At 62.7% G+C, this 115,343-nt stretch carries 92 protein-coding genes and 2 pseudogenes (2 of these 94 cut by a window edge); 47 read left to right on the forward strand and 47 right to left on the reverse strand.

All coding sequences use genetic code 11. From position 1 onward, the window contains the following. From LB525_RS13750 to tagH (LB525_RS13770), 5 genes are all read right to left on the reverse strand, one after another. Positions 1 to 1,761, reverse strand: the 5' portion of a protein-coding gene (locus LB525_RS13750) for a serine/threonine-protein kinase (RefSeq protein ID WP_224545020.1). The gene continues 783 nt to the left of window position 1, outside the view; only the first 1,761 of its 2,544 coding nucleotides appear in the window; the start codon lies at positions 1,759 to 1,761; the stop codon falls past the left edge of the window. Further along, positions 1,758 to 2,537: a PP2C family protein-serine/threonine phosphatase gene (locus LB525_RS13755; protein ID WP_224545021.1), complete on the reverse strand. Its 780-nt coding sequence runs from the start codon at positions 2,535 to 2,537 to the stop codon at positions 1,758 to 1,760. Before LB525_RS13755 ends, LB525_RS13750 begins: the two co-directional genes overlap by 4 nt. Positions 2,538 to 2,654: 117 nt before the next feature. Then, positions 2,655 to 6,182, reverse strand: a complete 3,528-nt coding sequence (gene tssM, locus LB525_RS13760; RefSeq protein WP_224545022.1) for a type VI secretion system membrane subunit TssM — start codon at positions 6,180 to 6,182, stop codon at positions 2,655 to 2,657. Continuing rightward, positions 6,182 to 7,717: a type VI secretion system protein TssL, long form gene (gene tssL / locus LB525_RS13765; RefSeq protein ID WP_224545023.1), complete on the reverse strand. Its 1,536-nt coding sequence runs from the start codon at positions 7,715 to 7,717 to the stop codon at positions 6,182 to 6,184. Before tssL ends, tssM (LB525_RS13760) begins: the two co-directional genes overlap by 1 nt. A gap of 296 nt (positions 7,718 to 8,013) precedes the next feature. Further along, entirely contained in the window at positions 8,014 to 9,093 is a 1,080-nt protein-coding gene (tagH, locus tag LB525_RS13770; RefSeq protein WP_224545024.1) for a type VI secretion system-associated FHA domain protein TagH, read from the reverse strand. Positions 9,094 to 9,401: 308 nt separating this feature from the next. Here tagH (LB525_RS13770) and tssI point away from each other — a divergent pair, with 308 nt between their 5' ends. The 3 genes from tssI to LB525_RS13785 are packed head-to-tail and all read left to right on the forward strand — an operon-like array spanning position 9,402 to position 12,519. Further along, positions 9,402 to 11,726 (forward strand): type VI secretion system tip protein TssI/VgrG, encoded by a 2,325-nt coding sequence (gene tssI / locus LB525_RS13775; RefSeq protein WP_224545025.1) that lies wholly within the window; start codon positions 9,402 to 9,404, stop codon positions 11,724 to 11,726. Between the two features lie 8 nt (positions 11,727 to 11,734). Then, positions 11,735 to 12,175, forward strand: coding sequence for a D-lyxose/D-mannose family sugar isomerase (locus LB525_RS13780; RefSeq protein ID WP_095765825.1), 441 nt, complete (start codon positions 11,735 to 11,737; stop codon positions 12,173 to 12,175). Then, positions 12,175 to 12,519, forward strand: a complete 345-nt coding sequence (locus tag LB525_RS13785; protein ID WP_095765824.1) for a hypothetical protein — start codon at positions 12,175 to 12,177, stop codon at positions 12,517 to 12,519. Before LB525_RS13780 ends, LB525_RS13785 begins: the two co-directional genes overlap by 1 nt. A gap of 13 nt (positions 12,520 to 12,532) precedes the next feature. Here the strand turns inward: LB525_RS13785 and LB525_RS13790 are convergent, their stop codons facing one another. Genes LB525_RS13790 through tssA form a run of 17 tightly spaced genes read right to left on the reverse strand, consistent with a single transcriptional unit; the run spans position 12,533 to position 32,629 of the window. Further along, entirely contained in the window at positions 12,533 to 13,474 is a 942-nt protein-coding gene (locus LB525_RS13790) for a hypothetical protein (protein WP_095765823.1), read from the reverse strand. Continuing rightward, positions 13,462 to 14,454, reverse strand: coding sequence for a DUF4150 domain-containing protein (locus LB525_RS13795; protein WP_224523552.1), 993 nt, complete (start codon positions 14,452 to 14,454; stop codon positions 13,462 to 13,464). Before LB525_RS13795 ends, LB525_RS13790 begins: the two co-directional genes overlap by 13 nt. Next, positions 14,454 to 15,476: a 3-oxoacyl-ACP synthase gene (locus tag LB525_RS13800; RefSeq protein WP_224523554.1), complete on the reverse strand. Its 1,023-nt coding sequence runs from the start codon at positions 15,474 to 15,476 to the stop codon at positions 14,454 to 14,456. Before LB525_RS13800 ends, LB525_RS13795 begins: the two co-directional genes overlap by 1 nt. Beyond that, complete coding sequence (locus LB525_RS13805) at positions 15,473 to 16,579, reverse strand: DUF2169 domain-containing protein (protein ID WP_224545026.1); 1,107 nt, start codon at positions 16,577 to 16,579, stop codon at positions 15,473 to 15,475. The genes LB525_RS13800 and LB525_RS13805 overlap by 4 nt, the downstream gene beginning before the upstream one ends. Continuing rightward, positions 16,579 to 17,121 (reverse strand): type VI secretion system-associated protein TagF, encoded by a 543-nt coding sequence (gene tagF, locus LB525_RS13810; protein WP_224545027.1) that lies wholly within the window; start codon positions 17,119 to 17,121, stop codon positions 16,579 to 16,581. Before tagF ends, LB525_RS13805 begins: the two co-directional genes overlap by 1 nt. Further along, positions 17,103 to 20,642: a type VI secretion system membrane subunit TssM gene (gene tssM / locus LB525_RS13815; protein ID WP_224545028.1), complete on the reverse strand. Its 3,540-nt coding sequence runs from the start codon at positions 20,640 to 20,642 to the stop codon at positions 17,103 to 17,105. The genes tagF and tssM (LB525_RS13815) overlap by 19 nt, the downstream gene beginning before the upstream one ends. Position 20,643: 1 nt before the next feature. Further along, complete coding sequence (icmH, locus tag LB525_RS13820) at positions 20,644 to 21,969, reverse strand: type IVB secretion system protein IcmH/DotU (RefSeq protein WP_224545029.1); 1,326 nt, start codon at positions 21,967 to 21,969, stop codon at positions 20,644 to 20,646. A gap of 4 nt (positions 21,970 to 21,973) precedes the next feature. Next, entirely contained in the window at positions 21,974 to 23,308 is a 1,335-nt protein-coding gene (gene tssK, locus LB525_RS13825; protein ID WP_095765816.1) for a type VI secretion system baseplate subunit TssK, read from the reverse strand. Positions 23,309 to 23,343: 35 nt separating this feature from the next. Next, a complete protein-coding gene (gene tssJ / locus LB525_RS13830) occupies positions 23,344 to 23,796 on the reverse strand; it encodes a type VI secretion system lipoprotein TssJ (protein WP_095765815.1) in 453 nt (150 codons plus the stop codon). 4 nt (positions 23,797 to 23,800) lie between these two features. Then, the gene (tagH, locus tag LB525_RS13835; protein ID WP_224545030.1) at positions 23,801 to 25,240 is read right to left on the reverse strand and encodes a type VI secretion system-associated FHA domain protein TagH; all 1,440 of its coding nucleotides are present in this window, start codon (positions 25,238 to 25,240) and stop codon (positions 23,801 to 23,803) included. After that, entirely contained in the window at positions 25,240 to 26,304 is a 1,065-nt protein-coding gene (gene tssG, locus LB525_RS13840) for a type VI secretion system baseplate subunit TssG (protein WP_224545031.1), read from the reverse strand. The genes tagH (LB525_RS13835) and tssG overlap by 1 nt, the downstream gene beginning before the upstream one ends. After that, entirely contained in the window at positions 26,268 to 28,142 is a 1,875-nt protein-coding gene (gene tssF / locus LB525_RS13845) for a type VI secretion system baseplate subunit TssF (RefSeq protein WP_224545032.1), read from the reverse strand. Before tssF ends, tssG begins: the two co-directional genes overlap by 37 nt. A gap of 1 nt (position 28,143) precedes the next feature. Further along, positions 28,144 to 28,896, reverse strand: a complete 753-nt coding sequence (tssE, locus tag LB525_RS13850) for a type VI secretion system baseplate subunit TssE (protein WP_224545033.1) — start codon at positions 28,894 to 28,896, stop codon at positions 28,144 to 28,146. Continuing rightward, the gene (locus LB525_RS13855; RefSeq protein ID WP_095765810.1) at positions 28,883 to 29,359 is read right to left on the reverse strand and encodes an Hcp family type VI secretion system effector; all 477 of its coding nucleotides are present in this window, start codon (positions 29,357 to 29,359) and stop codon (positions 28,883 to 28,885) included. Before LB525_RS13855 ends, tssE begins: the two co-directional genes overlap by 14 nt. Before the next feature lie 45 nt (positions 29,360 to 29,404). Further along, positions 29,405 to 30,910, reverse strand: a complete 1,506-nt coding sequence (gene tssC / locus LB525_RS13860) for a type VI secretion system contractile sheath large subunit (RefSeq protein ID WP_042638543.1) — start codon at positions 30,908 to 30,910, stop codon at positions 29,405 to 29,407. Between the two features lie 3 nt (positions 30,911 to 30,913). Continuing rightward, positions 30,914 to 31,450, reverse strand: a complete 537-nt coding sequence (gene tssB, locus LB525_RS13865; RefSeq protein ID WP_095765809.1) for a type VI secretion system contractile sheath small subunit — start codon at positions 31,448 to 31,450, stop codon at positions 30,914 to 30,916. A 6-nt stretch (positions 31,451 to 31,456) separates the two neighbouring features. Next, positions 31,457 to 32,629, reverse strand: a complete 1,173-nt coding sequence (tssA, locus tag LB525_RS13870; protein WP_224545034.1) for a type VI secretion system protein TssA — start codon at positions 32,627 to 32,629, stop codon at positions 31,457 to 31,459. Positions 32,630 to 32,962: 333 nt separating this feature from the next. Here tssA and tssH point away from each other — a divergent pair, with 333 nt between their 5' ends. Beyond that, entirely contained in the window at positions 32,963 to 35,797 is a 2,835-nt protein-coding gene (gene tssH, locus LB525_RS13875; protein WP_224545035.1) for a type VI secretion system ATPase TssH, read from the forward strand. A gap of 83 nt (positions 35,798 to 35,880) precedes the next feature. Here tssH and LB525_RS13880 read toward each other — a convergent pair whose 3' ends face one another. The 6 genes from LB525_RS13880 to LB525_RS13905 all read right to left on the reverse strand — a co-directional run bounded on the left by LB525_RS13880 (position 35,881) and on the right by LB525_RS13905 (position 42,351). Continuing rightward, complete coding sequence (locus LB525_RS13880) at positions 35,881 to 36,618, reverse strand: ribonuclease activity regulator RraA (protein WP_224523595.1); 738 nt, start codon at positions 36,616 to 36,618, stop codon at positions 35,881 to 35,883. Positions 36,619 to 36,642: 24 nt separating this feature from the next. Then, positions 36,643 to 37,806, reverse strand: a complete 1,164-nt coding sequence (locus LB525_RS13885) for a mandelate racemase/muconate lactonizing enzyme family protein (protein WP_224545036.1) — start codon at positions 37,804 to 37,806, stop codon at positions 36,643 to 36,645. Between the two features lie 29 nt (positions 37,807 to 37,835). Then, entirely contained in the window at positions 37,836 to 38,933 is a 1,098-nt protein-coding gene (locus LB525_RS13890; protein WP_224545037.1) for an ABC transporter ATP-binding protein, read from the reverse strand. Between the two features lie 12 nt (positions 38,934 to 38,945). Next, positions 38,946 to 39,836, reverse strand: coding sequence for a carbohydrate ABC transporter permease (locus tag LB525_RS13895; protein ID WP_224545038.1), 891 nt, complete (start codon positions 39,834 to 39,836; stop codon positions 38,946 to 38,948). Further along, positions 39,833 to 40,792, reverse strand: coding sequence for a carbohydrate ABC transporter permease (locus LB525_RS13900; protein ID WP_224545039.1), 960 nt, complete (start codon positions 40,790 to 40,792; stop codon positions 39,833 to 39,835). Before LB525_RS13900 ends, LB525_RS13895 begins: the two co-directional genes overlap by 4 nt. Positions 40,793 to 40,869: 77 nt before the next feature. Beyond that, positions 40,870 to 42,351, reverse strand: a complete 1,482-nt coding sequence (locus LB525_RS13905; RefSeq protein ID WP_140844144.1) for an ABC transporter substrate-binding protein — start codon at positions 42,349 to 42,351, stop codon at positions 40,870 to 40,872. A gap of 219 nt (positions 42,352 to 42,570) precedes the next feature. Here LB525_RS13905 and LB525_RS13910 point away from each other — a divergent pair, with 219 nt between their 5' ends. From LB525_RS13910 to LB525_RS13930, 5 genes are all read left to right on the forward strand, one after another. Continuing rightward, positions 42,571 to 43,281 (forward strand): GntR family transcriptional regulator, encoded by a 711-nt coding sequence (locus LB525_RS13910; RefSeq protein ID WP_140844146.1) that lies wholly within the window; start codon positions 42,571 to 42,573, stop codon positions 43,279 to 43,281. A gap of 49 nt (positions 43,282 to 43,330) precedes the next feature. After that, the gene (locus LB525_RS13915; RefSeq protein ID WP_140844148.1) at positions 43,331 to 44,497 is read left to right on the forward strand and encodes a mandelate racemase/muconate lactonizing enzyme family protein; all 1,167 of its coding nucleotides are present in this window, start codon (positions 43,331 to 43,333) and stop codon (positions 44,495 to 44,497) included. A gap of 58 nt (positions 44,498 to 44,555) precedes the next feature. Beyond that, entirely contained in the window at positions 44,556 to 45,914 is a 1,359-nt protein-coding gene (locus LB525_RS13920) for a mandelate racemase/muconate lactonizing enzyme family protein (RefSeq protein ID WP_224545040.1), read from the forward strand. Between the two features lie 128 nt (positions 45,915 to 46,042). Then, entirely contained in the window at positions 46,043 to 46,369 is a 327-nt protein-coding gene (locus LB525_RS13925) for an NIPSNAP family protein (RefSeq protein ID WP_411971027.1), read from the forward strand. A 9-nt stretch (positions 46,370 to 46,378) separates the two neighbouring features. Further along, entirely contained in the window at positions 46,379 to 47,578 is a 1,200-nt protein-coding gene (locus LB525_RS13930; RefSeq protein ID WP_224545041.1) for a mandelate racemase/muconate lactonizing enzyme family protein, read from the forward strand. 427 nt (positions 47,579 to 48,005) lie between these two features. On the opposite strand, the gene LB525_RS13935 is transcribed toward LB525_RS13930, so the two are convergent. After that, positions 48,006 to 49,181 (reverse strand): acetyl-CoA C-acetyltransferase, encoded by a 1,176-nt coding sequence (locus LB525_RS13935; RefSeq protein ID WP_224523615.1) that lies wholly within the window; start codon positions 49,179 to 49,181, stop codon positions 48,006 to 48,008. 134 nt (positions 49,182 to 49,315) lie between these two features. Here LB525_RS13935 and LB525_RS13940 point away from each other — a divergent pair, with 134 nt between their 5' ends. The 16 genes and pseudogenes from LB525_RS13940 to LB525_RS28565 all read left to right on the forward strand — a co-directional run bounded on the left by LB525_RS13940 (position 49,316) and on the right by LB525_RS28565 (position 64,552). Next, the gene (locus LB525_RS13940) at positions 49,316 to 51,262 is read left to right on the forward strand and encodes an acetoacetate--CoA ligase (RefSeq protein ID WP_224523618.1); all 1,947 of its coding nucleotides are present in this window, start codon (positions 49,316 to 49,318) and stop codon (positions 51,260 to 51,262) included. Further along, positions 51,259 to 52,410, forward strand: coding sequence for a thiolase family protein (locus tag LB525_RS13945; protein WP_224545042.1), 1,152 nt, complete (start codon positions 51,259 to 51,261; stop codon positions 52,408 to 52,410). The genes LB525_RS13940 and LB525_RS13945 overlap by 4 nt, the downstream gene beginning before the upstream one ends. After that, positions 52,410 to 52,850, forward strand: a complete 441-nt coding sequence (locus tag LB525_RS13950; protein ID WP_224545043.1) for a Zn-ribbon domain-containing OB-fold protein — start codon at positions 52,410 to 52,412, stop codon at positions 52,848 to 52,850. Before LB525_RS13945 ends, LB525_RS13950 begins: the two co-directional genes overlap by 1 nt. Continuing rightward, entirely contained in the window at positions 52,847 to 53,299 is a 453-nt protein-coding gene (locus tag LB525_RS13955; protein WP_140844161.1) for a MaoC family dehydratase, read from the forward strand. Before LB525_RS13950 ends, LB525_RS13955 begins: the two co-directional genes overlap by 4 nt. Then, positions 53,296 to 54,534, forward strand: a complete 1,239-nt coding sequence (locus LB525_RS13960) for an MFS transporter (RefSeq protein ID WP_224545044.1) — start codon at positions 53,296 to 53,298, stop codon at positions 54,532 to 54,534. The genes LB525_RS13955 and LB525_RS13960 overlap by 4 nt, the downstream gene beginning before the upstream one ends. 52 nt (positions 54,535 to 54,586) lie before the next feature. Beyond that, positions 54,587 to 55,441, forward strand: coding sequence for a GntR family transcriptional regulator (locus LB525_RS13965; RefSeq protein ID WP_224545045.1), 855 nt, complete (start codon positions 54,587 to 54,589; stop codon positions 55,439 to 55,441). A gap of 201 nt (positions 55,442 to 55,642) precedes the next feature. After that, the gene (locus LB525_RS13970) at positions 55,643 to 56,419 is read left to right on the forward strand and encodes an SDR family NAD(P)-dependent oxidoreductase (RefSeq protein WP_224545046.1); all 777 of its coding nucleotides are present in this window, start codon (positions 55,643 to 55,645) and stop codon (positions 56,417 to 56,419) included. Between the two features lie 27 nt (positions 56,420 to 56,446). After that, the gene (locus LB525_RS13975; protein ID WP_095765789.1) at positions 56,447 to 57,106 is read left to right on the forward strand and encodes an L-fuculose-phosphate aldolase; all 660 of its coding nucleotides are present in this window, start codon (positions 56,447 to 56,449) and stop codon (positions 57,104 to 57,106) included. Between the two features lie 70 nt (positions 57,107 to 57,176). Next, positions 57,177 to 58,178 carry a sugar ABC transporter substrate-binding protein gene (locus LB525_RS13980; RefSeq protein WP_224545047.1) on the forward strand — a complete coding sequence of 334 codons (1,002 nt, stop codon included), beginning with the start codon at positions 57,177 to 57,179 and terminating at the stop codon, positions 58,176 to 58,178. Positions 58,179 to 58,279: 101 nt separating this feature from the next. Continuing rightward, positions 58,280 to 59,773, forward strand: coding sequence for a sugar ABC transporter ATP-binding protein (locus LB525_RS13985; protein ID WP_224545048.1), 1,494 nt, complete (start codon positions 58,280 to 58,282; stop codon positions 59,771 to 59,773). Then, on the forward strand, positions 59,770 to 60,801 hold the full coding sequence (locus LB525_RS13990) for an ABC transporter permease (protein ID WP_224545049.1): 1,032 nt from the start codon (positions 59,770 to 59,772) through the stop codon (positions 60,799 to 60,801). Before LB525_RS13985 ends, LB525_RS13990 begins: the two co-directional genes overlap by 4 nt. Beyond that, positions 60,798 to 61,784, forward strand: a complete 987-nt coding sequence (locus LB525_RS13995; RefSeq protein ID WP_224545050.1) for an ABC transporter permease — start codon at positions 60,798 to 60,800, stop codon at positions 61,782 to 61,784. The genes LB525_RS13990 and LB525_RS13995 overlap by 4 nt, the downstream gene beginning before the upstream one ends. Positions 61,785 to 61,805: 21 nt before the next feature. Beyond that, entirely contained in the window at positions 61,806 to 62,771 is a 966-nt protein-coding gene (locus LB525_RS14000) for a carbohydrate kinase family protein (RefSeq protein WP_224545051.1), read from the forward strand. Further along, a complete protein-coding gene (locus LB525_RS14005) occupies positions 62,768 to 63,535 on the forward strand; it encodes an SDR family NAD(P)-dependent oxidoreductase (RefSeq protein WP_224545052.1) in 768 nt (255 codons plus the stop codon). The genes LB525_RS14000 and LB525_RS14005 overlap by 4 nt, the downstream gene beginning before the upstream one ends. Positions 63,536 to 63,654: 119 nt before the next feature. Next, positions 63,655 to 63,867: pseudogene (locus tag LB525_RS14010) on the forward strand (transposase); the annotation flags it as partial. Positions 63,868 to 64,129: 262 nt separating this feature from the next. Further along, entirely contained in the window at positions 64,130 to 64,552 is a 423-nt protein-coding gene (locus tag LB525_RS28565; RefSeq protein ID WP_263492789.1) for a hypothetical protein, read from the forward strand. A gap of 283 nt (positions 64,553 to 64,835) precedes the next feature. Here the strand turns inward: LB525_RS28565 and LB525_RS14020 are convergent, their stop codons facing one another. The 5 genes from LB525_RS14020 to LB525_RS14040 form a co-directional block, all read right to left on the reverse strand. Further along, a complete protein-coding gene (locus LB525_RS14020; RefSeq protein ID WP_224523919.1) occupies positions 64,836 to 65,903 on the reverse strand; it encodes a cyclic nucleotide-gated potassium channel in 1,068 nt (355 codons plus the stop codon). A 65-nt stretch (positions 65,904 to 65,968) separates the two neighbouring features. After that, entirely contained in the window at positions 65,969 to 67,033 is a 1,065-nt protein-coding gene (locus tag LB525_RS14025; protein ID WP_224545054.1) for an adenylate/guanylate cyclase domain-containing protein, read from the reverse strand. Between the two features lie 3 nt (positions 67,034 to 67,036). After that, positions 67,037 to 67,531, reverse strand: coding sequence for a Rab family GTPase (locus tag LB525_RS14030; protein WP_224545055.1), 495 nt, complete (start codon positions 67,529 to 67,531; stop codon positions 67,037 to 67,039). 13 nt (positions 67,532 to 67,544) lie between these two features. After that, positions 67,545 to 70,592 carry an OmpA family protein gene (locus LB525_RS14035; protein ID WP_224545056.1) on the reverse strand — a complete coding sequence of 1,016 codons (3,048 nt, stop codon included), beginning with the start codon at positions 70,590 to 70,592 and terminating at the stop codon, positions 67,545 to 67,547. 7 nt (positions 70,593 to 70,599) lie between these two features. Continuing rightward, positions 70,600 to 71,286 carry a hypothetical protein gene (locus LB525_RS14040; RefSeq protein ID WP_224545057.1) on the reverse strand — a complete coding sequence of 229 codons (687 nt, stop codon included), beginning with the start codon at positions 71,284 to 71,286 and terminating at the stop codon, positions 70,600 to 70,602. 24 nt (positions 71,287 to 71,310) lie between these two features. Between LB525_RS14040 and LB525_RS14045 the strand changes: the two genes are divergently transcribed. The 4 genes from LB525_RS14045 to LB525_RS14060 all read left to right on the forward strand — a co-directional run bounded on the left by LB525_RS14045 (position 71,311) and on the right by LB525_RS14060 (position 75,299). Continuing rightward, complete coding sequence (locus LB525_RS14045) at positions 71,311 to 71,514, forward strand: hypothetical protein (protein ID WP_224545058.1); 204 nt, start codon at positions 71,311 to 71,313, stop codon at positions 71,512 to 71,514. A gap of 161 nt (positions 71,515 to 71,675) precedes the next feature. Next, positions 71,676 to 72,890 carry a glycosyltransferase family protein gene (locus LB525_RS14050; RefSeq protein WP_095765770.1) on the forward strand — a complete coding sequence of 405 codons (1,215 nt, stop codon included), beginning with the start codon at positions 71,676 to 71,678 and terminating at the stop codon, positions 72,888 to 72,890. A gap of 1 nt (position 72,891) precedes the next feature. After that, positions 72,892 to 74,136 (forward strand): glycosyltransferase, encoded by a 1,245-nt coding sequence (locus tag LB525_RS14055; RefSeq protein ID WP_224523651.1) that lies wholly within the window; start codon positions 72,892 to 72,894, stop codon positions 74,134 to 74,136. Next, positions 74,133 to 75,299: a glycosyltransferase family protein gene (locus LB525_RS14060; protein WP_140846249.1), complete on the forward strand. Its 1,167-nt coding sequence runs from the start codon at positions 74,133 to 74,135 to the stop codon at positions 75,297 to 75,299. The genes LB525_RS14055 and LB525_RS14060 overlap by 4 nt, the downstream gene beginning before the upstream one ends. Positions 75,300 to 75,404: 105 nt before the next feature. Here the strand turns inward: LB525_RS14060 and LB525_RS14065 are convergent, their stop codons facing one another. Then, positions 75,405 to 76,079, reverse strand: a complete 675-nt coding sequence (locus LB525_RS14065) for a class I SAM-dependent methyltransferase (RefSeq protein ID WP_411909021.1) — start codon at positions 76,077 to 76,079, stop codon at positions 75,405 to 75,407. A 159-nt stretch (positions 76,080 to 76,238) separates the two neighbouring features. Between LB525_RS14065 and LB525_RS14070 the strand changes: the two genes are divergently transcribed. From LB525_RS14070 to LB525_RS14080, 3 genes are all read left to right on the forward strand, one after another. Next, positions 76,239 to 78,953: an ABC transporter transmembrane domain-containing protein gene (locus LB525_RS14070; RefSeq protein ID WP_095765768.1), complete on the forward strand. Its 2,715-nt coding sequence runs from the start codon at positions 76,239 to 76,241 to the stop codon at positions 78,951 to 78,953. Positions 78,954 to 79,140: 187 nt separating this feature from the next. After that, a complete protein-coding gene (locus tag LB525_RS14075) occupies positions 79,141 to 79,590 on the forward strand; it encodes a cyclic nucleotide-binding domain-containing protein (protein ID WP_095765767.1) in 450 nt (149 codons plus the stop codon). A gap of 133 nt (positions 79,591 to 79,723) precedes the next feature. After that, positions 79,724 to 80,578 (forward strand): MBL fold metallo-hydrolase, encoded by an 855-nt coding sequence (locus LB525_RS14080; RefSeq protein ID WP_224545059.1) that lies wholly within the window; start codon positions 79,724 to 79,726, stop codon positions 80,576 to 80,578. Between the two features lies 1 nt (position 80,579). Here the strand turns inward: LB525_RS14080 and LB525_RS14085 are convergent, their stop codons facing one another. Beyond that, positions 80,580 to 81,344 (reverse strand): polysaccharide deacetylase family protein, encoded by a 765-nt coding sequence (locus LB525_RS14085; protein ID WP_095765765.1) that lies wholly within the window; start codon positions 81,342 to 81,344, stop codon positions 80,580 to 80,582. Then, positions 81,341 to 82,429: a glycosyltransferase family 4 protein gene (locus LB525_RS14090; RefSeq protein WP_224545060.1), complete on the reverse strand. Its 1,089-nt coding sequence runs from the start codon at positions 82,427 to 82,429 to the stop codon at positions 81,341 to 81,343. The genes LB525_RS14085 and LB525_RS14090 overlap by 4 nt, the downstream gene beginning before the upstream one ends. Before the next feature lie 75 nt (positions 82,430 to 82,504). On the opposite strand from LB525_RS14090, the gene LB525_RS14095 reads away from it, so the two are divergent. The 8 genes from LB525_RS14095 (at position 82,505) to LB525_RS14130 (ending at position 93,493) form a co-directional block, all read left to right on the forward strand. Further along, positions 82,505 to 83,683: a DUF3095 domain-containing protein gene (locus LB525_RS14095; protein WP_224545061.1), complete on the forward strand. Its 1,179-nt coding sequence runs from the start codon at positions 82,505 to 82,507 to the stop codon at positions 83,681 to 83,683. 114 nt (positions 83,684 to 83,797) lie between these two features. Continuing rightward, positions 83,798 to 85,141: a nucleotide sugar dehydrogenase gene (locus tag LB525_RS14100; RefSeq protein WP_095765762.1), complete on the forward strand. Its 1,344-nt coding sequence runs from the start codon at positions 83,798 to 83,800 to the stop codon at positions 85,139 to 85,141. A gap of 266 nt (positions 85,142 to 85,407) precedes the next feature. Beyond that, positions 85,408 to 86,748 (forward strand): adenylate/guanylate cyclase domain-containing protein, encoded by a 1,341-nt coding sequence (locus LB525_RS14105; protein ID WP_224545086.1) that lies wholly within the window; start codon positions 85,408 to 85,410, stop codon positions 86,746 to 86,748. 147 nt (positions 86,749 to 86,895) lie between these two features. Beyond that, on the forward strand, positions 86,896 to 88,791 hold the full coding sequence (locus tag LB525_RS14110) for an ABC transporter ATP-binding protein (RefSeq protein ID WP_224545062.1): 1,896 nt from the start codon (positions 86,896 to 86,898) through the stop codon (positions 88,789 to 88,791). After that, on the forward strand, positions 88,788 to 90,686 hold the full coding sequence (locus tag LB525_RS14115; protein ID WP_224545063.1) for an ABC transporter substrate-binding protein: 1,899 nt from the start codon (positions 88,788 to 88,790) through the stop codon (positions 90,684 to 90,686). Before LB525_RS14110 ends, LB525_RS14115 begins: the two co-directional genes overlap by 4 nt. A gap of 2 nt (positions 90,687 to 90,688) precedes the next feature. Then, positions 90,689 to 91,687, forward strand: coding sequence for an ABC transporter permease (locus LB525_RS14120; RefSeq protein ID WP_095765758.1), 999 nt, complete (start codon positions 90,689 to 90,691; stop codon positions 91,685 to 91,687). Beyond that, positions 91,684 to 92,865 carry an ABC transporter permease gene (locus LB525_RS14125; RefSeq protein WP_224545064.1) on the forward strand — a complete coding sequence of 394 codons (1,182 nt, stop codon included), beginning with the start codon at positions 91,684 to 91,686 and terminating at the stop codon, positions 92,863 to 92,865. The genes LB525_RS14120 and LB525_RS14125 overlap by 4 nt, the downstream gene beginning before the upstream one ends. Before the next feature lie 148 nt (positions 92,866 to 93,013). Continuing rightward, a complete protein-coding gene (locus tag LB525_RS14130) occupies positions 93,014 to 93,493 on the forward strand; it encodes a class I SAM-dependent methyltransferase (RefSeq protein WP_140846271.1) in 480 nt (159 codons plus the stop codon). A gap of 31 nt (positions 93,494 to 93,524) precedes the next feature. On the opposite strand, the gene LB525_RS14135 is transcribed toward LB525_RS14130, so the two are convergent. Then, positions 93,525 to 94,940, reverse strand: coding sequence for an adenylate/guanylate cyclase domain-containing protein (locus tag LB525_RS14135; RefSeq protein ID WP_224545065.1), 1,416 nt, complete (start codon positions 94,938 to 94,940; stop codon positions 93,525 to 93,527). Between the two features lie 200 nt (positions 94,941 to 95,140). Here LB525_RS14135 and LB525_RS14140 point away from each other — a divergent pair, with 200 nt between their 5' ends. The 3 genes from LB525_RS14140 (at position 95,141) to LB525_RS14150 (ending at position 98,145) form a co-directional block, all read left to right on the forward strand. Continuing rightward, positions 95,141 to 95,965 (forward strand): hypothetical protein, encoded by an 825-nt coding sequence (locus LB525_RS14140; protein WP_224545066.1) that lies wholly within the window; start codon positions 95,141 to 95,143, stop codon positions 95,963 to 95,965. A gap of 74 nt (positions 95,966 to 96,039) precedes the next feature. After that, positions 96,040 to 96,564, forward strand: coding sequence for a GNAT family N-acetyltransferase (locus tag LB525_RS14145; protein ID WP_140846263.1), 525 nt, complete (start codon positions 96,040 to 96,042; stop codon positions 96,562 to 96,564). A gap of 195 nt (positions 96,565 to 96,759) precedes the next feature. Next, entirely contained in the window at positions 96,760 to 98,145 is a 1,386-nt protein-coding gene (locus LB525_RS14150) for a hypothetical protein (RefSeq protein ID WP_224545067.1), read from the forward strand. 196 nt (positions 98,146 to 98,341) lie between these two features. Here LB525_RS14150 and LB525_RS14155 read toward each other — a convergent pair whose 3' ends face one another. After that, a complete protein-coding gene (locus tag LB525_RS14155; protein ID WP_224545068.1) occupies positions 98,342 to 100,114 on the reverse strand; it encodes an adenylate/guanylate cyclase domain-containing protein in 1,773 nt (590 codons plus the stop codon). Between the two features lie 242 nt (positions 100,115 to 100,356). Here LB525_RS14155 and LB525_RS14160 point away from each other — a divergent pair, with 242 nt between their 5' ends. Together LB525_RS14160 and LB525_RS14165 are read left to right on the forward strand one after the other, a co-directional pair. Next, the gene (locus LB525_RS14160) at positions 100,357 to 103,656 is read left to right on the forward strand and encodes an adenylate/guanylate cyclase domain-containing protein (protein WP_224545069.1); all 3,300 of its coding nucleotides are present in this window, start codon (positions 100,357 to 100,359) and stop codon (positions 103,654 to 103,656) included. Between the two features lie 19 nt (positions 103,657 to 103,675). Continuing rightward, the gene (locus tag LB525_RS14165; protein WP_140846267.1) at positions 103,676 to 104,356 is read left to right on the forward strand and encodes a redoxin domain-containing protein; all 681 of its coding nucleotides are present in this window, start codon (positions 103,676 to 103,678) and stop codon (positions 104,354 to 104,356) included. Positions 104,357 to 104,416: 60 nt separating this feature from the next. Here LB525_RS14165 and LB525_RS14170 read toward each other — a convergent pair whose 3' ends face one another. Together LB525_RS14170 and LB525_RS14175 are read right to left on the reverse strand one after the other, a co-directional pair. Further along, a complete protein-coding gene (locus LB525_RS14170) occupies positions 104,417 to 107,314 on the reverse strand; it encodes a glycosyltransferase (protein ID WP_411971026.1) in 2,898 nt (965 codons plus the stop codon). A gap of 6 nt (positions 107,315 to 107,320) precedes the next feature. Beyond that, positions 107,321 to 107,539: a glycosyltransferase family 2 protein gene (locus tag LB525_RS14175; protein WP_140846269.1), complete on the reverse strand. Its 219-nt coding sequence runs from the start codon at positions 107,537 to 107,539 to the stop codon at positions 107,321 to 107,323. Positions 107,540 to 107,719: 180 nt separating this feature from the next. On the opposite strand from LB525_RS14175, the gene LB525_RS14180 reads away from it, so the two are divergent. Then, positions 107,720 to 110,005, forward strand: a complete 2,286-nt coding sequence (locus tag LB525_RS14180) for a mechanosensitive ion channel family protein (protein ID WP_224545071.1) — start codon at positions 107,720 to 107,722, stop codon at positions 110,003 to 110,005. 190 nt (positions 110,006 to 110,195) lie between these two features. Here LB525_RS14180 and LB525_RS28570 read toward each other — a convergent pair whose 3' ends face one another. From LB525_RS28570 to LB525_RS14205, 6 genes and pseudogenes are all read right to left on the reverse strand, one after another. Then, positions 110,196 to 110,327 carry a hypothetical protein gene (locus LB525_RS28570; RefSeq protein WP_263492784.1) on the reverse strand — a complete coding sequence of 44 codons (132 nt, stop codon included), beginning with the start codon at positions 110,325 to 110,327 and terminating at the stop codon, positions 110,196 to 110,198. A 40-nt stretch (positions 110,328 to 110,367) separates the two neighbouring features. Continuing rightward, positions 110,368 to 110,547, reverse strand: a pseudogene (locus LB525_RS28725) (ectoine/hydroxyectoine ABC transporter ATP-binding protein EhuA); the annotation flags it as partial. Next, positions 110,538 to 110,906, reverse strand: coding sequence for a phage integrase N-terminal SAM-like domain-containing protein (locus tag LB525_RS14190; protein ID WP_224523679.1), 369 nt, complete (start codon positions 110,904 to 110,906; stop codon positions 110,538 to 110,540). The pseudogene LB525_RS28725 and the gene LB525_RS14190, both read right to left, overlap by 10 nt. Before the next feature lie 483 nt (positions 110,907 to 111,389). Then, complete coding sequence (locus tag LB525_RS28645; protein WP_224545072.1) at positions 111,390 to 112,325, reverse strand: helix-turn-helix domain-containing protein; 936 nt, start codon at positions 112,323 to 112,325, stop codon at positions 111,390 to 111,392. 196 nt (positions 112,326 to 112,521) lie between these two features. Next, the gene (locus LB525_RS14200) at positions 112,522 to 113,169 is read right to left on the reverse strand and encodes a response regulator (protein WP_224545073.1); all 648 of its coding nucleotides are present in this window, start codon (positions 113,167 to 113,169) and stop codon (positions 112,522 to 112,524) included. A 5-nt stretch (positions 113,170 to 113,174) separates the two neighbouring features. Then, positions 113,175 to 114,857 (reverse strand): histidine kinase, encoded by a 1,683-nt coding sequence (locus LB525_RS14205; RefSeq protein WP_224545074.1) that lies wholly within the window; start codon positions 114,855 to 114,857, stop codon positions 113,175 to 113,177. Between the two features lie 240 nt (positions 114,858 to 115,097). On the opposite strand from LB525_RS14205, the gene LB525_RS14210 reads away from it, so the two are divergent. Then, positions 115,098 to 115,343: the 5' end (the start) of an alpha/beta fold hydrolase gene (locus LB525_RS14210; protein ID WP_224545075.1), read on the forward strand. 669 nt of this gene lie beyond the right edge of the window; only the first 246 of its 915 coding nucleotides appear in the window; it begins with the start codon at positions 115,098 to 115,100; the stop codon falls past the right edge of the window.

Raw genomic sequence — 115,343 nt, forward strand, 5'->3', positions numbered from 1 at the left:
CTGCGCCTTCGGCTCGGCCGGCTGAGGGGTCGGCTGCGTCGATGCCTGGCTTTGCGAAGCTGGAGGTGGGGAAGCCGCCGGCTTGGGCAACTTGGAAAGCATCTCCACGAGCTCTTTTACGCTCGGCTTGGCCGCCGGTGGATTTGCCTCTTGCGCCGGCTTGTTCTCAGCCGCCTGGCTCGGTTCCGGCGTCTTGGCTGCCGGCTTGCCTGCAGGCTGCGCCGGCTTGTGGCTTTCGGTGGCCGCTGGCGCGGGAGCCGGCGCAGGCTTCGGCGATTGCGCCGCCGGCGGTTGCGCCGGTTTGGTCTCGACCTGTGGGAGATGCGGTTGGCTGTTGGCCTCGCTCTCCGGCTGAGTGGCAGGCCGGGCCGGCCTCTCGTAGGGCGTCTTTGCCTCCGCATCGGGTTGGACAGGCGGCTTCGCCGTCTCGATGGTGGCGGCGCCGTCAGGCTTCGGCGCCTGCGGCTGAGCCGCGGCCGGTGCCTGCGTCTGAGGTTTCGGCGCCTCTGGTGGCTGCGCCTCGGCCACCGGCTTGGCGGCTTCGGCGACCGGCTTCGGCGTCAGTGGCTTGGGTGTTACCGTTGCCGGCGGGGGCGCCAGGACACCGCTGAAATAAACGCCGCCCCCGACCAGCGCAGCGAGAGCCGCGACCCCGCCGGCGATGGCGGGCATACGCGAAGTCTTTTTGGGTGCGGCCGGTGCGGGCGCACTGGCCGGGGCGGCTGCCGGCGCGGGCCGTGGCTCCGACAGATATGCGGGACGCACATGCTCAACGAAGCGGGGCTCGCCGGGAGACGCCGGCGGCTGCGGTTTGGAATCCGGCAGCGCCGTCCAACCGGCGCGCGGCAGGCCGGAGCGTTCGCGTGCCCCAAACGACACCGGCGGCGGCAATGTCGCCTCGAGATCCTCGCCGCGCGAGGCCCTGGCAATCTCGACCATGCTGGCCGGCCGGTCGCGCGGATCCGGCTGCAGCATGGCTTCGATCAGCTCGCGGAAATCGGGATCGATATCCGACAGGTCCGGCACGGCCCGGCGCTTTTCGATGACCTCATATTGCGACCCGCTCATGTCGAGCGGCTTTCCGCGCAGCGCCGCGGCCAGCACCAGGCCGAGGCTGTAGATGTCGGATTGCTCGCTGACCTCGCCGCCATAGAGGCCGAGCTGTTCCGGCGAGACGTAGTTGTATTTGCCGGCGAATTTGCCTCCGATCAGCGTTTCGCCCCCGACGGTGGCCGACCGGGCGATGCCGAAATCGATGATCTTGGCGCGCTCGACCTGCCCGCCCGGCAAAATGATGTTATCCGGCGAGAGGTCGCGGTGCACCGCACCGGCCTTATGCACTGCGGCGAGCCCCGATGCGAGCCGATGGCAAAGCCGGCGCACGTCCTCTCCGGGCATCGGCCCGCGCCGCATGACGTCGAACAGCGATTGGCCATCCACGAACTCCATCGCCAGATAGGGGCGGCCGATCCCCGTATCGATGGTGAAGACGTGGTAGCGAACCACCGCGTCGTGCGACAGATGGTTGAGGATCGATGCTTCCTTGCGGAACAGCGACAGGATCGTCTGATCGCGGGCGAATTCGGGCAACACGATCTTGATCGCCACATGGTCGCCGGTCTGGATGTTGTGGCCGCGATAAACTTCACCCATGCCGCCGGAGGCGATCCTCTCGTCGAGTTCGTAGATGCCGCTGAGCTGCGTGCCGACACCCGCATAGGTGACGTTCGCCGAAATTCGCGTCCTGTCGTCGTCGCTCATCTGGCCAGGCCCTCCGCTGCGGACCGATCCGGATGGAGCGCGCCACTCTGCCCGCCGCCGATCTTCACGAGCACGATAGTCACATTGTCGGTTCCGCCGCGCGCCAGCACGGTTTTCAAGAGGTTCTCGCATGCCGTCCGCGGCGTGGCGGATCTGACCGCGGCCTCGATCTCGGCGTCGCTGACATGCGCGGTCAATCCGTCTGTGCCCAGAACGAAGACATCGCCCGCCATCAGCTCGCCCTGCTGGAAATCGATCTCGAGCTCGTCGCTGACGCCGATCGCATGCGTGATCACGTTGCGGCGCGGCCAGACGCGCGCTTCCTCGGCGCTGATCATGCCGCGGTCGAGCAATTCCTGCACCTCGGTGTGATCCTTGGAAACCTGGGAGATCGAGCCGTTGCGGACGAGATAGATGCGGCTGTCGCCGGCCCACAGGCAGGCGAAGCGCCCATCCATGGCAAGCAGGGCCGCGAAAGTGGAGCCGATGGTGATGCCGCGCGAGCGCGAGATGTTGCGGATCTCGGCGTTGGCGCGGCTGAGCCTGTCCTCGAAGCGGGCACGAAGATCCGGCGCCGAGCTCGCAATTCCGATCGTCGCCAGATGGTCGACGATGCTGGCCGAGGCGACTTCGCCGGCCTCATGGCCGCCCATGCCGTCGGCCACCACCCACAGCCCGGTCTGCGGCTCGATGAGGTAATTGTCTTCATTGTGGTCGCGCACGCAGCCCTTGTGGCTCACGCCGAAGCTGTCGATGGGGAGGGCGACAGTGCTCAATTTGCCACCAAGCGCTCAGCAGGCGTCCTCTGTGACCAGCCATGGGCCGCGTGCCCAGGCCACTCTGCCACAAGCGTATGTATTAGAGTACCGAAATGAAGGCTGGGACCGACCATCTCAGAACGCCTTCGGACAGCTGAAGCCGGACAAGGCCGGCAGCAGCAACGGATTGGCGCCCGAGCCGGCCTGGATGGTGTAGGCGACATCGCGTCCGCCGATCACGAAGCGCGCTTCGGTGTTGGCGCCGTCGCCGGTGATGGTTGCTTTGTCGAAAAGCCGCTTCAATGCCCATGGTCCTTCAAATTTGAGCGCGGACTCCCGGCCGGGCATTTCCGGCACGAGGCTGAGGCTCGCCGATCCGGAAGCGGCGCCGCTCGGCCATGTCACGATGCTCGGCGCGTTGCCGGCCTGGGCGCTCTGGACCGTCTGCCCGTCGACGTCGAGCAAAGCACTGTCGACTTCGCTGTTCAATGAGGTGGGCGTTATGGTGATCGACACCGAGGGCACCGAGCCACCGGAAGGGAAAAAGGCGCTGCGGATTTCCGCCGCCGACTGGAACGCCTTCAAGGTCGACTTGGCCAGGTCGCGGCTGGAACGGGCGTCCTGCTTCCAAGTCCACTCCTGGCCGGTCATGTCGATCAGCGGCGCGAGGTTCTGCGCGAAGAACCGGTCCATCAGGCCGCCAGGCGCGAACAGCTTGGTGAAATCCGCCATCGAGATCTCGTCGGTGCCGTCGCGTGTGAAGGGATAGCGGCCGTTGACTGCCTCCTCGCAGACGCGCGTCACCGTCTGGTCGAGGCTCTGGTTGAGGTTGGCGACGGAGGCCTCGGCGACATTGCCTTCGAGTTCGTCCGCCGCCGCGTTGACCATGCGCGCCAGCGGCTTGGGCAGGCGCGAGACATTGGCCCTTAGCGTCGAGATCTGCAGCTGCAAATTGGCGTTGACGCGCTCGGTCTGCGTGGGGACATCGGCCGCGAGCTTCAGGCTCTGGAAGATGTCGTGGAAGTTCTGCGTCAGCGCGTCGAGCGGCCGGCGCCCGGCGGCCCCGCCGACGAGCGCCTGGAACGAGCGGAACTGCGCCTCGACGCTCGCGCCGGCATTCTGCACGACGGCCGAGCTAGCGCCGGCGCGGCTCTGCGACTTGCCGCCGGCGATCTGCAGGCCGATGCGGGCCAGCCCCTTGGCCATGCTGGCGGGGTCCGGCTGCGCCGTGCCGATATCGCCGTCGGCGCCGCTATCCTTCGTCAATGCGGTTTCATCGGCGATCGCGGTGAAGAGCTGGTCGAGCGGCGAGTCCGGCGCGGCGAGGGCGGAGAGCGCCAGATATTGCGGCTTGTCCTTCAGCATCGCCTTGAGCTTCAGCTGGTCGAGCACGCCGTTCCAGGCGGCGGCGAATTCCTTGCCGTAGCGGTCGATGAGCTCGGGACCGAGCCTGGGCAGGTCCTGGTCGATGCCGCCCTGTTCGCCGCCGCCGCCGAGCACCCATTGGTCGTCGACGAGCATCTGCGCGATGCGCGAGAGCTGCGGCAGGAAGAAGCGATTGAACCCGGCGCGCGTGTAAAGACCGGGGACGTGAAGATCGGCGAGCTCGCTGCCATCCGTGCGCTCGAACACCAGCTGCGCTTCCGGACCGGCGTTCGCGGCGATGGAGAAATCCTGCAGCTTTGCCGCGTAGACCGCCGACTTGATCTGCGCCGAAGCGCGGTCGGCGAGGCTCATGCGTCCGAGCGAGCGCTGCGCGGCCTCGACCAGCGGCTGGTTGAGCGCGAAGGTCGGATCGTAGGCGTCGTCAAGCGCAAGCATGGCGCGCAGATGCTTTTCGAGCTGCGCGCGGCCTTCGCGGTTGTTCTCGCCGGGGTAGCGGTTCTCCTCCCAGTCCTGCTTCATCCAGGAAACGATCAGCTCGTCGTCGACCTTCGGCGCCTTGCCGCCCAGCATCAGGTAGATCTTGAGCGGCTCGTAAAGCGCGATCGGATCGGCCATCCTGGCCTGGATCGTCCGCTCGGCCTGCACCAGCAGCCGCGAGCGGAAGGTCCGCTCCAGCGCCTGCCGGTAGGCCGTCTTCGAGGCCGACAGCAGCCGCTCGCGCTGGCTGAGCCCGAACGTCTCCTCGATCGGCTTTCCCTGGTCGCTATTTTCGAACCCGGCCGGCAGGTTGCGCAGCTGGTCGAGCGGACCGATGACGTTTTCGAGGTCGACATCGGTCACCGTGGTGCTCTTGAGCAGGCTATCGGCGCTGTCGCGATAATGCGCCATGGCTTGGCGTGTGGAAGCGATCAGCGCCTTGTTGGCGAAGAAGCTGAGGCCAAGCATGCCGAGCGCTGCCGCAGCCGCCAGCGCGATCGCGGCAAGGCCGCCGAACCTGGCGAGCTTCGCGCGCCGCTCGGCCGCCCGGTCGAAGGACACCCAGCCTGATTCCGGGAAGATCACATTGGCCAGCAAGTCGTGCAGGAAGAAGCTCTTGCCGGCGCCGGAAAGATGCATCTGCGAGGCACTGCCGAAACTGCGGCCGATCGCGCCCAACACCTGGTCGAAGGGCGTCCCTTCCTGCGTGCCGGACGAGAAATAGAGCCCGCGCAGGCTGACATTGACCTGCGACCTCGATGTGTCGAACAGGCTGCCGACAAACTGCGTTATCCGGTTCTTCAGCGCGCCGAACTGGGCCGGGAAGCCGAACAGCGCGATCCGCGCCACCGGGTCGGGCTCTTCTTGCAAGCGATCGGCGACTTCTTCGGCGAGCCGCTTCGCCAGCTCATCGAAGGCTGCGGGCGCCTCGCCGGCCATGTTTTTGGTGCGGTCGGCGGTCTGGAACGTCGCCCCCCACACCTTGCGCCTGCGCGTCTCGTCGAAATCGCCGAAATAATCCATGAAGCCGCAGATGAGATCGGCCTTGGTGAAGAGCAGATAGACCGGGAACTGGACCTTCAGCGTCTCGTGCAGCTCGCGCAGGCGGCTCCTGATCTCGGTGACATGCGCGTCGAGTTGCCGGTCGTGGAAGCCGATCAGGTCGGCAAGGCTGATGGCGAGGATCACGCCGTTGATCGGTTGCGCGGTGCGGTGCTTCTTGAGCAGTCCCAGGAAGGCGAGCCAGCTTGCCTTGTCGCGCTCGCGGTCCGATTCCTGCGTCGTATAGCGGCCGGCCGTGTCGATCAGCACCGCCTCGTCGGTGAACCACCAGTCGCAGGATCGCGTGCCGCCGACGCCGGCCAGCGGCTGCGCGCTGCCGGAGCCGGCAAGCGGGAACTTCAGCCCGGAATTGACCAGCGCCGTCGTCTTGCCGGCGCCTGGCGGGCCGATGATGATGTACCAGGGAATATCATAGAGGAAATTGCGCTTGCCGCTCGTCCGCTTCAGCATCGCGATGGCTTCGCTCATGTGCGCTTCAAGCAGCTGTGAATCGTCGTCGCGCTCGTCGCTGCGCACGATGGCCGTTTCGAGCGCCTTTTGCGCCTTGCGCCGCTGCCAGAAGCGGATCCCGTAGAACAGTGCGAGTGCCACGATGGTGACGCCGATGATGGTGGCCCTGAGCCACACAGGTCCAAGCGGGCGCGTATCGGCGAAGCGAATCAGCGGCCCGGCATACCAGACCGCCGCCGAGAAACCGGCAAGCGCAGCCAGGCTGAAAATACGCAGCATCCAGCGCATCAGTCGCCGTTCTCCGCCGCCGCGCTCGTCTGCAAGGTCTCCTGTTTCGGGATCATCACATCGACGCGGCGGTTCTTGGCGCGGCCTTCCGCAGTGCCATTGTCGGCGATCGGTTCATCCTCGCCCTTGCCGTCGGCGCTCAGCCGCGACGGGTCCTTCAATTGCTTGGCCATCATTGCCTGGACAGCCTTCGCCCGGGCGACGGAAAGATCGAAATTCGATTTGAACGTGCTCGATTTCTTCGGCTTCACATTGTCGGTGTGGCCGATAATATTGATGGGCCCCGGTTCAGCATCGAGCGCCGTGGCGATGTCGGCGGCGACAGGCTGGAACTGCGGCTTCACCTCCGCCTGGCCGGACGCAAACAAAAGCTGGTTATTGACCTCGACGACGATGAACTCGCCCTTCTCGCCGACGCTCAGTCCGCCGCCGGCGATCTCCTTGGCAAGTGCGGCGCGGATGCGGTCGATCTGGGTGGTGTCCGGAACCGCGGGCGGCGGCGGGCTGGGTTGCGCGGGCTCAGTGGGCGCCGCCACGCTGGCGCGCTCGATGGTGACGGGCGTCGACGGGTTGAGCGCCAGCAATTCGCCGGCGGTCGCGTCGCCTTCGTCGGTGATCAGCATCCGCAGCCCGAAGAAGGCCGCTGTCACCAGCGTCGCCGCGGCGGCCGCTGCCGCCCAGAGCGGCAGCCGCGCCCTTGGCTTCGGCAGCGCCGCCGCCATGCCTTGCCAGCGTGGCGAGATGTCATCATTGGCGCGCGGCTTGAAGTAGCGCAGCGTGTCGTAGACGTCGCGCCGGACGCGTTCGAGCATGTTTCGTTTGCCCGTCAGCCCCCGATACTGGCCTTCGAAGCCCAGCGACAGGCACGCATGCATCAATTCGAGTAGGTCGTAATGCGCTTCCGGCTTGGCGAGAATCTTGTTCAACGCTCCATAGAAGCCCGTGCCCGTCGGTTGGGTATGGAAGAACCGCGCCGCCAGGCTGTGCTGAGGCCAGCTGTCCTTGTCCGGCCAAGGTAGGTTGCCGACGAGGTCGTCGGCGGTTTCGCAAAGGGCGAACTTGGCGATGCGTGCGTCTTCCTCGGCTACGCCGGCTTTGGCGATCGCGCGGTCGAAAGTCTCGATCGCGTCGGCGATACGCTCCGCCAAGGGTGCGGCTTGCCGTTCGACCGGCATCAGCCGCAATTGGCCGAAGAGCATCAGCAGCGGCGCCGCCGCGGCAAGGATCGGATTTGTCGCGGCATATCGCACGCCCTCGGCGGCGGCGAGCACGGCGTCCTGCGGCAGCCCCGGCGTCGCATTGTCCACCGCTCCCGGGGCAGGCCCCTGAAACAGCACGGTTCCGGACGACCAACCGGTTGGCATCTGTCGGCCGCCGCCGGGGTCGAACACTGTCGCCTCGCGGGCAGGCGATGGAGCAGGACGTGCGCCTTCCGGACCGGATCTCTCGGGAGCCGCAAGCGGCTTCTGCTTCGGCCGCGGCGCGCGGATGACGGTTCTATCCGCCGACCTGGAAGGATCGTCCTTGGAACTCATCGGCGACAACCCGCCCTCGAATTGCAATGAGCAGGTTTTGGCCCGGGGAAACGCGTTCCAGCCTGAGCCTCGGCGGTGCACCGCATGGACAGGCTCATCTCGCCGAAACATGACATTGCTGCACACGCCCCAAGCCACGCCGCTTTGCCCGCCGGGCAAGCGTCCCTGGGCATTCTAGTCGCCCGGATACCCAATTGAAACGGCCCGCCGATTGAAATCGGAGAGCAAGATGCTCGAAGAGACGGCTTCTTCTATGAGACCTGTCACATACGGTTGGCGGGGTCTGTGCCGTGCGGCTATTTCTGCTTGTTGGCCTTGGCATAGGCTTCGGCGAAATAGGCGAGGAAGACATCCAGCATGCCGTTCTCGTGCTTGTCTTCCATCGTCCGCCAGGTCGCGACAAGCGCATCCCAGGCCTGGCTCTTCCTGGACGAGAAGGACGCCGGCGGGATCTTTTTGGCGATCGCTTCCGGCGACAGGTCGTCAAGCAGCTTGGACAGCGCGGCCTGCATGGCGGCGTAGGTCGCGATCTCATGGGTCTTCAGGTCGCGGAACGCATCCTCGACGCTGCGCCTGGCATCGAGATAGCCGGCCCTGCGCCTGGCGAACATGATCTCCAATATGTCGTCGGTGCCCGGCACGAATTTCAGCGGGTTGTTGTCCTCGGCGCCGATCATCGTGCGGTGCGCGCTCTTGGCGAGCACCTTTGCCGCCGCGCGCGCCTTGAGGAGCAGGGATAGCTGCTCGACCGTGGTCCTCAGCACGGAGCCGATCTCGGCCGCGACATCGTGCGGGTCGCGCGACTGCAGCAATTCAGGCGCGATGCCCGCCGCCCTAGCGATCTCCCCCAGCATCGCGTCCGCTTCCGCCGGCCGATTGGCCGGGGCCGCCGGACCGGGCTGCAGGGCCGACGATCTGGAGACTGGCGCCGTCCCGGTCGGGCGCTGTTCCGCCGGACTGAAGAACGGCTCATGGCTGGGAACCGACGGGCCGCCGGGCGAGGGCGGCAGCTCGCGCTGCGTCGATCCCGTCCTGGTCTGCGGATGTCCGGTCGCGGCCCGTTCGTCTTCGATTGAAACGCCGACGACGTAGCAGCCGATCAGCAGCCGGTCGCCTTGGGCCAGCCGATGCGGTCCGCTCATGCGCTGGCTGGACCCGTTGACGAAAGTGCCGTTGCGCGAGACATCGTAGAGCCAGAACGAACCCGCCTGGTAGCGGACCTCGCAGTGCCGGCCCGAAATGAACTTGTCCGGATCGGACAACGTCCAGTCGCAATTCTCGCGGCCGATCTCGAAACTGCGGTCGCGGGCGGCATAGCTGGCGGCAGTGCCGGCCGGCAGCCTGTCGACATTGCTGATCTGGAGCGAGATGAACATCCGGAAGCGTCGCCCAACTTGGTCAACAAAATGCTTATTTTCCGCGCAGTTCCAGGCGGAAACGCCAACGCAGCTTTCCTGGAAATGCTCTGGCATTCTAGCAGCTTGCGAGCGCGGCGGGAGAGCTGCGTTTCACACCGGCGCACGGGGCGGTTTAGCCACGGCTGTTATTTGGCCGCCGCCAAACATGTGCTAGGCTGAAAGTGGTCCGGTGCGGTGGGCGTGAAAAGTTCCCGAACGTGATGCGGTTAACATAGCGGGGGCTTCAATCCATCATACTGGCGGCCGCGTCCAGGAGGGGCACGACCATGCCGAACGAACGCGCCACGGTTGTGCAGACGCCGGCGGGCGCCGACCTGACCTTCACCCATCTCATCGGCCGCGATGAGATCAGCCGCTGTTTTGCCTACACGGTCGGCTTCGTCTCGAAGAACCGCGACATCGACCCGTTGAAGATGTTGGGCGGCGTCGTTTCGGTCGAGGGCGAATCCGATCCGAAGCGCTGGTTCAGCGGCCTCGTGTCGGATTTCAAACTGACCCGCATCGAGGACCGGCTGGCCTTCTACGAGGCGACCGTCAGGCCATGGCCCTGGTTTCTCGGCAACACCACCGACTGCCGCATCTTCCAGAACATGACGGCGGTGGAGATCGTCGAGAAGATATTCTCGAAATACGGCATCGCCAAATTCGAGAAGCGGCTGCAGGGGTCCTATCCCCAGCGCGAATATTGCGTTCAGTACGACGAGAGCGATCTCGATTTCGTGCAGCGGCTGCTCGAGCACGAAGGCATCTTCTATTTCTTCGAGCATGACGAGGGCAAGCACACGCTCATCCTCTGCGATGCGATGAGCAAGCTGAAGCCGGCGCCCGGTTACGAGAAGGTGCTTTACAACTTCGAGGGCCAGGCCTCACGGCGCGATGTCGAATACATCACCGAGTGGATTCCGGGCAGCGCGGTGCGGCCGGGCGCCTATGCCCACACCGACTATGATTTCGAGAAGCCCGGCGCCGACCTGATGTCGAAGTCCGCCCAGCCCTTCGCCCACAAGGAGGCCTCGGGTGAGAACTATCGCCAGCCCGGCGCGCATCTCGATGTCGGGCGCGGCGACAAGATCGCCGGGATCCGCCGCGAGGAGCTTCAGGCCGTGCATCAGCACAGCACGGCGGTGGGTACCGTGCGCGGTCTTTTTTCCGGCTGCAAGTTCACGCTTGAAAGCTTTCCGCGCGACGACCAGAACCAGGACTATCTGGTGGTCAGCGCCGAATACCGGCTGTTCGACCCGGGTTACCGCACCCAGAACGAGGCCCACAGCGAGAATTTCAAGGTGGTGCTCGGCGTTGCCCCCACCAAATTGCCCTATCGCCCGGCGCGCATCACGCCGCGGCCGATCATGCGCGGCCCGCAGACGGCGACCGTCGTCGGCCCTTCGGGCGAGGAGATCTTCACCGACAAATATGCGCGGGTGAAAGTGCAGTTCCATTGGGACCGGCTCGGCAAGAAGGACCAGAACTCTTCCTGTTTCGTGCGCGTCTCGCAGACCTGGGCCGGCAGCAACTGGGGCTTCATCCAGATCCCACGCATCGGCCAGGAGGTCATCGTCGATTTCATCGAAGGCGATCCGGACCTGCCGATCATCACCGGCCGCGTCTACAACGCGTCGCAGATGCCGCCCTACGGGCTGCCCGGCAACGCCACGCAATCCGGCTGGAAGTCGAATTCCTCGAAAGGCGGCGGCGGCTACAACGAGCTGATGTTCGAGGACAAGGCCGGCTCCGAGCTGGTCAATTTCCAGGCGCAGAAAGACCACCATTTGCTGATCAAGCACGACCGCAACAAGACGGTCCAGCACGACCAGTCCGACCGCATCGACCACGACGCCAAACATTCCGTCGGCCACAACCTCGACGAGGACGTCGGCAACAACAAGACGGTCAAGATCGGCGTCGACCAGACAACGAACATCGGCAGCAACGACACCGAGACGGTGGGCAAGAACCGCTCGCTGACGGTGATGGCGAACGAGACCATCCATGTCGTCGCGAATTCGACCGAGAACATCGACGCCAACCATTCGCAGACAGTGGGGCTGAACCAAACGGTCACAGTGGGTGTCGCGCGCGTGGATACGGTGGGGGCCGCCGAGGCGAGGACCGTAGGTGCGTCTCAGACCAATACGATCGGGGCGTCAAGGAGCGTGACGGTGGGAACTGGGCAGAGCCACAGTATCGGGGCAGGTGACAGTTGGAACATCGGGGCCGATCAGGGGGTGCAGATCGGTGGCGCCCAGACAGTGAAGATCGCGAAGGACCAGAGTGGCGATATCGGCGGCGCTCGCTCGACCAAGGTCGCCAAGGATGATGCGACAGATGTCGGCGGTGCGAGTTCCGTAAAGGTTGCCAAGAGCAGTTCCCTAGAGGTTGGCGACGATGGATTGATCAACGTCGGAAAGGAACTCATCATCGAGGCCGGCAATTCGATTATCATAAAGACCGGCTCGGCGGCGATCGCCATGAAGAAGGATGGCACGATCACGATCGAAGGCAAAGACATCACGATCAAGGGATCGGGCAAGATCAACGTCAAGGCATCGAGCGACATCACCATGAAGGGCTCCAAGATCAATCAGAACTGAGGTACGCAATGTCAGAGGTGATGAGCCGCATTGATGGAGTGGTGATCGGGCTGTTCCTTGGCTTTGACGACGCTCGCCCCTTGGTAGTGTTTCCTGGCAATCCTAAGGAAGCGGCTTTGCCTGCTCGCAGCCTGGCGGAATTGTCATCCGGCATGATCGGGTCGGAGATAGCTCTGCTGTTCGAGAATGGCGATCCGTTGAAACCGCTTATCGTGGGACGAATTGTCGACCCTGCCAGGAAGACAGCCGAAGGTAATCAAACCGATCATCATGTCGTTCGCGACGGCGAGACTGTGAAGATTAGTGCTGGCGAGCGGCTGGAACTGAGATGCGGCAAGTCGGTCATTATCATGGAAAAGGACGGCCACCTAACGATTCGGGGTACGTACCTGGTCAGCCATGCGAGTGCCACCAACCGTATCCGGGGCGGGTCGGTGAATCTGAATTGATGGCAAAACCGCCGGTCCTTGAAAATATCGTGCGCCAGCATGCAGAGATGGCCGCCTTTCTGTGGGCTGTCTATGACTGGCATCTGCTCAATCCGGACCAAAACCCGGATATGGACGAGGTTCGAATGGGTCGTCTTGTCGAGCGTCTGGATGCACACCTCGACGGCTTGCGCATTGCTGGTGAAATCGGCAGGCGAATCGCCGAGGAACGCCTCCGAGAATTTCCAGAGGCAGGGGAACTGTTCGTCGTCCGGATGCTATCGACAGAAAAACTCATTCGGATCGCGGAACTGGACCTTAACAGAGTGCGAACCTATCTGGCGCAGAACATGCCAAGTAAGTGATTTCATCGGGCCGTTACGTGATGAACGACGTGTCGAAGGGGTCGGCTCGGTAACCGTTGCGGTAGGAGATCTCGATGCCGCGCCAACTAGCGCCGTCAAACTGGAATATGTATTCGCCGCAAACGGCGGTTAGCCATTCACCATTGTTGAGACGATAGGTGTAGCCAAGATTTGCCACTTGCTCGGAAGTGCTGTCGACAAGGCGGTGAATCCCGAAGTCGGAATCCGCGAAATAGATGCTTCCCTTGAAGGCGCAGATCGACAAGATATCGCCCTCGATCTCGGTATCGAAAAGAGTGAACTCGCTGCCGGTCAGGGAGCCCGCAACGCCTCTGTCTCCCGCTACGAGGACACGCTCGTTTTCGACGAGAAGGCACCGGAAATCTGTACCGACCCCGACATCGACGACGTCCCAATTTCTCCCATTCGCCTTGATGAGAAGCCCATTGCCGCCGGCCGCATAGAGCCTGTCGGGCGAAATCCCATGCATGGCAAAAAGCCGGTCCGGACTGCTGAATGAATCCAGTGTCCACTGGGATACCCCATCAAACCGAAAAATCTGCCCTTCATCACCAAAAACGAAGTCCGTCGTGCCTCCCAGCGAATATGCATCCAGCAGGAACTTTGACTTTAGAATGTAGGTCTCCCAATCCGCCGCCCGGCGCAGCCTTACGATGCCCCCGGTCTCAAGCAGAATGTCGACCATTCTTTCCCGGGAATGGAAGGCCATGGAGAATTCATCGAATACGCGCTCGACCTCCACGGTAAGGGACGCCATGGATATTTTGAGAATGGCGAGTTCACCGACTTCCTCGTGCACGTCTGACAATTGGCAGGCGACCCGGAGATAATCTCGCCCTTGCTCGTAAGCATTTAGAGCATTTATTGACTGCATATCCGGTGGCAGGTCGGTCACTCGTCTATGCGCACGATCTTTTGCCATCATCTCGCCCACAATCTTTCCGGATCAGAATTTACTTCCCAAGCAATTGGCTGTTGAGCTGCCTTCGCCGCCGAATTTTTCTTGTCCTTGGATTTTACTGCGCGATCAAGATATTCCATAAATGCCGCTCTTAGGCACTCCTGAATATCGTTCTGAGCTTTTGGCTTTGGCTTGGCATTCTTGGCTCTTGGGTCATTGTCGACCACCGCCTTCGTGCATTCATCGATCATTTCACTGAGCGTTGGAGTGGTGGTACGCTTTCTGATCGCGTCGTTGCATTGTTTTGTTTTTAGGTTATGTGGAGAGCCGGCCTTGCTGCCGCCTCCCTTCCGGCGGAATCCGCCGTTTGGTCCCTTGGCGTACGATTCCATACAGATGCAGGGCGCGTCATTGACGTTGTAGTTCTCAAATTGCGTCGCCGTCTGTTCCCCACGTTCCCACTGCAGATACTCGTTTTGGACGAAATGTTCAGACTCGTAGCCGTGTGGACAATCCTCATCGCCATGACGATGCAACTCGAAATCTGCGAGAATCGTTTCGCAATCCAACATGTTCGGTGAGAATTTGCAGATCTCGGGCCATGGCGGCGTGTTCGGGCCGGGGCTGGCATGATTGTGCGTAGCAATATCCGAAAAACGGATCACCGGCTCGCCTTCGAATTTCACATCCGGCGACCACATGTTGAAATATTTCTTGCCGGTGTTCTGCGAGGTGATAATGCCCTTTTTGGGGGCGCAACCCGCTTCCGTCCCGGAGGTCCGTTTCTCATCTGACTTGTTCTTGATGTTGACTTCCTCGCCGGCGATCTTGACGGTGCCGGTGCCATTCTCGGTGTCGGACGCCATGCCGAACGACGGGTAGGGGATCGGCACCCCGGGCGGTGTGGCCGGCGTTTGCGGCGGGGTGAAGCACACGTCCGGAAAGGCCGCAATTGTTTGGGCGTTTACCGCCTTCCCGGAAATCTCCAAATAGTTGGCGAAGACGTTGGACATTATGCGGCCCTCGCGGCGACGAGTGCCGCGCCGCACGATCCGTCGTCGCCGGAGGCCTCGATCAAAACCGGATTACCGGCGGCGTAGCCTTTCCGAGCTGCAGTGAATGCCATGCCGATCATGATTGGTACGACGGCCGCGCCGACATTGCCAAGCGACTCTGCCGGGCTCCACAGATCCTGAAAACCGGTGGAATTGCGCTCAAGCCGCAAACTGGCCAACGCCGTCTGCTTGAACCAGTGCTTCTCCCCGATCAGGTCGGATATTCGGTAGCCGACCCGGTTCATCTCGATGCCGCATTCGTCCAGCGCGCCTCGGTAGGCCGAGGTCATGCCATCGCCCCGGAGTGGCAAATCGCGCGGATTGTAGATGGACGCCAACTCGCGAGCGAGTCCCAGACCGAACAGCGAAAAATTGTTGTTGGCAGCGCTCGTGCATAACACTGCAGCAGCTGCTTCTCCCGGAATAAACCCGTTGGCGTTGGTGGCCGTCAGTAGCCGGTCATGGGTCAGATAGTGATTGACCGTCAAGGTCGAGAGGTAGCTGTCGACGCCGGCGATCATGACGCTTGAGGCCGTACCCGATGCGATCAGCTTACGTGCATGATCTAATGCCACATGCCCCGAGGGTCGCCCATGCGCAACAATGCGTGAAGCTTCATGCAGCTCAGACTCCAAAACCTGACTAATCGTTCGCATCAGCCGTGAGCCGTCTAGGATCGGTACGCCGGCTCGGCCTTCCTCCGCGATGCACAGCAGTAAAGGGGTTTGACTTCTTACTTTCTCGAATCCTTCGAAAGCCTCATTGATCGCGCCCGCGGCCAGGTGCACCAGACGCTTCTCGCCGATCCAGTTCCGCGGCAATTGCACAGGGGCACCGACGAGCCATTCGCCCTTGGGACCAAGAAAACGCGTCTCTTGAAACCCATCCACCCGCGCCCGCATCGCCGCGCAGCTCGACGGAGCGTCAAGACCGACCGCTGTCACCATGCCGATTGAGACGATGTTCAGGCCGGCGCTCATGCGGCTTCGTCTTCCTCAAAACGGAGTGGGATTGGAAAACCGCGGATATAGCGCTTGCCGGTGGCGCGGGCGCGCAGCATCCCGCGTGTCGGCGGACCGATCCAGCATTCCGAAAAATCGAGGATTGTGCGCTGGAGGCGCTGCTGCACCCGCCAGACCAATGAGAACCGCCGCTTCTCCGGATCGAATAGCATCGTGTCTGGGAGAAGTTCACCCTCGAACACTTTTCCGCGACCTTTGAACAGCGTCAGCGGCAGTGCCGTGTTGGGCAGCCGGAAGCTCACGCGCCCCTCAGGCGTCAGATTGACTAACACCACGTCCTCGCCGCCACGCGGGTGATCGATCTGCTGGTCGGGTGGCGCCATCTGGAAATAGCGCTCATCGAAATCCTCGGGCAGAAAAGGGAAGACATTGTCGATCCAGTTCTGGTCGTAGGTGCCGCCATATTCAATGCGGCCAGGCCAGCCGCGGCCCATCGGCCCGAAGCTCATCGGCTTGTAGTCGCCGAAGGGTGAACGGATCTCTTCACCAACGGCCTGCGTGTTCGGCAGCCGCAGGCCAGGAATGAGACGCTGGTTCCTGGTGCGCGACCAGCCGGTGCCGACCGGGTTGTATTTGTAGCTGGCTGGCAGCTTGTCCTCCGGATCCAGCCGGTCGACGCCACCCCAGGCGACGTTGTAGGAGATCGGCAGTTTCAGGAAGGGCTGCGGCGCCGTTGCAGTGAACACGGGCCCGATAGCACGCCATTCGCGGTGGCCGACGACTTCGAACAGCTTCGACCAGTTGCCGACTTTGATGCCGACCCCCACGCGCTCGGCCGGGCGCCCTCCCGGCGCATAGGCGCAGCCATTGGCGATGACATCGCAGCGGGGCTTGCGAAAGGCGAAATCCGTCTCCCACAGCGTCGCCGAATAGCCCGGCACGCCGGTGTGCGTGTCGGCCATCACCAGCGGCACCTGCTCGGCCGATTTCTGCACCAGTCCGCCCGGCTTCGTCGGAAAATCGAAGGTGCCCTTCACCACCACGACGAGCCACTCGTGGCCGGTCTTGTCCATGCCCATGGTGAACTGGTGCGGATAGCCCATCTGGTTCCAGATCTGCATCAACTGGTCTCCCAGCTCGCGGCGAAGATCTGCTCCAGCGTCGATTGCGGCGCCTGCGGATCGACGTCGAAAATATCCGTGTGCGCCGTCCACATCACGAGGCCGACGATGATATCTCCATCCCCATCGACAGGTGGCGCAGGCAGCGCTGTCAGGGCGGCGTCCAGCTCATCGGGCACCAACTCCCCGCGCTGCGCGGCGAAGGCTGCGTTCTCGACGCCGTCGAACCAGCCATCGGAATAGGCCAGCTTCAGCGGCGCCTCAGAAAGCCGGGCGACCACGCTCAGCGGGAACCGCCGGCCGACCCGGTCGGCGCTTTGCAGCACGATGCCTGCCGAGGCGCCGAAGGAACCAGGGCCGGCCAGAAACCGCAGCGCCGTGTCCGCCGGCCAGGTCTCTACCCCGAACAGCGGCACGATGTGCTGCGCCAGCCAGCGGTCCCACCTGCGCACGAAATCGCCTGGCAGCCGGCGCGTCACGAAATCGCCGGCGGCGGGCATCTTGCCGAAAAAGCCGGGCAGGATCAGATCTGCGGCGGGCATGTGAATTTCTTGAACATCTCGAGCGTGTAAGGGTTCTCGACGCTGGCCGCCTTGAGCTCGAAATCGGCCCACATCCCCTTGGTGCCGAGCCGCAGGCTGTAGACGTCGGTGAGCTTGGTGGCGTTGAAGCGGCCGCCGCGCAGCATCCTCAGCCACGCCCAGCTGCCGGTCTCGTTGAGCATCACCTCGGGCGAGCCGTCGACCGGCTGGAAGGCGAGCGAGATCACGCCGGTGCCGTCCTTGCCCGGCCATGTCATCGGCTGCGGCCTGGTTGCGTTGTTGTAGTAGACGAGGTTCTGGCCGTCGAGGTTGAGCGTCACCCGCGCCACGTTGGGCGACAGATCCTTGGGTTCCAGCGTGAAATTCATCACGGGACCGGTGCCGCCGGGGAACAGGTCGTCACGAATGTGGCGCGCCTGCTCGAAGGCCGCCAGCGCCGCCGGGTCGAGGCCGAAATCGGCGCGCCATTTCCATGGCTCGCTGGCGGTGTCGACATAGTTGATCAGATGGTCGTTGGTGAAGGCGTCGATGAGCCCGGTCGGGCCGAACAGGCGCTGGAAGTCGCGCACATTGACGTCGACCGCGCTGTCGGGGCTGAACGGATAGCGGTTGTTGAGCGCGGCCTGGCAAAAGGGCAGGATGTCGGCGCGCCAGATGGCGTTGAGCTCGTTGGTGACGGCTTTCTGCGACAGGCCGCTTGTGTCGCCGGCAATGCCGCCCAGCCAGTCGTTGATCGGCGAGGGCAGGATCTGCGCCTGCCTTGCGACTGCGCCTGTCAGTTCGGCAAGCCCGCCCTGTTTCTTGATGGCGTCCTGCGGATCGGGATTGGCGGTGACCGTCTGCAGCACATTGGACAGCGCCGTCAGCGCCACGACGGCGGCGTCGAGCGCCGGCGGCTGGCCGTCGACCTGGGCGATCGTGCCCTTGAGCGGCTTGAAATGCTCGGCCACCAGGCTGCCGGTCATGTCGACCTGGTCGGCCGAGCCCGCGCGGGGCAGGAGCTTCGCTCCCGTCTTCACCACCTTGCCCAATTTGCCGAGCTTGCTGAGCAGCTTCGAGCCGGTCTTGGCGGCGCCGCTCTTGTCGTCGGCCGGCGCCTCGTCGGAACGGGTCAGGTCGGTCTCCTGCACCACCGCGGTCAGCAGCCGCTTTAGCGCCGAGTCGGCGCTGGACAGATCCTTGAGGTTCTCGCTGGCGACGTTGAGATCGGTCAGCGGCGCCAGCCGCATGTCGCGCAGGAAACTATCCCACTGCGCGATATAGTCGTCGTAATAGAGCTTCAGAATGTCTTCCGACAGCGCCGAGACCGACGTCTCCGAATTCTCCGAGCAGCCGCCGGCAAACACCGCGCGGTCGAGCGCCGCCTGTCCGGCGACATCCTCGACCCGGTCGAGGATCGCGTCGTGGAAGCCGGCATAGGTGTAGGGGCCCGGCACACCCACCCGCAGCGTCTTGTCGGAACGGCGCGCGAACACTTTGGCGCCGTTCGGTCCGGCGAAATTGGCCGGCACCCATTCCTTGACCGCCGCCACTTCCGGGTCGGCAAGCAACTGCTTGTAGGCGCGCTCCGGCAGCGAGATCGTGCAGACCGTCTTCAGCGCCTCGGCGACCAGTTCCTTGTCCGGCGCGATGTAGCTGTCGTCGACGGCCATGCGGCGGATCGCGGCAAGCTGGTGCTGTTCGGCGTCCGCTGTCGGGAAGGGCGCGGCCGGCGCGAATTGCGGCAGGCTGTTCACCCACCAGTTCTGCACGAAATCGGTGTCCATCTGCGACAAGCCGGTCATCATCCGGTAGGTCTTCAGCGCGCCGAGCATGAAGTCCGGATCGCGGATCTGCCGCCACATCGTCGCCTCAAGCAGCGCCACCATGTGCGGCTCCAGCACGTTGCGCAGCGCATGGCCGTAGGTGTCGGCCTGCGCGCGCACCAGCTCGGCCGAGGCGGTCGGGCCGAGCAGATTGTGGACGGCATCCGGCGGTGCCGTGCGGGCCGTGGCCACCGCGTCCATCGCCGCCAGCGCGCCATCCATGGTCGGCTGCTCGACCGCGGCCGGCATCGCCGCGACGTCCGTGAGCGGCGCCTGCAGCGCCTCGAATTGGCCGGCCTGTTCGGCGATCGCATTGCGGTTGTCGAGATAGGACCAGGTGAACAGCCCGCCGGCGAGCAGGGCGGCGAGCACGCAGGCGGCGGCGGCTCCGCGCCAGATCCAGGCGCGGCGACGCTGCGCCAGCGGATCGAATGTGCCGAGGCCGGCTTCCTTGAAGATCACTTCGGTGAGCAGATTCCTGAGGAAGAAGCTGCGTTTCTCGACGCGCGCTGCCGGCATGGCGCGACGCGGCGGTAGCCCGAAGGATGAGGACAGCGCCGCCGTCAGCCGGTCGATCGGCGCGCCTTCCTGCGTCGCCGAGGTCAGATAGAGGCCGCGCAGCCAGGCGGCTTCCTCGTAGCGGCTCTCGCCGAACATCGCCTCGACCAGCACCTGGATCGGCTCCGACAGGCTGGCAAGCTGCGCCGGGAAGCGGAAGATCTCGGCGCGCTGGCCGAGCTTGTCCTCGTCCTCCAGCCGCGGCACCAGCCGGCGCTCCAGCTCGGCGGCAAGCCTGGCGAGTTCCGTCTGGATCGTGCCGGCACTGACACGGGCATCGAGCGGGAAAGTGGTTCCCCACACCTGCTCGCGCGCCGTGGTCGACAAGCCGCCGAAGAACGCTTCGAACCCTTTGATCAGATCGGCCTTGGTCAGCATCAGGTAGACGGGCAGGCGGATCTCCAGCCGGTCGTTCAGCTCCGCCAGCCGGCGGCGGATCTTTCTGCCATGCGCCTTGATCGCGTCGTCGCCCTCCGACAGCGTGTCAATCGACAGCGCGATGATCACCCCGTTGAGCGCGCGCCGGCCTCGGTGCTTCTTTAGAAGGTCGAGGAAGCCCAGCCACTCCGCCGCGTCGACATCCGGCTGGCTTTCCTGCTGGACGTAGCGGCCCGCTGTGTCGATCAACACCGCGTTCTCGGAGAAGAACCAGTCGCAATTGCGAGTGCCGCCGACGCCCTGCAGATCGTCCGTGAGGTCGATCGGGAAATTGAGGCCGGACTGGCGCAGCGCCGTGGTCTTGCCGGTGGCCGGCGGACCGACGATCACATACCAGGGCATCTCGCGCAGGAATTTTCTGCCGCCGAGCTTGCGGCGCTTCAGCTCGGCCATCACCTCGGCGAACTTGGCGCCGACGGCCGCAACGCTTTCCTCGCCGGGCGTGAGCTGCTTTTCGGCGACCGGCGCCGCGATCTCGGCGACGAACATGCGGTTGGCGCGGATTGCGCGGCGTTGCGCGATGATCAGCCAGATCAGCCACAGGATGATCAGCCCGGCGATGATGGCGATGCGCACATTGTCGGATTCGAACGGCGCATAAGGGCCGACCTGCACGATCGGGCCGAACACCCAGATCAGCAGCGAAAGTAGCGCGATGCCGATCAGCGTCCAGAGAAAACGCGAGGTGATGACGGCCCAGAGGAAGCGCAGGATGAACATCTCAGAGCCTCTTCTCGACCAGAACCTCGACGCGCCGGTTGAGCGCGCGGCCCTCGCGCGTCGAGTTGTCGGCCACCGGATCGGTTTCGGCGCGGCCCTCGGAAGAAATACTCTCCGGCGGCACGCCGGCTTGCACCAGAAGCTTGGCTATGGTTTCGGCGCGCGCTTCCGACAGACGCTGGTTGCTGGCCAGCGGGTTGGACTTTTGCAGGCGCACATTGTCGGTATGGCCGACGACAGTGATTTTTCCGATCAGCTCCTTATTGTCCAGGATCACCTTGGCGATCGCTGCGATCAGCGGTTCGTATCCTTCCGTCAGCGTCGGCCGGGAGGACTGGAACAGCTCGGGATTGGAGGACTGGATGATCAGCTTGGCCAGCGAGACGCTCTCGGTGCCGCTGAGCGCCCCCTTGAGGTTGTCCGGCGCTTCGGCCTCGAATTCCGGCAGCAGCGCGAAATCGACCGGCTGCGGCTCGGGCGCGGGTGCATCCTGCTTGGGCGCGGCGCGGGTGATGTCGCCGCGCGAGGCCGGCGGCAGCGTGCGCACCAGCGCGGAAAGTTCGACCGCCTGGCTGCTCAGGCCCATCGACAGGCCGATATAGGCTGCCGCGGCGACGACGATCGCGGCAAGCGCCATCACCCAGATCGGCACGATGAAGCGCGGCGGCTCGTCGGAGGCGATCACGCCCTTCCAGTTCGGCGACAGCGGCGCGTCTTCGGCGTCCGCATTGCGCAGGAAGCGCGCCGCCGCTACGCGCACGGCGTTGAGCGAACGGTCGCCGGCGCGGCCGGGCACGCGGTATTTGCCGCGGAAGCCGAGCGCCAGGCAATAATATTGCAGCTCCAGCATTTCGCGGTCGCGGTTGGGATGCCGCTCCAGCTCGTCGAGGCGCGTGAAGAACTGGGTGCCGGCATCGACATCGCCGCGCAGCATGACCACCAGCGGCTGGCGCGGCCAGGCGCTGGCGCCACCCCACGGCGTGTTGAGCGCCAGATCGTCGAGCAGCGCCGCCACCGCCCAAGCCGCCTGGTCGGCGCGCTCCAGCGACGAGCCCGCGGCAACAGCGGCATCGCGCGCCCGCACCAGCTCGTCAAGCAGGCGCGTGCGCATGACTTCCGGGTTCTCCGGCGCCAGCGCGCTTTCGAGCTCCGGCGCGAATTCGAGCAGCGGCGCGAAGATATTGATCAGCGTGTTGGGATGGGCACGCGCCCGTTTGACCGGCGCGCCGGGCGCCAGCGGCGCCATCGGTCGGGGCGCCGCACCGGTCAGGCGGATGCGGGTCCGCTCGCGATCCTCCGACAGTCCGAAAGGATCATCCCGGCTCATGGCCTCACCTGTTCACCGAATAGCAGTCGACCTGCGGCTCGCTCGGCAGTACACCGGAAACACCGATGACGAAGCCGGGCGCGTCGAGCAGCGAGGCCCAATGCTCGCTCTTCTGGTCGAGCTCCAGGCACAGCCTGTCGCCGTCATACGGGATCTCGCGCGGCTGCGAATGCAGCGGTTTCAGCGGAATGCCCGGCAGGCGCGACTTCCATAGGCCTTCGAACTGGTCGGCGGAGCCGACCGTCGCCTGGTTGACAAAGATCTTGCGCAGCGCGTCTTCCGAAAGCTCGGAGCCGACGCGGATGACGATGCGGCTGGCGACCAGCAGTTTCGGATTGTCGATGCGCACCTTCCAGACATTGGTCGCGTGCCGCATGACCGGCAGCGCGCGCGACTTCGGCTCGATATAGCGCAGGCTGAGGATGAGCGAACGCAAGGCATCCGCCAGCGCCATATAGGCGGGGCCGGGCGCCATGTGGTCGTAGGCCGGCAGCTCTCCGAGCCGCCGCGAGCTCGAGCCGTAGGTGGCCATCTCGCCGGCGAGGCCGGCAAGCTCAAGATAGAGCTCGGCCGGATGGAAGACATCCTGCGCCAGCATATGCGCAAGGCGCGGCCGCGCGGCATTGGCGAGATGCAGCATCAAAAGGTCCTCGACGCTGCGGCCGGCGCCGCCCATCACCATCTTGCCATGCGCCTCGGCGATCTGGTCGAGGCCGGTGACGACCTCCTGCAGCAATTGCCGGTACCAGTGGACGGCGCCGGTGATCAGCGTCGGCGGCAGGAAGGCCTGGTCGAGCGAGACGCCGCCATCGGCGCGCACGCCTTTGATGTCGGCGACCGGCAGCGCCGTATAGCCGCCAACCGATTTGCCGGGCGCCAACAGCACCGCTTGCGGCCGCGCGATCTCGATCTCTTCCGGATCGGCGCCGCCCTGCACGGCATCGCGCACCGCAACGATCTTGCCGTGGTAGCGCGCGCCCGTCGACGCGGAATGCGCCGGATCGAAGCCGACGCCGCCGGGCGGCTCGAGCGGCAACGCCACCAGCACCGGCCCGGCGCCGGTGTCGGCCGTGACCGGCAGCGGCTTCGGCGCGTCCATCAGTTCCGGGATGGAGAAGGGCGTACCGTCCGGGAAGATGCCCCGGGCGGACACGATCGACACCTGGCCGGCATCGAGCAGCGACTGGTCGAGCGTCAGCTGCTGGAAGCCGAACGTATGGAGCTGGCCGGCCTGCAACGCGCCGCGCACCATCCCCTCGAAGAACCGGTCCTGCTGCTGGAAGTGCTGGGTCCTCAAGAAGAGTCCCTCGGACCACAGCACCCTGTTTGCGTCGCTCATGCCACTGCTCTCTGCACTGCCGTGCTGTCTCGTCGTCAGGCGGAAATGCCGCCCTTGCCGAGGCTGACGTTGATGGTGAATTTCGACCCCGGCGATACCGACTTGGTCGTGCGCCAGTTGCGTCCGCCTGGCTCGCGGATCAGCGCGACGAAGCCGAGCGCCGTCGCGTTCGGTTCGACCGTGATGGTCTTGGCCGCCGTCTTGCCCGGAGCGACCGAGATCGCGTCCGATCCGATGAGGTCGGCGCCCAGCGCCGAGCCGGCATCGCCCTGCAGCGCAAAATAATCGGCCGAGTTGAACTTGCCTGTGCTGGCAAGCCGCATCACCAGCACGGTCACCGGCCTGTCGCCGCCGCCCGGTCCCGGATTCATGCCGGCGCCACCGGTCACGTTGACCGAGATGACCGATGGTTTCGGCGGGCCGCTCTGGCAAGCCGCAAGCAGCCCCGTCGCGCCGATGGCGACGATGAATTCACGTCTGTCGATCATGTCCCTACTCCTCTTCATATGCGTCCCTGAAATCTGCGCCGATCTCGCCCAGGAAGCTCGATTCCGCGCTCTGGGCGATGTCGCGGTGGCGTTTCTGGTAAAGCTCCCACAGCTTGGCATTGCGCCCGCCGGCAAGCAGATTGCCGATCGCGGAATTGGACTTGAGCTCTTCCTCGATCGCGGCCGGATCGAAGCGGTCGATCATGCGCCGCAGCGCCGCCTGTACGCCGCGCCAGGCGCGCACGTGATGCTGCGCGAGGTCCTTCACCGCGTCGCCGATCGCCTCCTCGCCGGAGAGAAAGCCGGGACTGCGTTCCGCGATGATGGTGACGATGACATCCTCGACCGTCGGCAGGAATTTGAGCGGGTTGACCTCCGAGGCGCCGACCATGGTCTGGGCGACGCGCGCGCTGCCCTTTTCCTCGGCGCGCTTGCGCAGGAGCTGCATCAGCCCATCGAGCATCAGCCGGTACTCGCGCCCGAATTTCTCCATTTCGGCGATCGGATCGCGCCCGGGGAAATCGGCCTCCTCGACGCCCATGCCGCGCAGGAACGCCGCGCGCAACGCCATGTCGCTGGGCGCCGGTTGCATCGAACGTGACGGTTTGGGAGCGGGACGCGGCGGCGCAGCGGGTTCGGCCCGCACCGGCATCTCCCATGGGCGGGCGGCCTGCGGCTTCTCGGCGGCCTTTTCGACGCGGCGAGCTGGATCGGCACTGTTGCCGGAAGCGGGCGTCGCGGCCGGCCCGAAGCCGAAATCGTCGAAGCCGGACGGTTTCGCCGCGGGTTCGGGCATATCGCTGCGCAACGGCATGTCGCCGAAGCCGAACGGATCCGACCTGCCGACGGCGGGCTCGTCGTTCGAGGCCGGCGTCGCCACCGGATCGAGGCTGAACGGATCGTCGAACGCCGGTGAGCTGCGCTGATTGGAACTGCGATCGTAAGCTCCGGGCACAGGCTGCTCGAACGGATCGGGCAGCCCGGCCGGGCGCGGCCGCAGCGGCTCTTCCTCGACCTTGGCCGAGAAAAAGTCGTCGCCGCCGATGCTGGCCGGCGTCCGCGATCGCGGCGACCATGCCGGCTCGGCGTTGGCGATCGGCGCCTGGCTGATCGAGGTGTGGCCGGCGCTGGGCTGCACCTCGACATGGAGCACATAGTCGCCCATGCGCAGCCGCATGCCGCTTTGCAGGCGCGTCGACCTGCCGGTGCCGAGCGGGCTGTCGGAATCGTCGATGAACAGTCCGCTGCTCGATGTGTCGGTGACGTAATAGCCGTCGCGGCCGCCGCTGATCTTGCAGTGCGCGCGTGAGACGAACATGTCCGGATCGTCGATCTGCCAGCCGGCATCGGCGCTGCGGCCGATCACCAGCTCCCCCTCGTCCAGCCGGGCCTGTCTGACCACCTGCGAGCGCGGGCCTTGTTCCAGGGTCAGCAGGAGGCTCATCAGGCTGCCTCCGCCATGTCCGGTCGCCAGCCGACGATGGTGCGCAGCCTGAGATCGTCGGCGTCGCCCTTTTCGACAGGGCGCGAAAGCCAGGAGGTACGGCCGAGCTGGATGGTTCCCATCTTCGGCGAAGGCACGGCGTCGCGCGCGAGCACGATGCGCAGATCGACGTCGAGCGCTTCGCCGATCATGTCGCGCACCGCCTTCTTGAACAGGGCAAGGCGCCGTTCTCCAGGCAGGAACGATTTGAAGTCGTCGAGGCTTAGCGGGCCGACCCGCAATTCGATCCGGCTCTGCCGGCTGAAGACGCGCGGGCCGATCGTTGCCCCGCCGCCGAGCGCCGCATAGGCCTTGCCGACGCGGCTCTGCAGCGCCACCGGAATGGTAATCCAGGCGGCGACGAATTCCTTGATTTCAACCGGCACCTTGAAGGCCGTGGCGAGAAAAAGCGTCAGCCGCTCCGCGCCGTCGACCTGGTTGGCCAGCGACCCGGCCTGGCGCAGCCGCACCGCATCGAGTTCGGAATCCTGCGTGCCGGGAAGGCCGATGCCGGCCATGGCCTCCAGCATGGCGCGCACGCGCCCGCCGACCGAACGTTCGACCTGCACCGCCGGATGCGCATCGGCCCATGCGCGGTAGTAGAGCGCGATCATGCGATGCTGCAGGATGTTGACGAAGTCGACGAAGGTCGTGTCGCTGGTCTGCTCGGCGCCGGCGCCGGTGAACCAGCGCTGCGACAGCCGGTCGAGCACCCAGCGCGTCAGATGCAGCGGCATCGGCCCTTCCGGCCCGAGCAGGCCAAGATTGGCGACGGTCACCCGCGCCGGCGCCTTGTCCGTAGCGTCCTGGAATTTGATCACGTCCCTGGCCGAGAAGCTCAGTCGCACATGTTGGCCGAGCCTTGCCGGTTCGCGGTCCGCGGTTCCGGAATGCCCGAACAGTCCGCGCCGCTGCTCCAGGCGGCGCAGCAGCTCGAAGAAGTCGAAGCTCTCCGACAGCGTCTCGGCCTCGGCTGAGGCCGGCTGCGCTAGATCAGGTAGCGATTGCCGGGCGTCATCGGCCATGGCACATCCTCCTGCTTCTGCAGCAGCCGCGTACGCGTCCGCACGAAACCGTTTATCCCGGCATGGCGGGCAAACAGCCGCGCAAGCAGGGCCGAAAGCAGCAGCGTGCTTTGCCCCGCCAGCACCGACTGATCGACATGCAGGGTCACCTCGGTGCCGCGTCCGAAACACATCGGTCCGTCGATCTTGAGCCGCTCGATCAGCGGGCGCGAGTCGATGCGGGTGATAGAATGCACGTTGCGGGCAAGGCTAGGATCGCCGCGATCGGCATAGAGGTCGAGCAAGGCATGCAGCGGATCGACGCCGCGGCCTTCTTTGGCGAGGCTCAGGAAATTGAGCGAGAGCTGCGCCACCAGCCGCCAGGCGAGATTGTCGGCGCGGGATTCGCCTTCGGCGCCGGCCGGCAGCGCCGCCGGGATCGCCGGCTGCGGCGGCCGCAGCGCGCCGAGCAGGCGTACCGCTTCCACCGGGTCGGCGGTCTCCAGCGTCAGCGACGGCGTATCGTCCAGGATCGGCAGGTCGCGGTTGGTGCAGAGCGCCATTACGTCGAGCCGCTTGAGCGGCCGGTTGGACGGGCTGCCGGCCGGGCGCGAGATGGCGAGGAAGACGTCGTCGCCGGTGTAGGAGGTGCGGGTCAGACCTTCGCGTCGCTCGTCCTCCGTGGCCCGCCGCGGGCGCCGCTCGGTCGAATAGACCCAGCCGCTGCCGCGGTTCTGCCCCAGGCTGAACAGTTCAGGGATTGTCGCCTCGCTGCCTTCGGCGTCCGCATCTTCCACCCGGGTGACCCGGAAGATCTCGAAGTCGCGCGCCCGGGTGCGGTCGGCGTGCAGCACCTGGCGCGTCCGGCGCGGATCGATCTCGATGACGTTGCACTCGCGTTCGAAGAGATTGATGATCGGCGTCGCGAACAGCTCGAAATCGGCCACCGTCACATCGGCGAGTTCCGGCACCGGACGCCGGAATAGGAAGATGATCTCTATTCCCCCATCGCACTTGCGCACCACCGGCTGCAGGCCGGCAACGCGCACATAGTGGAAGCGTTCGGGGATCATGAAATATTCGCGCAGCAGCCGGTATCCCTCGAAGGTCGGCCGCGTGCGAGGCATCAGCGCTTCATCGTCGTGGATCCCGACCATTTCTGGCTCGGGCAGCGCGGTGAGCGGATTGGTCTTGCCTTCCGCCCGCGCGCCGACAGCCGAACAGGCGCCGAAGATCGCGTCGAAGATGAGCGGCGCCTTGGCGCGCCCGGCGAAATAGAGATCGAGGCGGTCGAGCGACAATTCGCTGAGCTTGCCCTTTCCGGTCCGGGTAAGCGCTATGCGGAATGCCGCTTCGCCACGAACGCCGCCGACAGGCGCGATGCCGGCGGCGGCGAGTGCGCTGCGGTCCTGGAAATAGCTGACCGAATTGATCGCGATCGGCCAAAGCGTCACCTCTTGCGCGGTGGTGAAGGTTGAGCGCGTCGAGAGCCCAGGATGCAGGCCGGAAACCAGCCGCGTGCCGCGCGCCACGGCATGGCCGGCGATCATCGATTGCACCTGCTGTCCAGGTTTCAGCACAGCCATCGCCGTCGCCGGCGCCGGCGTCACAAGGTCGGGATAGAGCACGTCGAGCACGGCGCGCGAAAAGCGCGAGCGCTCCGCGTCAACCTTCAGCCGCGTGCGCGCGGCAAGAAAGGCCACGCCGTCGAGCAGCCGTTCGACATAGGGATCGGGGCACGGGACGGTGTCGAGGGAAAGGTTGCGGGCCACCGCCGGATGCATGTCGGCGAATTCCGCGGCCAGCGCGCGGATATGGGTCAGTTCCTCTTCGTAATACTCCACGAAGACCCGATCCATCTCAGGTCTCCCGGAATTCGGTTCGCGCCAGGCCGTTGTCGAGATTGATCGTGGTGCGCAGCCGCATGCGTTCCGGCGTCGGCGTCATGATCAACACGGCGTCGATCTCGATCTTGAGACCGACGGTCTTGTCGCCGAGCGTGACGTTGACGGTCGTGGCGCTTTCCTTGAGACGCGGCTCGAAAGTGGCGAGCACCGCGCGGATCTCGCGCGCTAAAGTATCGCGGTCGAAATCCCGCGACGAGCGGCCTGAAAAGGACGGCACGCCGTAATTGACGACGCTGCGCCGCACCTCCGGAAAATCGGCAAGCGGCGGCAATTCGTCCAAGGGCTGTTCATGCTCGGCGTCGGAAAGCATCGGCACGGACTCGAAACGCTCTGTGTTGAACAGGGCCTCGATATCGCGCCGGACCGCTTCCCTGAGCACGCGCGCCGACACCACCACGCCGCGACTTTCGATCTCGGTGCGGTGCTCGGTCTGGAAGACCAGCCTGTGCAGTCGCCGTTTCTGCTCGGGCGTCAATTCCGCATCGGCATCGATGACGCGGGCGCTGCCGGCAAGAAGAGCCTCGACGCGCTCGGCGCCGAGTTCTTCATCCAGCAGGCGGCGCAGCCCATCGATCTCCGACGTCAGCCCGGGCAAATCGTTGACGAGGCGGTCCCAGAGGGAGGGCTGGACCGCCTCGCGTTTTGCCCGCGAGCTGCCGGCGAGCTGCGCTTTCGAGCCAGGCCGCTTGGCCTCACTTGCCGACATAGACGTCCATTTCGATCTCGTCGTCCTTGTCGTAGACGAACTTGATCTTCTTGTAAGCGAAGCTGACTTCTTCCTCGATCAGGTCTGGCTCGTCGTGCGCCTGCCGCATGTCGTATTCCATGATCGAGGCGTCGGTGAGCGTCACCACCAGATAGTCGCTGGTCTCGCCGTCGATGGTGCGGCGTGCCGAGAACACCACCTCGTCGAGCGCCTTGTTCTCGAACAGTGCCTTCTTCAGATAGGGCGACGACTTGTCGTAGTGCTTGATGAATTTGATCATACCCATCGACACGCGGCCGCGCCGCGAGAGCGAATTCGGGTCGTAGGGCGCGATCATCTTATAGTCGACGCCATGGATCTCGATTTCGTCTTCATGGCCGTCGCGCTTGCTCGGGCCTTTGATGTCCGGGACTTTCAGGAAGCCGTCGATCTTCGTCGAAGGCGCATCGGTTCTCTCTGGCATTGTCTTTCTCCACCGCTACAAACAAGATGACTTTGCTTAACGATTTCAGCCTTTCACCGACGGCAGTTCCGATACCAGCCGGAGCGAGGCGTTGATGCCTTCCAGCTGGTAGTGCGGACGCAGGTAGAAACGGGCATTGTAGTAACCGGGCCGGCCCTCGACGCTGTCGACCTGGACCTCGGCCGCGGCGAGCGGGCGCTTGGCGCGCGCCTTGTCATCGGCAAAGGCTGGATTGGCCAGCACATACCGATTGATCCATTCGGTCAACCAGATCTCCATGTCGGTGCGTTCCTTGAACGAGCCGATCTTGTCGCGCGCAATCGCCTTGAGGTAGTGCGCGAAGCGCGAGACCGGGAACAGATAGGGCAGGTTGGCGGAGAGCCTCTCGTTCGCCTGCGCGTCCGGATCGACCAGGCGCCCGGCGCGCGTCTCGTCGTCCTGCAGCGAATGCGCGCCGATGAAGGCCGCGAGGTCGGTATTCTTGCGGTGCAGGATCGGCATCAGGCCGAGCTTCGCCAGCTCCGCCTCGCGCCGGTCGTCGATGGCAACCTCGGTCGGGCATTTCATCGCGATCGACCCGTCGTCGGTCGGAAAGGCGTGCACCGGCAGGTTGAGCACCGTGCCGCCGTTTTCGACGCCGCGGATCTGCGTGCCCCAGCCATAGAGCTTGTGGCTGCGGTTGATGTTGACTCCCATCGGGAAGGCGGCGTTCATCCAGACATATTTGTTGTGGTCGCCGCCCACTTCCTCCTCGAAGGTGAAGCCCTTCACCGGAACGGTTTCCGAGCCGTAGGGCAAGCGCGCCAGCACGCGCGGCATGGTGAGCCCGATATAGCGGGCGTCCTCGCTTTCGCGCAGCGACTGCCACGAGGCATAGGCCGGGTTGTTGACGATCATCTGCAAGTCCTGCGGGTTCGGCAGTTCCTGCCAGCTGTCCATGCGGAACAGCCGCGGCGAGGCGGCCGCGATGAACGGCGTGTGCGCCGAGGCGCAGACGCCGGAAATGTTGCGCAGCAGGCCGACGTCGCGCGGATGGTTGGAGAACTCGTAGGCGCCGATGATGCAGCCGATCGGCTCGCCGCCCAGCATTGAATACTCGTCCGTGTAGACCTTCTTGAAGATCGGGCTCTGGTCCCACATCTGGCCTTCATAGTCTTCGAGCGTGTCGGCCAGCTGCTCCTTGGAGATGTTCATCACCCGGATCTTCAGCTTGGTATCGGTCTCGGTGTTGTTGATCAGGTACCAGAGGCCGCGCCACGTGCCTTCCATCTCGCGCACTTCCGGCGCATGCAGGATCTCGTTGACCTGCGTCGTCAGCATCTTGTCGATGCCGGCGATCAGCGACTTGATCGACTTGATCGCATTGGAAGATATGGTTGTGGTCTCGGAGCGCGACTGTGCGGCCAAAGCCAGGTTGCGCACCAGTTGCTGCAGCTTCTCGCTGTCGTCCTTCTTGACCTTGAAATCCTTTTCAAGGAGTCCGCTGAATTCGCCGAGATCGATGGCTTCCGCCTCGGCGGTGGCGGCTGCGGTCTTTTGCTGTTCGGCCATGACTTACTCCTCGCCCTTGCCGTCATCCATCGCCTGGCTGGCGATCTTGCTCAGCAGAGGCTCGTTGTTCAAAAGCTGCGCGATGCGCTTTTCGGCGTCGACGCGGCCGTCCATGAAGCCCAGCAGCTCCTCGAGCTGACGGCGCATCTTCAGGATCTCGGCCAGTTGCGGGACCTGCTCGGCGATCTTGTCCGGCGCGAAGTCACCCATCTTCGAGAAGGTGAGATCGACCATGAGCTCTTCCTCACGCTCTTGGCCCTCGGCCTGCGGCAGCGTGTTCTTCACCCGCGCCTTCACGCGTGGCCCCATCGCTTCCATGAACTTGGGGAAGCGGTTGGCGTCGGTTTCGACGAAGTTGCGGTCAAGCACCGATTTCGACGCTTCCTTGGTCTGCGACGCGCCGGCAAGATCGGCCATCACGGCCATGACGAACGGCAGTTCGATCGTCGTAGGGCTGCCGTAGGTTTCGACGTCGTAGGCGATCTGCACGCGCGGCGCGCGGTTTCTTTCGATGACCTTCGCTTTGCTCTCTGCTGGCATGCTTTTCTACCTTTCATCCTTCTGGGCCGGCTTCTTGGGATCGGGAACGCCGGCAAGCAGCCGGAACTCCTTCAGCCCCGACGGGGCGAGATCTTCCATCAGTTCCACGAAATCCATGTGCACCATCCGGCGCACGCGCCGCGCGAGATGCGGAATGGGGCTGGACGGTTCGGTGCGGTCGTAGAAGGCGACCACGAGGTCGAGGCATTTGACGACCTCGTCGCGCGAGTTGATGCGGTCCGGCAGACCGGTGCTCGCTTCCACGGCGCTTGCCACACTTGCCATCGTCTCGGCTCCATGACCGTTGCGGGCGGGCATTGCTGGTTCCGCCGCCGCCTGCGGAGCGGCCTTCGCGGCACCATTCGCCGTGGCGCCGGCACCGGAATTCCGCTCCAGCGTCGTCAGCAAACGCTGCAGGAACTTCTTCAATTCCGGGACAGTGGCGCCATGGCCGTCGATGCGGGCGTTGAGCGCGGCGTCCACCGCGTCGAGGGCAGCGATCGCGGCCCGCGCGTCGGCGAGCAGCGAGGTCATCACATCCGCTGCTTGATCGATTTGCGCCGCGCATCCGGTGCGCACGCGGTTCAACAGCTGATTGTGGGCGCTCGTCAGCGCCGCCTTTTCGGCGGCCCCAAGGCCAGAGGCCGCTTCCTGGAGCATGACGCGTTCGTCGAGCGCAGCCTGTTCGAGGTCCCGGCCGCTGATCGGTCCGATCGCGCGCGGGGAGAAGAAGGCCATCTGCCTGAGGTTCGCCAGCAAGCCTTCCTGGCCGTTCTGCAGATCGAGCAGCGCGTTGATGCGCCGCAAGGCAGCATCGCGCGGCGCGCCTGTCCGCAGCGACGGGTGCATGGTGTCCCAATACTGCTCAAAGGTTCGCGCGATCAGCGTCAGGCCCTGGGCGAGGCCGGCCAGCCCTTCCTCGTTGGCCAAGGCCCGCGCGACGATGACCAGCAGGCGCAGGTCCCGGCCGCGGGCGCGCAACTCTTCGGCCTTTTCGAGCACCGCCGCCCAGTCGACAGGACTGGGTTGCGAGGTGGGCTTGCTGTTACCGTCATGGACAACTTTGAGCTGAGGCTCGGCCAGGCGCTCCAGCTCATGAAAGGCCGGGTCGTTGCGCAAGTCCTCTCCCGACGGATTCTCACCGTTCAGAGGATTCAGCCAGAGTGCGAGATCAATCACACCAACCCCCAGCCAGCGGCCCTGAGACCCCTATGTAACGTAACGTTATCACCGGCTTCGCGCGACGACAATTGAGCACCTGCGCAAAAACTAACGGAAGCTAAACGCGACCGTTCTCTTCGGCGAAACCCATTGCGCGATTGCCGGACCCGGTATGTGAAATGGCTCGCATAGCCTGGACAGCAATCGTGTTTGTTGGCCACGAGTTTGCAAGGCTTGTGTAACCGGGCGGTGCCGCCCGGATAGAGTCAAAAAACCCTATCCAGCATGCGGCTTTGTCAAGCAGCCGCTTATATGGCAGGGTACGGTCGGCAGGTTGCGGGAGCAGGTTCGATGGAACAGCGCCGGTCATCGCAGAGCTTCAAGCGTAAGGAACTGGTCGCCAAGCTGAACGCCACCGGGGTGCGCGCCTTCAAGGCCGCGGCCGACACGGCCAAGCTGCGCGGCAATCCTTATGTCGAGCTTGTCCATTTCATCCAGCAGCTGGTGCTGTCAGAGCGCTCGGATGTGCAGATGATCATCGCCGACGCCGGACTGGATGCCAGCCGGCTGACGGCCGACATGACCCGAGCCATCGACAAGCTGCCCTACGGCGCCACCTCGGTGGAGGAATTCTCCGACCACATCTTCCACGCCATCCAGGAAGGATGGAACCTTGCGACGCTGGAGTTCGGCGTCGAGGAAGTGCGCAGCGCCCATATCCTGCTTGCCTGCCTGAAGACGCCGGTGCTGGAAGGCCTGGTCTCCAAGATCAGCGCCGAATTCGACAAGATCGACACCGATGGGGTTATCTCCCGCTTCGCCGACGTCACCGAAGGCTCGCTCGAGGCCGGCTCACCGCCCGCCGAGCGCGCTGCGGAGACGCCGGTGAAGCGCGGTCCGGGCGGGGATTCGGCGCTGGCGAAATACGCCACCGACCTCACCCAGCGCGCCCGCGACGGCAAGATCGACCCTGTCGTCGGCCGCGACCCGGAAATAAGGCAGATCGTCGATATCCTCATGCGCCGTCGGCAAAACAACCCGATCCTGACTGGCGAGGCCGGCGTCGGCAAGACCGCGGTCGTCGAGGGTTTTGCGCTGCGGATCGCCCAGGGCGACGTGCCGCCGACGCTGCAGAATGTCAGCGTGCGCATGCTCGATGTCGGGCTGATGCAGGCCGGCGCCAGCGTCAAGGGCGAGTTCGAGAAGCGGCTGAAGGCGGTCATCGACGAGGTCCAGGCCTCAGAGGTGCCGATCATCCTCTTCATCGACGAGGCGCATACGCTGATCGGCGCCGGCGGCGCGGCCGGCACCGGCGATGCCGCCAACCTCTTGAAACCGGCATTGGCGCGCGGCGAGCTTCGCACCATCGCGGCCACGACCTGGGCCGAGTACAAGCAGCATATCGAGAAGGACCCGGCGCTCACCCGCCGTTTCCAGGTGGTCAAGATCGACGAGCCCTCGGAAGCGGTGGCCGTGCTGATGTTGCGCGGCGTTGCCGGCGTGCTGGAGCAGCACCACAAGGTGCAGATCCTGGACGAGGCGATCGAGGCCGCGGTCTCGCTCTCGCACCGCTACATCCCGGCCAGGCAATTGCCGGACAAGGCGGTCAGCCTGCTCGACACCGCCTGCGCCCGCGTCGCGGTCTCGCAGCATGCGACGCCGGCCGAGGTCGAGGACATCCTGCGCCGCCGCCAGGCGCTCGAGGTCGAGAGCGGCATCATCGGCCGCGAAGCCGCGATCGGCATCGACGTCGCCGACCGGCAGGCCCGTGTCGACGCCGGGCTGGCGGAAACCGAGACCGCTTTGGCCGCCGCCCAGGCGCGCTGGGACCGGGAAAAGGCCTTGGTGGCCGAAATACTCGACCTGCGCGCAAAATTGCGCGGCGAGGGCGTGCCGCTCGATGCGGCGGACGATGAGGTCACTGCGGAGGCCGAGAGCGCGGAGGGCGCGGCAAAGGCGCCTGAGCAAACGGCGCCCGAGAGCAAGATCGGCGAGAGCAAGACTGGCGACGGCAAGGCTGCCGAGACCAGGAATGCCGAGGCCACGAACGCCAAGGCTGCGAAGGCCGAAGCAGTGTCCGCCGAGCCGGCAGACGAAGCCGCTGCCAACCTGGCGCGGCTGCGCGAACTGATGGCCGAGCTTGCCGCGGCGCAAGGCGAGACGCCGCTCATCCTGCCGTCGGTCGCCCGCAATGCGGTCGCCGCCGTGGTGCAGGACTGGACCGGCATCCCGACCGGACGCATGCTGTCCAGCCAGACCGAAAAGGCGCTCAGGCTCGCCGCGACCCTGTCCGAGCGCGTCGTTGGCCAGGATCATGCCATGGAGATGATCGCCAGACGCGTGCAGACCAGCCGCGCCGGCCTCGGCGCGCCGGAAAAGCCGGTCGGCGTCTTCCTGCTTTGCGGCCCCTCCGGCGTCGGCAAGACCGAGACCGCGCTGGCGCTTGCCGAAACGCTTTATGGCGGCGAGCAGAACCTGATCTCGATCAACATGTCGGAGTTCCAGGAGGCGCACACCGTCTCGACACTCAAGGGCGCGCCGCCCGGCTATGTCGGCTACGGCAAGGGAGGCATCCTGACCGAGGCGGTGCGCAGGAAACCCTATTCGGTGATCCTGCTCGACGAGGTCGAGAAGGCGCATCCCGACGTGCACGAGATCTTCTTCCAGGTCTTCGACAAGGGCATGATGGACGACAGCGAAGGTCGCCGCATCGACTTCAAGAACACGCTGATCCTGCTCACCTCGAATGTCGGATCCGACGTCATCATGGATCGCACGAAGAACGGCACGGTGCGGACCGGCATCGACGATCTCGATACCGCGCTGCGCGCCCCGCTGCTGAAGGTCTTCCCGGCCGCCTTCCTAGGCCGCGTCGTCACGATACCCTATTACCCGTTGTCGGATTCCATGATCGAGGCGATCGCCCGTCACCAGTTCGGCAAGATCGCCAAGCGCCTCAAGGATACCAACGATGCCGAGCTGGTGATCGGCGACGGCGTCATGGACCTGGTCAAGGCGCGCTGCACGGAGATCGAATCCGGCGGCCGCATGATCGACGCCATCCTCACCAACACGCTGCTGCCGGAACTCAGCCGCGGCGTCCTCAACCGCTCGCTCGAGGGCAAGAAGATGGCGAAAGTCATCGTCGGCGCGTCGCCGGAAGGATTTACCTATTCGTTCGAATAGGCCTTCATAGCGAGGGAAGCCGCCTTTGCGCGACCGGATGGTCGATGCCTTGCGCCGCCGGGCCGGGAGGCCCGCTTGCCAACTTAAAGGCGTCTTGACCTGCGCCATTCCTCATACTCTGCGCGGGCATCGTCGTGCAGCGGATAGTAGCGTTGCAACGGAGCGCCCTGCATCAGCTTCTCGCGTGAAAACTCTTCCCAATCGTGGTGTTTCTGAGCCTCCTCGATGACCTTGGCGGCCATTGCGACGGGAACCACCACCGCGCCGTCATCGTCGGCGACGATGATGTCGCCGGGGATCACCGTCACGCCGCCGCAAGCAATCGGGACGTTGACCGCATTGGGATAGATGCTGGTCTGCACATGATAGTTTGGCGTCCAGCCGCGCAGCCATAGCGGCAGATCGAGCTTTTCGACATTGGGCCGGTCGCGCATGCATCCATCGATGACGATGCCGGCGCCACCTCTGCCCTTGAAATAGGTCGACATCATATCGCCGAAGACGCCCGAGCTCATGTCGCCGCGGGCGTCGACCACGACCACGTCGCCCTCCTGCGCATGATAGAGCACATGCCGGTGCAGTTGCGTTTCCGGATCGGTATATTCTCCCTCGTCGAACAGGTCCGGCCGTTGCGGCAGGAATTGCAGCGTCAGCGCCGGCCCGACGATCGACTTCCCATGGTTCTGGGCCACCGGGCCGACCATATGCGGACTGCGGAAGCCCATGTGACCGAGCGTGCCGGCAACCGTCGCGGCGCCGATCTCTTTCAGCGCGTCGATCAGGTCCTTGGGCGGACGCGTGATGTCGGAAATATGCGTCATTGTCGAACTCCGGATGAGTTGGAACTACCAGTTGGTGACAGAACCGTCGCGGCGTTTGAGATGCGGCGCTTCCCAGAAGCGGAAACTCTGCGCCTTGATCGCCTTCTCATTGACCTCGACGCCGAGCCCCGGCAGATCGCCGACCGGATAATCGGTCCCGTCGAGCCGCGGCTGCACGGGGAAGAAGTCGGAACTGTCGAAGCCCAGCTTCCTTTCGGGCGCCCTGGTTTCGAGCCAGGCGAAGTTGGGCACGGCGGCGGCCAGATGCACGGTCGCGGCGGTGCACACCGGACCGAGCGGATTGTGCGGCATCAGGTCCACATAATGCGCCTCGCTCCAGCCGGCGACCTTCATCGCCTCGGTGAGCCCGCCGACATTGCAGACATCGAGCCGGTTGAACTGATGAATGCCGCGCTCGATGTAGGGCAGGAACTGCCACTTGCTGGCAAATTCCTCGCCGATGGCAAAGGGGATGTCGGTCATCCTGCGCAGGGACTCGTAGGCCTCTGGCGTCTCGTCGCGTATCGGCTCCTCGAGGAAATCGAGCACGCCGCGGCCGAGCTTGTTGCAGAAGCTCGCCGCCTCCGCCACCGACAGCCGATGATGGTAGTCGATGCCGAGCACCACATCCTCGCCCAGCGCCTCACGCGCCTTGTTCAGCATGCTCGCCGTAGCGCCGATTGACTCGCGCGGCTCGAAGATGTCCTTGCTGTTCTGGCCGGAGGGAAAGAAGCGGATTGCCTGCCATCCCTGCGCGCACAATTCATGGGCGCGTTCGATGGCAGCATCGCCCTCGGCCTCGTCTCCGGTCGAGGCGAAGGTGGGGATGCGGTCGCGCTGCTTGCCGCCGAGCAGTTCGTAGACTGGCACTCCCAGCGCCTTGCCCTTGATGTCGTGAAGGGCGATGTCGATGGCGGAAATCGCCGCCTGCAGAACCCGCCCGCCCTCGAAATACTGGCTGCGATAAAGCTCCTGCCAGATCCGGCCGATCTGCATGGCGTCGCGGCCGACGAGGAACTCGCGATAATGCTCGACGGCGCCGGCCACGGCCTTCTCGCGGCCGCTCAAGCCGCTCTCGCCCCAGCCGAAGATGTCCTGATCGGTCTCGACCTTGACAAGCATCTGGTTGCGCGTTCCCACCCACACTGGGTAGGGCTTGATCGCGGTGATCTTAAGTTTCGTCGTCATTCGCGCCACGTCCACACGCGTTCGCCGCGTCAATCGGCCCTGAGGGCCATTTCGGTTTCACTGTCGAACAGATGCATCCGCTCCTGGTCGAACTCGAGCCAGATCCGCTCGTCGGGCGCGACGGCAATGCTCGGCGGCACGCTGACATTGACGATGGCGCCGGACAGGAAGGCCTGAACGAATGTCACGTCTCCGGTCGGTTCCACCGTATAGGCCTTGGCCGGAATGGTGCCGGGGACAGAACTCTTGTGCAACTTGATCGTCGAATGTCGCGCGCCGAGCACGACTTTCCGGCTTGTTGCTGTCGCGACCTTCCGCGCATTGGGCGGCGACAGCTCAAGGCTCCAGCCCTCCGCGCTGGTCAACACCGTGCCGCCGTTCGCCGTCGATGCCTCGAGCGGAATAAGGCTCATCGCCGGGCTGCCCACGAAGCTCGCGACGAACATGTTCACGGGATGGGCGAAAACCTGCGCCGGCGAATCATATTGCTGCAGATAGCCGCCGTTCATCACCGCCATCCTGTCCGCCATGGTCACGGCCTCGAGCTGGTCGTGCGTCACGTAGATGATCGTCGCCTTCAGGTCCTGGTGGAACCGCTTTATCTCGGACCGCATCTGCACGCGCAGCTTCGCATCGAGATTGGAGAGCGGCTCGTCCATCAGGAACACCGCCGGATCTCGAACGAGGGCGCGGCCCAGGGCCACGCGCTGCTGCTGACCACCCGAAAGCTCGCGCGGCCTGCGCTCGAGCAACTGCGTCATATCGAGCACGCGCGCCGCTTCCCTGACCTTCCTGTCGATCTCGTCCTTGGGCAGCCTGCGCATCTGCAGCGGGAAGGCCAGGTTCTTGTAGACCGATTTCTGCGGGTAGAGCGCATAGTTCTGGAACACCATCGCGATGTCCCGGTCCTTGGGGTCTAGGCCGTTGACCACGCGGTCGCCGATGACGATGTCGCCCGATGTTACCGAGGTCAGACCCGCCACGAGATTGAGCGTGGTTGTCTTGCCGCAGCCTGAAGGGCCGACGAGAGCGACGAACTCGCCGTCATTGACCGTCAGCGAGACGTCGTTGACAGCTTTGAAGCCGCCATAGGTCTTGACGAGATCTTTGAGGACCACGTGGGCCATCGGCAGCGACTCCTAGTGCTTGACCGCGCCTTCCGTCAGGGCGCGTACGAAGTATCGTTGCAGGACAAGAAACAGCACGACGACGGGCACGCTCATCATGAAGCTCGCCGCCATCAGGCCCGGAAAGTCCGTCGTATTTTCCGAGAAGAAGCGCTGGATGCCGACCGGCAGGGTCAACTGTTCGTTCTTCGAGAGGAAGGTGTAGGCGTAGATGTACTCGTTCCAGGCGCCGATGAAGGAATAGATCGCGGTGGCGATGATCCCTGGCGTCGAGAGCGGCATCACGATCAGGATGAAGGCTTGGAACCGTGTGGCGCCGTCGATGCGTGCCGCCTGCTCGAGCTGCACCGGGATATTGTCGTAAAAGCCCTTGAGCAGCCAGATCGCCAGCGGCAAGCCGAAGGTCAGATAGGTGAGGATGAGCGAACCATGCGTGTTCACCAGCCCGAGCGCACGCATCAGGATGAACAGCGGCACGAGAAAGATCACCGCCGGGAACATGTTTCGGAGCAGCACTGCGAAGAACAGGAAGTTTCGGCCCGGGAAGGTAAAGCGCGAAAACGCGTAAGCCGCGGGAACCGCCACGATCACCGAAAGGATGGTCGTGGCAGTGGAAACGTAAAGGCTGTTCCAGAAGAAGCGCAGGAAATCCTGGCCGACGCTGTTCTGCGGATCGAGCAGCTTCTGGTAGCTGGCAAGGGTAGGCTGATCCGGCCACCATTGCGGCGGAAATTGCATCGCCGCGAAGCCGGACTTGATCGAGGTCAGCAGCATCCAGATCATCGGCAAGGCGGTGTAAAGCAGCATGAACACCAGGAATATGCGGCCGCCCCACCGCCATCCGTCGATTCGCATGCGGCGACGGGCCTGGTCTCGAGGGGCTGTCTCGGCAATCGTGCTCATGCGCTCCCATCCTTCCGCTCGTTGCCGCTCAGCGCACGGACATAGAAATAGCCGAGTGTCATCAGGATGAAGAACAGCAGCACCGAATAGGCCGACGCCACGCCCCAGCGCTGCCGGCCGAAGGCAAGTTCATAAATGTGGGTGATCCAGATATGCGACGCGTTGGACGGCCCGCCGCCGGTCATGATCCATGGGATGATGAAGGAGTTGAAGTTGGCTACGGCGAGCAGCAGGATCGTCACCGTCGAGACGTTTCTCAAATGCGGGAAGGTGACGTGCCAGAAGCGCTGCCATGCGTTGGCCCCGTCGACTGTCGCCGCGCGCAGCAACTGGTCGGGAACCGTCTGCAGGCCGGCCATCATCATGATCATGGCAAACGGAAACTCGCGCCAGATATTGACGACGATCAGGGAAGGCAGCACCGTGCTGACATTGTCGATGAAATTCGGCGGCCCTCCGGCCAATCCGAGGCCAACCAGAACCGCGCCGATGACCCCGAAATCCGAATGGTAGATCCACTTCCAGATATAGGAAGCGGCGACCGCGCTGATGACCCAGGGAATGATCAGGATGGCGCGCAGGATACCGCGGCCGACAAAGTCGCGGTGGAGCGCCAGCGCGGCGCAAAAGCCAAGGACGAAGGAAATGAAAGTGGAGGCCGCTGTCCAGATAAGCGTGTTCCAGGTGACCTTCCAGAACACCTCGCTTGTGAGGATGGCCGTGTAGTTGTTGATGCCGACGAAGATCTTGTCGCGGAGCTGCAGGCCGGGCGGGGTGTTGAAGAAGGACAGCTCGATTGTGTAGTAGATCGGATAGGCGATGACGATGAGCATTACGGCGATCGCGGGAAGCACATACGCGTAGTCGGCGCGATGCTCCCAGATACTGCGGAGCACGCCGGACCCGGCGGGTTGCAATCTGCGGCGAGCCTCGGCCTTGCCGGTCGCGATCGTCACTGTAGCGCGCCCTTGTTCATGGGGAAGTATCGGCTGCGCTCGCGGCGCAGCCGATCGGATCGTCGGTCAGGCCCGGATTAGAGCCCGCCTCCCATCAGGTCTTTTACCTTCTTGGCCGCGTCCTCCGCCGCCTGATCGACGGTCATCGCTCCGGTCAGGGCATTCTGCAGCATGTCCGGGATGATGATGTTCATGATTTCGGGCGACTGCGGCAGCGCCGGGAACGGGATGCCGTATGGCAGCATCGAGGTCGTGACGTCGAGGAACTTGATGTTGTCCAGACGTTCCTTCATCCATTTGGTCTTGAAGCCGTTGAGGTTGCCTGGGTTCGAGCCGGCATAGGCCATCTTCAGCGACCATTCCGGGCTCGTCCACATGCAGATGATGGCCTTTGCGGCCGGCTCGTCCACCTTGCCCCCCTCGACATATTCGGGCTTCAGGATGTGGATGTTCGAGCCGCCGAACACGACGGCGCGCTTGCCGTCGGGGCCGGTCGGAATGAGGCCATAGCGCATGTTGTCGATGACGGTCTGTGCCTTGTCTTTGTCGGTGCCCGTCGCCTTCTTCTGCAGGTCGAGCATGACGTTGTAGTCGGACGGATGCGAGATCATCATGCCGAGCTGGCCGGCGAGAAACAGGGGCTGGTTGTCGGCTTGCTGGTTGGTGAGCGCCGAGACCGGAACCGATTTGTCGCGAACATACATGTCGTAGGAGGCTTGCAGCGCCGCCTTGCTCTGCGGGCTGTCGAGCTCGATCTGCTTGTAAGTGGGGTTGGGGGTAGCCTCGTCGAAGACGCCGCCGCCATAGGCCCACAGCTGCGGCATGAAGCGGTAAGGCGTATTGCCGGCATTCTTGCGCGCCACCAGGCCGTAGCCCGCAATGCCGAGCTTGTCGTGGATTTGCTTGGAATATTTGACGACGTCGTCCCAGGTGGCCGGGGGCTTGTTCGGATCGAGGCCCGCGCGCTTGAAAATGTCGGCGTTCCAGATGAACGCCATCGTCTCGTTGTTGGTCGGAATTCCGTAGGTCACGCCGTCCCAGGTGACGGCCTTCATGGCGCCGGGCCAGAAGTCCTCGGTCGAATACCCCACATCCTCTGGCTTGAGCGGCTGCAGATAGCCCTTCGAGGCGAACTCGGTGCCGCCCAGGATTTGCAGGCGGACCGCCATTGGCGCTGCGTTGCCGAGCAGCGCCGTGCGGAACTTGTCGAGAAGGTCGTTGTAGGTGAGGGCTTGTTCCTCGAGCTGGATGTTCGGATAGGTCTTGCGGAAGGTCGCGAAGAAATCCTTGTAGTACTGGCGCAAAAGGTCCGGGTCGCCCTCGAACACGCCCTGGTACCAGAACGTCAGTCGCCCCTTGTAGTCGAGCGGGGTGACTTTGGCGCAATCGCCCGCAGTGTCAAAATCCTGCGTGCCCGCAATGGAGCGCACATATTCCGGCGACCACTTGCTCAGGTCGACCGGCGGCGCGCCCAGCGCCGGCGCGGCCATCAACGATGCCATTAACGCAGTGGAGACAGTGCCGCGCAGGACGGCACCGCCGAGCGTAATCCTCGTCATAGGTATCCTCCAGGTTTCTCTCCCGTGCCGCTCTGCGTCGAGGCAAGCGGTCGTTGCTCGTTCGATCGCGGGATATTTGCCAGTTCTAATGTATCCCTTCGACGACTTTGTACGTTTTCAGATCACAGATTATCTGTCAACGCGAAGAATCGTACATTGTTTTATCGAAACCGAGCGTGATATAGGGCGGAGGGTGTATTCACTTGGGGGAGATAGGCCTTGGCCGAGACAAGCGATTTCAAAGCGGAGCCACCTGCGGGAATTGACCCCATCGGGGCTTCCAGCGAGGGCGCCTCGCTTTATGAGCTGATCAGGGATGACATCATCGAAGGACGGCTGGCCGCCAACGAACGGCTTGTGGTCGCCGATCTCGCCCGGCGTCACGGCACCTCGACCAACCCGGTGCGCGAGGCCCTGCAATTGTTGCGCGGAGAGGGCTTTGTCATCTTCAGTCCCAATCGCGGGGCACGCGTGCGACCCATAGATCAGGACTTTGTCCGGGATATCTACGAGATCGGCGTCCTGATCGAACCCGCCCTGACGCGATGGTTCGTGAACATGGCCACCGACGAGGACATCGCCGAGCTCGAACGTCTCCAGAACCTGATCGAGGAGAACAATTTTGCCGACACGTTCAGGCACAGCGAGCTCGATACCGCCTTCCACACCGTGATGTACCAGCGGCATTATAACCGCCATGCGGCCGAGCTCTGGTGGAAGCATCGCGAGGTGCTGAGGGCGGTCAGCCGGCGGTTCAATTTCACGCTTGCCAGACGCGCCGCGATCATCCGCGAGCACCGCGAGCTCATCGCGCTGGTTAAATCGGGAGAGGCCGAGAAGGCGGCCGAACTCATTGCCCGCCATGTCGAGGGCTCCGGCCGGCATGTCCTCGAACACATGCGCGCGCGTAGCGCCGCCCGGGCAGGGTAGCCGATCCGCAATCACCGTCAGCCTGGTCGTTTCAGAGAGGATAGTCCAGATGAAAATCACGAGCATTCGGCCATGGCTGATCAAGTCCGATGCGTCTTACTGGGGCGAGTATCTGTTCGTCGAAGTGACGACCGACGAGGGGGTGAGCGGCTGGGGAGAGATCACCACCACCACAAAGCTCGCCAACCGCGCGCTCTGCACGATCCTGCGCCAGATCGGCGCCGCCGTAACAGGCGAGGATCCGGCGCGTATCGAGTATCTCTGGCACAAGATTTTCCGCAGCTTCACCTATATGGGCAGCCGCGGCGCCGCCGTCGAATGCGTCAGCGCCATCGACATCGCCCTCTGGGATATCCGTGGCAAAGTCCTCGGCAAGCCGATCTACGAACTGCTGGGCGGACCGGTGCGCGACGAAATCGCGCTTTATACCCATCCCAACCAGGCCAAATTCACCAGCAAGGAAGCCGTGATCCGCGAAATTCGCGACATCGTCGAGTCCGGTCACACCGGCCTCAAATTCGATCCTTTTCCCCATCAGGGCCCCAGCGTCGATGGCGTAGCCCGCGAAAGGCGGGACGGTTATCTCGACGGCAGCATGACCCGCAAGGACGAGCGCGAGGCCGCCGAACTGACGGCCCTGATCCGCGAAACGGCAGGCCCCGATGTGGACATCCTCATCGATGCGCATGGCCGCTTCGATGTTCCGACCGCCATTCGCCTCTGCCGCAGCCTCGAAGAGGCGGGCCAGATCGACTGGTTCGAGGAGCCCTGTCCGCCCGAGAGCCTCAATGCCCTCAAACAGGTGCGCGACAAGGTCAGCGCCGCCATCTCGTGGGGCGAGCGCGGCCACACGAAGTGGGATTTCGTGCCGGTGCTCGAGGGCAAGCTCGCCGACTACATCATGCCGGACGTCACCTGGACCGGCGGCGTCACCGAGCTCAAGAAGATTTCCGCCCTGTGCGAAGCCTATTACGTGCCCGTCTCGCCGCATGACGCTGCCGGACCGATCAACGTGGTCGCGGGAGCGCAGGTGATGATGACCGTTCCCAACTTCTATAAGCTCGAAACCTCGGAGTGGGACCTCTCCAAATACGACCACCTCATCGACAAGCCGCTCGATGTTTCGAACGGCAGCCTCAAGCTGACGTCGAAGCCCGGTCTCGGTGTTGAGATGAATCGCGACTACCTGCAGGCCCACGAGATCGAGTTGGGCTAGCAACGACCTGTGCGAGCCAGGCGAGGGGCATAACCATCGACGAGAACGAGGATAAGTCATGCCGAAGACGGATGCAGCCGACGAGGCTCTCAATCGGGTCAACACCAATTCCAGACCGTCCGAGCTTCGCATCACCGACATGCGGGTGGCCGAGATCGTCGGCGCGCCGTTCACCTCGGCGCTGCTCAAGATCTACACCAACCAGGGCATCGTCGGGCTTGGCGAGGTGCGCGACGGCGCCAGCGCCACTTATGCGCTGATGCTGAAGAGCCGGCTGCTCGGCGAGAATCCCTGCGATGTCGACCGGCTATTCCGCCGCATCAAGCAGTTCGGCGGGCACGGGCGGCAGGGTGGCGGCGTGTCGGCGGTCGAGATCGCGCTCTGGGATCTCGCCGGCAAGGCCTATAGCGTGCCGATCTACCAGATGCTGGGCGGCAAGTTCCGCGATCACGTGCGCGTCTATTGCGATACCGACGCCGAGAAACCGAGCGGCACCGAGACCGGTAAACGCCTCAAGGAACGCATGGACCGCGGGTTCACCTTCCTCAAGATGGATCTCGGCTTGATGCAGATCGCCCACATTCCGGGTGCTGTGACATCGCCCGCCGGCGCGCTCGAAGGGTTTCACGCCAATCCGCGCGGCCGCGGCGGCACGATCGAGGAGCGCAAGGTCCGCAATCTCGCCTATGACGCGCAGAACGTGCGGCACCCGTTCACCGGTCTGCATTTCACCGAGAAGGGAATCGATCTTCTCGAGCGGTACATCCACGAGGTTCGCGAAGTCATCGGCTACGAGATCCCTTTGGCCATCGACCATGTCGGCCACATCTCTCTGCAGGACGGCATCCGCCTGTCGCGCCGCATCGAGAAGTACGTCCCGGCCTGGCTCGAGGATGTGATTCCCTGGCAATACACCGAGCAATACCGGCAGCTGCAGCAAGCGACCTCGGTGCCGATCTGCACCGGCGAGGACATCTACCTCAAGGAGGCCTTCGACCCTCTGCTGAGAAGCGGCGGCCTTTCCGTCGTCCATCCGGACCTCCTCACCAGCGGCGGTATCCTCGAGACCAAGAAGATCGGCGACATGGCGCAGGACCACGGCGTTGCCATGGCGATCCACATGGCCGAAAGCCCGATCGCCGCGATGGCCGCGGCGCATGTCGCGACCGCGACCGAAAACTTCATGGCGCTCGAATATCATTCCGCCGATGTCGACTGGTGGGACGATATCGTCACCGGCCTGCCCAAACCGCTGGTGAAGGACGGCTTCATCACCGTTCCGGACAGACCGGGCCTGGGGATCGACGACGTCGTCGACGAGGTGCTCGCGCAGCATCTGCAGCCCGGTGTCACGGGGATATGGCAATCCACCGAGCATTGGGACAATGAATATAGCTGGGACCGGACCTGGAGTTAGCCGGATCGCCCGCCCTCATTCCCCCAGATTCACAGGACCAACGACCGACCATTCGTGTCGACCGCTCCTAAGCCGGAGATGAAGAAGGAAACGGACGAAACCATGATCTACGAACTGCGTATCTATGACTGCCTGCCGGGCAGGCTGCCGGCGACTGCCTGCCGGGCAGGCTGCCGGCTTTGCTCAAGCGCTTTTCCGACCAAACGCTGGCCATCTGGGAGAAACATGGCATCCGCCAGGCCGGGTTTTTCACCACGGCGATCGGCGAAAACAGCAATCGTCTCACCTATTTCCTCGCCTGGGAATCGCTGGCCGAGCGTGAGGCGAAATGGGTGGCTTTCGTCACCGATCCGGCATGGCACAGGGCCCGGGACGAGTCTGAGCGCGACGGGCAGATCATTGCCAATATCAGCAGCCAGCTGCTCACGCCGACAGCTTTCTCGTCTGTGAACTAGGACTGCGCCATGAAGATCACCGACCTGCGCTGCGCCGTCATCGGTCAGCACCCCATCGTGCGCATCGTGACCGACGAAGGTCTTTACGGCCTTGGCGAAGTCGAGTTCACCAAGACCTACCTCAAGCCCTTTGTTCTGCATTTCCGCGAGGCGCTGATCGGCGAGGACCCGACCGACGTCGAGCGAGTGATGCTGAAGATCCGCCAGCGCGGCTCGTTCAAGCCCTATGGCGCGGCGGTGAGCGCGATCGAACATGCGCTGTGGGACATTGCCGGCAAGGCCGCCGGCGTTCCGGTCTATAAGCTGCTTGGCGGCAAGGTGCGCGACAAGGTGCGCGTCTACAATGGCTCGATCCGCCGCAAGCGCACCGGCGACCGGCCGGAGGACTACGCCGCCGACGTCAAATGGATGATGGAGCAGCCGCAGAACTTCTTCATGATCAAGCAGGGAATCTCGTTCCACTCCAATATGAAGGACACCATCGAGGGCTTCCATTACGGCGTGACGCAGAAGAAGGCCGGCTATCACGGCGCCATGGATCAGGGCGTGATCAGCGAGCGCGGCTTCAACCATATGCTCGACTGCGTGATCGCGATGAAGGAAGTGCTGGGCGACAAGGTGAGCCTGGCGCTCGACTGCGGCCCGGGCTGGATGTTGCCCGACGCGATCAAATTCGCCCGCGCGGTCGAGAAGTACAATTTGATGTGGCTGGAGGACATGCTGACCGGCGATTATGTGCCGTGGGTCAATCCGCAGGCTTATCGGGAGCTGACCGCCTCCACCTCGACGCCGATCCATACCGGCGAGCAGATTTACCTGCGGCACAATTTCAAGGAGCTGATCGAGACGCAAGCGGTGCGCGTCATCGGCCCCGACCCGGCCGATATAGGCGGCATCGCCGAGCTCAAATGGGTGGCCGAGCACGCCTACATGCATTCCATCCTGATGGCGCCGCACGGCACCGCCAACGGCCTGCTCGGTCTTGGCGCGCTGATCAATGTCTGCGCCACCTTGCCCGCCAACTACATCGCCTTCGAATATCCGAGCGCCTCCGATCCCTGGTGGGAAGACATCGTCATCGGCCTGCCGTCGCAGATCGTGAAGGACAGCATGGTGGAGCTGCTGGAAGCGCCGGGACGGGGGCTCGATATCGATGCCGAGGCGGCCAGGAAATATCTCAGGAAAGAGGATGCGGGTTTCTTCGACTGAGCGTAGAAGCTTCGGCGCAGGGGAATGTCGGGAGAAGAGAGGATGGTGCCAGAGGCGGAATCCAAGTCAGAGAAATCTGGCTGTCGTTTCAAATGGTTAAGATTCGCGCAAAAGCAGTGCTAACCAACAAAAAATACCAACAAAATATTTCTGTGGATTGGTTTGGTTCCCGAATATTACTCGCAGGTCCCAACTCGACGCAGCTGGACTGCTGCCGGTCGCCATTAAGGCAGTCCGACTTTGTCAAGCGCATGGCGCAAGTTGACCGAAGTGACCTCCTACTGACAAAGTCTTGAACGTCTGCTTCGCGCCTAATGTCGGCCGTAGTCTTGAGCTCTTTCGTTGACCCAAAGCTGTCGTTCGCCAGATGCTGGCCAAGCCCCATTGCCCAATTCCCTCAGGCAACTAACTGCTCAGAGTTTCAGGCTTACCGCTCCAGGCAGATCGCCACGCCCTGGCCGCCGCCGATGCAGAGCGAGGCGAGGCCCTTCCGCGCGTCGCGGCGGATCATTTCGTGGAGCAGCGTCACCACGATGCGGCAGCCGGAGCCGGCCAGCGGATGGCCAAGCGCGATGGCGCCGCCGCTCATGTTGATGATGTCCTCGTTCCAGCCCATCTCGCGGTTGACCGCGATGGCTTGCGCGGCGAACGCTTCGTTGACCTCCATCACGTCGAGATCGGACGCGTGCCATCCGGCCTTGTCGAGCGCGCGGCGCGAGGCCGCCACCGGTCCGAGGCCCATGTCCATAGGCTCGACCCCGGCTGAAGCGTAGGAGGCGATGCGGGCTAGGGGCGTCAGGCCGAGTTTCTTCATCCGCGCCTCCGACATCACCAGCACCGCCGCCGCCCCGTCGTTGAGGCCTGACGAGTTGCCGGCCGTGATCGTGCCAGCCGCATCGAAGACCGGCCTCAGCCGGCCGAGGACTCCCATGGTGGTGGAGGGATTGGGATGTTCGTCACGGTCGATGACGAGATCGCCCTGCCTTGTCCTTATCGAGATCGGGACGATCTCTTCGTCGAACCGGCCAGTCTGGATGGCGGCGTCCGCCTTCTCCTGTGAGCGCAGCGCGAACCTGTCCTGTTCCTCGCGGGTGATCTGGTAACGCTGCGCCAGCGCCTCGGCCGTTACGCCCATATGCACCTGATGGAAGGCATCCCACAGCCCGTCGGTGATCATCGAATCCTTGAGGGTACGGTCGCCCATGCGGATGCCGCCGCGCATATCGGAAATGAAGTGCGGTGCCGAGGTCATCGAGTCCTGTCCGCCGGCGATCACGCAATCGGCGTCGCCGCAGCGAATGGCCTGGGCGGCGAGATGGATCGACTTCTGGCCGGCGCCGCACACTTTGTTGACGGTCATGGCGGGGATACTGACCGGAAGGCCAGCCTTGAGCGCGGCCTGCCGCGCCGGGTTCTGCCCGGCGCCGCCGGTCAGCACCTGGCCCATGATCACCTCGCTGACGGCATCGGGCGCGAGCTGAGCATCGGCAAGCATTGCCTGGATAAGCTGCCCGCCCAGCTCCGCCGCGGACAGGCTGGCGAACGCGCCGTTCAGCTTGCCGATGGGCGTGCGCTTGGCGGCAACGACATAAACCGCATCCATTTCCGATCCTCCGCACGCGCGACCCACACAGGCGGGATCGCCGCTTGACATTCTGGTTATAACCAATAATCATGAAATGCATCGGCAGGCAAGGTCGCGGCATCGAGCCCGGCCTGCGTTGCGGGAGGAAATCCATGTCATCCGTGCTTTGGACGCCGGCGCCGGCCGCGTTCCAATCATCCAACCTTGCGCGCTTTTCGACCGCCAACGGCTTCGACTCGCGCGACTACGAGACGCTGCATCGCTGGTCGATCGGCGATCCGGGCGCGTTCTGGCAGGCCGTTTGGGATTTCGCCGAAGTCATTGGCGATCCGGGCGCGATCTCCTTCCTGCGCGATGACAATGCGCCAATGACCGGGAGCCGCTTCCTGCCGGAAGCAAAGCTTAATCTTGCGGAAAACCTGTTGCGTGGCGACGGCGAGAGGGTCGCGGTGATCGAGGCCGACGAGGGCGGCCATTTCCGGACCATTACACTTGGCGAGCTGCGTCGGCTCGTCGCTAGAAGGGCCGATGGCCTGCGCGCGGCCGGTATCGGCAAGGGTGATTGCGTCGGCGGCATCCTGGCCAATCGCGTCGAGGGCCTCGTCGCGCTTCTGGCGACGCTCTCCGTCGGCGCCGTCTGGTCGTCCTGCTCGCCGGATTTCGGCGCCGCCGCGATCGTCGATCGCCTCGGCCAGATCGGCGTCAAGGTGCTGTTCGCCGCGCCGCGCTACCGCTACGCGGGCAAGGATCACGACATCTCCGGCAGGCTGGCCGAGATCCTCGCGGCGATGCCGACGGTGACGGCGCTGGTGCTGACCGGCGAACCGAGCGCGAAGCTGGATTGCGCAGCGGATTGCGTTTCGTTCGACGATTTCGGCGGCGACGGCCCGCTCACCTTCGAGCGCGTGCCGTTCGACCATCCGGCCTATGTGCTCTACACGTCCGGCACGACAGGCGCGCCGAAGGCGATCGTCCACCGCGCCGGCGGCGTGCTGCTCCAGCATCTGAAGGAGCATCTGCTCCACGGCGACGTTCGCCCCGGCGACGTCATGAGCTGGTACACCAACACCGCCTGGATGATGTATCACTGGCTGATCTCGGGCCTCGCCTGCGGCGCGAGCGTGGTGCTCTATGACGGCGCGCCGATCCTGAAATCGGCCGATGGCCTCGACCCCAGTCCGCTATGGACAATGGCCGAGCGTGCCCGCGTCACGCATTTCGGCACCAGCCCGAAATATCTGGCCACGCTTGCCGCCGAAAATTACGCGCCGGGGCGTCTGCACGACCTTTCGCCGCTGCGCTCACTGCTGTCGGCCGGCGCGCCCGTCTCGCCCGGGCAATTCGACTGGGTCTACGAGCATGTGAAGCGCGACATGATCTTTGCCTCCATTTCCGGCGGCACCGAGATCATCGGCTGCTTCCTGCTGGGATCGCCGATCCATCCTGTGCGGCGCGGCGAGCTGACGGTGAAAGGCCTTGGCCTCGCCGTGGCCGTCATGGACGAGCGCAACGCGCCGGTGATCGGCCGCCAGGGCGATCTCGTCTGCACCGAGCCCTTCCCGTCGATGCCGCTGGCCTTCTGGGGCAAGGACGGCGACGAGCGTTATCACGCCACCTATTTCGCCACGCGCCACGAGATCTGGACGCATGGCGACGTGGCTGAGATGACCGCTTACGGCTCCGGCGTCATCCACGGCCGCTCGGACACGACGCTGAAGCCCGGCGGCGTGCGCATCGGCACGGCGGAAATCTATGCCGCCTGCGAAAACTTTGCCGAGATCGAGGATTGCCTGGTCTTTGGCGCGCCGGTCGAAGGCGACGAGGAGATCGTGCTCTGCGTCAAGCTCAATGATGGCTATGCGTTGACCCCAGAGCTTGCCGCGCAAATCCGCGGCGCGATTCGCGAAGGGGCCTCGCCGCGCCATGTGCCGCATCGCATCCATGCGGTGCAGGCCGTGCCCTATACGCTGAACGGAAAACGCGTCGAGGGCGCCGCCCGCACCACGCTCGAGGGCAAGCCGGTCAAGAACATGGCTTCGCTCGCCAATCCGGCATGCCTAGAGGAATACCGCACGCTCGACCGGAGCAAGGCGGCATGAGCCGGCCGAAGGGAGCGATCGTCGGCATCGGCGAGTTGAAGCCGCAGCGCCTGACCAGCGGCGTGAGGACGCTGGAGATGATCGCCGAGGTCTCGCGCCTGGCGGTGCTCGACGCCGGGCTCGATCCGGCGGCAATTGACGGGCTGCTGGTCGGTCCCCAGGTCGGCGAGACGCCGCAGCATGTGCCGGCGACGATTGCCGAATATCTGGGTCTCGCGCCGACCATGGCCAATGTCGTGGACCTCGGCGGCGCATCCGGCGCCGGCATGGTCTGGCGCGCGGCCGCCGCGATCGAGGCAGGCATGTGCGAGACGGTGCTGTGCGTGCTCGCCAACAACCGCGAGGAGACGCCGCCTCGTTCTCCCAACCGCAATCCGATCCGCGAGTTCGACGTGCCTTTCGGCGCCTCGGGCGCCAACATCTCCTATGCGCTGCTGATGCAGGCGCATATGGCCGCATACGGCTCGACCGCGCGGGACTTCGCCCTGATCGCCGCGGCCGCGCGCGCCAATGCGCAGCTCAATCCCGACGCCATCTTCTTCGGCAAGCCGGCCGATGTGGAGGCGGTGCTGGCCTCGCCGATAATCGCTTCGCCGCTGCACCTCCTCGAAATCGTCATGCCGGTCGCCGGCGGCGAAGCGGTCGTCGTCACCTCGGTCGAACGCGCGCGGTCGTTGCGAAAGCCGTCCGTGCATCTGCTCGGCGCCGGCGAGAAAGTCACGCACCGCGCGGTCAGCCAGGCGCCGAGTCTTACCTCCGGTCCGTTGAAGAGCGCCATGGCGCGGGCCTTCCAACAGTCCGGCACGCCGGCCGATGAGATGGACCTTCTGTCGCTCTATGATTGCTATACGATCATGGTCGCCACCACGATCGAGGATGCCGGCCTCTGCGCGCCGGGCCAGTTCGGCGCGTGGCTCAACGACCACGACCTTTCCCACAAGGGCGACAAGCCGCTCAACACGCATGGCGGCCAGCTCGGCTTCGGCCAGCCGGACCTTGCCGGCGGTATGACTCATGTCGTCGAGGCGGTGCGCCAATTGCGCGGCGAGGCGGGCGAACGCCAGATCGGCAAGGCCCGGCTCGCGCTGGTCACCGGCAATGGCGCGACGATGAGCGAAGCGACAGCGCTCGTGCTGGGAGCCGCCTGATGTCCGTCGATCTCGACACGCTGAAAACCCCTGGCCCGACGATCACCGCGCTGACCAAGCCGTTCTGGGATGCCGCCGCCGAAGGCCGGCTGACCATCCAGCACTGCGAGGACTGCGGCAAGGCTATCTTCTATCCGCGCCCGATCTGCCCGCATTGCTGGAACAAGCGCCTGGTCTGGAAAGACGCATCGGGCAGAGGGCGGCTCAAGTCTTTTTCGGAGGTGCACAAGCCCGGCCATGCCGGCTGGCTGCCTGTGGCACCTTATGTGGTCGGCCTTATCGAATTGGTCGAAGGCCCGACGATGCTGAGTTTCATCCTGGCCGGCACACGGCCGCTACAGATCGGGGACATGCTTCGGCTTGCGCCGACAGCCATCGGCGGTCGCGTCCTGCCGGCCTTCAAACCAGTCGAACCCGGAGCAGAGGAGAAGCCGCAATGAGCACCGAGACGAAAGACGGTTGGGTGGGTGTCGTGAAGGGTCGCCCGCAGGTCGGGGCCTTCGCCGAGCGCACGCGCCGCACAAGGATGAGCGACATCGAGGCCTTCACCGACATCACCGGCGATCGTAACCCGCTGCATTACGACCGAACGCTGGCCGAGAAGTCGGTGTTCGGCAAGCTGATTGTCCAGGGCGGCGTCACCTCCGGCATCCTAAACGCGCTGGTCGCGGAGGATCTGCCTGGCCCCGGAACCGTGTTCCTCGAAGTGGCCTGGAAGTTCGTCAAGGCGGTCGGCGTTGACGAGGAGATCACCGGACGCGTGGAGGTCAAGGAAGTGCGGTCCGATAAGCCTATCTGCAAGATCGAGACCAGCGTGCGCAACGGCCAGGGCGAGCTTTGCCTCACCGGCACAGCCACGGTCTTCACCGTACCGCTGCAAGGCGCATGAGCACGGCCGGCGAGCTTGGCACGGCGGCCGACAGCGAGCGCTGGCGCGTGCTGTCGCTGCTTTGCCTCGCAGTCGTCCTGTCGCTGACCACCTGGTTCTCGGCGACCGCGATCCTTCCTGAACTGAGGCAGGAGCTGGCGTTGGGCGCGGGCGCCGAGGCCTGGCTGACCAATGGCGTCCAGGTTGGCTTCGTTCTAGGCGCGCTGGCGGCGAGTCTGGTCAATCTTCCCGACCTCGTACGGCTGAGTCACCTGATGGCGGCGGCGGCGCTCGTCGCCGCTTTGGCCAACGCGACGCTGCTCTTCCATCCCGGGCCTGGCGGCATGATCGCCGCGCGCGTCGCCACCGGTGTTGCGCTCGCAGGCGTCTATCCGCCGGCGCTGAAGCTGGTCGCCACCTGGTTCGCGCGCGACAGGGGACTGGCGCTCGGCGCCGTCATCGGCGCGCTGACTGTCGGCTCGGCGCTGCCGCATCTTTTCCGCGCTGTCTCGACCGCGCTCGACTGGCGTCCGGTGGTTGCCGGGGCAAGCTTGGCCACTGCGGCGGGCGCGCTGCTCTTCCTGCTGTTCGCGAAGGAAGGACCCTATCCCTTCGGCAAGGCTATCTTCGAGCCCTCGCGCATCGGCCAGGTCTTTCGCGAAAAGCCGCTGCTGTTAGTCAATCTCGGCTATCTCGGCCATATGTGGGAGCTGTACGCCATGTGGGCGTGGCTGCTCGCCTACACGCGCGCCGCCTTCGAAGCACAGGCGATCGGAACGGCGGCCGCTGCCTCGCTCTCGACCTTCCTCGTCGTCGCGTCCGGCATTCTGGGGTGTTTGCTCGGAGGCTATCTGTCGGACCGCGTCGGCCGCACCGCCACCACCGCCGGCATGATGATCGTCTCGGGAAGCTGCGCGCTGCTGATGGGCTTTCTGTTCACCGGGCCGCTCTGGCTGTTCATGCTGGTGGCCCTCGTCTGGGGCGTCTCGGTCATCGGCGATTCGGCGCAGTTCTCCACCGCCGTCACCGAGCTCGCCGACCGCCGCTTCGTCGGAACCGCTCTGTCGGTGCAAATGGGCGCGGGCTTCGCGCTGACGGTGCTCGCCATCTGGCTGACGCCGCGCTTCGCCGAATTCATCGGGGGTTGGCGCTGGGCCTTCCTGCTCCTGGTTCCCGGACCGCTTCTGGGGGCGGCCGCCATGCTATGGTTGCGAAACTTGCCGGAGAGCGTGAAAATGGCCGGCGGCCTCCGCTAGCGAGGCGCTGCCGCTTATCTGAGTCGCGGCAAATGAATTGCGGCAGGATCGGATGGAACAAGCTACCAGAACGCGCGGGCGTCCTCGTTACGATCAGGAAGACGCCGAGGCGGCCGAGGCCTTCCGCTCGATCGGCTCGAAAGTGCAGCTCAACCGCGACGAGGCCGCACCGCTCTGGGTGCAGTTGCGCAACCAGGTCGAGGAAGCGATCAACACCGGCCTGCTTGCCGCCAATTCACGCATTCCCTCGGAACAGGCGCTTTGCGATTTCTTCGGCGTCTCGCGCCCTGTGGTGCGCGCCGCGATCGGCTCGCTGTCCAACGAAGGCCGCATCATCAAGATGCCGCGCAAGGGCATGTTCGTCGCGGCACCCCGCGAGCATGTCGACTTCATGACCGCCAATCTCGGTGTCTTCGACGATTTGACCGCCAAGGGCCACAAGGTCTCGACCCGCACGCTGGAGATCTACCGCTGCCCGCCGAGCGACAAGGAGTCGAAGGTCTTCGGCATTCCCGCCAATGGCAGCGTGGTCCGCATCAGCCGCGTCTATATGACCGACGGCACGCCTATCACCATGACGCGCATCAGCCTGCCGGGGCACCGGGTGCCGGGTCTGGAGAACATCCTGTCGGAAAACCAGTCCATCTTCAGCACTATCCGCGCCGTGTTCGGCCTGACGGTGAAGCGCGCCGACCGCTGGCTGCGCGCCGCGCTCCCCACCAAGGAAGAGGCCGACGAAATGGGCGTCGCCGCCAACACGCCGCTGATCGAGATCGAGTCAATCGCCTATGACGCGGACGGTGCCGCGCTCGAATATTACGAGGCCTTTTATAATTCCTCCGTCGCCCGCATCCATATGGCGGTCGAGCAGCCGTCAGCGACGGTGAACGGCGTCGATCGCACCTGACTTGCCGGCCACAAAAAAAGAATCTGTTTTCTGGTTATAACCAGATTGACGGGTGGAAAAAGCTTCTGTAACGTCCCTGTCATGGGGTCGGGAGGAGCCTGACCCCGGAGGCATTATCAGGATCGGCTGGCTTGCGGCGCCGCTTCGGCGGCGAGGGCAGTGTTTTGCCCGCGCTCAAGCTCGTCCTGATGGAGGACGTGCATGGATTACCGGTCGCAATTCGACCTAACGAGCGAGGTCGCCGTCGTCACCGGCGGCGCCAGCGGGATCGGTCTCGAGGCCGCCGGGGCGCTGGGGACTTGCGGTGCGCGTATCGTGCTTCTCGACATGAATGCGGACGGGCTGAAAGCTGCTGTCGAGGCGCTCAAGGCGGCTGGCGTCGCGAGCGTTGATGGCCGCGTGCTCGACGTCACGGATCCGCAAGCCGTGGAGGCGATGGCCGCTCAGATCGTCGCGGACTTCGGCAAGGTCGATGTCCTGGTCAACAGCGCCGGCATCGCGCGCCTCAACACCGCGCTTGACACGCCGGACGAGGAATGGCGCCTGGTGATGGATGTCAACGTCAACGGCGTCTACTGGGCCTCGCGCGCCTTCGGCCGCTCGATGGTCGCCCGCAAGAAGGGCTCGATCGTCAATCTGGGCTCGATGTCGGGCCTGATCATAAACCGTCCGCAGACGGCGCCGTCCTACATGGTGAGCAAGGGCGCCGTGCACATGATGACCAAGGCGCTCGCGGTCGAATGGGCAAAGTCAGGCGTGCGCGTCAACGCGCTGGCGCCGGGCTATGTCGGCACCGAGATGACACTGAAGATGCGCGAGCGTCCCGAACTCTTCAACACCTGGATCGACATGACGCCGATGGGGCGCTTGGGCACGCCGCAAGAGATCGCCTCGGCGATCCTGTTCCTGGCGTCGCCCGCGTCGAGCTACGTCACGGGCGCGATCCTGTCGATCGATGGCGGCTACACGGCCTGGTAATTGGCCTCGCAAGGATTGGAATACCGCATGACCCTTTCGGACCTCGAGGCGCGCCGGGCCATCATCGATGCCTGCATCGAGATGAACGCGCTGGGGATCAACCAGGGCACGTCAGGCAACATCAGCCGGCGCCATGGCGAGGGCATGCTGATCTCGCCGACCAGCACGCCCTATGACACGCTGCAGCCGGAAGACATCGTCTTCATGGGCTGGGACGGCGAGGTCGACGGACGCCTGCCACCGTCCAGCGAATGGCGCTTCCATCTCGACATCATGAAGGCCAGGCCCGAGGTCAACGCCGTCGTTCACGCGCATCCGACCTACTGCACGACCATCGCCATCATGGGCCGGAAGATACCGGCGATCCATTACATGGTCGCGGTTGCCGGCGGCAGCGACATACGCTGCGCGCCCTACGCCACCTTCGGCACGGCGGAGCTTTCGGCGCATGCGGTGGAGGCGCTGCGCGACCGCAAGGCCTGCCTGCTTGCCCAGCACGGCATGATCGCCGTCGGATCGAGCCTCGCCCAGGCGATGTGGCTGGCGGTCGAGGTCGAGACGCTGGCGCGCCAGTATCACGGCGCCCTGCAGATCGGCGAGCCGCCGATCCTGTCCGACGAGGAGATCGAAAACGTCATCAAGCGCATGGCGAGCTACGGCCTGCGCGACAATGACGCCGCTGCTTGAGGGGCAGCAATTTCACAGTTTCGCATATCCTCCGGGAAGGCCCGGAGCGATCAACAAGGGAGGAATGAAAATGACCAGATCCATGAAAGGCCTCGTCAAGGCGCTCGCTTTTGGATTAGCGGCGGCTTGCAGCGTTGCCGCCGTCTCCGGCGCGAGTGCCGAGGAGCTGTCGCTCAAGGGCAAGCGCATCGGTGTCTCCGCCATCGGCACGGACCACTATTGGGACCTGATGGCGTTCCGCGGCATCCAGGACCGCGTCAAGGAACTCGGCGGTGAAGTCATCGCGCTCGATGCCGGCCGCAAGGACCAGCAGCAGATCGCGCAGCTGCAGACGCTGATCGCCCAGAAGCCCGACGCCATCATCGAGCAGCTCGGCAACCTCGAAGTGCTGAACCCTTGGCTGCAGAAGATCCGCGACGCCGGCATTCCGCTGTTCACGGTCGACACCGCGACGCCGCACGCCATCAACAACACCACGTCGAACAACTACAATATCGGCGCCGAGATCGCGCTGCAGATGGTCGCCGACATGGGCGGCAAGGGCAATGTGCTGGTCTTCAACGGCTTCTACAGCGTGCCAGTCTGCAAGATCCGCTACGACCAGCTGAAATACGTGCTGACCTCGTTCCCGGATGTGAAGATCATCGAGCCGGAACTGCGCGACGTCATCCCGAACACGGTGCAGAGCGCCTATTCCAATGTCACCGACATGCTGACCAAGTCGCCCGAGAAGGGGTCGATCGGCGCGGTTTGGGCGTGCTGGGACGTGCCGCAGATCGGCGCCACGCAGGCGGTCGAAGCCGCCGGCCGCAACGAGGTCAAGACCTACGGAATCGACGGCAGCCCGGAAGTCATCAAGATGGTGATGGACCCGAAGTCGTCGGCCGGCGCGGTCGCGGCTCAGCAGCCCTATGAGATCGGCAAGACCTCGGTCGACAACGCCGCCAAATATCTGGCCGGCCAAAAGGTGCCGCCGTTCACTTTCGTGCCTTCGGTGCTGATCAACAAGGAAAACGCCGCCGAAAAAGGAAAGCCGTTCCTCGACGCCGCCGAGAAGGCTGGCGTTCAATAGGACGGAACGGAACGACGGGCAGCCGCGCCTATGCGGCCGCCCGTCACAGCCAACCAGGATTGACGGCCATGCAGACAGCAACAAGAGAAATTGCTGTATCGATGACGGGCATATCGAAACGGTTCGGTCCGGTGCGCGCGCTGGAAAACGCGAACCTTGAGATCGCGCGCGGCTCGATCCTCGGCCTTGTCGGCCAGAACGGCGCCGGCAAGTCGACCATCATCAAGGTGCTGGCCGGCATCATCAAGCCGGACAGCGGCACGATCGTCATCAATGGCGAGGTCATTACCTCGCTGACACCAGCGTCGGTCGAAAAGCTCGGCGTGCACTTCATCCATCAGGACAGGCTTCTGGTGCCGACCGCGACCGTCGGCGAAGCCGTCTTCCTCGGCCACGAAATCGGCCTCGGTCCATTCGTCAGCCGCCGTGCCATGGAGCGCCGCGCCGCTGATCTGTTGAAGCGCTTCTTCGGCATGGAACTGCCGGCCGGAACCCTCGTCAAGGACCTCACCACGGCGCAGCAGAAGGTGGTGCAGATCACCCGGGCGCTGGCGCAGAAGGCGTCGGTGCTGGTGCTGGACGAGCCGACGGCGGCGCTCGTAAAGCGCGAGGTCGACAGCCTGTTCGACGTGCTGCGCCGGCTGCGCGACGACGGCATCGCCGTGGTGTTCATTTCCCACTACATGCAGGAGATCGAAAAGCTCTGCGACCGCGTCACCGTGATGCGCAACGGCACCGATGTCGGCACAGTCGATCCGCGCCAGACGCCGATCGACGAGATCATCGCGATGATGATTGCCCGTGATGTCGGCGAGATGTTCCCGAAGCGCTCGGTCACTTTAGGCGCGCCGGTGCTGGAGGTTTCCAACCTCCGCCTAGGCGGCAGTTTCGAGAACATCGGCTTCAATGTGCGCGCCGGCGAGATCGTCGGCCTCACCGGGCTGCTCGGCTCCGGCGCCAAGGAGATCGTCCAGTGCCTGTTCGGCCTCAAGACTGCCGATGGCGGCCAAGTCAAGGTCGAGGGCAGGGAGCTGTCGCTGTCCACGCCGGTCAAGGCCGTGCGCGATGGCATCGCCATGCTGCCGGAAGATCGCCGTGCGCATGGCGTGGCGCTTGGTCTGTCCGTGCGCGAGAACATCTCCTTGGCCAGCCTGCGCCGCTATTCGCGCAGCGGCATGGTCAGCCGTGGCGCTGAGAACCAGGCGGTGGACGGCCTGATCAAGGAACTGTCGATCAAGACGCCGCATCGCGACGCGCTGGTGCGCGAGCTTTCCGGCGGCAATCAGCAGAAGGTGGCGATCGCCAAATGGCTGAGCTGCCAGTCGCGCGTCTATGTGTTGGACGAGCCGACGGTCGCCGTCGATGTCGGCGCCAAGGTGGAGATCTACAATCTGTTGAACCGCCTGGCGGGTGAGGGCGCGGCGATCCTGCTTCTGTCCTCCGACCTGCTGGAACTGGTCGGCGTCTGCGACCGCGTGCTTGTCGTCTATCGCGGCAGGCTTGCCGGCAGCTTCTCCGGTCCCGCGATGAACAGCGACGCGTTGCTCGCGGCTTCGTCCGGCGCGCGCCCGAACATCGATGGAGTGGCCGCATGAACGCGAGCGTTCTCCACACCGAAGTCGGCGTTTCCGACGAAAAGCAGACAGCCGCCAAGAGCGCCGGCCGCCGCTTTGGCGCGCTCGTCGTGCGGCTTGGCGCGATAGCCGCCTTCGCCGCGATCATGGCCTATTTCGTGATCTTCGCGCCGGGCTTCACCTCGACCTTCAACCTGATCAACGTCGTCGAGCAGTCGGCGATCCTGGGCGTGCTCGCCTATGGCATGACGGCCGTCATCATCGGCGGCGGCTCCGATGTCACCGAAGGCGGCATCGACCTTTCGATCGCCGCCAATATGGGGTTGTGCGCGGCGGTCTATGCCACGCTTCTGTCGATGGGCTATGGCGATTTCCTCTCGGTGCTCGCGGCGATCGCTGTCGGCATGGCGGTCGGCGCGCTGAATGCCCTTGCCGTGGTCGGCCTCGGCATCCTGCCGCTGCTCGCAACGCTTGCCGTGCTCAATGTGGCGGCCGGCATGGAACTCACGCTCACTCAGAACACGGTCGTCGGCGCATCCTCCCCGCTGCTCGGCGTGCTGGTGTCGGGCAGCTTCCTCGGCATCTCCGCGCTTGCCTGGGCGTTGATCGTCTTCTCCGCTGTTATGATCGTGGTCGTCCACGGCACGTCGTTCGGTCTCAGGCTCTACGCGGTCGGCGGCCATCCCGAGGCGGCGCGCGCGGCTGGCATCAGCGTGCCGTTCTACGTGTCATTCACCTATGTTCTCAGCGGCTTCTGCGCGGCGGTGGCGAGCATCCTCACCGTCTCGCGCCTGTCGGCCAGCACGCCTGGCTCCGGCGAGCTGCTCCTGTCGGTGCTGGCGGCCGCGCTGCTCGGCACCGTCTTCTCCCGCCGCTTCGTGCCGACCATGGGCGGCACGCTGCTCAGCGTGCTGTTCATCGGCCTGCTCGCGAACGGCTTCCAGCTGCTCAACGTCTCCAGCTACTGGGTCAACGGCGTGCAGGGCGCGCTGATCCTGCTGGTGGTGGCCATCACATCCTTTGCCCGCGGTTCGGAGGGTTCGCGATGAGCGTCTCGGCCAACGACAACGCAGCCAAGGCGAGCCTGCGCGGCTTCCTCGCCAAATACAGCGTGCTCATCGCCTTCGCGGCCATCGTCATCTTCTTTTCGGTGGCGAGCCCGACCTTCCTGACGCCGGCTAACCTCTTCAACGTGCTGGTCAACAACGTCGTCATGCTGGCGATCGTGGCGCTGGGTCTCACCATTGTCATCTCGTCGGGTGGCATCGATCTGTCGGTCGGCGTCTCGGTCGACATGGCAAGCATGATCTTCGTCATGCTTCTGGCCGCCGGCTACAGCGACATCGTTGGCGTCGCGGGCGGGCTCGGCGCCGCGCTGATCGTCGGCGTGCTGAATGCGATCCTCATCACCAGGCTCAACATCAGCCCCTTCCTGGCGACGCTCGGCGTGCTCTTCATCGGCCAGAGCACGCAGCAGCTCGCCACCAGCGGCGGCCAGCCGATCTATCTCACCAGCGGGTATGCAGCAGACCAGTTCAACGCCATCGCCCGCACCGCTTTGTTCGGGATACCGACCCCGGTCATTGTGCTGATCCTCCTCGTCGTCGCGGTTCATGTCCTGCTGCATCGCTCGGTGTTCGGCCGCTACGTGCAGGCCATGGGCGCGCAGCCCGGCGTAGCCTGGTATTCCGGCATCCGCGTGCCGCGTGAATTGTCGATGGTGCATGTTTTGTGCGCGCTGCTTGCCGGCGTCACCGGCATCCTGCTCTCGGCGACCGTGAAGTCCTACGTGCCGCTCTCCGGCAACGCCTTCCTGCTCGATGCGATCGGCGCCACCTTCATCGGCACGACGCTGAGCCGCGAGCGCAAGCCCTCGGTCATCGGCACGCTGCTTGGCGTGCTGCTGCTCGCCATCGTCAAGAACGGGCTGCTGCTTGTCGGCTGGAATTTCTACTGGCAGCAGGTCGGCATCGGCGTGCTCGTCTTCCTGGTGCTGGCCGCGAGCTTCGGCCTGCGCCGCGCCGCTCATTGAACTCGAAAGGTTAAGTCAACCATGCCACAATTCGACGTCAGCTCGATCGGCTTCTATGTCCTCGACATTCTCGGGCGGCCGGTCTCGCGCATCCCCGAAGGCGGCCGGGCCGACTATATCGAGGAGATCCGCATGACCGTCGCCGGCACGGCGGGCGCGACCGGCATGGACTGCGCCATCCTCGGTCTGAAGACGCGAGCCGTCACCACGCTTGGCACCGACGATATGGGCGACTGGTTCCTCGCCAAGCTCAAGAAATACGGTCTAGAGACGAGCCTTGTCCGCCGCGACGGCAGCGTCCAGACGTCTTCCACCATCCTGCCCGTGCGGCCGAACGGCGAGCGGCCGGCTCTGCATGTGCCCGGCACCGCGACCCTATTCGAGGTCGCCGATGCCGATCTCGACGCGGCGCTCGACGCGAGCGTCGTCCATGTCGGCGGCACCGGCCTCCTGAAGCGCTTCGACGGCGAGCCGACCGTCAAGCTTTTGAAGCGCGCCAAGAAGCTTGGCCGCGTCACTACCTTCGATCTGATCCAAGCGACGCCGGAGACCTGGAAGCTGGTCGAGCCGTGCCTTCCTTACATCGACTATTTCGTGCCCAGCATCGACGAAGCCGGCGAGATGGCGCATGACCGCGATCCGGCCCGCGTCGCCGCCTTCTTCAAGGCGAGGGGCGTCAAGAACTGCATCCTCACGCTCGGCGCCCACGGTGTGCATGTCTCGCCCGAGCATGGCGAGGATTTCCATCTGCCCGCCTTCGAGGTCGACGTGTTCGACACCACGGGCTGCGGCGATTCCTTCACCGCCGGCATCATCGTCGGCATCGTCAAGGGCTGGGACCTGAGGCAGTCCGCACGCTTTGCCAGCGCCGTCGCCGCCAAGGTGGCGATGGGGCTCGGCTCCGACGGCAAACTCGTTTCGTTCGACGACACGATCGCGGCGATGAACTCGCTCCCGGTCAAGACATCAAAGGTGGAAGCAGCATGACCATTCTCCCCGAAGCCAAGGGCAAGACGGCTCTCGTCACCGGCGCCAGCCGCGGCATCGGCAGGGCGCTCGCGAAGGGGCTCGCCGAAGCGGGCTTCGACGTCGCCATCACCGACCTGCCCTCGCAGGCGGCGGAGCTCGACGTGACCAAGGGCGAGATCGAGGCGGCCGGCCGCAAGGCCTATGTCTACACGATGAACGTCAGCAAGAAGAAGGATATCGAGGCGACCGCGCAGGCGCTGCTAAAGGCTGCGGGCAGCATCGACGTGCTGGTCAACAATGCCGGCATCCTGAAGCCCAGCCTGCTCCAGGATCTCGACGAGGCCAATTGGGACGCGCATTTCGACGTCAACGCCAAGGGCGTGCTGATGATGTGCCAGGCGGTGCTGCCGCATATGCGCGCCAGGAAGTCGGGCAGGGTGATCAACATCGCCTCGATCGCCGGCCGGCAGGGCGTGCCGACACAGGGCCACTACGCCGCGACCAAGGCGGTGGTGATCACGCTCACCCGTGTCCTGGCGCAGGAAGTCGGCATGGACGGCGTCACCGTCAACGCGATCTGCCCCGGCATCATCCTGACCGAGATGGGCAAGAACAATCTGGGCAGCGAAGCGGCGATCCGCCATTGGGAGGAGGTCGCGGCGCTGAAGCGCCTCGGCGCGCCGGAAGATATCGTCGGACCGGCGCTGTTTTTCGCCTCCGATCTCTCGGCCTTTGTCACCGGCCAGGCGCTCAACGTCGACGGCGGCATTTACTATCACTGACCGCTCGCTCGGTGGCCGCGCGATCGCCAAGCCCACTTCTTGGCGCAGAGCCGCCGTTTGGCCTGCTGCCGGTTTCGTGGACACCGAGATAAGGTGTTTGACGGAACTGGAGAGTGGGAATGCAAAGAAGAAAGTTCAGCCGCGAGTTCAAACTTGAGGCGGTGAGATTGATCAAGGATCGGGGCGTTGCGGTGGCCCAGGCTGCCCGCGACCTCGATGTCCACGAGAACGTGCTGCGCAAATGGGTGCGCGATCTGTCGACGGATCCGCAGCATGCGTTTCCCCGCCACGGGCAGATGAAGCCGGAGCAACTCGAGATTGACCGGCTGCGACTGGGCACGCATCCGCCGCCCCTGGACGTCAAAAGGCGGCTTCGAGCATTGGCTTCTCGTCCGCCGCAAGCGATCGACATCCGGAGAAAAAGCCTACTACCTGGTCTTCGCCCCGCCCGGTTCCTCCTTGGCCGAATTGGTGGCAGCGGCCGGCCTGCGCTGGGCGGTCGAGGAGTGCTTTGAGCGCGCCAAGGATGATCTCGGACTTGATCATTGCGAGGCTCGGTCCTGGCACGGATGGCATCGCCACATGAGCCTATGCATGACCGCCCTGGCGTTCCTGTCCAAACTATCGGCCGATCTTCGCCGCAGCGCATGGAGCAAACCGAACGAAACGAGTCCAAAGGGTCAATCGCCGCCTGATTCGGATGACTGCGCTCGTTCCGAGCGTCCCCGAGATCCGCTATCTCCTCGCCCGGATCCTCATCTTCCCACCGACACAAAAGCCCTTCATCATCGCCTGGTCGCTGTGGCGACGACGACATCAGGCCGCGGCATCCATCTGTCACTACAAACGGCGCGGATATCCGCAACTGTAGTGTTAATGCCCAAGATCGAGGATCTGGCCGGCTGCATTGCTACCTCAATTGTTCGGGTGGACGCGGTCATGTCGCTGTCGTACGCCCTCCACGGCCGAGTACCGCCTCGCTATACTGAAAAGACCACCCGCGTCGCGGTGTCCTGAAGACATCCCGTTGCGCCAGAAACTTGATACATCGCCATCGGTCGAAACTCGCCTTTTTTGGGTAATCGGCAAGGCAATACCCATAGCCACCAGGGGCGAACTCATTTGAGCCCTCCAGCTCTGATCCAGGGCGGCAATCTTTAACAGGGAGACAACGCAGCCGACCAGCTTCTTCCCGACACGCACCGAGGTCTACGCTCATGGCGAAAAAACCGGCGCCCTTACCCAGGTCGAAATTCGGGGCCGGAATGGACATGTCCCGCAGTTGTACCTCGTAGTACCGTCAAGGCATCGGCGCCGCGCCGCGCCGCTCGAGCGCGGTCTTGCGGATGATTTCCGCGATCTCCGGGCTGCTGCCGCATAGCATCTGGAAATCCGACGAGTGCAGCGATAGCAGTGAGACCGCCGTTGCGGCGCTGACGGTCGCCATACGCGGTTCGCCGCTGATCAGCGCCATCTCGCCGAAGAAGGCGCCAGGGCCAAGCTCCACCGGATTCGGTGTTGCGACGCTGACGCGCCCCTCCACGACGAAGAACATCTGGTCACCGCTCTCGCCATTGCGGCAGATCACGGCGCCCGCCGGCACGGTGCGAGGTCTTAACGCGCGCACGATCTCGACCAGCACGGCCGGTCCGAGCTTCTGAAACAACGGCACGGCGGCGACCAATTGCCAATTACGGACAAAGTCCCCGCGACGGACTTCTTGATAGAAGCCGGTGGCAAGAATGCCTGCCCAGAGGGCGAAGATGCCGATGCCACTCATCATGACAGCCCCAGCAAGGACACGGCCAGCGAAGCTTTGCGGAATAGCGTCGCCATAGCCGGTGGTGGACAGCGTGACCACCGCCCACCACATTGCCTGGGGGATGCTGCCGAACTTTTCCGGTTGGATATCGCGCTCGATGACATAGCCCGCGAGAGCGACACCGAACAGAACGACGCCGAAGAGCGTGGTAACGCCGATCAGGTTGCGCGCTTCGTTGGCCAGCACCCTGCCCAGCACCGGGAAGAAAGTCGAGTCGCGCAGCGGTTTCAGGAGCCAGACAGCACAGTAGAGGCTCCGGTCGGGCGTGCCAACGAGCAGAAATGCGGCGAGTGGAACCAAGACCGCGAGCACATCGATGGCGATTGCCGGCGTCCTGTCCCTAGCGTCTACCGCCTGGCGCTTGAGCAGCGTCGCGGCCATTTGCAGGAGATAGGCGCCCCAAATGACAGCGAGCACCACAGCCAGAGCCAGCCTGCTTCGTCCGGACATGTCCGGTATCGTGAGCCCAGCCACCGCCAGAAGCCCAGGCGCAGCCAGCACCGCGTTGAGCGGCGCGTAAATTCTTACAAAAGGCAGTACCGACATTTCTATGCCCGCGAGTGGCTGCTGCCCTCCAAAATAGGATGCCTTCGAGGCAAGCGTAAAGGTGCCTAGAGCCGCCACATTCGCACGCGACCTGTGCCACGCAATTCCGTTTCCCCGAGCGGCTCGCAAGCAAATTCCGGCCCAAGCAATTGATGAGTCGCATCCGAAATACGGATTTCATCGGGCTCTGCGGCTTTTTGAATGCGCGCGGCGAGATTGACGGTGTCGCCCCACAGGTCATAGACGAACCGCCTTTTGCCGATGACGCCCGCGACGATTGGCCCTGAGTGAATTCCAATTCTAAGGCTTAGCGGTTCTCCTGCGAAGCGCTCGCACCTGGCCGCCTCCCGCAGCTCGAGCGCATAATGTGCAAGGGCGTGCGCGTGATCTGGTCGCGCGACGGGCAGGCCAGCGACCGCCATGACGCAATCGCCGATGGTCTTGATCTTTTCGCAGCCATGCTGTTCCGAGAGCAGATCCGCAGCCCTGAAGAAGTAATTCAAGATAGCGAGCGTCGTCGTGGCTCCGACGCTCCGCGCTCTTTCCGTAAAACCGACGATGTCGGCAAAGAGCACACTGACCTCCGCGTGGTTGTCTGCAATTTGCTCGTCCGCCTTCAGCCGCTCCGCGATCGAGGCCGGAAGAATGTTAAGGAGCAGGGATTCGGCGCGCCGGTACTCGCGCGACAAACCCTCCTGGCTCTCCCTCAATGCCTCATTCGTCGATTGCAGCTTCGCATTGAGTTGACGCTCCCTCTCCTGCAGAAGCGTCATTTCGTATGCCTTCTGCTGAAGCCGCTGCTGGTGGTCGCGTTCGGGCGTGGCGTCGAGAAAGACCAGCCACACCGAGTCGCCATCGCCAAAGAAGTGAAGGTCCGCGACATGCCCGCCGGGCAGTTCCATCATAGGCATATGGAATGGAAGCTCGGGGCAAGGCAGCAGCCCTTCCATGAATTCAAGCTGCTGGGCAACGGGCTCGCCGAGGCGAAGCGACGAGAGCCCGTAAAAGTCGAGATTGCCGCCCTTGGCTTCTATGCATTGCCGGGTATCGATCATCAGATAAGCTGCGAAGCGCTCATTCGAGAAGAAGTCGTATATCCAGCTTCTGACTTCTTTCGGCAAACTGGACATGGTCTAGTTGGCGACCATCGAAGCAAGCTGACGAAACGCATCGTCGACATGTTCGCCCGAAAGCGCGCTCGTCAGATAGATCTGCCATCCACGTTGCTTGAGTTCGTCGATCTCGCCCTCCGGTACCGCCCACCGATCAGTCAGGTCGGACTTGTTGCACAGCAATATGAACGGCATGGCGCCGAATTCGGCCTCGCACCGTTCGCGCAGCGTGAGCGCCACCGCAAGAGTGGCTGGCCGGGTTCCATCGGCGACCAGCACGAGCCCGGTCGCGCCTCGCACATAGCTGACGCGGAACGAGCCGATATCGTCTTCGCCGGCCAGATCCCACAAGATCAGGTCCACTGTCTTGTCCGGAAACGCGACGCTCTTCTTGTCGATCTTGACGCCGACCGTAGTCAGGTAGTTTTCCGAGAAGATGCTTTGGACGAACCTGCGCACCAAGCTGGTCTTGCCGACGGCGAACCCGCCCAACATGCAGATCTTTTTTTGCAGCATCCTGGGCTCCGCGCTACTCTAGGTTCACCGTAACCGAAACCCGGCGATTGGTGGAGTTCCCAGTTCGGCTATTTTCATTTTCGGGCACCGCCGGCTCGAAGGTGCCGGCGCCCCGAACCTGCAGGAGTTCCGGAGCGACGCCGCGCTTGTTGAGAAGCGCGCGAACTGTCTCGGCGCGGGCGGCGCTGATCGACGCGTTGGCCGTCTCGCGACCCGTTATGTCCGAATGGCCGGTCAACATGAACCGCGCCGTCACGCCTGCCTTGTGGGCATTTTCTGCGAATTCCTTCAGCTGATCAGCCAGTCTGTCGAGCACCGGCGTCTGCTCCGGTCCCGGGACAACTCTACCGGAAGAGAAGAAAATATCGGTCGTCTGGATGGCCTCTCTCAACTGATTAAGCTCTGCAAGGTTTAGCTCGCTCAGCTGCGAGACATCCAGAACCACTCCGTCCGCCGAAAGTTGGTCGGCGGCGGCCCGCGCTCGGCTGATCCAGCCGGCAGGTGCCTCGCCCACAACGACGATGCGACCTTGGACGATCGAAAGCCGAACCGATTTCGGCGGGGACAGCGACGCCGTCAGCCGCTTCACCACGAACTTCGGATCAAGACTCTGATAGAATTGCCACTGTGAATGAACGCGAGCGGGATCGACCTGTGTTCCGGACAGCAGAGCTTTTGGGTCGACGGCAAGAGGATCTCTCAGACCGGAAATGTAGAAATCTCCGCCCCTCGCCGATTGCTGAGCGACGATGATTCCCGGTTCAGCCTCAAGTCGCGACACATAATACTGCCAATGCTCCGCCGCGCGTGCATCGGGGCTCACATCACGAACCTTGGAGATGTCGAACTCCGGCCCGCCTTCTGACAGCTGTCTTGCCGCTGCGCGCGCCCGATCTATCCAGGTGTCGGGAGCCTCACCCTCGGCAACAATGCGACCTTTGACGATTGAAAGTCGCACTTTATCCATCGGATACAGCGACGCCGTTAGCCGCTTCAAGACGAACTGCGGCTCAAGGCTCTGATAGAATTGCCAGCTGGCATGAACGCGCGCGGGATCGACCTGTGTCCCGGACAGCAGCGACTGCGGGTCGACGGCAAGCGGGTCTCTCAGGCCGGCAATATAGAATTGGCCATCGCGCACATTCTCTTGGGCGACGATGATGCCGGGCTGCGCCTCCAGGCGCGACACATAGGCCTGCCAGCGCTCCTCGGGGCTCACATCACGGACCCCGGAAATGTCGAAGACCGGGCCGCCGGCTGAAAGCTGCTGGGCGGCCGCGCGCGCCCGGTTGATCCACGCGGTGGTGGCTACACCCGCGGCAACGATGCGATCATTGACGACTGAAAGCCGCACCGAATCCGGCGGAGCAAGCGAGGCCGTCAGCCGTTTAAGCACGAACTGCGGCTCAAGGCTCTGGTAGAATTGCCAGCTTGCATGAACACGCGCGGGATCGACCTGCGTTCCCGCCAACAGCGACCTTGGGTCGGCGGCAAGCGGGTCTCTCAGACCTGTAATGTAGAATTGGCCGTCGCGCACGTTGTGATCGGCGACGATGATGCCAGGCTGGGTCTCCAGTTGCGACACGTAGGCCTGCCAGCGCTCCTCGGCGCTCACATCGCTGACCCCGGAAATGTCGAAGACTGGGCCGCCTGCCGAAAGCTGCTGGGCAGCGGCCCGCGCCCGGTCGATCCACGTGGTGGTCGCCTCACCCTCGGCAACGATGCGACCATCGACGACCGAGAGTCGTACCGAATCCGGCGGCGCCAGCGACGCCGACAGCCGCTTCAGCACGAATTCCGGCTCGAGGCTCTGATAGAAGTGCCAGTTTGAATGAACGCGGGCGGGATCGACCTCCGTTCCCGGCAGCAGCGACTGTGGGTCCGCGGCGAGCGGGTCTCGCAGGCCGGCGACATAGAACTCGCCGCCACGGATTTTTTGGTCCGAAACGACGATACCCGGTTGGGCTGCCAGCCGCGACAGGTAGGTCTGCCAGCGGTGTGCGGATTGCCAGGACAGAAAGAACCAGCCGCCCCCCACGATCAATGCCAGCAGGACCGCCGTCACCACCAGCCACGGAAATCCCTCTTTCGTATCTATGTGCTGCAGCTCGACGCAGGTCTGCAACTGCGTCTCCACGCCGGGCAACTGGGAACTATCGCCGTCGAACCGCTCCAGGGCTCGCGAGGATTCTTGATGGATGCGAAGCAGTACGTCGCGGATGACTTCATGCAGTTCCTCCGGAGGATTTCCCCGGATCACCGCAACCAGGGTCGCAAACTGTCCGACTTCCGACCAGAGGCGAAGTTCCCCAAACCGGATGGTGTCGAGGCCACTGTTTTCCTTCTCTTTGAAAGAGTCCTTCACAAAATCCTGGATGGCGCTCAGCATCGAGGAAATCAGTTGAGGGTCTTCGCTGGTTGCGTCTTGGGATGTTACATGCGCAATCAGGAGCCCAGAAGCGCGACTGATGAGAAAGACATGTTCCACGCGATAGATAAGAGAATGCTTGAGAACAACTGCCGAGAAGCTTGTCCCCGTTCGCCAGGCTTCAAACCTCCACTTCAACCCATGCCAAGTGAATATATGCCTCAGAGACTCATTCAACGACTGGAAGGTCTGGTCGATCTTTTCGCCGATCGACTTGCGAATGGCCGGCAGAAAAACCGGATACAATATATCGGTCAGCGTGTTCGGGTTCTTTTGGATGGACCGCTGCGCGGCTCTCTCGACGGCCGGGGCAAGGGCCTCGCCGAGTTGCGCATGGGACGCGCGCGCCGTTGCTTCGGGCAGAACGTTTCCCACCGCGGCGGCAAGCTGCTCGGGTTCGTCGAGCAGGTGCGTAACGCGTGACAGCTCCGAGATCTCGCCGCCGACGAGCAGTTGGCGGAGCCTTTCAAGCCGATGATCGGCGGCCGGAACGCCTTCGTAAAGGGCACGGTTGTCCGGATCGACGTTCCGGGCAATTTCCACCAAAAGGCGGGCCAAAGCCTCGCGATCAATACCGGTATCGTTCGAAGCTTGTCTTTGAGATAGGCTGATTGGTTCGACGCTCGACGTCAAGTTCCGATCAACTCACTTTCCAGCCACGCTCCGAATTGCCCTTGCTGCCGACGGGATCCTGGTTGAGACATTTCGCGACCTCGACGAACAGGCCGGCCAGAAGATTCCGGTCAGTCTTGACGTTGCTTAGATCGGAAAAGATCTTCTCCATCAGCATTTGAGCGCTTTCGTTCTTCTGCTTGATTTCCTCGCGCAGCAAATGGTCGCTTCTGCTCATGCGATCCGCGAATTCGCGCTCGAGCTCGCTCAATTGGTCCGACAAGGCGCGCACCTGCTTTTCGAGCGCCTGGTTTTGATCGCGAAGATTGCGGTCGATCTCCTTGTCGGCCTCGGCGCGCGCATCCTTTTCGTTGCGCAACTGCGTCGCCAGCGAGTCGACCTGCTTCTTGGCATTCGACTCGTAGGTTTCAAGATTGCGCTTGGTTTCGGACTCGACATCCTTGAAGCGTTGCAGGAACCGCTCTTCAAGCTTGGAGAAACGGCGGTCGTAGTCCTGCATCTGATTGCCGAACAAAAGATCGCGTATCTTGTCGACACCTGGAGCATCACCGCCGGCCCCGCCCTCGCGAGCCTGGGAAGCCATGAAGTTCAGCCCGTTTCCCTCTGCATTACCTATCAGATTTGCGTCCGCTTTACTTGCCGAAGAAGCGGCACTCGAAGATTCCTTCGCCATTTCTGTGCCCCAATTACCCACTGCAACATTAGGAGATGGTAAACTATGTCAGACAAATACCAAGCCCGCAAGACGGAATCCGTTGGTTTGACCCAGCCGAACGCCACGTCACCGACGTGGCAATGGAAGTTGGAGCGATTCCATCTTAAAAGCGGCCGCGACTTATCAGCGATCAAGCCGGCAATCGGGGATGATCAATACCAGCGAATGGTGCAGGTTCTTCATGATCCGTGGCAAGCGGGCAACTGAGCGGGTGCGGCTCCCGCTTCAGCATATGGACCCCTTGAGGAATACAAATTGAAAATTTTGCCCTCATGTTTCACAACAGGTCGGTGGGCTCGCGAGGGTGGTTTCGAATCCAGCGGGTCGTCCCCGGCTCTCAACGCGAGAATTCTGAAAGACGTTCAATAATGACGCAGCACGTACAAGACGCTCGAATTCTCATGTATAGCCACGACACGTTCGGGCTCGGCCACTTGCAGCGCTGCCGGACGATCGCGCATTCGCTGGTCGAGGATTTCCGCGGACTTCAGGTGCTGATCATTTCAGGCGCGCCTATCGCCGGCGCCTTCGACTATCGCGCCCGTGTCGACTTCGTGAAGATCCCCAGCGTCATCAAGTTGCGCAACGGCGAATACACCTCGCTGGAAAAGGATATCGATCTGCATGAGACGCTCAGGATGCGGCAGTCGATCATCCGCCACACAGCCGAGACCTTCCGGCCGGAAATCTTCATCGTCGACAAGGAACCGCTCGGCCTGCGCGGTGAGATCGAGGACACGCTGTCCTACCTCAAGACGCGAGGTACCACGCTCGTGCTTGGCCTGCGCGAGGTGATGGATGCGCCGCATCTGCTCGAAGCAGAGTGGGCACGCAGGGATGTGATGCGCAAGATAGGCCTGTTCTACGACAAGGTCTGGGCCTATGGCCCGCCGGATTTCTACGATCCGTTGACCGGCTTGGATGTGCCGCCGGCTGTCAGGGCAAAGATGCGGTTCGTCGGCTTCCTGCAACGGAGCCTGCAGCGGAACGAGTTGCCCGGCCACCGGCCCGAGGGCGAGTATATCCTCGTTACCACGGGGGGCGGCGGTGACGGCGCGGAACTGATCCACGACGTCATCGATGCCTATCAGCAGGACCCGCAATTGCAGCATAGGGCGCTGATCGTGCTTGGGCCTTACATGCCGGCGCGCAAGCGCAACAAGCTGCTCAAGAAGGGGTCCAAGATCCCCTGCGTCAAGATGATCGAGTTCGACAACCGCATGGAAGACCTGATTGCCGGCGCCAAGGCGGTAGTGGCAATGGGTGGTTACAACACCTATTGCGAGATACTGTCTTTCGACAAGCCGGCGCTGATCGTGCCGCGCGTCGAGCCCCGCCAGGAACAACTGATCCGCGCTCGGCGCGCAGCCGAACTCGGCCTCATCGAGATGCTTTTGCCGGACGAAGCCAAGGATTCCCAGCGGTTTGCCGATGCACTGGTGGCGCTACCGGACCGGCCCCGCCCATCCCAGAGCAATCCGCATCTGAGGCTGGAAGGGCTGCCTCATATTTCCGAAATCGTTGCAGAACTGCTCGATCGGCGGGCCAGCCCTCACCTTTCGGTCATTGAGGGAATGAGCTGAGTTGCAACGTCGCAAGATCGTCGTGGTTCTGAAGGGCTATCCGCGGCTGTCGGAAACCTTCATCGCGCAGGAACTGCTCGGTCTGGAGCGCGCGGGATTCGACCTGATACTCGTCGCGCTCAGGCGGCCGACCGACGCAAAACGCCACCCCGTGCATGACGAGATCAAAGCGCCCGTCCATTATCTGCCGGAATATCTGCATCACGAGCCGCTGCGCGTGGTTCGCTCGCTGTTTGCCTATCTGCTGCGGCCGGGGTTCTGGCGCGCGCTCGGATCGCTGGCTGCCGATATCCCCCGCGACTTTACGCGCAATCGCGTGCGCCGCTTCGGGCAAGCGCTCGTGCTGGCGGCCGAATGGCCGCAAGACGCGGGATGGCTGCATGCACATTTCGCGCACACGCCGGCCTCGGTGACGCGCTATGCCAGCCTGCTTCGTAGTCTGCCCTGGAGCTGCTCAGCCCATGCCAAGGACATCTGGACTTCGGCGGACTGGGATCTGGCCGGCAAGCTTTCCTCGGCGCGCTGGACGGTCACTTGCACGAAAACCGGCTTCGACCGTCTGAACGAACTCGCCAATGGCAACTCGTCCGTGCATCTGAGCTACCATGGGCTCGACCTTGATCGCTTCGGCAGTTTCGGCGAGGCGCGAAAACAGCGTGACGGCTCGGCGCCGGACGAACCGGTCATCATTCTGAGCGTCGGGCGCGCCGTTGCAAAGAAAGGTTACGATACCTTGCTGGAGGCCCTTGCCCTCTTGCCTGGCGATTTGGCGTGGCGTTTCGAGCATATCGGCGGCGGCGAGGAACTGGAACGGCTCAAGGCGCTGGCGCAAAAGCTCGGACTGGATGGACGCGTCTCCTGGAAGGGCGCGCTCGCGCAAGAGGAGGTGCTTGAGCACTACCGGTTCGCCGACATCTTCGCCCTGGCCTGCAGGATCACCGCAAATGGCGACCGGGACGGTCTGCCGAATGTCCTGGTGGAGGCGGCCAGCCAGCGGCTTGCCTGCGTGTCGACCGATATTTCCGGCGTGCCGGAGCTTTTATCGCCGGATGAAACCGGGCTGCTGGTTCCGACGGAAAACCCAATTGCCCTGGCAGAGGCGCTGGAGCGCCTGATCCGTGATCCCGTGCTGCGCGCCCGCCTCGGCGACGCCGCGGAGCAGTGCGTGCGCTGCAATTTCGACCATATGGCTAGCATTGGACAGCTCAAGGAACTGTTCGAGCGGGAGTGGCGGGCCGCCGAATGAAGCGACTGCGCGCTTTCTTCTATGTCCAGCACCTCCTCGGTATCGGCCATCTCGCGCGCGCCAGCCGCATTGCGGCGGCGCTGGTCGATGACGGGTTTGACGTAACCGTGGTGACTGGCGGAGCGTCGATCGCGGGGTTTCCAGGACTGGGTGTAAAATCTGTGTCCCTGCCACCCGTCACCTCCGGTGATGAAGGATTTTCCGGACTTGTCGACCTGCAGGGCAAACCCATCGACGATGATTTCAAGAAACGGCGTTCAGGAATGCTGCTGCAGGCATTCCTGGATTGCAGGCCTGATATCGTCATTGTCGAGGCGTTTCCATTTGGACGCCGGCAGATGCGTTTCGAACTCTTGCCGCTGATCGAGGCCATCGACGCGACGTCGCCCAGGCCGCTGCTGGTGACGTCCGTCCGTGATATCCTTCAGGAGCGCGTCAAGCCGGGCCGAAATGAGGAAACGGTCGATCTCATCAACAGGCATTTCGACCTTGTCATGGTCCACGGCGATCCGGCTTTCGCAACCATCGACAAGACATTTCCGCTGGCTGGGGCAATCAGGGCCGAGGTCACCTACACAGGGCTCGTTGCCGCGCCGCCATCGCCCGCGGCCACCGAGCGCTTCGACATTCTGGTGTCGGTTGGCGGCGGGGCTGCCGGAAGGGGCCTTGTCGGTTCCACCATCGCAGCGGCGCGGAATGCCAACAATGGCTGGAAATGGTGTTTGATCACCGGCCCCAACCTGCCGAAAGACGAGTTTGACGCGATCGCACGCGATGCCCCGCCAGGCCTGTCCATCTTCCGCTTCCGCGAGGATTTTGCCAGCTTGCTGACCGGTGCCCGCCTGTCGGTCTCGCAGGCGGGTTACAACACGGTCTGCGATGTCCTGCGCGCGGGTTGTCGCTCCCTGCTCGTGCCGTTTGCAGCCGGCGGGGAAACCGAACAAACAGTTCGCGCCCTGATGCTCGAAGAACTCGGGCTTGCAACGGTGCTCATGGAAAAGGACCTGACGCCTGAAGGTTTGGCGCAGGCGATCGAACAGGCGCTTGTGGCACCGAGGCCGTCGGCGCATCGTCTCGATCTGGAAGGGGCGCGTCACTCGGCGCAAATCCTGTGCGAGCGGCATCGAACACGGTCCCTAAAATGGGGCCCGGTCTCGGAATAGGACATGATCAAGCAGATGGTGGGGCCTAAAGCGCGTCGCGCTGAACCGGATTCAGGCGCCGCGCTTTAAGTCTTTGTTTTGATGCATGTCGTTGTCCTAAATGCATCAAACAGTTCCAATTAGCATGAAGCGCGAATAATTTTTTGTCGGTAGTTCGCCAGAGAATCGTATCTCCCGCAGCGCCGCCATTGCTTCGAGAGCTGCAAGTGAAGCCACGCAGTTGATGTGCGTCGGCTCGCTGAAATAGTCATTTGATTGCAGCAGTACATTCGTGCCCCGCGGAAGCAGGGCAAGCCAGGCACGCAGATCGGCTATGTGCTCGCAGCTCGTGTTGACTATCAGATCGGACGGCCCGGCCGCATAGTCGAGTGCGTACATATCTGCTGTTAGCGCCCGGAACCGGCCGCCGGCTTCCCGGTTGAGGGTCCGGGCAACTGGCGCGACTTCGGGATCGATGTCGATGCTATCGACTGCCGCAATATCGAAGCGGGGGTCGTTGAAAAGCATTGCCGGCAATATGCCGTACCATCCGCCCAGAACCCATATGCGCCCGAAGCGCCCGCCGCAGCTTTCGAACAGCCTGTCAAGCGCCCACATCTTGCAGGCCACCTGCTTGTGGTTGAAGGCGTTGGCGATGTCGGCCTTCGGATGTTTGGCGATGACGCGCGCCAGCCCTGCCACGAGAGGGTGGTTGACATAGGCAGCAATTCCCCGCGTGAGGTCCAAGGCCTGCTCGTGCCCGTCCATGCCGGCATTGCGCGGTTGCGTGACATCCATCATATTCGCCTTGTACGTTGGGATTTCGGGCGACACAACGCAATCTTGCCCCGCCAAGCCGCCTCGCAGGCTTCGAACATGTCGCCGGTGATGATTGCCGATGCGCCGTCCACCAGCTGATGCTTTTACTTTGTTCTTTAAACTGAAGGTCCACAGTCGCATATGGAACCCAGCCTGGCTCGCTATATCTGGACGCACACCAAGAAGCAGCAGCTCTGGATATTGGTTATCGTCTTGCTTTCGATGATCCCGTATTTCATGTCCTTTGACCTGCCGAAGTTGATTGTCAACGGCCCGATCCAAGGTCGCGGCTTCGAGCAGCCGGGCGCGACCCAGCCATTCATGAGGCTACACTATAACCTGCCGTTCATCGGAGAAGTCCAGTTCTTTCCTGGCTTTCAGCTCGACCGCACGACGACGCTGCTTGCCCTGAGCCTTGTGTTCCTCCTGCTGGTCATCATCAACGGCCTGTTCAAATTCTACATCAACACCTACAAGGGCCGCCTCGGTGAACGGATGCTGCGCCGTATCCGCTTCGAACTGGTCGATCGTGTGCTGCGGTTTCCGCCGCGTTATTTCAAGCGCGTGAAATCCGCCGAGGTGGCAACCATGGTGAAGGACGAGGTGGAGCCGCTGGGCGGTTTCATCGGCGATGCTTTCCTGCAGCCGGTGCTGCTCGGCGGCCAGGCGGTGACGGCCATGCTGTTCATCGTGGTCCAGAACTTCTGGCTCGGAATGATCGCCGCCGTGATCGTCTTGATCCAGATCGTGCTGATCCCGCGAATGCGGCGGCGGCTGATCGTGCTCGGGCGCAAACGGCAGTTGACGGCGCGCGCGCTATCGGGCCGCGTCGGCGAAATCGTCGACGGCATCGGCGCGGTTCACGTCCATGATACGTCAAACTACGAGCGTGCCGACATAGCTGCCCGGCTCGGGCTCATCTTCAAGATCCGCTTCGATCTTTACCAATGGAAATTCATGGTGAAGTTCCTCAACAATTTTCTCGCGCAGATCACGCCCTTTCTGTTCTACATGGTCGGCGGGTATCTGGTCATTCGGGGGCGGCTGGACGTCGGTCAGCTCGTGGCCGTGATCGGCGCCTACAAGGACCTGCCCGGACCGATGAAGGAACTGATCGACTGGGATCAGGACCGGCAGGATGTCCAGGTCAAATACCAGCAGGTCGTCGAACAATTCACCGTCGAGGGTCTCATTGCGCCGCGAATCGGGGCACTGACGATCGACGATCCCGGTCCGATGACCAACCCCCTGTCGGCGATCGGTCTGTCCATGGCAGACGATGGCGGTGCAATGCTCCTCGACCGTATCTCTCTCCAGGTCAAGCCGGGGGAGACGGTGGCGCTGGTCAGCACCTCAACAGGTGGAGCGGAGGCGCTTGCAGAGGCCTTCGCGCGGCTGAACTGGCCGGAAAGCGGAAGGGTCGCTTCGGGTGCCGACGACCTGCTTGAACTCCCCGAAGCAGTGACCGGTCGGCGCATGTCCTATGCCTCGTCGGATGTTTTCCTGTTCCAGGCAAGCCTCCGCGACAATCTGCTCTACGGGTTGAAGCATGCGCCGCTGACGTCGGTGACTTATGACGGTGCCGCGGCGGACCAGCACCGCTGGAACATCCACGAGGCGCGCCGATCAGGCAACCCGGACCTTGATATCCACAGCGACTGGATCGACTATGCTTCCGTCGGCGCTACCGGCCCGCACGACCTCTTTGAAGCCGTGCGCCAGGTGCTCGACGCGGTTCTTCTGTCGCGCGACATTTTGGATCTAGGCTTGCGTTCTTCGGCCGACCTCACGCGTCACACGGAACTTGCCGGGCGGATCGTCGAATTGCGTGCGGCGCTGCGAACCCGGCTGGAACACGAAGGATTGAGCGGACTGGTGGTTCCTTTCGAACCGGGCGCCTACAATAAGGAAGCAACAATCGGCCAGAACCTGCTCTTCGGCGCTGCCGCCGGCCCGGAGCTGGCCGACAGGGCCCTGGCGGCCAATCCTTATTTCGCGTCGGTGCTGATGCAAGCCGGCCTCGATCGCATGCTCTACGAAATGGGCATGGATATCGCCAAACAAGCGATCGAGCTGTTTGCCGACCTACCGCCCGATCACCAGTTCTTCCAGCAGCTCGCCTTCATGAGCGCCGAGGAGATACCAGCCTACGAAACCTTGCTGCAACGGCTCAAGAACCGTCCCTACGAGACGGTCTCGGAGAACGACCGCGCCATGATCGTCACCCTGAGCTTTGCCTATATCGAGCCCCGGCATCGCTTCGGCCTGCTCAGCGACGAATTGATGAACAAGATCGTCGCCGCACGCAACCAGTTCTATGAAGACCTGCCGCCCGAGCTGCAAAACGCCGTCGAACGCTACGATCCTGCCAAATACATTGCTGCGGCTACTGTCATGGACAATGTCCTGTTCGGGCGTCTGGGCAGCAACCATCCCGATGCGCCGGACCGCATACGCTCCATTGTCTATGATATTCTTGATGAACTGGGGCTTTATGCCGAACTGCTGGATGTCGGCTTGGACTTCAACGTCGGCGCCGGCGGCAGGCGGTTGACCAGTGGACAGCGACAGAAGCTCGATGTTGCCCGGGCCCTGCTCAAGCGTCCCGATTTTCTCATTTTCAACCGGCCGCTGTCGGCGCTCGACCAGCGCGTACAAGAAAAGGTGCTGCAAAACGTGCTCGAGGAAGCCAGACGCGACGGCCGTTCGCCGGCAATTGTGTGGGTCGTGACGAATCCGGCAATGGCGATGATGTTCGATCGCGTTGTCGTCTTCGACTCGGGTCGTTTGGTGGAAGACGGACCACACGAGACGCTTTTGGCGGGGAGCGGTATTTTCAAGGAACTGCTGTCATAGAGCCCGGACATTCAGATGGGATCGTTCCGCCGATGGGAACTTGCTGCAAGCTCAAGAGATTAAGGTTTCCAACTGATCAGGCCGCCACGTTCGCGCGGTTCGTCCCGCTATCCGCAAGCAGAATTGATTCCATCTGGATGTCGGTTGTTCTAGTCTGGCAGACGTGAATTTTGGGAGGTTTGCGACAATGCTGCTCAAGGATGAGGTCGGAATGCTGCAACGCGTTCCCTTGTTCTCTGGCATCGAGCCGGCAAAGCTCAAGCTGCTTGCGTTCACATCTGATCGCGTAAGCTACAGCGCCGGCCAGATCCTTTTCCGGCAGGGCGACGAGGGAGACGCCGCCTATGTCATCCTTTCAGGCAAGGCCGATATTCTGGTCGATTCCGAGAGCGGACCGATAAAAGTTGCCGAACTGCTGCCAAATTCGATCGTTGGCGAGATCGCCATATTGTGCAACAGCTCCCGCACGGCCACCGTCAGAGCCGCAAGTCCGGTGGAAGCCTTGAGAATTCGCAAGGATCATTTCCTGAGGCTTATGAAGGAGTTCCCGGAAATGACCGTCGAGATGGTTCGGGTTCTCGCCGATCGCCTAAGCCATACGACCGCGGATCTGATCGACGCACGAAGCGCTAAATAACGAATGATTTGCGCCGATCCTTGCCGTCGTGATGGCACTGACCTCTCATGGACAAGGTCATCAGGAGGAAAACCTGTCTCGCCTAGCAGCAGTTGTTTGGCTACGATGACCTAGCGGACTATGAAGGGCTTGCATGGACGACGACGTTTTCCTGGTCAGGTTTTGGGGCGTCCGCGGCAGCATTTCGGTATCGGGGCCAGACTTCTCCCGCTATGGCGGCAACACGATCTGCATTGAGATGCGATGCGGCAAGCATACGCTTCTGTTCGACGCCGGCTCCGGCTTGCGGCCTGCCGGCTGGGCGCTTCGGGCGTCGGGCGTGACCGATTTCGACCTGTTTTTCACCCACTGCCATTATGACCACATCATCGGGCTGCCGGCATTTAAGCCGATCTATGACCGCAGCGTCAAAGTCAGGCTTTGGTCCGGGCATCTTGCAGGACGCATGACGACCCGACAGATGGTCGATGAGTTCATGCGGCCGCCTTGGTTTCCGGTGAGACTGGACGTCTGCAAGGCAAGCCTCGACTATTGCGATTTCGTGTCAGGAGACGTGCTTCGGCCGCGTGAAGGGGTGGTGATCCGAACCGGCAGTCTCACCCATCCCGGTGGCTGTATAGGCTATCGGGTCGAATGGGGTGGCCGCGTCGTGGCGGTGATCACAGACACCGAACATGAGTCGGGTAAACTCGATCAGGCGGTGCTCGGCCTAATCGAAGATGCCGACCTCGTCATTTACGATTGCGCCTACACCGAGGAGGAAATGGAACGCTACCGCGGGAACGGGCACTCGACATGGCAACAGGGGGTCAAGCTCTGCGAGGCGGCCCGTGCGCGGGAGCTTGCGCTGGTTCACCACGATCCGGCGCGCACCGACGAGGAACTGGACGAGATCGAGAAACTGGCCAAGAACAGGTTTGCCGGCTCTTTTGCCGCGCGGGATGGTCAGACGATCGAATTTCCAGTCTTATCGCACAAAGCGGGCTGAGCTATTTTCCTCTGCTGGCGCTGCGCCCGATCAATGTCCTGATCGGATGCCATGCACAGGCTGCATTGCGTGCGGTGACGGCGAACAGCCGTTCGAGGAAAAGCCAGGCCGATTCATCATGCACGAGATGATGGGTGAGCAGGCCGACCGGTTCGCCGCCGTCGAATGCATGCCGCAATTGCGCGGCGACGGCCTGAACCAATAGGCCATGATCGCGGCAGCCGCGCGTGCCATGCCAATCCATGATGTCGACATTGCTGTTGATGACCGCCAGCGAAGCCGGCCTCGGCGGCCCAAAGACCGACAGTGCCGCAAATCCTATCGACCCAAGGTCGGATACCAAGCCGGCGTCGATCCTGTTCCAGGGTGGCACCAGCATCGGAACGGCACGTGCGCCGTGCAAGCCGGTTATGCGAGAGAGCCCGCGAGCCAGATCATCGAGCACCGCCTCGGGTGGCCGATGCGGGCCGAGTTCCTGCTTTTTCTGGTCCTCGGGCGCATGATTTCGGTGCGCCCAGCCATGGATGGCGACCGTGGCATGCGGCGCCTCGTCAAGCCGGACGACAAGCTTCTCATCAGTCAGGGCTGGAATGACGGCCAGGGTGACCAGAACCCCGAATTCACCGGTGAGGTCGAGCAGCCGATCAAGCGCAGGCGTTGGATCCACGGCGTCATCATCGCGCAGCCAGAACTCTGCCTTACGGTCCTCCCGTTGCCAGCGCGCCAGTTCTTCCAACAAAGGTTGCCAGATCGGATCGGATGTCATGAGACCGGGATCTTCGCAAGAAGTTCGGCCAGACGCGCCGCCGCCGTATCGAGCGAGCGCTCCTCGAGGATGAAACGTCTGGCTTCTGCGGCCATGATGGTTCTTTCGTCGTTACGGGCCAGAAGCCTTTCAATGGCAGAAGCGAACGCCGTCACATCGCCCGGCGGGGTGAGGAACCCGGCCTGGCCATCCCGCACGACCTCCGGCACGCCGGCGATGTCCTGAGCCACCACCGGAAGGCCGGCGGCCTGTGCTTCAAGATAGGCAACACCATAGGCCTCGCCGAAACCCGGCCAGACGTAAATTCCCCCACTGTAGAGGACATCCGGCACGGCGGCCGGCTCAATCGCGCCAAGCCATTCGATACGGTCGGCGGGCAAGCCGGCGAATTGCGCTTTAACCTCGTCACGGGCAGGCCCGTCCCCGACGACCGACATGGTCCAGCGCAGGTGACCGATCGAACCGAGCGCTTGCGCCAGCATGCGATAGCTTTCGAGTTTGTCGCCCCGGCGCATCATGGCGATGGTAACAAGGCGCGTCGGACAACCCCGTGCCGGAATTTCACGGAATGCCGATGTGTCGATGAAGGGCGAAAGCGTGCCGAAAGTGGCGCCGGGTACCGCATCCGCCAGTCCCTGGCGGTCCCTTTGCGTGAAGCAGATGTTCAGTGCCGCCTGTTCGACGGCTCGCGTTACCAACGCTTGCGTATCACCCCACAAACCGGCGTTGCGCCGCCTCGAATAGGAGGCTTCCGCCGTCACATAGGGGACAGCAAAGGCCGCCGCCAGCTCGGGCCCGATCAGGTCGGGTGCCTTGTAATAGGGATGATAAGTGAACCAGAGATCGGGCTTGCCGTCACGATCCCAAAGCCTTGTCAACCTCGCGGCTTCCTCTCGGGCCTCGATCTTGAGCGCATCGAAACTTTTCGGCTCCGGTTCGCGTAGGTAGAGGCGCAATTCGGATGCCAGTTCGACGCTATACCCTCCATGCTCCAGCGCCTTGATCAGCGTCCGTGCCATCTGGCGATCGCCTGAGGCAACGGGATCATTGGGTGACTTCAGCGGCGCGTAGAAGGCAATTCGCATTGCCGGACCCTATCATCCGAAAGCCGGCGCAAGTCAATTTCGCAGCATGATCGACTTCACCCTTCAAGCAGTGGAATGTGCTATCTGATGCCCATGGAAACACCTGCCGCGTCCGACCCGTTTGTGGCCTCTCTGCCGGTTTTCGCAAAGTTCGAAAGCGTTGCCGATATCGACAACTATCGGCCTCTCCCCGATGGCTGGGCGCTGGCCACCGCCGACATCGTCGGCTCGACCAAGGCGATCGAGGCTGGGCGCTATAAAACCGTAAATATGGCCGGGGCCAGTGTCATTTCGGCGCTGCTCAATGCGCTGGGTCGGCAAGATTTTCCCTTTGTTTTCGGCGGCGACGGCGCGCTCGTGGCGTTTCCCGGCTCGGCGCTGGAGATCACCCGCAACGCGCTGGCGGCTGTCCAGAGATGGGTGGCGGACGAACTGGACCTGACCTTGCGTGCCGCGATCGTGCCGATAATAGATATAAGAGCGCAAGGTCTCGACGTTCGCGTGGCGAGGTTCCAAGCCTCCGAAGCGGTCTTCTATGCCATGTTCGCCGGCGGTGGTGGCAGTTGGGCGGAAACCGAGATGAAAGCCGGGCGCTACCGCGTCGATCCTGCGCCGGCCGGGGCGCGGCCGGATCTGACCGGCCTCTCCTGCCGCTGGAACCCGATCGAAGCACGGCATGGCGACATCGTCTCGATCATAGCCATACCGGGTCCGTCGCGCGACTTGCGCGGTTTTCAGTCTCTGGTTTCCGACATCATTGCCCTTGCCGGCAGGCAGGAACGCGATGGCCATCCAGTGCCGGTGAACGGGCCGGCCTACAGTTTTTCGCCCGCCGGCTTCGATCTTGAGGCGAGGGCCGTGGCGCCGGCAGGACTGCGGTGGTTGTCGAAGCTGTGGATATTGTTCCTGCTGACGCTAGCGGCCGTTGCCGATCGATTCGGGTGGACGATCGGTCGGTTCGATCCGAAGGTCTACAAACGCGACGTGGCCAGCAATTCGGATTTCCGGAAGTTCGACGACGGCTTGAAGATGACCATCGACGTTGACTCGGACGTCTTGCAACGGATCGAGAACCGGCTGAAACAGGCGGAAGAGGCGGGCATCTGCACCTATGGCCTGCACCGCCAGAAATCGGCCTTGATGACATGCCTCGTCGCTTCGCCGCTGCAGCGCGACCACCTTCATTTCATCGATGGCGCGGCCGGCGGCTATGCGAGGGCTGCCGCAAGCCTGAAGGCGAAGGTGCCGGTTTGATGACGGCTTGCGGAAACCGATCTTCCGCAATATGCCTCGGCCATGGTCCTTGAGACCAAGTGAGCCTCGCCACGGGAACGGACAGCCTGTCCGAATTGACGGGAAAGCAGATTTTTGGACGCCTCACGATCGATATATGACCATCTTCTAAACCGGATTTCGACGCGCGCTGCACAAGTCGGCGTGATCGGACTGGGCTATGTCGGATTGCCGCTGGCGGTTGCGGTCGCACGCGCCGGCTTCCCGATTTCGGGCTTCGACATCGAAGCCCACAAGGTCGAGAGCCTGAACAACGGCCAATCCTACATAGAGGCGGTGGCGTCGACAGCCCTTGCCGGCCAGGTGGCGAGCGGACGGTTCCGCGCCACTGCGGATTTTGCGGAACTGGCCGTCTGCGAGGTCATCATCATCTGCGTTCCGACACCGCTGACGAAAAACCGTGAGCCGGATCTCTCCTTTGTCAGGAACACGGCAGGCACCATTGCGAAGCATCTGCGTCCCGGCCAGCTGGTCGTGCTGGAATCGACCACCTATCCCGGCACCACCGATGACGTGATCAAGCCTATACTGGAAGAAACCGGCTTGCGGTCGAAGATAGACTTCTTCCTCGGCTTCTCGCCCGAACGCGAGGATCCCGGCAACCGCAGCTTCGAAGTCGCGACGATCCCTAAGGTCGTGGCAGGCGACGGCATTGAAGCGGCGACGCTCGTGCAGGCTTTCTACCAGGGCGTGGTCAAGACCGTCGTTCCGGTTTCCACCACGGCGACCGCCGAGGCGGTCAAGCTGACGGAAAACATCTTCCGCTCGGTCAACATAGCACTCGTCAACGAGTTGAAGGTCGTGCTCGGTGCGATGGACATCGACATCTGGGAGGTGATCGAGGCGGCAAAGAGCAAGCCCTTCGGCTACATGCCGTTCTATCCTGGCCCCGGACTTGGCGGGCACTGCGTTCCGATCGATCCCTTCTACCTGACGTGGAAGGCGCGCGAATACGAACTGCCGACCCGCTTCATCGAGCTGGCGGCAGAGATCAACACGGCCATGCCGCGTCATGTGGTCGATGAACTGGCGAAGGCGCTGGACCGGCGCTGTGGTAAGGCGCTCAGCCGCTCGCGCATTCTCATCGTCGGGCTCGCCTATAAGAAGAATGTGCCCGATATCCGCGAAAGCCCCTCATTGCGGCTCATTGAACTCATCGAGGAATGGGGCGGCAAGGCGGAGTTCCACGATCCGCATGTTACCGAGATACCGACCACGCGGGAGCATATGGCGATCAAGGGGCGCCGCTCGGTCGAATTGACCGAGGCGGCTCTGAAGGATTTCGATGCTGTCGTCGTTGCAACCGACCACGACGCGATCGACTATCAGACGATCGCCGATCACGCCCCTCTAATCGTCGACACACGCAATGTTTTTGGCCGCCTCGGGCTGGACCGAGAGACAGTGCTAAAGGCCTGACGGCATCTGAGCCGGCGAATTTCTTGTGCGGTGTCAGGATCGTGGTTGCACTCCGTCGGCTGACTCGCCACATAACGCCACCGAATACAGATGCATTTATGCCTTCCCCTTGGCCGCAAGGATAGTCATCCGGGATATTCTTCGCCGCTTTTGCCGCCGAGGCCGGCCTTGTTGACTTCGGGTGTCTTATCGTTGGGTCGTTGACGGACTGTGTTATGGCAGATCAGAGGATAATGGTTCCGTCTTCCGACGGGTTTCGAGATAGCATGAGCACATCGTACGCAGAAATTTCCACCATTCTCATGGATAAGGTTGCCGATTGGCTGAACGAATCGGCGCTGGCGGGCAACGACCTGGAAACATTGGTAAATGGCTTTTGCGAACGGCTGGCTGCTGCCGGCCTGCCGCTGAAGCGGGTGCATTTGAGCTTCTCGATGCTTCACCCGCTCTATGACGCGCTTGGCTTCACCTGGGTTCGCGGCCAGGGCATGGAAGTGGAAGGCTTCCGCAAGGAGGCCGGTGTGCCGTCTGAGAGATTCCTGACCAGCCCATACTACCATCTGCTCAGCAATAAGCTCGACCATCTGCGACGCCGGCTCGACCCGTCGGTGGTGTCGGAGTTTCCTGTTTTCGATGACCTCCGGCTTATGGGCATCACCGATTACATGGCTTTCGTCCATCCCTTCAGCGGCAACGCCAGTCAGGGCATGATGGGATCTTGGTCGACCGACAGCGCCGCGGGCTTCAGCGACAGCATGATTTCGGCGCTGCTGCGCATCCAGAGCCATCTCGCTATCGCCACCAAGATGGCGGTGCTCACCAAGCTCGCCGACAACATGATGACCACCTATCTCGGCGGCGACGCTGGCAGGCGCGTTCTTGACGGCCAGATCAAGCGCGGCGAGGGCGATACAATCCGGGCCGCACTGGTAATGGGAGATATGCGCGGGTCGTCGAGGCTCGCCGAAACCTCCGGCCGCGAAGTCTATATCGATACGCTGAACCAGTTTTTCGACGCCGTTGCCGCACCTTTCAATCGCAAGGGCGGGCAGATCATGAGTTTCATCGGTGATGGCTTCATTGCCGTCTACCCTTGCGAAAGGCACCGTTCGCAGTCCGAGATCGCCTGCCAGGCTGCGCTTGCGGCCGCGCACAAGGCCAGCGCGCGCATGATGGATCTCAACCTGCGCCGAAAGGAGCAGGGGTTGTCAGACATCAAATTCGGTATCGGCCTGCATGTCGGCAATGTGATGTTTGGCAATGTCGGGCTTAAAGACCGGCTCACATTCTCTGTCTTCGGCTCGGCTGTGAACGAGGTCCAGCGCCTGCAGACCCTGACCAAGAAATATCCGCACAGCGTTCTGGCCAGCAAAGACTTCGCCGGCTATTGCGGCGCCAACAGCTGGCTGACGCTCGGCCACGAGGAACTGGCTGGCATCAAGCAGAAGCTGATGGTGCTTTCACCCGATCTGTCGGGAGCCCTCGTACCCGATGAAGACGGTGCGCCGGAGCCGATTCACGACCGAAGATCGGACGCCGAGCAGGTCATGCTGCTTCATCGCGATGCCGCGCGGATGGCGGCGGGCGACCCGAGTAAGCTCCAGTAAACCGCCGCGATCTGGCCCGACCGCCTTTGGTAGCCAGTTTGGTCGTCGGTTCCGCCACTGGCGACCGCTTCGAATCCAAGTTGCTCTGCGCTGACAATGCGCTAGTCTCGCTTTCTGGGGAGCTGCCAGAGTGGGGCTGGTGTGAGAATGAATTCGAGTGTCGATCTGCTGCGGATCGAAGACGTTGGCATCTCTTTTGCCATCATGGGGGGGCCGTTGCATGCCGTCAGGCGCGCAAATCTTCGCGTCCTGCCCGGTAAGGTTACCGCGCTTGTGGGCGAGTCAGGTTCCGGTAAATCGGTTCTCAGCCAAGCCGTGATGGGCATTTTGCCGAACACAGCCCATGTTCGCGGCCGGATCCTGTTCTCCGATCCTGAAAAGCCCGGCACGACGCAGGATATTCTCAAGATGTCGCGTGATGGGCCCGAAATCCGGGCGTTGAGAGGCAGCCGCATCGGCAAGATCTTTCAGGAGCCGATGATATCGCTGTCGCCGCTCCACACGATCGGCAACCAAGTCAGCGAATCCCTGCAGATTCATACGCCCATGGCTCGGGCGGAGCGCAAGGCGCGGACCGAGGAAATGCTCAGCCTCGTCGGCTTTCCCAATCCCAAGCGCGCCTATGACATGTATCCCTTCGAACTTTCTGGAGGATTGCGTCAGCGCGCCATGATCGCCATGGCGCTTATCTGCCGGCCCGCCCTGTTGATCGCCGATGAGCCGACGACGGCGTTGGACGTCACCATCCAGGCGCAAATCCTGCAATTGCTGCGCGGGCTTCAGACCAAGCTGAACATGGCGATGCTGCTGATCACGCACGACCTCGGCGTGGTCGCCAATGTCGCCGACGAGGTGGTGGTCATGTACCATGGCGAGATCATGGAGGCGGGACCTGTCGAGGCGATATTCCGCCGGCCAGGCCATCCTTACCTTAAGGGCCTGATGGCAGCCGTTCCGCATTTCGACCTGAAGCCTGGCGAAAGGCTAAAGGCGCTACGCGAGGTGCCGGTGAATGTCGGAAACCTGCTCGGCAAGCAGACCGCGCCGGCATCGGAGGGGCCGGATGACATCCTGCTGTCGGTCAGGGATCTGACAAAGACCTTCACCATCCGCAAGTCCGGATGGTTCGGCGGGGATCATCAAACCACTGTTCGCGCCGTCGACGGTGTGAGCTTCGACATCAGGCGAGGTGAATGCCTGGGTCTGGTCGGCGAAAGCGGTTCCGGCAAAACCACCGTCAGCAAGATCCTCATGCGGGCCGTCACTCCCAGCGGTGGTTCTGTGATCTTCAACAGCCGCGAGGGACCGATCGACGTCCTGGCAGGCGAGGGAGAGGCCTTGCACATGCTGCGCGCGAAAATCCAGATGGTCTTTCAGGATCCGGTTTCGTCGCTTTCGCCTCGCATGACGGTGGAGAACATCTTGAGCGAGCCGCTGGAAATCCATCAGCGCGGCAATGCCGCGTCCCGGTTAGCCATGGTCAAGAACCTGATGCAGGCAATCGGGCTCGATCCGCGCTTTATCAAACGTTACCCGCACAGTTTCTCCGGCGGGCAGCGTCAGCGTATCGGCATCGCGCGCGCGCTAGCGCTGGGGCCTGAACTGCTAATCTGCGACGAGCCGGTTTCGGCGCTCGACGTCTCCGTCCAGGCGCAGATCCTGAACCTTCTGAAGGATCTGCAGAAGGAACTGGGGCTGACCTACCTGTTCATATCCCACAACCTGGCGGTGGTGGACTACATGGCAGACCGCATCGCCGTGATGTGCGGCGGGCGTATCGTCGAGCTTGCGCCGCGCGAAATCCTGCTCAGGAAACCGATCCACCCCTACACGCGCTCACTGGTCGCCGCAGTGCCTTTCCCCGATCTCGACAGGCCGATGGATTTCAAGACGCTGAAGCTCAGCGGCGCTTCCGACAGTAGCGCCTGGGGACCGCAATTCCGCGACGAGGGCAGCGACGATATGCTATCGCCGCTCGATCTTGGCGGCGGCCACCTCGTGCTGGCCCGGCGTTCGGCCGATGTCAGCGAGCTGCGCCATTGATCAGCCGGCGCACCGTCCTCGGCCTCTTGGCTTCGGCATTTGTGCCGAGCACGTTGCACGCCGGCGATCTGGAGCCAGAATTTCTTCAGCCGCTGCTGAAGGCCCTGGCGCTGCCGGCACTCGCCAAACGCCTGCCCAAGAGCCCGCGCGTGGTGAACCTCGCTGCAATGGGCCGGCAGCCCGGCCAGTATGGCGGCACGCTGCGCACGATCATCGGCAGCCAGAAAGATATCCGGTTGATGACCATCTACGGATATGCTCGCCTGGTCGGCTATGACGAAAAGCTCAACCTGCAACCCGACATTCTCGAAAGTTTCGACGTGGCGGACGATCGCGTCTTCACTTTCAAGATACGGGAAGGACATAAATGGTCTAACGGCAGCCTGCTGACGCCGGAGGATTTTCGCTATTGCTGGGAAGATGTCTGGCTGAACGATGAGCTTACGCAAGGCGGGCTCCCCCCGACGCTGCTGGCGGACGGCAAGCCGCCACGCTTCGAGATCGTCGATCCGCTGACGGTCCGCTATAGCTGGGATGCGCCAAATCCCGACTTCCTGCCCAAGCTCGCTGCCGCTTCGCCGCTATCGCTTGTTCTGCCGGCCGCCTATCTCAAGCAGTTCCACAAGAAATACCAGGATCCATTCCGGCTCGCCGGCCTGATGGAGGAGAACAGGGCCAAGAAATGGACGCTCCTGCATATCCGCATGTCTCGGCAGTATCGCCCGGAGAACCCGGAACTGCCGACGCTCGATCCCTGGCAGAACCGGACCAAGCCGCCGGCCGAGCAGTTTGTCTTCGAGCGAAACCCGTTCTTTCATCGAATAGACGAGAATGGCCGGCAACTGCCCTATGTTGACCGGGTAATCATGAATGTGAGCTCGTCGGCGATCATCTCCGCCAAGACCGGTGCCGGCGAGAGCGACCTGCAATGTATGGGAATTGACTTTGCCGATTACTCCTTCCTGAAGGATGCGGAGAAGCGCTACCCGGTGAAGATGCATCTGTGGAAACGCACACAGGGTTCGCGGCTGGCGCTGCTGCCCAATCTGAATTGTGCCGACCAGGTGTGGCGTGGCCTTTTTCGTGACGTGCGCATGCGTCGCGCACTTTCGCTTGCTGTGGATAGGCGCGAGATCAATTTGGCGGTGTTCTACGGATTGGCGCAGGAAAGTGCCGATACGGTCCTGCCAGAGAGCCCGCTCTACCGGCCGGAATTCGCGAAAGCCTGGGTAGCCCATGATCCCGACCAGGCCAATGCGCTGCTCGATGAGGTCGGGCTTCAGACGCGTGACGGTGACGGCTTGCGGATACTTCCCGACGGACGCCCGGCGCAAATCATCGTGGAAACGGCCGGCGAAAGCACACTGGAAATCGACGCGCTCGAACTCATCACCGATCACTGGCGCGAGATCGGCCTCGCCCTGTTCGTCCGGACTTCGCAGCGCGACATCTTCCGCAGCCGCGCGCTTGGCGGCGAGATCATGATGTCGATATGGTCGGGCATCGACAATGGCGTGCCGACCGCCGATATGAATCCGTACCAGTTGGCTCCCACCATGGACGACCAGCTGCAATGGCCGCTCTGGGGTGCTCACTACCTGTCCCATGGCACGCTCGGTGAGGAGCCCGATCTTCCGTCTGTCGTCGAGTTGATGGCTTTGCTCAAACGCTGGAACGCTTCGACCGGAGCCGCTGAGCGCGCCGAAATCTGGAATTCAATGCTGTCGATCTACACCGATCAGGTGTTTTCGATCGGCACGGTGAACGGAACGCATCAGCCGATTCTGGCGTCCTCGCGGCTGCGCAATCTGCCTGACAAGGCGCTCTACAGCTACGACCCGACCGCCTATTTCGGTGTCTATATGATGGACACATTCTGGCTTGGAGAGTCCTGAGCGTGCTTCGATATATTGTCTGGCGCATTGCTGTGATGGTTCCGACGCTGCTGATCATATCGGCGCTGGTGTTCACGATCATCGAACTTCCCCCGGGCGACTATTTCGACAGCTATGTTTCCGAGCTTCGGGCTCAGGGCGAAGCGGTGGATTCCGATCGCATCCAGATGATGCGCAAGGAGTATGGTTTCGACAAGCCGCCGGTCATTCGCTACTTCTACTGGGTCGGCGGAATGCTGCACGGCGATTTCGGCTATTCCTTCGAATATGAGCTGCCGGTTCGCGACGTCATCGGGGACCGAATGTGGCTGACCGTGCTGGTTTCCTTCGTCACGATCATTTTCACCTGGCTCATCGCCTTTCCGATCGGCATGTACTCAGCCACCCATCAATACAGTTGGGGCGACTACGGCCTGACTTTCTTCGGCCTTCTCGGCCTTGCCATTCCGAATTTCATGCTGGCGCTGATCCTGATGTATTTCGCCAACATCTGGTTCGGCACGTCCATCGGCCATCTCATGGACCAGCAATATCTCGGCGAGCCGATGAGCTGGGCCAAGGCGAAGTCGATCCTCGCCCATCTCTGGATCCCGGTCTTGATCATCGGCACCGGTGGCACGGCAAGCATGATCCGGCGGCTGCGCGCCAATCTGCTCGATGAGCTACACAAGCAATATGTCGTGACCGCGCGCGCCAAAGGCCTTCATCCCTTCAAGGCGCTGGTCAAATATCCGCTGCGCATGGCGCTCAATTTCTTCATTTCAGACATCGGCTCTATTCTGCCGGCCATCATTTCCGGCGCCGAAATCACGGCGATCGTGCTGTCTTTGGAAACGACCGGACCGATGCTGATCAAGGCGCTGCAAAGCCAGGACATGTATCTGGCAGGGTCGTTCCTGATGTTCCTCGCCTTCCTTACGGTCATCGGCGTCCTGATTTCCGACCTCGCGCTGGCGCTGCTTGATCCGCGAATTCGTTTGCAGGGCGGGAGCACCAAATGAATACGCAATCGCCGCTGCCCGCTCCGGGTGCTCCACTACAACACTACGTTTCCATTGCGCCCTTTGACCTGCAGTCGGTCGAGGCGATGACGCCTGAGCAGTCGAAAGTCTTCCAGGCGTCGCAGTTGCGGCTGATGTGGTGGAAATTCCGACGGCACCGGCTTGCCCTCATATCCGGCATATTCCTGGCAGCGCTTTATCTTGGGATACTGATCTGCGAGTTCCTGGCGCCCTACAATCTGCACACGCGCAACATGGACTACATCTATTCGCCGCCGCAGTGGGTGCACCTGTTCCACAACGGCCAGTTTGTCGGGCCGTTCGTTTATGGCCGCGAGATGACGCTGGATATGGACACGCTCAAGCGGAACTATATGGACAAGCAGGATGATGTTCAGCGGATCCGTTTCTTCTGCAAGGGCGACAGCTACCGGTTCTGGGGTCTGATCGAAGGTGACAGGCATCTTGTCTGTCCTGCCGAAAACGGCCAGCTCTTCCTGGCCGGCACCGACAGGCTGGGGCGCGATGTGCTCTCGCGCATCATCTACGGCGCACGCATTTCACTGACAATCGGCCTGGTCGGCATCGGTTTCAGCTTCCTGCTCGGCATCGTCATCGGGGGGCTGGCCGGCTATCACGGCGGCATCTTCGACCTGATCGTTCAACGGATAATCGAAGTTCTGCAATCGATCCCCAGCATTCCGCTCTGGCTGGCTCTGGCGGCGATCATGCCGATAACCTGGAGTCCGATCCTGATCTATTTCGGCATCACCGTCATCCTCGGGCTGCTCCACTGGACCGGACTGGCGCGGGCCGTGCGTTCAAAGCTTCTAGCCTTGCGCGAGGAGGATTACGTTCTGGCCGCGCAATTGATGGGCGCCAGCAGCAGCCGCATTATCCGGCGGCACCTCATTCCCGGCTTCATGTCGCATCTGATCGCGACGGCGACGATCTCCATACCCGGCATGATCCTGGGCGAGACGGCGCTGAGCTTCCTCGGGCTCGGCCTGAGGGCGCCGATAACCAGCTGGGGCATCCTGCTCACCGAGGCGCGCAGCGTTAGCGTGATCGCGTTCTATCCATGGCTGCTTTTGCCGATCCTCCCCGTCATTCTCGTCATCCTGGCGTTCAACTTCCTCGGCGACGGCCTGCGGGACGCCGCAGACCCCTACAAGTGACATCGTTGTATTCCGCCGCGCGGCCTGCCGACGGCTCCACCCGGAATGACGCTTGTGGGCGGCCGGTGCGTTATTGCAGGGTTCGTCATTCGCCTCTATATGCGGCAAGCCTCGATCGGGGCTGCTGGTTCAGGACATACAATCGCATATGAGTCGCCTCGACAATTTCATCAGCCGGATGACCGCACAGCGCGACATTCTCAATCAAATCTGCCCCGAGGTGGCGAAGATGGAGGGGCTTGTGCTCGAACTTGGCCTCGGCAATGGCCGGACGTTCCACCATCTGCGCGAGCGCCTGCCCGGACGCCGGATCGTGGTGTTCGACCGCGAAGTTGGCGCACACGCCAGCTCAATTCCCGAAGCTGAAAATCTCGTGCTCGGCGATATACGCGAGACGGCGAGGAGGTTCATCGGCATCGACGCCGCTCTCGTCCATGCCGACATAGGCACCGGCTATGACGATCGCGATGCAGTGACTGCCACCTGGCTTCCCGATCTGATTGCGCGCATGCTTCGCGTCGGCGGCTTCGCGGTGAGCGGCACGCCGCTCGATCACCCGCAGCTGCAACGCCTGCCGGCGCCAACTCCGGAGCCCGCCGATCGTTATTTTCTCTGCAAGCGCGTGTGAGGGTGGAGACGGGTCTTTAGGGACCAAGTCTTCAAGGGATCGTATAGACTGCTATCTCCCGCTCAATGCCGCGCAGCGAGACCTCATGAGGCACGGGCGTCAGCGCCTTCCTTTGCAACAGATCGGCGGTGAGATTGTCGTCGACCACCGCACGAGTGGCGAAGATCGCCTGTGCATTGGCAAGATTCTGGACCCGCGATGCAATGTTGACCGTCTGGCCGAAATAGTCCTGTCGCTCGTTCATAGACACGGCGATGCAGGGGCCGGAATGGATTCCGATCTTGAGCAGCAGATCCTCGCGCCCGCTCTCGTCGTTGAGCGCACGCATGGCATCGCGCATCCTGAGGGCCGCGGCAATCGCACGATCAGGCGTCGCGAAGGTCGCCATCACCGCATCGCCGATCGTCTTCACCACCGCGCCAGCCTCCGCCGCGACGATCTCGTGCAGAACCTGAAAATGCGCGCGCACGAGATCGAAGGCCGAAAGATCGCCCACCCGCTCGTAAAGCGCGGTCGATCCGCGCAGGTCGGTGAACAGGAAGGTCAGGCTGGTGATCTTCAGGCGCTGGTTGATGTCGAGCGTATCCGTGCGATAGAGATCGCGGAACGTCTGATTGGTGAGCAGGCGCTTGGCTGTGAGGAAGGGCCGGCGCCTGCCCAGCAGATCGTGCAAGCCCTGACTGGCGATGAAAACCGTCGGCAGCACGCGTGTGTCGGTCCTGTTCTCCAGCGAAATGCGCAACGGCCCGGGTTGCATCTCCAGCGTCTGGCTCTGGACATGGTCGCGGTCGAAGACCAACGAAAGGCTTCGGCGCTCCTTTGTCGGCTCACCCTTCACGTCGATGAACTGCACCGAATGGGTAACCGGCTCGAAGACGATGATGAAATCGGACGGAAGCTGTACGGTCAGAACCGCCTTTTCACCGGGCGCAAGCTCGATGTCCTCCAGCGAGATCTCTTCCATCCTTTTCGCGAAGTCTTCATCCGGCAGATCGACGCCGGACGCCCAGTAGATCTGCCGGAAATACTCCATCAACGGCAGCTCATGCGGATTGTGGGCGGCGATCCTGCGTATGCGGGGACTGACGGTGAACGTCACCTCGACCATCTCGTCGAGGGTCGGTGAATAACCCTCGGCGCACAGCGTGCAGGTGTATTCGTCCTTCTGCACCGTTTTCAGCGTGGCGTTGGTGTCGAGCACGCCGCCACAGCCGGGGCACAGAACATTCCACGAAATGTCGAAGATGCCGACCCGCGCCGCATGGAGAAAGGCGCCTATGGTGCGCTCCTCGTCGAGGCCATGCTTGCTGGCGAAGGCCGGCGCATTGATGCGGCAAAGCTCACGGTCCCCGCCTTCCGCGATGGTTCGCTGGATCGCGTCGATTGTCAGTGGATCGACATCTGGTGATTGCCGCAAAAGCGAGAACAGATCCTGAACTTCGTTCATCGTGCAGGCTCCGAAAATGCGCCCAAGCCATGTTGACCGGACCGCTCCTTGGTCCGGCCGCTGCATTTTACTTCGAAACGGACCGTGCGACCATTCGAATAGACAAACCTGATGACGGTTCAATTCCATTCGGCAGATTTTCACCGGCCGCAAGCGGCACTATGATGGTCCACGGGCATTCACCTTGGGGACTCTCTCCCATGCCGACATCCGACAATCCGCCATTTCCCGCGGCCCTGCGCCTTTTTTCGGTGGCGGTCATCATCGTCTTGATCGTGGGCGCGGGCCTGTTTTTCGCGCCTGTGCTGGTCAAGCCGAGGTGGCCTTGGGCCGTCACCCCGTTCAATGTCCGCTTCCTCGGAGGCTTCTACACCGCCGAAATGGTCGTGATGGCGGCGCTGCTGTTCTGGAACCGCTGGTCGCCCGGCAGGCTCGTGCTGGTCATGGCCTTCATCTTCACGGTCATCGTCTCGGCGGCTTCGTTCATCAATCTCGGCTATTTCAACTTCGAGCGCAAAGCGCCGTGGCTGTGGTTTTTGGTCTATCTTGCCTCGGCCGCGGTATCCGGGCTGTTCCTGTGGCGGGCCAGGGCCCGTCCTTCGGTAAAAGGCGTGGCCTTAACCCCCGCATGGCGCGGCTACATGTCAGCGGAAACGGCGATCCTTGGGCTATACGGCGTCGGCATGTTGCTGTTTCCCCGGGTGGTCAGCAGCAGTTGGCCATGGCCGGTCGATCCCTTCCACGCCCAGGTCTACAGCGCCATCTTCCTCGCCGGCGCCGGCGGCGTATATCTCCTCTGGAAAAACGCGCCGCGCGAGGAACTGCTGGTGCTAGGGCTGGCGCAGTTTTTGGTTGGCCTGCTTGCCGCCGTTGGCCTCGTCATCACCGACGCTGCGGTGCACCGGATCGACTGGGCGGCGACCGGGACGTTGTGCTGGCTCGCTCTTTTCGGCTGGATCGGCATCAGCGGCGTCTTCAAACTCTACGCCGCCTCCCGGTATTTTAGCTCGCAATCGGCATCATAGCTTGCAGACACGGCTGGATTTCCAGGTGAGGTCCGGTGCATCGTGCCGGACCGATTGCCTTCGCCGGGAACGCCATGACCAGCACGACCTCGCCATCGTCCGAGAAGATCCGGCCACAGCTCCGACCCATCCGGTCAAGCGATGCGGAGGCGCTTTGCGCTATCTTCAACATGCCGGGTTTCCGCTGGGGCACGTTCAGGATGCCTTTCGAGAGGGTGGAGCAGGTGGAGCGGCGTATCGCCAAGTCCGGCCAGGAAACCACCTGGATCGTTGCGGAGGTGGACGGCAAGATCGTCGGCCATGGCAGCCTGATCGTACAGGGCTCGCCGCGCCGTTCGCATATCGGCGAGATCAACATCGGCCTTCACGACGCCTTTGTCGGCAAGGGGATCGGCTCCGCCATACTTGGCGCGCTGCTTGACGTGGCCGACAACTGGCGGGCCCTGAAGCGGGTCGAATTGACCGTCTATGCCGACAACGAACCGGCTATCCGTCTTTACACGAGCCACGGCTTCGAGATCGAAGGTCGGCATGTGAAGGCCGGTTTTACCGACGGGCGGTACCACGACCTCCTGAGCATGGCCCGGCTGCGGTTCTGAGATCCGCTGTTGGCCTTGGCCGTGCAGCCGATCTGACATTTTGTGCCGAGTCGGCGAACGGGTGATTGCTGATGGAGAACTCCGTGGGATACGGTCAATTTCGTCTTACACCATTTGATCGCGTTGCGTGGGCCGAGCGCGTCCAGCAAGTCTGGTTCCCTTGGCCTCTGCACCGCAAGCGGCTGACGGGAACCAATGACCGCCGTCTTTGACCCGACCCCTACGCCTCCGGTGGAAATTCTGGCTTTGCTGTCGCCACTCTGCCCGGAAGTCGTGCGTGACATCGAGCAGAACTGGAATGCACCGGTTTCCGACTACGCCCGCCATCTGTGGCGGCCGGTGGCAAGGCCCACATCCGGCCCCGCGATCGCTGCCCGCTCGATCCTGCGCGAAGTCCTGCATCAGCGCCTCGGTGTGATTATGCAGCCTGAGGAGATCGGCAAGGCCCTCGAAGAGTTCGAGCACAGACCGGTGATTCAGTCCGGCCTGCACTGCCTGCTTCTGATGGACCGGATCACCTTCGATGCCCTCCTGATTGCTTGGCTCGGCGCGGTCGAAAACGGGCTGTCGGCCTTCTTCGGCTTCATGGGAACGACGATGACCATGGAAACAATTGGCCGGGAGGGGCCGGGATGGCTCGATGTCGGCGAAGACAAGATCAACCTGTTCGGCATGGGGCGCCACAAACTGTGCCGCAAAAGTGTCTGCGTGGCCGGTCCCGTCTCCCTCAACAAGCGCGCGCTCGAAGCGGTGGGCGATGAAACGGATGCCAGCCGCTGGCTGGGCACACTGCTTGCCAGTCAAGACAAGGTGTTTGGAACCGCTGCCGATGCGCTGACAGCCTTCAACCAGGATCTGGTCGCCAATTGGGATCGATCCGGCATGGCCCTGCCGGTTTTCATCGATGATCGGCTCGCCGCGGCTGCCATGGCTCGGCATCTGGAATATGACGACAGCCTTCTGTCCAGGCTGCTCGTTGAGCCCGCAAGGCGCCAGCGTCTCGAACGTGCCTTGCAAGAGGCCGCATCGAGCCCATTTGGCAGATTCCTGCCCAATACCACGGCCTATTTCTGGGGCATCCGCGAGGAGCGCGTGCGCAAGCTCGTCCTCGAGAACGGGCACCTGGTCGAGCCCGACAGGCCGCATGGTCTTTCCATCCCGTTCGAGCGGCCGTATCTCAAGCAGGCGCTGCTGGACGGCGTGCTGCTGCCGAACTTGTTCCTGATGTTCCTCGTTCTTGCCATACTGCCGCGCGTGCGGGCTGTGGGCGGTTTGAGACAGATTGGCTATGTAGCGCTTTTCCACTCGATCCTGCTGGCTGCGCTAGACGAAAACGCGCCGGAAGAGCGCGATCTGGCTGCCGAGCTGCAGGTCCGGGAAAATGCCTGGGGAATGCGGGTCATCGATGAAAAGATCTCGGTCCGCGAGCAGCTTGCCGGCCTACCCGAGGGGGCGCTCTTCCCGGAACTGCTCCGGCAATATCGTTTGCGGACATTTGCCGAGACGACCGACGATCTGAAACTGGTTCGCGAAGACGCCCGGTGGCGCAAGGTCGGCCAGGCAGAGATCAAGGCGACCTGAGCCTCACTTCAGCCCTTATCTCAGGCTGTTTTTCTAGGGTGCAACCGCAAGCGACGGCGATTTATCGGTGAGCCTCTGGCGTCTGATCCGGCCGCTTCCTTGAGGGTTAGCAGCAGTCAAACGGAAACAAAACGGTTACGGAGGCTCCATCGCGATCGGCTGCAGTTCAAGGCCAGACCTGACTTGGCCTCACCTGTCATTGCACGATACCGGCCTTGCGGAGCCCGTCCACGACGAGTTCGAAATCGGCAGGGTTCTTGTAGGGCAAGACTTTGCGTCGGTAGTCCAGCGAATAGTCCGGATTGACGCGCAGCACCTCCTGCCATGCCCCACGGGCCTCGTCGAAACGGCCCAGATGGCCGTAGCTGGCGGCCAGAAGCGCGCGCGAGACATCGGTGGCAGCGTTGCGAGCCAGCCGTTGCAGCAAGAGGTCAACGGCCTCTTCGTACCTTCCGAGTTGAAACGATGCCAAAGCCTGGAAATGCAGAAGCACATCCGGAAAGTATGGATTCAAGGTCTTGCCCCGGGCGAAACTCTCGAGCGCCTCTTCGGACCTGCCCGAATAGTGCAGCGCCTCGCCGAGGATCACGTGCCCTTCGGCGAAGTTCGGATTGAGGGCTATCGCGTGCTCGGCTTCGTTGATGGCCTTATCGTGCCGTCGTGTATACAGCTTGACGATAGCCAACGCCCAGTGCGCCCAGGGATCGCTCTCATCCAGCGTTACCGCTCGCGTCGCAGCCTCTTCCGCTTGCGCCATCGATTCCGGCGGCGACCCACTCCACCTGTTCAGGTAATCGAGCCCGTGCGTCAGGGCGAGGAAGGCGTGGGCAGAGGCAAATTTCGGGTCAAGTTCGATGGCACGTTGCAAGAGGTCGCGGGCTGCGACGTTCGTCTCCTTCGTCAGCCGGTGCCACAGCTCTCGGCCCCGTAGGAAATAGTCATACGCCTCCGTGTTGCGCGCATACTCGGGCGCCAGCCGCTGACGGTCGCGCGCAGTCAGATTGAGCGCCAACGCACCGACGATCTGCTGCGTCACGTCGTCCTGCACGGCGAATATGTCGGTCAGGTCGCGATCGAACCGCTCCGCCCAAAGATGGCCGCCCGAGGCTGCATCGATGAGCTGCGCGGTAATGCGCACCCTGTTCCCCGACTTGCGTACGCTGCCCTCGAGTACATGCCGCACGCCGAGCTTCGTGCCCACCTCCTGCACACGGACATTCTGGCCCTTGAAGGTGAACGACGAATTGCGTGCGATAACGAAGAGCTGCGACAGTTTGGACAGCGCGGTGATGATGTCTTCAGAGATGCCGTCGGCGAAGTAATCCTGTTCGGCGTCACCACTCATGTTGGCAAACGGCAGGACGGCGATCGATAGCTTCGGCGGCGCTGCCGTCGCCGGTCGCTCCGTCGCGGTTTCCGAGGTCGCGGCCGCCTTGGTTCCGGCGCTGCCGACTTGCAGCGAATAGACCCGGATCGGCTCGGCGATGTTCTTGAGCTGTGTGCTGCCGAGATCGCTGACCGAGAGGTCGAGCCTCGCCTTGACCTGGCGATAGGCATCCTCGGACAGGCAGATGGCACCGGGCGCCGCGACGCCCTCCAAACGCGAGGCGATGTTGACGCCGTCGCCCATCAGGTCGCCGTCGCTCTCTTCGACCACATCGCCCAGATGGATGCCGATCCTGAACTCGATGCGGCGGTCCTGCGGCACGCCGGCATTGCGCTCGACCATGCCGTTCTGAACCTCAACGGCACAGCGCACGGCATCCACCACGCTGCGGAACTCGACCAGCGCTCCATCCCCGGTGCGCTTGATCACCCGCCCGTGGTGCACTTCGATGGTCGGATCGATCAGGTCGCTGCGCAGCGCCCGCAACCTCGCCAAAGTACGATCTTCGTCCGCGCTCGCGAGCCGGCTGTATCCGACCACATCGGCAGCCAGGATTGCCGCTAGCTTACGATTCTCGCTCATGGGTCGTCTCCTCATTTCCAGGATAGCAGGAAGACGGAGGGTAAGAGGGAACTTTCGCAAGGGACGGCCAGGCAGCCGCCCGAATCGACAGCGCTCTGCCACAGAACCCACACTAATCGCTCGATGCCCATTTGCGTTGCCGCTTGCTGGTCGACGGCTATCGGTTCATCCTTGTGTGAATACCCGGCCGTGAAGTGCGTAGCTAGATCACGCCGTCACGGCCCCTGGTGAGGTCTTGTTCGATGGACTGCGCGGGCTGCGGTTTCGAGGTTGAGGACGGTTACGCTTTCTGTCCGAGGTGTGGCAGGCGCCAGCCCGTGCCATGCTCCAGTTGTGGCTACGTCTGCGCACCTGATTTCGAGTTCTGTCCGAAATGTGGGACAAGCGTCGGTGCGCCGGCAAAAGCCGTCGAACGGCCTGATCCGACACCAAGCCGGACCATTGTGCCGCCTTCTCGAACTCCGTCGCTGCTTGCAAACATCGAAAGCGAAGACGGGCTGCATCCCGTCTCTGACGCCGATCGCAGGACGGTAACGGTCTTGTTCGCCGACCTTTGCGGCTTCACCACACTCAGCGAGCAGCTCGACCCAGAGGTCATGCAAACGCTGCAGAACGAACTGTTCAAGGAATTGACAGCGGCAGTGCGAAACTTTGGCGGTTTCGTCGACAAGTTCATCGGCGATGCACTGCTTGCCTTGTTCGGTGCACCGGTCGCGCATGAGGACGATCCGGAACGCGCGCTTCGCGCCGCTCTCGACATGATGGCCCGGACGGCACGGCTCGGCGAAAGCACCTTCCACTCCGGCTCGCCTCTGTTGCTTCACATCGGCATAAACACTGGTCCGGTCGTTACTGGGGGATTGGGCATCGGTACCGCCAAATCCTATTCGGTAACCGGCGATACGGTGAATACGGCGCAACGCCTGCAATCGCTGGCCGCACCGGGTGAGGTGCTGGTTGGCGAGCTCACTCACAGGCTGACCCGGCATGCCTTTGCTTACGAGTCGCTGGGTGATGTCGTGCTTCGCGGCAAGGCTGGCAGCGTGCTCGTCCACCGACTGGATGGACCGCTTGCGGCGCCGCGTGCAGCGCGCGGGCTCGAGGCGCTCGGCCTCAGCGCGCCGATAATAGGCCGCGGTGCGGAGCTCAATAGAATGCTGGCCAGCCTTGATCAGGCGTGCGGCGGCTCGGCCCAGCTTGTCCGCCTCGTCGGAGAAGCCGGTATCGGGAAATCGCGGCTGGTGAGGGAGTTCGTCGCCCGCGTCGGCGACGAGGATCGTTTTCGCAACGTCGCCGTGCGGCAGGCCACGTGCTCGCCGCTTGGCGAACAATCATTCGGCGCTTTGGGTGCAGTGGTGCGCAGCGCTGCCGGGATGATGCAAAACGACAGTGGGGAGGAAATGCGGGGCAAGCTCGCAGACTTGCTTACCGATCTCGGCCTGCAGGGCGAGGAGGTGAAGCGGCTGATGCCTTTGCTCTACCATGTGCTTGGGCTTGGCGACCCCGACGCCACCTTGCAGTATGTCGAGCCCGAGCAACTGCGGCGGCAAATTCTCTACGCGGTCCGCACGATCATCGAACGGCGGCTTGCGTTGTCGCCGCTGTTGATTGTCGTCGAAGACCTCCACTGGGCCGACGCCGTGTCGCTCGAGGCACTGCGTTTCGTGATGGACAGGTTGGAACGCACGCGGTTGATGTTGCTGGTCACGCATCGTCCGGCGCCGCACAACAACCAGCTCGACTCAAGTCGAGTCAGTCACACGGCGCTCAGGCTTTCGCCGCTCAACGGTGATGACGGTCGTAGCCTGCTGGCGGCGCTTTTCGGCGAGAGCTGGGTAAACACCGCAGGAGGGCTTCCCGACCAGATCCTCGAGCGCGCGGGCGGCAACCCGCTTTTCATAGAGGAGATTGTTCGTGGCCTTATCGATCGCGGTATTCTGGTGCGCGTGGGCCAGCGATGGCGGACTGTGGCAGGCCAAGTCGCAACCGGCATTCCCGCCACTATCCAGGCAATGTTGCTTGCCCGCGTCGACCGGCTGCCCCAAGAGGTGCGGCGGTTGGCCCAGGAAGCCGCGGTAATCGGCCCGCGCTTCGATGCCACACTTCTAAAAGCCGTGACAGCCGACCCAGGCCGCCTGGAAGCCGGCTGCGAACTGCTTTGCGATGCGGAAATCATCGAGGAAGTTGCCGGATCAGGTTCGGTCTCATCGCAAAGCTACCGCTTTACGCAAACATTGCTGCAGGACGTGATCTATCAGAATCTGCTCCTGCAACGCCGGACCGACATTCATGGACGGATCGGTGCCGCCTTGGAGCAACTGTGCGGCGACAAGCCGGAACGGCTCGAGGATTTGACCGTGCTCGGCCATCATTTCGCACAGAGCGCCGAGCGGGAAAGGGGCGCGCAATACCTGCAGGCGGCGGGCGATCGCGCTCGCATGATATATGCCAACGACGACGCCCTTCGTTTCTACGAGCGAGCCATGACTGCGTTGGGCGCGGTCGGGCAAACACCGCTCAAACTGGCAATTGCAGAGCGCATTGCCGATTTGAGCGGTCCGCTAGGCCGCCGCGAGATCGCGCACCAGCACTACGAGACGGTCTTGCAGGCATATCGCGAGTCGGGCGATCGCGTCGCTTCGGCGCGAGTTTTGCGCAAGGTCGGTCGGCTGTTCTGGGACGTCGGCAAGCGGGACAACGCAGAATCCAGTTATGCCGAAGCGGCAGCGCTTCTCGATGGCGCGGATGCCCCGGTCGAGCAGGCGCATCTCTGGCAAGAACGTGGCCGACAGGCGTTTCGTGGCGGAGATCACGCTCTCGCGGCAAAATGGGCAGACGCGGCGCTGGATTGCGTACGCACTCTGACAGCCGAGCATGCCTCAGAGATGGGGCGTGATGCCACTCTTGTGACCGCCGAGGCACTCAATACCAAGGCTGTTGCGCTGGCTCGCCTTGGGCGAGACCATGAAGCCGTGCGTCAGATTGAGCGCAGCATCGAATTGGCCGAAGCCGCCGGTCTGCTGGGCGCGGCCTGCCGCGGCTACACCAATCTCGGCGTGCTCTACACGACCATCGATCCGGCACAGGCCATAAAGGTCTGTCGCCGCGGTCTTGAAGTGGCGCGCCATATTGGTGATTTGGGCTTCCAGGCGCGCCTCCTCGCCAACCTGGCGGTTGCTTGTTGCACTTTCACGGATCGCTGCCCAACGGAGGGCGTGCCTGCTGCCGAGAAGGCCATCGAGATCGACCGGGCGCTCGACCAGCGCGAGCACCTGCCGGTGCCGTTGATCGTGCTTGGGCAGATCCACCAGTGCAACGGTCGTCCGGAACTGGCGGTTGGCTTGTTCCAAGAAGCACTGGACGTAGCGCGCGAAACGAGTGAGCCCCAACTGCTGTTTCCGTGCTATGATGGCCTTGCAACGCTTAACCTCGACCTCGACAATCTGGCCGAGGCTGAACGCTACTTTTCCCTGGCGCAGGGAATATGCGCCCAGCACGGGCTCGACCCGGAAGCGCTTGTGGTGCTGCCTTTTCTCGATTAGCCGGGTGGGAGGTTGAAAAATGTCCGCGCGTATTGACTTGGTACCGCTTCAACCGGGCGATCGTGCGCCGAACGTGGTGCTCGACGCCATCACCCAGGAAGGCAAGATCGCGCTTGACGACTTCCGCGGACAAAAACCGGTGCTGGTCGGCCTGTTTCGAGGTCTCCATTGTGCGTTCTGCCGGCGCCATATCGCAGCCCAGGCGCGGCTTGATCCGGAACTGCGCGAAAAGGGGGTGGAAAGCCTGACGGTGGTCAACACGCCGATTGAGCGGGCGCGTCTCTATTTCCGCTACCACCCGATGCCGAATCTGCTTGCGGCTTCCGACCCCGAACGCGCTTCACATCGTGCCTTTGGACTGCCCAACCTCGAATTCACCCAAGACGAAACGAACTGGCCGTACAAGGTCTCGATGACAGCGGCAAAGGATATGCGGGTCGACATACCAGGCGAGTTGCCCGCTCCCATGGATCCTTTTGCGGCCAGCGAATTCCTCGACAAGAAGGACCATTACGAAGTGACCGAGGCCGACGAGCAGATGATGGCAACGGGTCACGGACAACTGATCGGTCAGTTCCTGCTGGACCGTCAGGGGGTCGTCCGCTGGAGCTTCACTGAAGTCCCAGAGGGTGGGCGATACATGTTTGGGGCGCCGAACCCGCAGGAGCTGATGTCAGCCGTGTCCCAGGTCGCCCAATAGACTTGCGACCAAGGTAGTCGGCGGACACCGACAAAAAAGCAGAAGAGGTTTGTTCACCGTTCATTCGAGTACGGCCTCGACAGTGGCAACAAAGTCGTCGAGCGAGCGATCCCCGCGAACCTCGATGCGCGGAAGGTCGATGGGGTCGCAATCGAGGTCCGCCGGCCCGTGTTTGCCGCCGAAGCCGATCCGATAGCCGCACTCTTTGGCCAGCCGGCCAAGCCGTCGGTCGGTGACAGAGAATGGTGCCGTGAACGTCGTGGTTGGACGACCGGTCCACCGTTCGATGAACATACGGGAGCGCAGGAGCTCGGCGGCCAAGTCAGAACTCGACAGACCATCGATCGCGCGATGCGTCGCCAGATGGCTTCCGAAGAACGCACCTTCGCCGGCGAGGCGTCGCACCATCCCGGCGTCCATAAGCTGCGTCGGCGGACCACTGTGGGCGTCCCACTGGGCACTTTTGCCCACCAAGTCCGTCACCAGGAATACTTCCGCGGTCAGGTCGTTCTTGCGCAAGGTCGGCCAGGCATGGTCGGCAAAGTTCTGGAAGCCGTCATCGAAAGTGATGAGCACTGGGCGGCCAACGAAAGGGTGGCGGTTGGCAATGGACCATTCCAGCTGCTCGGACATAATCGCGTGAAAGCCATTGGAACGCAGCCATGCCATCTGGCCTTCGAATGCGGCGGGCGTGCACCGAAAACGGGCGAGCGCGGCCGGACCATCATCGGCGACGCTGTGATACATAAGGACAGGGATACGCTGCCGCCGCTCGCTACGTGCGACGTCGCGGCGCAAGGCCCGTGCCCCGCCCCAAACGATATTTCGCGCGACCCCAATACCGATGGGTGCGCGGATCGGCACATGATCAATCATCGGTTCCGTCGCCACGTCGTATGGTGACAGGCGGTGGAAGCGGTCTATGCGATAGAGCTCGGTCTGGATCGATTGCTCGAGGACGAGGCCTTCAGTCGCTGCCAGCGTCTCTGAGATCGCTTGTGCGCCGAAAGTGTTCCAGTCGAAGCCCGTCCTTTCAACATTGTCACGGAGTACGAATGCGTGTGCGCTGATAAAACTGCCGCCAGGCGCCAACGCCTCAACAAATTTCTTGGCGATACGCCGCAACTCGGCGAGATCATCCAGGTAGTAGAGCACTTCCGAACAGACGATCAGATCCATCCCACCTGGCAGCGTGTCCGCCGAGAAATCCAGCACACCGAATTCAACATTCGGCTGATCGCTGCATCGCGCGCGCGCCCGCCCGATGGCTATGGCGGAGATGTCAGTTGCGGTCAAATGGCCCACTCGCGGCGCCAGCTGCCGCGTGAAGTGGCCCTCCGCGCAGGCCAGCTCAAGCGCCCGTCCGATAGGACCGGCAGGCAGAATTTCGAGCTGCCGCTCATATTTTTCCTGCTCATAGGGTGAACTGTAGTTCCAGGGGTCCTCCGTCGCGAAATAACGATTCCAGAAAGACGTGCGATCATTGTCGTGGTCATCCGCGGCCCGTGGACGGCGCGGCACTGCAAGAGGCTCTGTAATTTCGGCGCTCGACCGAACCAGCCCCTGCGCTTCAGCGACCAATCGGGCGAGTTCGCCGAAGTGGCTGTCCGGATCAGACGGATGCTCCGCCATGGGCAACGACGCCTCGGCTGCAGACAGGTTTGAATCGTCGGCAACGCCGCTCTGCGAGGCCAGCTTAATCCAATGGCTCCTTGTCACTTTCCCGAGCGCGCCGAACTGCACGCGGGCCCCGATCCGGCCGTCCACCATCAGATAGGCATAAATTTGGTCGATTCCTTCCGGCAATTCTATCGAGATCGGATTTCGAGCGTCGACGCGAATTCCCAGTGTCCGTGCCAGTCTGCGCGGCGCGGCGAGATCGTCGAAGTCGAGAAGCATTTGCTCAAGGTGATACTGGACGCGGCGACCCGCAGCGGGATCGTCCCAGATCTTGCCGAGTTCGATGATCAGCTCGGTGAGAGAGCCGCCGAACCTCTCCCATCTGGCAGCCAGTTGCGTTGGCACCGATAGGCTTCCTACCAAAAGGCCATCGAAGACCACCTTGGCGACCTCACGCGCCCACTTACGTCCTGCCGGGAGCGCGCGCAGGGACTGCGGGTTGATCGAGTGCGAGCCGCCGCCGCAATCCGACGCGGCGTTCCACAGTGCGAACCACGCGAGTGCCTGGGAAGCGGTGCGGCCGTTCGCCTCGATCGCTCCATTGGCGTGAGCCGATGCTGGGTGTTTGACCCTGGGATCAGGAGAAAAGCCGCGGGCGATCACGATTTCCGCATCTGCCAGCATCTGCGTCGAATTGCGGGAGAGCGAGTTGGGGCTGACGCTATAGAAAGCGAGCGGCTCGTCGACCATCACCCAACGTTTGCCTAGACGTGCGAGGCGCTGCCACAGATCCCAGTCCTCGCAGGTGCGCAGCGACACATCGAAACCGCCCAACTCGACAATTGTCTCCCGGTCGACCAGCAGCGCGTGAGTGCGAATGGCACACCGGCGGGCGAAAGTTTCGAAGGGCTGGATCGCAACCTCAGTTGAGATGCTCGACGGGGTGAGTTCGCCATCGGGCATCACGCGCCGAGAACCGCAATAGGCGGCCACTGCATCGGGCGTGGTTTTCAATGCGGCCAGCATTTTCGCAAGGAAGCTGGCATCCACCCAATCGTCCGCGTCCAGAAACATGAGCCATTGGCCGCGCGCTGTCGAAATCCCGCTATTGCGCGCGCCGGCGGCGCTATACGCGCAAGACCTCAACGCCCGAAATCGGGCATCGTGCTCCGCATAACCGGCAATGATAGCGGGGGTGCGGTCCGTGGAGGCGTCGTCGACGATGATCGCCTCCCAATCCACTATTTCCTGATCGAGAAGGCAATCGAGCGCGCGCGCCAGCGTTACCTCCGCGTTGTGCGCAGGAACCACGATTGAAACCAAAGGATTAGACGCCACGCCGTCCTACCCGCGCCTAGTTCGAAGGTGGAACAGGATGCGTTGGTCTTTCTCGGCGCAGGCCGTCACAATCGACGCCGATCCGTCCGTCGACCCATCATCCATCACGACTATATCCAGTACCTGGTAGGTCTTCCGGCGGATGCCGGCAAGCGTTGCGCCGATGGTTTTCTTGGCATCGAACATCGGTATCACACCGCCTGCGGTAGCATTGTCCTGGATCATCGAGCTTTCGTTTTCTTCGGCAAGAGGTCGGCGAATGTCAAAAACGTGCCCGGCGCAACGGTCTAGCTCGGAACGATGAAGTCTTGCACCACAACTTCGGCTTCTTCAAGGTAGGAGTAATGGGGGACATAGACGTCGTTGCCTGCCGATTTGAGGGAAGGTTAAACCACGATGCCACTCATGAATCGACGATTGGGAGCCGGGTATCTGGCGCGCCCGGCACGACATTTCGGAGATCTGACGGCACTGCTGGCGGTGATTGCCGGGTCGCTCGTCCTTGGGATCGCCCTCTTGTTGGCCGGTCCGGTACAGGCACAGGCGCCGGCGGCCGTCCCGCCTGAAAAGGTCAAACAGCTGTTCGAGCTTCTCGACGATCCGTCAGTGAAGGCCTGGGTGGCCGAACAGCGAAAGCAGGGCTCCGGGCCGACGGGAGCGCCTGCCGAGGCGGGAGCTTCGCCGGCCGACATATCGTCTGACCCCGCGGCCGCACCGGGCCAGATGAATACGATGGCATCCTCGACGCTCGATCGGATCAAGCATCATATCGAAAGAATTGCGCGAACCGTGCCTTTGCTGCCAGGTCAGTTCGCGCGCGTTCGCACGGAGACCATGGACGATATGTCAAGCAAGGGCTCTGCCGGCGTATTCATGCTGATTGCGATCTTCATCGCCGCCGGCGTGGCGCTCACCTGGGCAATGTACAGGCTCACCCGTCCGTTTCGTCTTTGGATCATCGCGCAGTCGAAGGATACGCCGATTGGGCGAGCCAAGAAGATTGGCGGCCGCACGCTTTATTCCAGCCTGCTGATCGTATCGTTCGCGCTGGGCAGCGCCGGCGCGTTCATGTTGTTCGACTGGCCAATGCTTATCCGCGAGATCGTGCTGACATTTCTGATGGCTGCGGTCGTTACGGCGGGTGTGCGCATGTACCTCGCAGCCATGCTCGTCCCTTCCTTCATGAAAGTCGAGAACGCCGTCGAGGTTCGTGCTTTGCCGATCACCAACGAAACGGCCGACCATTGGTTCTATTGGCTACCCCGGATCGTCGGCGTCTTCGCCTTCTTCGGCGCGGCGTTTATCCTCTTGCCGGGTCTCGGCATCGATCGGGACGGAATGCTGGTCCTGTCAACGGGCGCCGATTTCGTACTGCTGTTGCTCTTGCTGCTTGCGGTTTGGCGTCGACCAAGAACACAGCGAGACGGTGCGCACCAAAGCGGCCACACGGCAGCGACATGGCTATTGACTGCTTATTTCGTCGTTCTGTTCCTGCTGCGCATCGCCGGCCTCAATATATTATTCTGGTTTACCTTCGCCGCATTCTTCCTGCCTTTGGCGGTCGTGCTGACGCAGCGCGGGGTCAATTTCGTCCTGCGGCCGGGTTCGGAGGATGCTGGCCGGCCTACGATCCCGGCGGTGACGATCGCTGTCATCGACCGCGGAGTCCGGATGATCTTGATCCTGGCGGCGGCTTATTTTCTCGCGCGTGTCTGGGGCCTGGACATGCAGTCGATGCGGGACAGCGATACGACGACCACGGTCGTATTGCGTGGCCTGATCAATGTCGTGGTCATTGCCCTCGCAGCCGATTTCGGCTGGTCGATCATCAAAGCTTTGATCGAACGAAAGCTGGGCATCGAAACACCGCACCCTGTGATGGGCGACGAGGACGTCCCGATCCTCGATCCGCAGCAGGCGCGGCTGCACACGCTCTTGCCTATCCTCCAGAACATTCTGCTCGCATCGATCATAGTGATGGCGGTGCTTATGATGCTCGCCTCGCTGGGTATCCAGATTGGCCCGCTGATCGCTGGCGCTGGCGTCGTCGGCGTCGCGGTGGGCTTTGGGGCACAAACCATCGTCAAGGACATCATTTCGGGCGTGTTTTTTCTGCTCGATGATGCGTTTCGTGTCGGCGAATATATTTCCTCGGGCAATTACAAGGGTACTGTGGAAAGCTTTTCGCTGCGCTCGGTGAAGTTGCGCCACCATCGTGGTCCGCTGTTCACGATACCTTTCGGTGAACTCGGGGCAGTTCAGAACCAGAGCCGTGACTGGGTTATCGACAAATTCAATATCACCGTCGGCTATGACACCGATATCGACTTCGCCCGCAAGCTAATCAAGCGGATCGGGCTCGAACTGGCGGAAGATCCCGAGTTCAAACACTGGGTGCTCGAACCGATCAAAATGCAGGGTGTACAGGAGTTCGGCGAGTACGGCATCGTATTGAGGGTCAAGGCCACAACCAGACCGGGAGGCGCCTTCAACATGAAACGCAAATTCTATGTACGTCTCCGCCAGGTCTTCAAGGAGCAGGGCATCGAACTCCCATTCCCGACCGTCCACGTCGAGGGGCTGCAGAACCCCCATGGGAACGCGCCGTTGGAGATCACACCCGAGTTGAAAGTGGCCGTCGCGCAGTCGCACACCAATCGGCGCAGAAAAAAAGCCAGCACAACGGAGTAGGAAAGCTGTGACACCTGCGAGTCACAGTACAGCTTTCCGCGTATCGCCCGTGGCAGAGATACTCTTTCTTTCCGTGTCCCTCGGACCGATCATTGCCGCATTCGGTGATGTTTCGAAAGAGGCTGGAGGAGAAATGAGCCCAGTTCAAGCAGGTCGACGGCAAGTTCGTCCTGCCGGCCGCTTCAGCACCTCATGCACCCAGTTCCGGATCGAGCGCCGAGGTTGGTTCGTCGTGGACGCGGTGGGTCATGTGGACCTTGGCGAGCATCTCCAGCGCCAGCTCCTTCGCTTCCCTGGCGGGAAGCCCGCGCACCTTGCGCACGGATCGCGACGTTCTCCGTCACCGAAAGATGCGGCCAGAGATTGGACAGCTGGAAGACCATTCCCATTTCGGCGCGTTGCGGGGCGAACGGCGATCGTTCATCGGCCGGCCGCGGTTGACGCCGATCCGTTCGCCATCGAGATGGATTTCCCGGCGCTCGGCTCCTCAGGCAGCGCAGGCAGGTGGCCTTGCCAGAGCCCGAGGGGCCGATCAGCGCGATCTCTGGCCGGCGGCCATCTCGAAGTCGATGCCTTTCAACACTTCCATCTGCTCGTAGCTCTTGCGCAGGCCCGTCGCCAGATCGGGACGATCGACCGTATGTGTGAAGAAGAAGCGCAGCGCCGACACGATGCTGTTCATCCTCGGCACGGGAACACCGTCGTCCTGCTGCTCGATCTGGAACCGGCGCAGGTCGTCGGTGGTCGCTGTGTCTGGTGAACGCCCGAGGAACGTCGCCAGGCGTCCGATGTCGCCCAGATAGTTGCGCTGCGTCTCCCGTGAGAAACGCCGCATGTTCATGTCGTCAATCAGCCGCTGACGAAGTGGACTGATAGGTGCATCAAGTACAGGATAGGGCATGGTCAGGCTCCTTGTTGAAGAAGCCCCGTGATGCTCTGCCGCTGCCGAACCACCCTCAATGCGAGCGCGACGTCCGGCTCGTGATCTCTACCTCACCCCACGCGCCCATCCCGCGCAGCGGGTTCGTTCTTCGGGCTTCAATTCGGTCATCTCGAACATTCATTGGGAGGGCAGTCCCCTGAGGCTAGCGGACGACGATTGGTGAAGCTCGGAATGCGGCGATAACGCGGTAAGCACTCGTTTTGGTCTGCCGAAATGACAAACAAGGAAGCGGTGACTTCTTCCGAATATCTGCGCCATTTCAGACTTCACAGCCACGATCAAAACCTGACGACCAGCGAATGTCGGTTTCAGTGGCTGGCCGTCCCCGCAAACACTTTCATCATAAATCAATAACCGTCCCGGTCTAACCGGGGGCGGCCTTATTGTTTGATCGATACGCGATCGAGCAAGTTAGGACGCCCAGGCGCGATGTATCGCGCCTTAGGCAGCGGCAAAATCGGATTCCTGTGTCGGATGGCTCCTGCGCCAAGCCCCGGGTGAGTAGCCAGTGATCGTTCTGAAGGCACGCGTAAAATGGCTCTGATCGGCAAATCCGTTGGCAAGTGCCACTTGAACCAGCGCGTCGCTTGTTTGAAGCAGCGCTTTTTGTGCTTCTCGTATCTTCGCGGCAAGATACCAGCGATGCGGCGACATTCCTGTAGAAGCCTTGAAAGCACGAGCAAAATAGCCCTCGGAAAGTCCGATCATATCGGCCAAGTCCTTTAAAGGGATGGCTCTGGGTAGACTCTGCTCCATGAGCACGGTCACTCGGCGGAGCCGTGCGGGGGTAAGTCCACCCCGTTTTTCCTCCTGCCCTCTCAAGCCGAACAGATTGTACGATATCGCCAGGGCGAGGCTATCTCCATAGAGGCGATCATCTGGGTGGGTGTGAATGCAGGCATCGGCCAGCAATTCAACCAGAGCCAGGAGGCGGTTGTCGTGGAACATTACACGCGGCGTAAGGCGGGATGTAAACTCGAAGGCTTCACCGAAGTGTACCGCCAGTTCAGGAAGATCGAAATCGACGACCAGCCGGCGGATGTAGTGGCACTGTCGGGTAAACTGCCAGAGAGGTACCCCGGCTGGCACGAAGGTGAGATGTCTGACAGCCCCTCCCGCGGAGGGAGGCATGGACTGGGTCGGGCAGAAGGGCGTCAGAAGCATTTCCGCGCGGCCGCCGATCTGCTCCAGGATCGCGGTCAGTCGCGGCCGGTTTGACCCTAGGTCCTCCAGATGCCGACCGGGACCATGCAGGTGGGCGACTTCGACACTAACGCCGGTCAAGCATCGCATCTGTCTGTGCGCAACCCTTTTCTCGGCGGCTGCCATGAAGCCCGTCGTCGTTTCGCCTAAACGATCGGTCGTTTGACTGTTCACCGGTTGTCCCTCGCGGCAGCACAACGTCCCTGCAATGCCGATAGGATGCACTTCGCGGAGGTCTCGCGAAATTGGTGAAGCGGTGGAATTTCCGATACTTCCAATGGCCCGGCGTCGACTCATACTTTCGAACGAAGCCCGCAAGCGCAGCCGGGACGCCGACAGAAGCGCGAGAAGATCTTGAGCCTGTGATCTGCTAAAACTGAACCAGACCCCGCCGGCTGGCGACGGAGATCGCTTCGGTCCGGCTTAGAACATTGAGCTTGTTGAAGATGCTGCGTAAATGCGACTTCACAGTCGTTTCGCTGATGTGCAGATTTAGGCCGATCTCCTTGTTTCCCTTGCCCTGCGCCAGCAGCGTCAGCACGTGCATCTCGCGGCCGCTGAGTTCTTCGCTGCTGACGGCAGCTGCAAGCTTTGCGACCAGCAGCGACGGGATACAGATTTCCCCTGCATGAACCTTGCGAATGCAGTCGAGTAGATCTTCCCGCTGAGCGTCCTTCAACAGGTAGCCACGGGCACCGGCTTTGATGGCGCGGGAAATCTCATGGTCCGTGTCGAAGGTCGTCAAAACGACAACGCGCGCGGAAGGATCCTGCTGCCGGATTTCGCCCATAGCCGCGACACCGTCGAGAACCGGCATACGCAGGTCGAGCAGCACGACGTCAGGATGCTGCTGCCGCCAGAAATCGACGGCATCACGGCCGGTTGCGGCTTCCGCGACGACCAGCATGTCCGGCTGACGGCCGATGATTGCGGCCAAGCCTTCGCGCACCGTTACGTGGTCGTCGGCAATTAGAACCCTGATCTTGGCCTTTGGCATTTTTTCGGGCGCAACGCTCATGACGTTCAAGCCTCGTGCGAGGGCAAGGTGATCCGCACGGCCGTGCCCTTCGCCGCTGAGCTTTGAACAACGAGCCGACCGCCTATTCTTTCGACCCGCTCCCTGATTCCAAGCAAACCGTATCCATCATTCTTGCTCGAAGGATCAAAGCCGCGTCCGTCATCGGTCAGATCAAGGCAGACTTCTCCCGGTAAAAAGATCAGCTTGGCGACAACCAGTTTCGCCCGTGCATGACGCAAGGCGTTCGTAAGGATCTCCTGGCCGATACGAAACAGATTCTCTTCCGAATCGGGAGGCAGTGATCGTGGTGCGCCAAGCACCGCGAAATCCAGTTTCAGGCTCGTTCCTGCCGTCATCTTCGTGAATAACTCCGCCAGCGCTCCGCTGAGATTGCTGTCGGCCAATGCCTGCGGACGCAACGCGTGTACTGAACGCCGGGCTTCGTTAAGACTTTCGCGAGCCAGGCGGCGGGCGCGGTCCAGATGCTCTCCAGCTTCCGCAGAAAGCCCCCGCAGGTTTGCGTCCTCGGCGGCTTCCAACTGCACGATCACGCCCGTCAGCCCTTGGGCAAGAGTGTCGTGTATGTCGCGAGCGATGCGATTGCGTTCCGCGATCACGGCCGTTTCGCGGCTCTGAGTGGAAAGGCGCGCGAACTGGATCATCAGCATCACTTGGTTGGCCAAAGCCTGAGCAAGGTCCATCTCCTCCGTGCCAAACACCCGTTTCTCGACAAAGCGAAGACCGATCGCCCCTTCAAGATGGCCAGCGACGAACATTGGCACCAGCAACACAGTGATAATGCCCATCGGCAGCAGACGATCGCGCAGAGAAAATGCCGGGACCGTGCGGATGTCTTCAATGAGGCTGGGCTTACCCGTACGAAAGACCTCCGGCCAAGGCCAGCGCTCTTCCATCGGCAGCCATTTGTCCATTCCGGCGAACCGCGGATCGGCGCTGGTTACCACCCGGCCCTCTTCGAAGGCCATCTCGATGCCTATCATTCCAGTCGCGGGATCCCGTCGCCAGACGCTGATGCTATGAGCTCCGAATTGCTCGGTGATGATGCGCAGCACGTGTTCCACCAACTTGTCGGCGACGGGTTCCATCGCCAGTGCATCGAGCGTGCTCTTGAGTGCCTCGGCCTGGCCACGCGATACATTTTCTGAAGCACTGAGCGCCTGCTCTACGCGTTTACGCTCTTCGATGTCCGTATTCGTGCCGTACCATCGAATCACGGCGCCCGACTCGTCGAGTAGCGGCGCGCAGCGCAATAAAAACCATCGATACGCGCCGTCGAACCGGCGCATCCGCGCTTCATGCTCGTCTGGACGTGCCGACTTGATGATCTCGCCCCAATGTTCGATTAGGCCGGGGAGATCCTCCGGATGGATGACGCTTACCCAGTTCCAGCCCAACCCCTCCTCCATGCTGAGCCCGGTGTAGGCACACCATTGGCTGTTCAGAAATTCGACCGAACCGTCCGCTCGGCCGAACCAGATCAATCCGGGTGTCGTATCAGTCGCCAGCCGGAAGCCCGCCTCCCACTGCCGCCGGTCCGCATGGATACGAAGTGCCTCCTTCTTTTCGGTGAGCTGAGCTGAAATCTTCCGGCTGGCATCGAGCTCGCTCCTCGCATGGGCAAGTTCTTGCTCGAGCAGTTTCAGCTTCGCGCCAGCATCGTCAACCATTCCCCCACTTCTGTCCATGACGCGCCCTCGACCGTGGGACAACAGCCTATCACCCTTGGTTTCGCTCGGAACGAAAAAATCATCCGCGCGCAAGGGCGGCGCGAGAAAAGGGCTGCTTCCTTCAATCCAGGTCAGATTCGAGCAATCCAATAGGAGCACGAAACCTATTGTTCCCGAGGCCAGGTCGTCAGCCGAGCCGACACAGCTCGGTTCACATGCTCAAAGCTTCGGGAGAACAACATGCTCAAGATAGTGATAGCGGCGTTAGGCGTGATGCTTCTTACGTTGCCGGCGTCGGCTCGGATTGTCCCCTTTCCGTCTGAATTTAAGGCGCAGTCGATCGACACCAACGGCACCAGCCTTTACGTCCGAGTTGGCGGCAAGGGGCCTGCGGTGCTCTTGCTGCACGGCTTTGGCGACAGCGGCGACATGTGGGCGCCGCTCGCCGCCAGGCTGATGAAGGACCATACCGTAATCGTGCCGGAC

The sequence above is a fragment of the Mesorhizobium sp. CA16 genome (assembly GCF_020165175.1).
Classification (GTDB): domain Bacteria; phylum Pseudomonadota; class Alphaproteobacteria; order Rhizobiales; family Rhizobiaceae; genus Mesorhizobium.

Excerpts from the sequence above, each read along its gene's own strand:
- tssM (WP_224545022.1), bottom strand. The coding sequence starts at position 6,182 with ATGCGCTGGATGCTGCGTATTTTCAGCCTGGCTGCGCTTGCCGGTTTC.
- tssL (WP_224545023.1), bottom strand. The coding sequence starts at position 7,717 with ATGAGTTCCAAGGACGATCCTTCCAGGTCGGCGGATAGAACCGTCATC.
- tagH (WP_224545024.1), bottom strand. The coding sequence starts at position 9,093 with ATGTTCATCTCGCTCCAGATCAGCAATGTCGACAGGCTGCCGGCCGGC.
- tssI (WP_224545025.1), top strand. The coding sequence starts at position 9,402 with ATGCCGAACGAACGCGCCACGGTTGTGCAGACGCCGGCGGGCGCCGAC.
- LB525_RS13780 (WP_095765825.1), top strand. The coding sequence starts at position 11,735 with ATGTCAGAGGTGATGAGCCGCATTGATGGAGTGGTGATCGGGCTGTTC.
- LB525_RS13785 (WP_095765824.1), top strand. The coding sequence starts at position 12,175 with ATGGCAAAACCGCCGGTCCTTGAAAATATCGTGCGCCAGCATGCAGAG.
- LB525_RS13795 (WP_224523552.1), bottom strand. The coding sequence starts at position 14,454 with ATGTCCAACGTCTTCGCCAACTATTTGGAGATTTCCGGGAAGGCGGTA.
- LB525_RS13800 (WP_224523554.1), bottom strand. The coding sequence starts at position 15,476 with ATGAGCGCCGGCCTGAACATCGTCTCAATCGGCATGGTGACAGCGGTC.
- LB525_RS13805 (WP_224545026.1), bottom strand. The coding sequence starts at position 16,579 with ATGCAGATCTGGAACCAGATGGGCTATCCGCACCAGTTCACCATGGGC.
- tagF (WP_224545027.1), bottom strand. The coding sequence starts at position 17,121 with ATGCCCGCCGCAGATCTGATCCTGCCCGGCTTTTTCGGCAAGATGCCC.
- tssM (WP_224545028.1), bottom strand. The coding sequence starts at position 20,642 with ATGTTCATCCTGCGCTTCCTCTGGGCCGTCATCACCTCGCGTTTTCTC.
- icmH (WP_224545029.1), bottom strand. The coding sequence starts at position 21,969 with ATGAGCCGGGATGATCCTTTCGGACTGTCGGAGGATCGCGAGCGGACC.
- tssK (WP_095765816.1), bottom strand. The coding sequence starts at position 23,308 with ATGAGCGACGCAAACAGGGTGCTGTGGTCCGAGGGACTCTTCTTGAGG.
- tssJ (WP_095765815.1), bottom strand. The coding sequence starts at position 23,796 with ATGATCGACAGACGTGAATTCATCGTCGCCATCGGCGCGACGGGGCTG.
- tagH (WP_224545030.1), bottom strand. The coding sequence starts at position 25,240 with ATGAGCCTCCTGCTGACCCTGGAACAAGGCCCGCGCTCGCAGGTGGTC.
- tssG (WP_224545031.1), bottom strand. The coding sequence starts at position 26,304 with ATGGCCGATGACGCCCGGCAATCGCTACCTGATCTAGCGCAGCCGGCC.
- tssF (WP_224545032.1), bottom strand. The coding sequence starts at position 28,142 with ATGGATCGGGTCTTCGTGGAGTATTACGAAGAGGAACTGACCCATATC.
- tssE (WP_224545033.1), bottom strand. The coding sequence starts at position 28,896 with ATGTCGGCAAGTGAGGCCAAGCGGCCTGGCTCGAAAGCGCAGCTCGCC.
- LB525_RS13855 (WP_095765810.1), bottom strand. The coding sequence starts at position 29,359 with ATGCCAGAGAGAACCGATGCGCCTTCGACGAAGATCGACGGCTTCCTG.
- tssC (WP_042638543.1), bottom strand. The coding sequence starts at position 30,910 with ATGGCCGAACAGCAAAAGACCGCAGCCGCCACCGCCGAGGCGGAAGCC.
- tssB (WP_095765809.1), bottom strand. The coding sequence starts at position 31,450 with ATGCCAGCAGAGAGCAAAGCGAAGGTCATCGAAAGAAACCGCGCGCCG.
- tssH (WP_224545035.1), top strand. The coding sequence starts at position 32,963 with ATGGAACAGCGCCGGTCATCGCAGAGCTTCAAGCGTAAGGAACTGGTC.
- LB525_RS13880 (WP_224523595.1), bottom strand. The coding sequence starts at position 36,618 with ATGACGCATATTTCCGACATCACGCGTCCGCCCAAGGACCTGATCGAC.
- LB525_RS13885 (WP_224545036.1), bottom strand. The coding sequence starts at position 37,806 with ATGACGACGAAACTTAAGATCACCGCGATCAAGCCCTACCCAGTGTGG.
- LB525_RS13890 (WP_224545037.1), bottom strand. The coding sequence starts at position 38,933 with ATGGCCCACGTGGTCCTCAAAGATCTCGTCAAGACCTATGGCGGCTTC.
- LB525_RS13895 (WP_224545038.1), bottom strand. The coding sequence starts at position 39,836 with ATGAGCACGATTGCCGAGACAGCCCCTCGAGACCAGGCCCGTCGCCGC.
- LB525_RS13905 (WP_140844144.1), bottom strand. The coding sequence starts at position 42,351 with ATGACGAGGATTACGCTCGGCGGTGCCGTCCTGCGCGGCACTGTCTCC.
- LB525_RS13915 (WP_140844148.1), top strand. The coding sequence starts at position 43,331 with ATGAAAATCACGAGCATTCGGCCATGGCTGATCAAGTCCGATGCGTCT.
- LB525_RS13920 (WP_224545040.1), top strand. The coding sequence starts at position 44,556 with ATGCCGAAGACGGATGCAGCCGACGAGGCTCTCAATCGGGTCAACACC.
- LB525_RS13930 (WP_224545041.1), top strand. The coding sequence starts at position 46,379 with ATGAAGATCACCGACCTGCGCTGCGCCGTCATCGGTCAGCACCCCATC.
- LB525_RS13935 (WP_224523615.1), bottom strand. The coding sequence starts at position 49,181 with ATGGATGCGGTTTATGTCGTTGCCGCCAAGCGCACGCCCATCGGCAAG.
- LB525_RS13940 (WP_224523618.1), top strand. The coding sequence starts at position 49,316 with ATGTCATCCGTGCTTTGGACGCCGGCGCCGGCCGCGTTCCAATCATCC.
- LB525_RS13945 (WP_224545042.1), top strand. The coding sequence starts at position 51,259 with ATGAGCCGGCCGAAGGGAGCGATCGTCGGCATCGGCGAGTTGAAGCCG.
- LB525_RS13950 (WP_224545043.1), top strand. The coding sequence starts at position 52,410 with ATGTCCGTCGATCTCGACACGCTGAAAACCCCTGGCCCGACGATCACC.
- LB525_RS13955 (WP_140844161.1), top strand. The coding sequence starts at position 52,847 with ATGAGCACCGAGACGAAAGACGGTTGGGTGGGTGTCGTGAAGGGTCGC.
- LB525_RS13960 (WP_224545044.1), top strand. The coding sequence starts at position 53,296 with ATGAGCACGGCCGGCGAGCTTGGCACGGCGGCCGACAGCGAGCGCTGG.
- LB525_RS13965 (WP_224545045.1), top strand. The coding sequence starts at position 54,587 with ATGGAACAAGCTACCAGAACGCGCGGGCGTCCTCGTTACGATCAGGAA.
- LB525_RS13970 (WP_224545046.1), top strand. The coding sequence starts at position 55,643 with ATGGATTACCGGTCGCAATTCGACCTAACGAGCGAGGTCGCCGTCGTC.
- LB525_RS13975 (WP_095765789.1), top strand. The coding sequence starts at position 56,447 with ATGACCCTTTCGGACCTCGAGGCGCGCCGGGCCATCATCGATGCCTGC.
- LB525_RS13980 (WP_224545047.1), top strand. The coding sequence starts at position 57,177 with ATGACCAGATCCATGAAAGGCCTCGTCAAGGCGCTCGCTTTTGGATTA.
- LB525_RS13985 (WP_224545048.1), top strand. The coding sequence starts at position 58,280 with ATGACGGGCATATCGAAACGGTTCGGTCCGGTGCGCGCGCTGGAAAAC.
- LB525_RS13990 (WP_224545049.1), top strand. The coding sequence starts at position 59,770 with ATGAACGCGAGCGTTCTCCACACCGAAGTCGGCGTTTCCGACGAAAAG.
- LB525_RS13995 (WP_224545050.1), top strand. The coding sequence starts at position 60,798 with ATGAGCGTCTCGGCCAACGACAACGCAGCCAAGGCGAGCCTGCGCGGC.
- LB525_RS14000 (WP_224545051.1), top strand. The coding sequence starts at position 61,806 with ATGCCACAATTCGACGTCAGCTCGATCGGCTTCTATGTCCTCGACATT.
- LB525_RS14005 (WP_224545052.1), top strand. The coding sequence starts at position 62,768 with ATGACCATTCTCCCCGAAGCCAAGGGCAAGACGGCTCTCGTCACCGGC.
- LB525_RS28565 (WP_263492789.1), top strand. The coding sequence starts at position 64,130 with ATGACCGCCCTGGCGTTCCTGTCCAAACTATCGGCCGATCTTCGCCGC.
- LB525_RS14020 (WP_224523919.1), bottom strand. The coding sequence starts at position 65,903 with ATGTCGGTACTGCCTTTTGTAAGAATTTACGCGCCGCTCAACGCGGTG.
- LB525_RS14025 (WP_224545054.1), bottom strand. The coding sequence starts at position 67,033 with ATGTCCAGTTTGCCGAAAGAAGTCAGAAGCTGGATATACGACTTCTTC.
- LB525_RS14030 (WP_224545055.1), bottom strand. The coding sequence starts at position 67,531 with ATGCTGCAAAAAAAGATCTGCATGTTGGGCGGGTTCGCCGTCGGCAAG.
- LB525_RS14045 (WP_224545058.1), top strand. The coding sequence starts at position 71,311 with ATGTCAGACAAATACCAAGCCCGCAAGACGGAATCCGTTGGTTTGACC.
- LB525_RS14050 (WP_095765770.1), top strand. The coding sequence starts at position 71,676 with ATGACGCAGCACGTACAAGACGCTCGAATTCTCATGTATAGCCACGAC.
- LB525_RS14060 (WP_140846249.1), top strand. The coding sequence starts at position 74,133 with ATGAAGCGACTGCGCGCTTTCTTCTATGTCCAGCACCTCCTCGGTATC.
- LB525_RS14065 (WP_411909021.1), bottom strand. The coding sequence starts at position 76,079 with ATGATGGATGTCACGCAACCGCGCAATGCCGGCATGGACGGGCACGAG.
- LB525_RS14070 (WP_095765768.1), top strand. The coding sequence starts at position 76,239 with ATGGAACCCAGCCTGGCTCGCTATATCTGGACGCACACCAAGAAGCAG.
- LB525_RS14075 (WP_095765767.1), top strand. The coding sequence starts at position 79,141 with ATGCTGCTCAAGGATGAGGTCGGAATGCTGCAACGCGTTCCCTTGTTC.
- LB525_RS14080 (WP_224545059.1), top strand. The coding sequence starts at position 79,724 with ATGGACGACGACGTTTTCCTGGTCAGGTTTTGGGGCGTCCGCGGCAGC.
- LB525_RS14085 (WP_095765765.1), bottom strand. The coding sequence starts at position 81,344 with ATGACATCCGATCCGATCTGGCAACCTTTGTTGGAAGAACTGGCGCGC.
- LB525_RS14090 (WP_224545060.1), bottom strand. The coding sequence starts at position 82,429 with ATGCGAATTGCCTTCTACGCGCCGCTGAAGTCACCCAATGATCCCGTT.
- LB525_RS14095 (WP_224545061.1), top strand. The coding sequence starts at position 82,505 with ATGTGCTATCTGATGCCCATGGAAACACCTGCCGCGTCCGACCCGTTT.
- LB525_RS14105 (WP_224545086.1), top strand. The coding sequence starts at position 85,408 with ATGAGCACATCGTACGCAGAAATTTCCACCATTCTCATGGATAAGGTT.
- LB525_RS14110 (WP_224545062.1), top strand. The coding sequence starts at position 86,896 with ATGAATTCGAGTGTCGATCTGCTGCGGATCGAAGACGTTGGCATCTCT.
- LB525_RS14125 (WP_224545064.1), top strand. The coding sequence starts at position 91,684 with ATGAATACGCAATCGCCGCTGCCCGCTCCGGGTGCTCCACTACAACAC.
- LB525_RS14130 (WP_140846271.1), top strand. The coding sequence starts at position 93,014 with ATGAGTCGCCTCGACAATTTCATCAGCCGGATGACCGCACAGCGCGAC.
- LB525_RS14135 (WP_224545065.1), bottom strand. The coding sequence starts at position 94,940 with ATGAACGAAGTTCAGGATCTGTTCTCGCTTTTGCGGCAATCACCAGAT.
- LB525_RS14140 (WP_224545066.1), top strand. The coding sequence starts at position 95,141 with ATGCCGACATCCGACAATCCGCCATTTCCCGCGGCCCTGCGCCTTTTT.
- LB525_RS14145 (WP_140846263.1), top strand. The coding sequence starts at position 96,040 with ATGACCAGCACGACCTCGCCATCGTCCGAGAAGATCCGGCCACAGCTC.
- LB525_RS14150 (WP_224545067.1), top strand. The coding sequence starts at position 96,760 with ATGACCGCCGTCTTTGACCCGACCCCTACGCCTCCGGTGGAAATTCTG.
- LB525_RS14155 (WP_224545068.1), bottom strand. The coding sequence starts at position 100,114 with ATGAGCGAGAATCGTAAGCTAGCGGCAATCCTGGCTGCCGATGTGGTC.
- LB525_RS14160 (WP_224545069.1), top strand. The coding sequence starts at position 100,357 with ATGGACTGCGCGGGCTGCGGTTTCGAGGTTGAGGACGGTTACGCTTTC.
- LB525_RS14165 (WP_140846267.1), top strand. The coding sequence starts at position 103,676 with ATGTCCGCGCGTATTGACTTGGTACCGCTTCAACCGGGCGATCGTGCG.
- LB525_RS14175 (WP_140846269.1), bottom strand. The coding sequence starts at position 107,539 with ATGATCCAGGACAATGCTACCGCAGGCGGTGTGATACCGATGTTCGAT.
- LB525_RS14180 (WP_224545071.1), top strand. The coding sequence starts at position 107,720 with ATGAATCGACGATTGGGAGCCGGGTATCTGGCGCGCCCGGCACGACAT.
- LB525_RS14190 (WP_224523679.1), bottom strand. The coding sequence starts at position 110,906 with ATGCCCTATCCTGTACTTGATGCACCTATCAGTCCACTTCGTCAGCGG.
- LB525_RS14200 (WP_224545073.1), bottom strand. The coding sequence starts at position 113,169 with ATGAGCGTTGCGCCCGAAAAAATGCCAAAGGCCAAGATCAGGGTTCTA.
- LB525_RS14205 (WP_224545074.1), bottom strand. The coding sequence starts at position 114,857 with ATGGTTGACGATGCTGGCGCGAAGCTGAAACTGCTCGAGCAAGAACTT.